This is a genomic window from Psychroserpens sp. (assembly GCF_036960315.1).
In the GTDB taxonomy this organism is placed as follows: domain Bacteria; phylum Bacteroidota; class Bacteroidia; order Flavobacteriales; family Flavobacteriaceae; genus Psychroserpens.
Genome location: NZ_JBALVR010000003.1, coordinates 173,015 through 288,357, shown reverse-complemented (window position 1 = coordinate 288,357; position 115,343 = coordinate 173,015). Strand labels below are relative to the sequence as shown.

The following is a 115,343-nucleotide window of genomic DNA, read 5'->3' as shown; positions in this document are numbered from 1 at the left end:
TGCAGAGAACTTTTGGAACAGGAGCTGCGACCAATTCAATTGATGATTTAAAAGATACTAATTGCATTATGGTGATTGGTGCAAATCCAACCGATGCACATCCTGTAACCGGAGCTAAAATGAAACAGTTTGCAATGAAATCTAACAATGTTTCTATAGTTATAGATCCACGACGTACGGAATTGGCAAGATATGCAACTCATCATTTAGCCTTAAGACCAGGTACCAATGTTGCACTTCTTAATATGATGATGTATTACATTATTACCGAAGGGTTAGTTGATGCTTCTTTTGTGGCAAGTAGAACAGAAGGTTATGATGCCTTTCAGAATGAAATTTTAAATATTGATTTGGACGCTCTCGAGGCCGTAACTGGCGTAAATAGAGAAGAGGTTAAAGCTGCAGCTGTAGCATATGCAAAAGCGCCAAATGCAATGTCTTTTCATGGTTTAGGAGTTACAGAGCATTCTCAAGGAACGTTTACAGTGATTCAAATAGCTGATTTAGCTTTATTGACAGGGAATATAGGAAGACGTGGTGTAGGTGTTAATCCGTTGCGTGGACAAAATAATGTGCAAGGTAGTGCTGATATGGGCGTTCAGCCACACCAAGGCGCAGGATATTTAGATGTCACTAATGATGAAGTAAACAAAAAGTATAATGAATTCTATGGTGTAGACGTGCCAAAAGTGATAGGATATAAAATCCCTGAAATGTTTGACGCTGCATTAGAAGGGAAATTGAAAGCACTTTGGGTCATTGGAGAAGATATCGTACAGACAGATCCAAATACTAAAAAGGTTATTAAGGCAATTGAATCTACCGACCTTGTAATTGTTCAGGAGTTATTCATGACAGAAACAGCTAAGTATGCTGACGTGATATTACCTGGAGCTTCATTCTTAGAAAAGAGTGGCACATTTACAAATGGGGAAAGACGAGTACAAGCGGTTCGTCAAGTTGTCGAGCCAGTTGTAGGATCAAAACCTGATGGTCAAATTATTGTGGACATTATGAATAAAATGGGTTATCCTCAAGCTGATTATACACCAGAAGGAATGCTAGAAGAAATATCTCAAATTGTCCCTTTCTTCGCTGGTATTACTTGGGAGAATTTAGGTAAGAACGGGTTGCAGTGGCCAGTGGCTAAAGATGGGACTGATACTCAAATTTTGCATACTGTAGATTTCAAAAGAGGAAAAGGCTATTTCGAGTTTAACGCTTGGGAAGAAACTCAAGAATTAGTATCTCATGCCAAAGACTTCCCTTATATTTTAACTACGAATCGCGAATTGGAACACTATAATTGTGGTGCAATGACACGCCGAACAGCTAATGAGGAAATTTTGAAGGATGATTATTTAATGATTAATCCAGAGGATGCTTCTGAAAATTTAATTAATGATGGCGATTATGTGTGTTTGGAATCGCCTAGAGGTAAAGTTGATGTAAAAGCTCGTATTACTGATGAAGTAAAAAAAGGAATTCTAAGTACTACATTTCATTTCCCAGAAATTATGATTAATAATCTCACTGGAGATATCCATGATTCTGAAGCAATGTGTCCGGAATACAAAGTGGTTGCTGTTAGAATTAGAAAAAGCAAAGGGAAATACAAAAAACAACTCATTTAGTATAATTATCCAGCTGTCGTAATCATACTTCGGTTATTATTATTATTATTATGCAATTTAGGTTCAATAGGTTTTCCTGAACGAAGTGTGGTTAATAAATCAGATTTTGTTGATGAAAACAAACAGTTTTTTAGTTGTTCGTTAGCTGTTAAACGCAACCTATTACACGAATCACAAAACGGATTTGTTACAGAACTATTTATAGTAAAACTACCTTTTTAACCCTTTGTTTTATAGTTTTTGGAGGTATCGTTTGGTGCATCTTCTAAGCGTTCAATTTCATCTTCGGTAAAAGCATCATCAACATGTTGCATTCACTTGTTAATACTAGTAATAATCAGCAACAAGCTGTAAAGTTTATTAAAAGGTAAAGTGGTATAAATACTTGTGTTTTAATCAAGCTTTAGTTCTACAGGAAACCCTTCAACCACAAGATCCCAAACTTCTGGAAGTAAGAAGAAAACGAATAACGTGACGACAATAATCGAGATGATATTCATAACGATACCTTTACTCACCATATCTGGAATTCTCAAATAACCAGAACCGAACACCACAGCGTTTGGAGGTGTCGCTACAGGAAGCATAAAAGCACAGGATGCAGCAACAGCAGCGCCAACCATTAATACAAATGGATGAATATCTACCGTAAGCGCCATTGGAGCCAAAACAGGCAGGAGCATCGCTGTAGTGGCTAAATTGGACGTGATTTCGGTTAAGAAATTGACTGCAGCCACCAATAATAAGATGAGGAGTATCGTAGAAATTCCTGCAAAGGCGGTCATTTGGCTTCCAATCCATTCAGCTAATCCGCTTGTTTCAAAACCTTTGGCTAATGCCATTCCGCCTCCAAAAAGTAAAATGATTCCCCAAGGTAATTTGACGGCTTCTTCCCAATTGATGATTTGCTCTTTTTTGTTTTTCGCTGGAATTAAAAATAAAATGATGGCAAAAAAGACTGCAATTATGGTATCATCAAGTGCTGGCAAAAAGCCTTTCAATAAGAACGATCTTGTAATCCAACAAAAGGCTGTTAATCCGAAAACAAATGCAACGATTTTTTCTTCATAACTTATGTTTCCGAGCGTTTTCAATAGTCGCTTGATTTCTTGTTTTCCGCCTGGGAATTCAGTTTGTTTAAACTTAAATGCAAATCGCGTGAGATATTTCCAACAGATAAAAAGCAATACTAACGAAATAGGAAAGCCAAAAATAAACCACTGAAAGAAGGTGATCTCATAACCATAAATATCTGAGACAACGCCAGCCAAAACCAAATTTGGAGGAGTCCCAATTAAAGTTCCAATACCACCAATAGATGCACTGTAAGCTATGGCTAGCATGAGTGCTTTGCCGAAGATGAGATTTTCGTTTTCAATAGTATTAGGATTGTCTTTGAGTTGTTTGATAATGGCGATGCCAATAGGTAACATCATAACAGATGTTGCTGTGTTTGAAATCCACATCGATAAAAACGCAGTAGCAACCATAAAACCTAGAATGATTTTCCGTACGTCGCTTCCAATGATATTGATGATATTGAGCGCAATACGCTTGTGAAGATTCCACTTTTCAATAGCTATCGCAATGATAAATCCACCCAAATACAGAAAGACATATTTATGTCCGAATGCACTTGTCGTCGTCGGTAAATCTAATCCGCCAGATAACGGAAACAAGATGATTGGTAATAAGGCTGTTACAGCAATTGGGATGGCTTCGGTAATCCACCAAATGGCAATCCAAAGTGTAGAGGCGAGTATTGCATTTGCTCGAGGAGATAAGCCTTCAGGATTAAAGAATAAAATGGTTAAAGTGAAAAGTATAGGTCCTAAGACCAAACCAATACGTTTGGTAAGATTCATAAATGATGTTTGTTTGCGCAACTAAGATATAAATATAAAACTTTGAGATTGTAAAACTTTTCGTAAATTTAGATTCTCCCTTATGATGCTAATTAATAGATAGTTAATCTTAAATTATTTAATTATGAAAGCAATCAATTCAATCAATGGGATACCATTACACTACGCAAGACTTACAAGTCATCCTTACGGAACTAGAGGCAAACAGCGGAATTTTTCTGTAGATTCTAATTTTTTAAATATCTTAAAAGATGCTTTTGATGAGGTCTTTGAACATTGTCCATTAGGAAAACCAGAAGTCATGACGACTGCAGGCATTTTTGTTGATAAACCTGGTCAGCATGGAAGCGGTCGTGCTTTCGATTTAGATGCGATATTTTGGTCTAATACGTCGCTGGTGACCTTAAATTTTGTGCATCAAAAGGAGTTGTATTTGGGTATTGAATCCTTTTTGAGAAAGCATTTTGGAATTGTACTTAATCATCTCTATCCTAATCATGCTGACCATTGGCATATTGATACAAGCGTCAATGTCGATTATAACGAATCTTCAAAATCGGAAACCTTGTATGTGCAAATGGTACTTAAATTTATCTACGGAAAAGAGATTATCGTGGATGGCCTCTGGGGACGACAAACGAGTAGAGTCGTAAACGAAGTTTTTGATCGCTTGAATATTGCAAGACCAATAACGACAAAAGTTAATTATTTACAGTTTTTAGACATTACGGGAAAGATTGCGTTTAAGTTAAGCGAAGCTACAGATTCACCACTTCAGTTATTTGATAATTTGACTGGTGTTGTAGAAACCTTGCCTATACAACATAAAAATGAAGTCATGCAGGCACTTAATAGTTTTTCAGATCATTCGGCAACTTCACAATGGTTAACGGCTTTTGAGGACAAGCATCATGATTTGGAATCTGTTATTACTGATGTGTTGATTGCATAATTAAATGTATTGCTGAATTTTATAGCGACATCACTTTTGTAAAGTCCTAAATTTTAAATTATATTTATAGAAAATATTCTATAAATGCTTAAAAAAGTTTATGCTAGTGCAGTCTTCGGTGTTGAAGCCTCGACCATTACTGTTGAAGTTAATGTCGATACTGGAATTGGTTATCATCTTGTCGGACTTCCAGACAACGCTATTAAAGAAAGTAATTTTAGGATTGCAGCAGCACTTCAAAATAACGGCTATAAAATTCCGGGAAAGAAAATTATTATTAATATGTCACCTGCCGACTTACGGAAAGAGGGCTCTGCTTACGACCTTACACTTGCCATTGGAATCCTCGTAGCCACCAATCAAATAAAAGCCGAAAACATTGAGGAATATCTCATTATGGGCGAATTATCTCTTGACGGAAACCTACAACCCATAAAAGGCGCTTTGCCTATTGCTGTAAAAGCTAGGGAAGAAGGCTTTAAAGGTTTTATTCTTCCGAAGCAAAATGCTAAAGAAGCAGCTATTGTTGACGGATTGAAAGTCTATGGTGTCGATAACATTGCGCAAGTCATCAATTATTTTGATAAGGACAAACCTTTAGAACAAACCATCATTAATACGCGCGAAGAATTTAATAAAAGTCTCAATTTTCCAGAATTCGATTTTAGTGATGTCAAAGGTCAGGAAAGTATCAAACGTTGTATGGAAATCGCTGCAGCAGGAGGTCATAATATTATTTTGATTGGTCCTCCAGGAGCAGGAAAAACAATGCTTGCCAAAAGACTACCTAGTATTTTGCCGCCAATGACTTTACATGAAGCCTTAGAAACGACGAAGATCCATTCAGTCGTTGGTCGCGTGAAAGCACATACCGGATTGATGGCACAACGACCGTTTCGGAGTCCGCATCATACGATCTCAAATGTTGCGCTAGTAGGAGGAGGGAGCTATCCACAACCAGGAGAAATCTCTTTGTCACACAATGGTGTGTTGTTTTTAGATGAATTACCAGAATTTAAACGCGAAGTGTTGGAAGTGATGCGTCAACCATTAGAAGATCGAGAGGTGACTATTGCAAGAGCAAAGTTTACTGTGACCTATCCGTCGTCCTTTATGTTGGTCGCGAGTATGAATCCGAGTCCAGGTGGTTATTTTAATGATCCTAATGCACCAGTTACGTCTTCTCCTGCAGAAATGCAGCGGTATTTGAGTAAAATTTCCGGACCGTTATTAGATCGTATCGATATTCATATTGAAGTGACGCCAGTGCCTTTTGAGAAATTATCAGATGAACGCAAAGGTGAATCTTCCGTTGATATTAGAAAACGGGTAACTGCAGCAAGAGAGAGGCAGACTAAACGTTTTGAGGAATCAAATAGCGTGCATTATAATGCGCAGATGAATACCAAACAAATTAGAGCGCATTGCAAGCTGGATGATGCGTCCATGCAACTTTTAAAAACGGCAATGGAACGACTAAATCTATCCGCTAGAGCTTACGACAGAATCTTAAAAGTATCAAGAACGATAGCCGATTTAGAAGCTTCAGAATCTATTAATGGCTCTCACCTTTCTGAAGCCATTCAATACCGAAGTATGGATCGTGAAGGTTGGTTGGGGTAAAAACTCTAAAGTGCTGAAATAAAGTGATTCTTTTAAGTCTAATAACATACCTTTTGAGAGTCTTTTAGATGCTTATAAGTTCTCACTTCGTGAAGCTCCAAAATGTAGTTTTGAGAAGGGGGTTTTAATAAAATGATTAACCACCAATAGTAATCATGCTTCGGTTTTTAGAATGCAATTTTGGCTCTTGAAGTTTTTCAATAGTATTCATTCCTCCACGGATTTTAAGCTTAGCTTGCACCGCTTTTTGAATAATAGGTTCAATCGATTTACCTTCACGAAGTGTCGTTAATAAATCGGATTCTGTTGCTGAAAACAAGCAGTTTTTTAATTGACCATTAGCTGTTAAGCGTAACCTATTACACGAATCGCAAAACGGATTGGTTACCGAGCTAATAATGGCGAAAGATCCTTTATAGTCTTTTATTTTATAGTTTTTAGAGGTATCGTTAGGTGCGTCTTGTAAGCGTTCAATTTGCGTTTCAGAAAAAGAAGTGTTTACGAATTGCATGACTTCAGCATACGACACCATTTTACTTATATTCCATTTATTGCCATCAAAGGGCATAAATTCTATAAACCGAACAACGATTGGTAAATCTTTTGTAAAGTGAATGAAATCAATGATTTCGTCTTCATTGAAGTCTTTCATTAAAACGACATTTACTTTTACCTTAAACCCTTCTTTAACTAATAATAAAATGTTGTTGTAAACCTTTTGAAATTCATTTCTTCTTGTTATGTGTTTAAATTTTTCTTTATCTAAAGAATCTAAACTCACATTGATTTTATTAACGCCGTTAGTCTTTAAAATATCAATAAATCTATCGATAATAACTGCGTTTGAAGTGATTGATAATTCAACAGGAAGCGTCGCTAACTTTTCTAAAATAACAGGTATGTCTTTTCTAATTAAAGGCTCGCCACCTGTTAATCTTATTTTTGTAACGCCATGGTCAACAAAGGTTTTTGCTATTTCATAAATTTCCTCATAAGTCATTAAATGACTCTTTGGTGAAAGTTTCACACCATTTTCTGGCATACAATACGTGCAACGTAAATTACAACGTTCAATTAATGAAATCCGTAAATAAGCATGGTCTCTACCATGTGAATCTTGTAATATGTTTTTATCTGTATTCATTAATCGTGTCTTAGGCCTTTTAGAATTCTGAAAATATGTAATACCGACGGAAAAATTGCATCCATGGATTCTTTGGCTCCGTTTGTAGAGCCAGGTAAAGCTAATACTAGAGTGTTATTAATAGTGCCAGCAATACTGCGTGAAAGCATAGCATAAGGCATTCTATCTTGTCCGTAATTACGAATAGCTTCTTCAATACCAGGTATTCTTCTGTCAAGTAATGGAATTAAAGCTTCTGGAGTAACATCTCTTCTTGAAAGTCCTGTGCCACCAGTATAAATAATTAAATCAATACCTTGTTCGTGATAGATTTTAGCCTTTTTTTGAATGTCATCAATTTCATCAGGAATTATAATATAATCTGCAATTTTCACGTCACATGATTCTAATTTTTCTATAATGGCTTTTCCTGCTTTGTCTTCTTTATGTCCAGCAGAAATAGTGTCACTGCAAACTATAACTGCTGCTTTTAAATCTTTTCTAAATCGGTCTCTATAATCAGATTTCCCGCCTTTTTTATTTAGTAACTTGATAGTGTGTATTTCGATACCTTTGTCAATGGGTTTAAGCATGTCGTACATGTTTAATGCCACTACACTAGCTCCATGCATGGCTTCCACTTCCACGCCAGTTTTATAAATCGTTTTTACAGTAAATAGAATTGTAATTTCTAATCCGTTTATTTCGTATTCTATACCTGTAAACTCAATAGGCAAGGGGTGACAATCGGGTAGGATGTCTGGTGTGCGTTTTACTCCTAACAAGCCCGCTGCTTTACTCATGGCAAATACGTTGCCCTTTGGAACTGTATCGTTTTGAATAGCAGTAATCGTTTCGGGTTTACTAACCTTAACAATAGCTTGTGCTAATGCGGTTCGTAAAGTTGTACTTTTATTTGTAATATCGACCATGTTGGTGTGGATTCGTTTATTTGTTTAATTGTGATTTTCTTAGAGCATTTAATTTATTAGAAATTTTTTCAATTTCTGTTCTTTATGTTTGATAATCCTTGTCCGCTATGAAATTTAATTCTTTTGCAATAATGATTTGATTTAAAACCTCCATTAAAGAACTGAACGATAAAGTTGTAAAATGAGCTTTATCCTTATTTGTGTTTCTTGATGTGCCTTCTGCTAAATTTGAAGCTACTGAAACAGATGCCCTTCTAAGCTGACTTGTTAATCCATACTTTTCATCACTTGGAAATTCTTTTGTGATGGTATAAATAAGTTTTATCAACTCTTTAGAATCAATCCAAACATTTAATTTTTCAAATGAAAACGTATATGCCATATTTTATTTTTTTACGATTGAACAAATCAACAATTAGACAAAGACACTTTAAGTGTTTGTTTTCCATTGATGTGACTCGTCTTCAAATATCTCTTTTCCAAATACAGGAACATTCGCCTTTATTTCTTCAACAATAAATTCTAGAGCTTTAAAAACAACTTTTCGTCTAGGTGATGAAACAAAAACAAATAAACATATTTCACCAGCTTTTACTATTCCTAAACTGTGATAAATGTGCATGCACGTTAATTCGTATTTCTCAAAAGCAACTTCACGAATTTCATGAAACTTGGCGTTTGCCATATCTTCGTAAGCGGTATACTCGATTGCAGAAACTGTTTTTCCATCAATATCATCAGCACGTACTTGCCCTAAAAAAATATTATGTGCTCCAATACTTGTTTTGGTTTGGTGTTTATAAATGGAATTTCCTATAAATTCTGAGGTTATTGCACCATCTTTGAATACATTTTTAGGCTTTTTATCTTTCATTGCGATGACATTTTATGTTGTTCTTGTATGTGATTAATAATTTCTGAAGCCCCTTCTTTTAAACTGAAAGTGTTCTTAATATTTAATTCTTGTAATAAGTTAACAGCCCGTTTACTTCGTACTGCAGATTGGCAAAAAAGCACTTTCTTTTTTGTTGAATCAATTTTGTCTATGTTATGCTCTAATTCACTTAAAGGAATATAAGTTACTTCTAGATTTTCTACTTTTGGATATTCGTGTAATTCTCTAACGTCAATAAATTGAATGTTTTCTTCTGAAATTATATCTTCTATTGAAACTTCTAATATTTCAATATCACAGCCAATATTGATTTGTTTTTTCTGAAATCCATCTTTTTCTTTTAAAATGGATTGAATAATAGCCTCGTTTCTATTAATTTTCAAAGCAGATGTTTGCGAAGTCAAAGCATTATAACAAAGTAATTGTCCTGAAAGCACATTGCCAATACTTAATATAATCTTTAGAACTTCATTGGCTTGCATACTGCCGATAATCCCAGGAAGCACGCCTAATACACCAATTTCAGAACAATTCGGAATAGCTCCTTTTTCTGGCGGATTAGGAAACAAGCAACGGTAACTTGGCCCATTTTTATAATTGAAAACTGATACCTGGCCTTCAAATTTATAAATAGCTCCAAAAACTAATGGTTTGTTTGAAATAATACAGGCGTCATTAACTAAATAGCGTGTTTCAAAATTATCTGTACCATCTACAATAATATCATATTGATTAAATAAATCAATAGCATTTCTATGTGTTAGTTTTTCAGGATATGCAATAATTGAAATACAATCATTTAAATCTTCCAAACGCTGTTTTGCAGCAATGGCTTTATTAATTCCTAAAGATGATGTTCCAAATAATACTTGACGCTGAAGATTTGAAATTTCAACTACGTCAAAATCCATAACTCCAATAGAGCCAATTCCGGCAGCGGTTAGGTATTGCAAAATAGGGCAACCTAAACCACCAGCACCTATTACGAGTACTTTGGCATTGGAAATTTTATCTTGGCCAATTTGTCCGATTTCCGAAAGTATGATATGTCTGTCGTATCTACTCATTATGTTGTTTAAAAGTTTATTCGTTTAGTTGTTTAACCGATTCAACGATTCAATACTTCCACTTTAATTTTTATCAACCACCAGCAAATGGTGGTAATAATGCGATTTCGTTTCCTGTGAGTTCAGTTTCAATAGAAACTAATTCTTGATTTTGGGCCACCTGAAAATCTTTGTTTTTCAATACTTTATATTTTGAATAAAGTAGGTCTAAAAGTTCAGAAATTAAAGTTCCTGAAAACTCTAAAGATTCTTCGTCTAGCTGAGTAACTTCAGCTATTTGTCCAAAGTATTTAACGGTTATATGCATCTTCTACAGCTTTTAATTCGTTTTGAGTGTTTACATTCATAGTAAACATTTCGTTTTCTTTTTCCAATACTATATTTTTTGATTTGAATGCTTTGACTGCAATTCGTAATCGTCGCTCATCGTTTTTTAAAAAATCATAAAACTTGTCTTTACATTGCTTTTTATACAAAGCAATTAACGGCATTGTTTTGCCATTACTTTCAATTTGAATGACTTCAGAAGTGTCATCAATACTTTCAATCAACTTTTTCAATAGGTCTGAAGTAATCAAAGGAATATCACAACTTAAAATTAAATTATATTCAGTTGATGTCGCTTCCAATCCAGAGCATATTCCAGCTACTGGACCTGCGTTTTTTGTTATATCATTTATGCGTTTTAATCCGAATGCATCATAATTTGGATTATCTGAAACAATTATAATTTCTGAAACTAGTTTCTTTAAAGCATCAATGCTATACTGAACAAAAGCTTTGTCGTTTAATAATAGTAAACCTTTATCTGTTCCCATACGGGAACTTTTTCCACCAGCCAAAATAATGCCTGTTATGTCTTTTTTCTCTATCATACTATGTGAAAAATAATTTACCGCAAGCAATAATTAATACAAAGGCTAAAATGTAGCGAAGCTTTTTATTGTTTATTTTTTTACTTCCGTAATATCCGCCAAAAACACCTCCAACTAGTGCTACGGCAACCAATAAAAATGATTCTTTTTCAATAGTAATACCGCTACTCAATTGACCAATTAACCCAGAAGCTGAATTTACCCAAATAAATAATGCCGAAACCGCAGCGGCTTCTTTCATTTTACCCCAATGCAAAAGTAGAATTACAGGGGTTAATATAATGCCGCCACCAATACCGATTAGTCCAGAAAAGAAGCCTATTATACCACCAATTATAAGTCCTTGCCAAAGTTTAACTTTCTTGATAGTTTCCCTTTCTTTTCCAAAAACATTAAGCATTTTTAGGATGGCGAAAATTAATAATACAGCTAATACTTTGTTATAAAGGGACGCATCAACTTCTAGCCGACCACCAATAAAGGCCAATGGAATAGAAGTTATAGCGAATATTATAAAAAGTTTTTTATTAAAAAAACCTGCTTTATAATAATAGTAAAAAGAAATTCCAGCCACGAAAATATTTAGTAATAGGGCAGTGGGTTTCATGCTTTCTGGCACAAATGAAAATAATGCCATTAAAGCCAAATAGCCACTTGCTCCACCATGACCAACGCTAGAATATAGAAACGAGACTATTGGTAGAATTAATAGAAAAAGGTATATGTTTTCGTTTTGTAACATTTATATACGTTCAATTTTTTTAAGTTGTTCATCTAAAAACACCCAACAGCTTTTGTTAATCTCATCGAAAGCAGAAATTAACGATATTCCGTATTCGGTAATTTCTGCGCCACCACCACCTTTTCCGCCAATACTATTTATGGTTACTGGTTTTTTAGCAGATTTGTTTACAGAGTCTAAAAGGTGCCATGCTTTTTTGTATGATATATTTAGGGACTTTGAAGCTTTAGACAATGAACCTGTTTCCTGTATGGCTTTTAATAAATGTACGCGACCTTCACCAAGAAAAACATTGTTCTTGGACTCAATCCATATTCTGCTTTTAATTTTATAGCTCATAATAATGGTTCAAACGGGTAATAATATAACATCAGTTATATCACCTTTATCTATTTTAAAAATATCTTCAGCTATATAAACTAGTGCATTTGAAAGTGCAAATGTTTGCAGCATTGATGAATTCTGTCCTTCTAAAATTTCAACTTCACCATTATTGTAAATGGCTTTCAAAAATTGGGGTCTATCACCTTTCTTTTTGAAGTTTGATAGCGATTTTGCTTTAATACGTGGCAATTCAAGAGCTTCTTGATTCATCATTTTCTGTAATGAGATATATACATAGGTATAAAAGCAGCTAAGTGCAGCGGCAGGATTTCCCGGTAATGCAAAAATAAGTGTGCCTTCTTTTTTTCCAAAGAATAAAGGCTTCCCTGGCTTTTGTTTCACCTTATAAAAGATTTCTTCGGTGTTTAACGCGAGAAGTGATTTTCCAACAAAATCATAATCACCGACCGAAATACCACCCGTCACAATCACTAAATCATTTTGATTTAAAACAGATTGAAGTTTAGATTTTGTTTTTTCGTAATCATCGGCAATCTTATGTAAAGTAATATCGTAAAATTTTAAATTGTATAACGCATTTTGAAGCATTATAGAATTACTCTCGTATATTTTACCATAACTCAGAGGTTGTCCCGCTTTAATCAATTCATTTCCTGTAGTTACTAATGCAATTGACGGTTTTTTATAAACGGAAACTGCTGTAATTCCCAATGATGTTAAATAGCCAATGGCAGCTGGTGTAAGTTTTGTTCCTTTTTTTAAGGCAATACCTCCTTCTTTTACTTGTTCACCAAGAGGTCGGATATTGTGTTCTTCAGATATATTATGTTCAATAACAATTTTATCCCCACTAGATTTAACTTTTTCCTGCATCATAATAGCGTTAGCTGTATCTGGAACTGGAGCGCCAGTAAAAATTCTAACAGCTTCTCCAGGTTTCAATACGGGTTGATGTGCGTCTCCTGCTTTAACTTCATCAATTAGTGTATATGATAGGTTGTCATTTAAATTTAAAGCATAACCATCCATAGCAGATTGCCTAAAAGGGGGCATATGAATTGGAGAAAACACATCTTTAGATAAATAATAACTTCCAGATTTTTCAACAGATTTAACGGTTTCTTTAAAAAGTGGTTGGGTTGTGGTTTTAACTAACTGAATAGCTTCATTTATCGAAATCATACAAATACCGTTATATCTTTACAAATATAACGAATAGGGTTTATGAAATTATAAATTTTATTAAATAATTGTGTTTTCGTAAATTAGATATACAGTTTTTATTTAAAAATTTAAAACTGAAAATTTTGAGTTTATCCGCTAGTTTTTGTGACAGAATCATAAAAGTATCTAGAACGATTGCCGATTTAGAACCATCAGGATCTATTAAAGGTACTCACATTTCCGAAGCCATACAATACCGAAGTATGGATTGTGAAGGTGGGTTGGGATAATAATCTTAATAATGTTGTCGTTTAAAACCTTAAATTTATAACATGAAAAACTATTACTTATTCTGTTTTGCGATTTTAGTAATGAGCTGCAATACTTCGGAAAAGAAAACAGCTGAAAATTCTGAAACCAAAATCGAAATTCAACAAGCTCCAATCCCAACAATCGATTTAGTTCAGGCCAATCGCTTAGCGCAACTGCCCATTCATTGTATACAAATCGAATATCCAAATAAACTCAATCAAACCATTGGTAGTGATGCAGATTTACAATCTCCTCAGGACTTACATCCAGCGTTTTATGGCTGCTTTGACTGGCATTCAGCAGTTCATGGACATTGGAGTTTAGTGAGTTTGTTGAAGCAGTTTCCGGACTTAGAAACTTCAGAAGATGCCAAAAGAATGCTTTTAGAGAATATGTCGAAAGCTAATATGGAAACAGAATTGGCATATTTCTTCGGAAAACACAATACAAGCTACGAACGCACTTACGGTTGGGCTTGGTTATTAAAACTCGCCGAAGAATTGCATACATGGGATGATCCAGTGGCTAGAGAATTAGAATCTAATCTGCAGCCTTTAACTGATTTAATCATCACCAAATATTTAGAGTTCTTGCCAAAACTGTACTATCCTATTCGTGTAGGTGAACATCCTAATACAGCTTTCGGATTGTCATTCGCATACGATTATGCAAAAACCGTTGGAAATTCACCCTTAAAAGCTTTAATTGAACTAAGAGCAAAAGATTTTTATAGTAGTGATGCTGGTTGTCCATTGAGTTGGGAGCCGAGTGGATTCGATTTTCTTTCGCCTTGTTTCGAGGAAGCTGCTTTGATGAAACGTGTATTGCCAACCGAAGATTTTAAAACTTGGCTCAATGATTTCCTTCCGCAGTTAAAAGATAAAAATTTCAATTTAGATACTGGTAAAGTAAGTGATAGAAGCGACGGGAAGCTCGTGCACCTCGATGGTGTTAACTTTTCTAGAGCCTGGAGTTTAAATGAGATTGCTCGTAATTTACCCGAATACGCACATTTGAAAAATATTGCTAATCAGCACATCAATTATTCCTTGCCTAGTATTGTCGGTGATAGTTATGAAGGTGGTCATTGGTTGGGTAGCTTTGCGATTTATGCATTAAATTCTGTGGAACGTGATTAAAAACTGGTTTAAAAATATTGGTCCCGGACCATTAGTAGCAGCAGCATTTATTGGTCCAGGAACGGTTACTGTTTGCACTCTAGCTGGTGTGAACTTTGGATTTTCATTGCTTTGGGCAATGTTGTTATCAATTCTAGCAACGGTTGTCTTGCAAGAAATGTCAGCACGTTTGGGTATTGTTTCACAAAAGGGTTTATCTGAAGTGATTCGGTCTGAAATTTCAAATCCTATATTTAGAACCTTAGCTATTATCTTAATTCTGTCGGCAATTGTTATTGGAAATGCGGCTTATGAAGCAGGGAATATTAGTGGCAGTGTATTAGGGTTAGAGGCTGTGTTTGGTGAATCTCAAGTTTCTATTTATGATTTTTCATTTGGCATTTTTCCATTAATCATAGGTGCTGTAGCCTTTGTTTTGCTATACATCGGAAATTATAAAATCTTAGAAAAAACGTTAATCTCATTGGTGATTTTAATGAGTTTGGCTTTTTTAATCACGGCAATATTAACCAAACCAGATCTGTCAGAAATATTTAAAGGACTGTTTATTCCGAAGTTTTCAGACGACAGTATTCTTACAGTCATCGCCTTAGTAGGAACAACCGTTGTGCCTTATAATTTGTTTTTACATGCCTCCTTAGTAAAAGAAAAATGGAAGAGTGAAACCGATTTAAAATATGCTCGAAAGGATACGATTATTGCTGTAGTTCTTGGTGGAATGGTATCTATGTGTATCATTATTTCGGCAGCTGCTATAAAGACGTTTGAAGTTAATAGCGCTGCGGATTTGGCCAAAGGTTTGGAGCCGCTATTCGGAAATTATGCATCCTATTTCCTGTCTTTAGGTTTATTTGCCGCAGGAATAACAAGTGCAATTACAGCACCTTTGGCAGCGGCTTATGTCGCTTCAGGGTGTTTAGGTTGGAGCTCTAATATGAAAACCAAACGATTTAGAATGGTATGGATGTTTATTCTTGGTTTAGGCGTATTGTTTTCTTCAATAGGATTTAGTTCCATTGAAATTATAAAGTTTGCTCAGGTTGCTAACGGATTGCTATTGCCTGTGATTGCTGGTTTTTTATTGTGGATAATGAACAAGGCGTCAGTCCTTGGGAAATATAAAAACTCATTAGTTCAAAATATTCTCGGATTTGTTATCTTCGGAATAGCTTTGTTTTTAGGTGTTAAGAGTATTTTGAAAGTGTTTAATTTGTTATGATTCTTGTGAATAAAATAGATATCAACTGCGACTTAGGTGAAGGTATGGGCAATGAAGCCTTACTCATGCCATTGATTTCCTCTTGTAATATCGCCTGTGGTGGTCATGCAGGAGATACCTCTACCATGGAAACCGTTGTAACATTGGCGAAAGACTATAAGGTGAAGATTGGAGCGCATCCATCGTTTCCAGATCAAGAGAATTTTGGCAGGAAAGTTTTGAAGATGACTTCAGAGTTATTACACAATAGTATTTATGAGCAAATAGATAACTTAAAAACCATTCTTGATAAGCAGAATGTACCATTACATCATATAAAACCTCATGGCGCTTTATATAATTTAGCAGCTGTAGATGAAAACACAGCATCTATAATTGTGGATGTTGTTAAGCGTTTTGGTAATGAGATCTTTTTATATGTGCCTTTTCAATCGATTATTTCTGAAACCGCAAGTAAAGAAGGTTTGCAAGTTAAGTTTGAAGCTTTTGCGGATAGAAATTACAATCAAGACCTGACTTTGGTTTCAAGAACTGAGGAGCATGCAGTAATTCATGATTCTGAAGCTATGTTTCAACATATGTATCCAATGATTATTGACGGAAAAGTAACTGCCATAAATGGAGTAGAAGTGGAGTTGAAAGCAGATACTTTTTGTGTGCACGGAGACGGAGAAGATGTCGTAAAAAATTTAAAAGATTTAATAGTAAAACTAAGGAAAAATAATATCGAAATTTCTTAATTGTATTCAATGGATTTTGAACTTACATATCGACGCTTTTCAGAACGCTCTATTTTGGTGGAATGGCCTACGGAAATTACTGAAAATATACTTGATGATGTGTTGATTTTTAAAAATCATCTTTTAAATTCAAGAGTTAAATCTATAGTTCAAGTAAACAACGCATATAGCTCGATACTAATAATTTACAAATTCACTATTGATAACGTCTATGGTGAAATTTTAATGCTTAAGACCTCATATTCTGACCGAGTGAGTAAAACTAAACGTGCCTTGAAGCACTGGAGGATTCCGGTGTGTTATGATAACGATTTTGGTTTAGATTTGGTTGAAATTTCCGAAAATAAAAAGCTGTCAAAACTTGAAATTATCAAGCTCCATTCTGAAGCGATTTACATTGTTTTTTTTGTTGGTTTTTTGCCTGGTTTTTTATACTTAGGCGGATTGGATAAACGCTTATATTTTCCACGGAAAAAGAGTCCGAGATTGCACATCGAAAAAGGAGCTGTTGCGATTGGAGGACAACAAACAGGAGTGTACCCAAATTTGAGCCCTGGAGGTTGGAATATCATTGGAAATTCACCAATACACTTTTTTGATCCCAATAAAAGGGAGCCCTGTTTTGCGAAATCAGGAGATAAAATTCAGTTTATTCCTATAGATAGAAGTCAGTATGATGAGATTCAAGATAAGATAGATAATGGATCATATCAAATAGAAAGTGAGGTGTTTTATGGTTAAGGTGATTAAAACAGGTTTATATGATACGGTTCAGGATGTTGGTCGATTAGGGTTTCAGGAGTATGGCGTTCCTATTTCGGGAGTTATGGATAGCTATTCGGCTGCTTTAGGCAATTCTATTTTAGGAAACAATGATAATGCTGCTGTTATAGAATGTGTTGTTTCTGGTCCTCAACTTCAATTTATACAAGATACTATGATTTGTATTACAGGTGCAGATATGAGTGCTACTATAAATACTTCAGTTATAAAAAATAATACTGTAGTGGCTATAAACAGTGGAGATACATTAAAATTCGGAAAGCTAAATTATGGCTGTAGAGCTTATATTTCGGTATTAGGAGGATTCCAGACAGAAGAGAAAATGAGAAGTCGAAGCATGTATGGAGGTGTTACGTCTGCTTATAAACTTGTAAAAGGTGATATTTTACCAATTTTAGATATAAAGAAACCTACAGAAAGGACGTTTTCGACGATTAAAGTAAATAATAAGCATTTTGACACCAAAGATCTAGATGCTTTTACAGGACCAGAATTTGATAAACTAGACACAAGTTTACAGAAAACTTTGTTTAACACTGACTTTACAATTTCGAAAGATAGTAACCGAATGGCTTATCAGTTTAATGAACCATTTGATAATGCGCTTGAGCCTATTATCACATCCTTAGTATTGCCTGGAACAGTACAGCTGACGCCTTCTGGTCAATTGATGGTGTTAATGAGAGACTGCCAAACTACTGGTGGATATCCAAGAATTTTACAACTTACTGAATCTTCTATAAATAGCCTTTCACAGATGTTTTTCAGTAATAAGATTCGGTTTAAACGCCTTAAATAGTAAGAAAAACCCTTGCTTTTAACATGAATAATGGGTTTGTATTAAGATTTTCAATACATTTAGAGTGCAATTAATTTATAACTAATCAAATTATGAAAAAATTAGTATTACTTATTTTCGGATTTATTCTAGGGGCTTTAGCAATGTATTTTTACTGTCAGAAAAATGATGTTGGACTTAAAGCTATGGAGCCCACAGACCCAAAAGGTTTAATTGAATCAGCAGAAATTAAAGTGTTAACCGAAGCTTACAATCCAAGGTATGATTCAATTAGCAGCATATTTTTTAAAGGGGTAAAAGGAGGAGACAACAGGTCATCTTGGTATGCCTTAGAAGACGTTCGCAACTACTTAGATATTGCAGAACAACAAGCAAAAGATTTGCAATACACTATGGATGGTGTGCGACTTTATTTAGGAGCTCATCCTGCAGTAGGTAGTATTCCAGGTTATACTACGATGTTATTCGTGCCAACAGGCTATCCTAGTAAAGCTGAAGGAAATATGTTTAACTTTGTTTTACAAGACGGAGGTGGAGATATTCCTGGAGGACTTGGCTTGGATAAAGGAGGTCAAGGAGTTCCGCCAGAAGCTAATTACCCTCAATAACATTATAAAACAATTTTTTGAAAGATTTTTTTTTAGATAATTATTCAGTAATAACAAAGTCAGTTGAGTTTATTGCTGCCATTTCGGGCACATATTATTTAAAGAAAAATAAAAACTCTGTTTTGAAAATTTTTGTATTCTATTTGTGGCTTACTTTCTTTGTTGAGCTAATTGGTGAATATTCAGGTTTAATGCGAAACAATTATGATAAAGAATGGTTTATTAAACTAAAAAACAGTGTCTTTTGTAAGAACATGTGGTTGTATAATATTTATTCATTTCTTTCTATTGGTTTATTGGGTGTTTTTTATTCAGGATTACTTAGTAACAAATCATTGAAGATACTGATAAGAGCTATTGTAATTTTTTATAGTATTTTTTCCATATTTTATTACACATTTACTGATGCTTTTTTTGTCTTAGGTTTACCTTATGATGATATTTTGGCATCTGTAATTGTATCTATTTATGTAATTAGCTATTTCATTGAATTGATGAATAGTGAGTATATTCTTCAGTATTATAAATTACCATCGTTTTACATTAGTGTAGCCTTGTTGCTATGGTATCTTTGTGTGACACCATTGTTCATTTTTAATGCTTATTTTAGAGAGGTAAATGCTGATTTTGTCATTTTTAGATATTTACTTTTATTATTTATAAATATATGTACATACTTATGCTTTGCATTCGGTTTTTGGTATTCGCTCAAGAAGAGCAAGCAATAAATGAAGAACAAATTGCTTTAATTGGCTATGTCATTTTTGCGGTATTATTGCTATCAGTGATGGTGATACTCTTTTTTGTAACCTTTCAGAAACGAAAAAATAAGCTGCTATTAGATCAAGTTAAACAACAACAAGAGTTTGATGAAGAAATCTCTAGATCACAAACTGAAATTCAAGAACAAACCCTTAAACATATAGGTTGGGAGTTGCATGACAATGTTGGTCAGCTTCTTGCTTACGCTAGTATGCAACTCAATATGTTAGGGGCCAAAGTGCCTGAAGATTTGAAAAGTAAGGTTACCGAAACAACTCAAATCGTAAAAGAGAGTTTAAAAGAAGTTCGTTCGCTATCAAAATCTTTAAATAATGATGTGATTTTAAACATTGGCTTTGAAGCATCTATTACCAATGAACTTAAGCGTCTAAAGCGAATGAAATTTGCTTCTGCCGAATTACAAATTAAAGGTGAAAAGCGCGAACTAAAAGACAAAAAACACGAAATTATTATATTTAGAATTTTGCAAGAGTTCTTTTCTAATGCTGTGAAATATTCTGAAGCTAATCATCTAAACGTAATTTTAGATTATAAACCTGAACATCTCATTATTACTGCATCTGATGATGGTGTAGGATTTGATGTTGCTTCCGCAGAGAAAGGTTCTGGACTCATCAATATGAAAAGTAGGGCAGAGCTCATTAATGCTAATTTTAATCTCAAATCGCAACCTAATGAAGGTGTAGAGCTTGTTATTAACTATCCTTTTTATCCTCACAAGCATTCCAGATAGGATCGTTTGGTAAAGGCGCTGAAACGTCTATGGTGTCTTTAGAAACGGGATGAATAAATTCTAGTCGTCTTGCGTGTAAACTAATGCTTGCATCTTTATTGCTTCGATCAAACCCATATTTTAAATCCCCTTTTATTGGTGACCCTATAGTTGATAACTGACATCTAATTTGATGATGCCTTCCTGTTTCGAGTTCAATCTCCAATAGGAAATAATTATCCAATGCTTTTAGAATTTTATAATGTAGAATAGCTTTCTTGCTATCCTTAATTTCTTTTGGATATGCAGTAGATTTATTATTCTTAGGATTCTTCTTCAACCAATTGATTAGTGTGTCTTGAGGGTTTTCTGGCGCATTCTTTATAATAGCCCAATAGGTTTTATTCGCTTTTTTTTCAGCAAATAATGCATTCAGTCGAGGTAAAGCTTTACTCGTTTTTGAAAACAATACGACACCTGTTGTTGGTCTGTCTAACCGATGAACAACCCCTAAATAGACGTTTCCAGGTTTGTTGTATTTATCCTTAATATAATCTTTTACAATTTCGCTAAGAGGCTTGTCTCCAGTTTTGTCACCTTGAACAATGTCACCAGCACGTTTATTCACAATGATAATGTGGTTGTCTTCGTATAGAACTTGAAGATTGATTTTGTTGGAAAGGATTTTTTTCATAATTATTGTTGCACAGAGTTACTCAGAATTTTTTGTGTTTGAGTATAAGCTGAAAACTGCGACTGCGAGTAAAAACTCTAATATTGCTCCTTATCACTAGGAAAATCAACAGTTTTCACATCATCAACATATTGACCAATGGCTTTGGTCATATCTTCATATAAATTCATATAGCGACGTAAAAAGCGAGGATTGAATTCATGCGTCATTCCTAACATATCATGGAGCACAAGTACCTGTCCGTCAACACCAGCACCAGCACCTATACCAATAACAGGAATAGAAACACTATCTGCCACCTCTTTCGCTAATTTTGCAGGAATTTTTTCTAATACGATTCCAAAGCATCCTGCTCTTTCTAGCATCAATGCATCTTCTTTTAATTGTTGAGCTTCTTGTTCTTCTTTTGCTCGAACGGTGTAAGTACCAAACTTATAAATAGATTGAGGGGTTAATCCTAAGTGTCCCATAACCGGAATTCCAGCATTTAGTATACGCTTTATAGATTCTTTTACTTCTCTTCCTCCTTCCATTTTTACAGCATGACCACCAGATTCTTTCATGATTCTAATCGAAGAGCGCAACGCTTCTTTTGGATCACTTTGGTAACTCCCAAAAGGTAAATCGACCACAATCAAAGCTCTCTCAATCGCTCTAACAACAGACGATGCGTGATAAATCATCTGGTCTAAAGTGATAGGTAAAGTGGTTTCATGTCCAGCCATAACATTACTTGCAGAATCGCCAACCAAAATAACATCTATACCAGCACCATCAACAATCTTTGCCATTGTATAATCGTAAGCCGTAAGCATAGATATTTTTTCTTTATTAAGTTTCATCTCAATAAGAGATTTCACGGTAATCCTTTTGTAATCTTTTTTTGCAGTAGACATATTGTAAAAATTAATTATTCGTAAAAATACAGAGATTTGTTAAACTTTATTTATTCTAAGCGCTAAAACCTATTTATTTTATAATTTAACTGAAATTTTAAAATTATGAAGCATTCTATCTTTTTTATTGCACTATTAGTTTCAACACTTTCCTTTTCTCAATCTTCGGAAAGTGATAACGTAAAAGCAACTATTGAACGTTTTTTCGAAGGCTTTCATAAACAAGACAGTACAATGATTCTCGAAACTGTTAGTAAAGATATACAGATGCAGTCCATAGGAAAGGATAAAGAAGGAAAAGCCGTTTTAAGCATTTCAGAATTTAAAAAATTCCTGAATTCTATTGTATCTATTCCGAAGGATAAAAAATTTAAAGAAGAACTTTTAGGTTTCAATATCCAAGTTGATGGCGATATGGCAAATGCTTGGACACCTTATAATTTTTGGTTTGATGGAAATTTTAGCCATTGTGGCGTCAATTCTTTTCAGTTATTTAAAGATGAAGGAAAATGGAAAATTATTTACCTTATTGATACCCGACGACGTGATTGTAAACAAGAGTAAATGTTAGATTTAACAATCTGCCATATTAACACTAACAGCTAAACCGCCTTCAGAGGTTTCTTTGTATTTGGTATTCATGTCTTTTGCGGTTTCCCACATCGTATTTACAACTGTATCTAAAGGAACTTTGACATTGTTTGGATTGGTGTCTAAAGCCAGTTCGCAAGCATTAATAGCTTTTATAGCTCCCATAGCATTACGCTCAATACAAGGAATTTGAACTAAGCCTCCAATGGGATCACAAGTTAAACCTAAATGATGCTCCATAGCAATTTCAGCAGCGACTAAAACCTGTTCTGGTGTTCCGCCAGACAATTCACATAAGGCTCCAGCTGCCATTGCTGAAGACACACCAATTTCTGCTTGACATCCACCCATAGCGGCACTTATTGTCGCTCCTTTTTTAAATATGCTTCCTATTTCTCCAGCGACGAGTAAAAAACGTTTGATGTCTTCAAAATTACCATCGTGATTTTCAATAACCAGATAATACATCAACACGGCAGGAATAACACCTGCGCTTCCATTTGTAGGTGCTGTGACTACGCGTCCAAGAGATGCATTAACTTCATTCACAGCTAAGGCATAGCAGCTTACCCATTTTAGGATTTGACGAAACTTAACTTCAGTACTTCTAATGGAATAAATCCATTCAACAGGATTTGAATAAGGAGTACTTCCCCTCAGACTTTGATGCATGTCATAAGCACGACGTCTTACGTTGAGTCCGCCCGGAAGATTACCTTCCGTATGACAACCAATATACATGCATTCTAGCATGGTATCCCAAATGCGTTTGAGTTCGTTATTTATATCATCTTCTGAACGAATTGATTTTTCATTTTCTAATACAACTTCTGAAATTGGCTTATCTAAATCTTTACAAAATTTAAGAAGCTCAGTGCCTTTTTCAATGGGATAGGGGAATGAGCATTTGATTTCAAAATTCTTCTTATGATTGGTACGTTCTTCTTTTACAACAAATCCGCCACCAATAGAGTAGAAGGTCGATTTGTTAAGTTGTCCATTTATAGTTGCTGTAAATGTCATTCCGTTGGAATGAAAAGGTAAAAATTTTCTATTGAAAATAATATCAGTTTCGGTATCAAAGCCCAAGACTTTTTCGCCATTAAAGTTTAAAGTTTTTGTAGACTTTACAGTGTTGATTTCGTCAGTAATGTTTTCGGTTGGAATGGTTTCAGGATCACTTCCTATTAAACCAAGTATAAGGGCGTAATCTGTGGCATGCCCTTTTCCTGTTAATGACAAAGAACCATAAAGGTCTACAGAGATTTTTTCAACTTTGTCGAACTTATTAGTGTCTTTAAGTTCTTTAATCCAGCGCTCTGCAGCGCGCCAAGGACCTAAGGTATGTGAGCTTGATGGGCCAACACCTATTTTAAGCATGTCAAATACAGAAATACACTCCATTTACGAAATCGTTTAAGTGCGTCAAATATAATCTGTTTTAAATTATTTAAGAGTTTTTATTTAAAAGTTTAATTAGTAGAAATGACATCATGTCATATTTTTTGTCATGGCATAATGATTGACATATAGATTACGAATAAAAATGAATATCACATTTCCGAAGAAAAGGAAATAGATAAAACTAAATATAAAATTATGAGTAAGATTATTGGAATCGATTTAGGAACTACAAACTCTTGCGTTTCTGTAATGGAGGGAAATGAGCCAGTAGTAATCCCAAACGCTGAAGGTAAAAGAACGACGCCTTCGGTTATCGCCTTTGTAGAAGGTGGAGAAATTAAGGTTGGTGATCCAGCAAAAAGACAAGCAGTAACAAACCCAACAAAAACAGTTTATTCGATTAAGCGTTTTATGGGTAACAAATATTCTGAATCTAAAAAAGAAGCAGAACGTGTACCATATAAAGTGGTGAAAGGTGACAACGATACACCAAGAGTGGATATCGATGGTCGTTTATATACACCACAAGAGTTATCGGCAATGATTCTTCAGAAAATGAAGAAAACTGCTGAAGACTATTTAGGTCAAGATGTAACGGAAGCTGTAATTACAGTGCCGGCTTACTTCAACGATTCTCAACGTCAAGCGACTAAAGAAGCAGGTGAAATTGCTGGTTTAAAAGTAAGACGTATCATTAATGAGCCTACAGCAGCAGCTTTAGCTTATGGAATGGATAAAAAGGGAATTGACCAAAAAATCGTTGTTTTCGATTTTGGTGGAGGAACACATGATGTATCTATCCTTGAATTAGGAGATGGTGTATTTGAAGTATTATCTACAGATGGTGATACACATTTAGGTGGTGATGATGTAGATCAAAAAATCATTAACTGGTTAGCAGATGAGTTTAATACTGAAGAAGGGATCGATTTACGTAAAGACCCAATGGCTTTACAACGTTTAAAAGAAGCTTCTGAAAAAGCGAAGATTGAATTATCATCTTCTACTCAAACAGAAATAAACTTACCATATGTAACTGCTACAGCATCAGGACCAAAACACTTAGTGCGCACATTAACACGTGCTAAATTTGAGCAATTAATTGACGATTTAGTAAAACGTACGATTGAGCCATGTGCATCAGCTTTAAAAGCAGCAGGTTTATCAAAGAGTGATATTGACGAAGTGATTTTAGTTGGTGGATCTACACGTATTCCAATAGTGCAAGCTGAAGTAGAGAAGTTCTTCGGAAAAGCGCCAAGTAAAGGAGTTAATCCAGATGAGGTTGTATCGTTAGGAGCAGGAATCCAAGGTGGTGTATTATCAGGAGATGTAAAAGATGTGTTGTTATTAGATGTCACACCTTTATCTCTAGGTATCGAAACTATGGGTAACGTTTTAACTAAGTTAATTGAAGCGAATACTACGATTCCTACTAAGAAATCACAAGTATTCTCAACAGCAGCAGATAATCAACCATCGGTAGAAATCCATGTATTACAGGGAGAGCGTCCAATGGCAGCAGATAACAAAACAATTGGTCGTTTTCATTTAGATGGTATTCCACCATCTCAAAGAGGAACACCTCAAATTGAAGTGACATTTGATATTGATGCCAATGGTATTATCAAAGTATCTGCAACAGATAAAGCAACAAATAAAACTCAAGATATTCGTATTGAAGCATCTTCTGGTTTAACTGAAGAAGAGATTGCTAAAATGAAGCAAGAAGCTGAAGAGAATGCAGATGCAGATGCTAAAGCAAAAGCAACAGCTGATAAATTAAATGAAGCAGATGCTATGATTTTCCAAACGGAAAGTCAGTTAAAAGAATTCGGTGAAAAATTATCAGATGATAAGAAAAAGCCAATCGAAGAAGCACTTGAAGAATTGAAGAAAGCTTATGAAACTAAAGAGATCGAAGTTATCGAGCCAGCTTTAGAGAAAATCAATGAAGCTTGGAAAGTGGCCTCAGAAGAAATGTACAAAGCTCAAGCCGATGCGCCGCAAGGTGGAGAAGCACCAGGACCAGACGCTAGCCAAAATGGTGAAGCAGAAGCAAATGATGTAGAAGATGTAGATTTCGAAGAAGTGAAATAAACATATAATTACTTAACATTTGAAAAAACGCAATCAGCAATGGTTGCGTTTTTTTATGCATAAAGCTGAAGTTCTATTTAAAACCCGTTAATTTGCAGTCATGACATTTTCCTCTTCAATAGAAAACACATATCAACCCAAACGTCTCGCCGTAAAACTCACCTCAAAAGGAGAAAACTATGTGCAACAGTCACATCCTTGGGTGTTTTCAGATAGCATTGTAAAAATTAATGCTGATGCCAAAACAGGTGATTTGGCCATTGTGTTCGGAAAGCGTAAAAACGGTATGATTGGTATCGGATTGTATGATGCTAATTCTCCTATTCGTATCAAGATGATTTATAGTGATAGTAAACCTGTTCAAATAGATGATGCGTTTTTTCTTCGGAAAATTCAGCAAGCGTATCAAATAAGACTTCCATTATTAAAAACAGAAACCACAAGCTACAGGTTAATTTTTGGAGAAACCGACGGATTTCCGTCTCTCATTGCCGATGTATATGATTCGGTCATAGTCGTCAAACTCTATTCTGAAATCTGGCTACCTTTTCTTAAAACCATTCTGGAAAGTTTAATAGCAACTTCAGGATGTGAAACGATTGTTATAAGATTAAGTCGTGGGTTACAACAATCAGATTCACATGAACTAAAAGATGGTGAAGTCGTTTACGGAACTTTAGAGAATGAAGTCATAGAATTTGTAGAGCATGGTGTTAACTTTTCTGCAAATGTGATTAAAGGTCATAAAACAGGCTACTTTTTGGATCATCGCGAAAATAGAAGACAAGTTGGTTTATTAAGCAAAAACAAAACTGTTTTGGATGTGTTTTCTTATGCTGGCGGATTTTCAGTTCATGCATTAGCTAATAAAGCAAAAGAGGTTTCAAGTTTAGATATTAGTACGCAAGCATTAGAGATTGCCGTTCAGAATGGAAAACTTAATGACTACTCAGGGAAGCATATGACACTCGCTGGAGACGCCTTCAAAATCTTAGAACAGCTCATTTCAGAAAAAAAGAAATTTGATGTGGTGGTTATTGATCCGCCAAGTTTTGCAAAGCAGCAAACTGAAATTCAACTTGCCAAAAAGAAATATGCGCAATTAGCTAGACTAGGTGAGAAGCTTACAGCAAGAGAAGGTTTATTAGTATTAGCGTCCTGTTCGTCTCGCGTGACAGCTACTGCATTTCATGATATTAATGAACAGACCTTAAAATCTACAAAACGTTCTTTTTCCGTAGTACAAAAAACGCAGCATGATATTGATCATCCAATTGGGTTTCCTGAAGGTGCTTATTTAAAATGTGGGTATTATAGATTTTTAGATTAGTCTTGTTAGTTGTGAACATAGAAAAACCCAACAATAAATTGCTGGGTTTCTTTTATTAAATGATAAGCTATTATAGAAAGTTTCCTTCTTGATCTACTTTTACCTTCATCTTTTTATCACCATTTTCAAGTCTCACTTTATATTGTTTTTTGGCGACATCCTTCTTTTTATGAAAGCTTACTAAATAAACATCGCTTGTCATTGACCATTTTGGAAAGCGCTTAGCAATAGCAGTTTGTACTTTTTTAGGCAGTTTAACATTTTTGAACTTCTCAATTGTACGTATTAATTTGCCATTTTTGTCATAAGCAGCTAATATTTTTCCGTCTGGAATATAAAACGATACCTGGTAAGTATCATATTCATCGTTATAATATTCAGAATTTTTTATATCGAACATTGCGACTTTTTCTTCTAGCATCTGAATAGTAAGTGAATTCTCTGCAGAATCTACAGCATTTAGATACTTATAGTTCACTGCGGTAATTAAAACCTCAGGGAGTTCAGTAATTTGTGCATACATCTGATTACTCAAAACGAATATCAGTGCAATTAAGATTGATTTTTTCATATTTTTATATGTTATGATTATTAACTTGAAGGTATATTTTATATGACTTTAACGCAATGATATATATCAGATTCGTGATGTTTTCTTTACTAGAATGGAGCTATAGGATATCAATATGTTATGCGTGCATAATATTTTATTATATTTGTGCTTGTCCAATAATACTTTGGCGAAGTTGGACGTTAATTCAATTTGATATTTATGAACACTAAGCTTACAGAGCAACTTAATATTACTTACCCTATCATTCAAGCACCAATGTTTTTGGTCTCTAATGTGGCTATGGTTACAGAAGCTATGAAAGCTGGAATTGCAGGTTGTATTCCTGCATTAAACTATAGGACTTTAGACGAGTTGCGTACTGCCTTAAGAGCGTTGAAAGCAAATAAAGTTGAAGGTGGTTCGTTTGGGTTTAATTTGATTGTCAACAAATCGAATATCAAATATAAAGGTCAGTTAGAAGTGATATGTGAAGAAGGCTGTGATTTTATTATTACCTCTTTAGGAAGTCCAGAAGAAACTATAAATCAGGCACATGCTGTAGGTATTAAAGTATATTGTGATGTCACCGATTTACATTTCGCCAAAAAAGTTGAAAGTTTAGGAGCAGATGCTGCTATTGCTGTCAATAATGAAGCAGGTGGTCATCGAGGAAATTTATCTCCAGAAGAATTGATAAGACTATTACATGGTAATTTATCTATACCTGTCATTTCTGCAGGAGGCGTAGGTTGTAAAGCTGATATTGAAAAGATGTTGAGTTATGGTGCTGCAGGCGTTTCGGTTGGGAGTCCGTTTATCGCTTCAGTTGAAGCAGGAGTTACCGACGACTACAAACAAGCTTGTGTAGATTTTGGAGAAGAAGATATCATTATGACAGAGCGTATTTCTGGGACACCTTGTACCGTAATTAACACGCCTTATGTTCAGAAAATTGGAACCAAAGCTACATGGATAGAAAATCTGCTTAATAAAAACAAAAAACTTAAAAAGTGGGTTAAAATGGTGCGCTTCTCCATAGGAATGAAAGCCACTGAAAAAGCGGCTAAAAAAGCAACCTATAAAACCGTTTGGGTTGCAGGACCAAGTATTGAGCATACTAAAGAAATTCTTCCTGTAAAAGCTATTGTAGCTAATTTGGTGAATTAGTGAATAATCAATTTTATATCTTAAAACTGTAAAAAATCTGTGGAATTGAATCCGGAAAATGACAATGTAAAAGGTGTATTTGAAGCGATAAATAAAGCCATGTCCCAGATCTAAAAAATTAAAAATCACATCTACATAAGTGTTTGATTCGGAGATTGTTTGTAACAAAAGAGCAAGTTTTACGACGTATAAATAAAACAAGTTTAACTAAAAGAATAAAGTAGTTATGATTTATAAAGGAGCCATAGTATTAGGTGTATTAATAGGAGCAGCTGCTGGCGTATTGTTAGCGCCAGAGAAAGGCAAGATTACAAGAGATAACCTTAAAAAAGAAGGTACGACTATAAAAGATCAGTTATCTAAGGATTTTATAGAAGTAAAAGACGATGTGTCTAAGGCGGCTAAGTCTGGTCAGGAAACACTAAAAAAAGAATTTAAAGACATTGCCTCAAAAACAAGTTATAAAACAGAGCAAGCCATTACGTTTTTAGAAAAACAATTGGCCATTTTAAAAGAAAAAAACAAAACCCTTCAGAAGACAAGTTAATAGGCACCAAAAACTGTAGCCTTAATAGTTGGCCATTCTCCTTTTAAGATGCCATAACAGCATGTACTGCGTCTAAATCCGTCGTTCATAACCGTGTCTTTTCTTAATATTCCTTCAAGCTTAGCTCCTGATTTTTCAATGGCTTTTCTAGATTTTTGATTACGCTCGTCGATTCTGAATTCTACTTTTTCAAACTCTAAAGTTTCAAAAGCATGGTGAAGCATTAAAAACTTCATATGTGTATTAAGTCCGGTACCTTGAAATTCATGACCAATCCATGTCCAACCAATATGAAGGACTTTGTTTTCCCAATTAATTAATCCAAAGCGAGTGCTTCCAGCATACTGTTGTTTGTCTTTATCAAAAATTAAAAATGGTATTGAGGTTTTATCCTCAAAACCTTTCAAAGCTACTTTGACATAAGCTCGTAATTTTTCCGAAGAAGAGATGTTGCTTGGCGAATAGTAGACGAGATCTTTTTCTTGAGCAACCTCAATTAAATGATGGTAGTTTTCAAGAGTTAAAGGAGATAAAAGGATACGCTCGTTTTCTAATATTGACATCTGATGTTTTTAGACTTAATGGTTGTCTAAAATATTCAAAATTATCTTAAGAAAAAACCGATACTTTGTGAATTATCAAATGAAGTGTTTTTTTTGTGAATACCATTCCACCATAAAACTTTGTATTTCAACGAATTAATTCCAAGAGTCAATTAGAATACTCATATATTTATATTGATTCCCTATAGCTGGTTTCTAGAGTCTTAGAAACTAGTAACTAATAATAGCATTTTTATTGAGGTTGATTAATAGCTAATATCAACCCAATCTACGTATAACATATCTATGATGTAATGGTGTAACATTTAAACCAAAACATTATGAAGGTTATTGCTATTAAATCATTTAAAAATTGTTCTAGATTTTTATTAAATTTTGAAGTCAAAAAACAAATATTGTTATTTTTGGCTTTTCTATTTATTGGGGTTTATTCTATAAACGCGCAATGTCCAATTAACTATCAATGTACTAACCATACTGATGGAAATTTAGCGTTTACATTTGAATTTGAGGCGGGTAACTCGGCTGCCGACCAAAATATAGCATGCGATTTTGTTGTTAAACAAGGAGGTGCATTAATTGGTGGCGATGAGGAAGATTGCTCTGGAGGCTTCATTGTAATTGATGGTGTAGTCTATAACTTCGTAGGAGATGATGGCGGATCTAGTCAAACTAATATTGTACTTACTTATTCTTCTGGAATACCTCATGATCCTTCAAATTGTCCTACAGATTACGAGATTGCAGAAGCCATTGGTTGTGGCCAAACTTCAGATAATAATTGTTTGACTATTATTTTTCAAGATGATGAAACTGGTCAAAATTGTACTTCAAGTAATAGCTACTTTTCAATGACCTTAAACGATATAGGTGGATGTGGCCCGTATACTTTACAACAAAGTGGGAATTCGAATTTGGTCTTTAATACAAACAATTATACAACTGGAGAATATTCGACTCAAACAATTAAGGCAGGTATTTATATATTAATATTCACGGATCTTAATGGCAATGACTCGACCTTTATTTATAATCATGTTACGGAAAATGGAACTTGTGTAACCCCTTCTAATTTGTTCATAGACAAGACAATCACTTCGGGAGACCCATATTCTGCTGTTGGAGATATGGTAAATTACCAATATGCAGTAACTTCTGATGTATCTGTTACAAATCCTTTTGTTTCAGATGATAGAATTGGTAACATCAATGCCTATACAGGAGATGATGGAGATAGTGTTCTCGAAGTTGGAGAGACTTGGGTATTTACAGGGTCTTATTCTATAACACAAGACGATATAAATGCAGGTTCTGTAACCAATTTGGCATTTGCCAGAGGAGAGATTTTAATAAGTGGCATACCAAGTGATATTTTTTCTGATGTAGATGATGCTACGGCAATATTATCGCCTTGTGATGATACGACATTTACAGCACCAGAAGACTTATGTTTAGATGCAGGTATCCTAACAAATATTGGTGGTGGAAGTCCAGCAGGCGGTGTGTATTCAGGAGCAGGTGTAACTGATGACGGCAATGGTACGACCTATAGTTTTAATCCAGTTGCAGCAACTGCGGGAACTCACACAATTACCTATAGTTATGTGGATGGTAGCTGTTCAGACTCAGCGACTGAAGACATAATAGTATTTGCCTTACCAACAGCCTTAGCAGGAGCAGATGCTATTATAGATTGTAATAACACAAGTGCATTAATAGGAACGGCATCTCTAGCAGGCTTTACTTATGCATGGACACCAATTTTAGGCTTAGACGATCCGGCAATAGCACAGCCAACAGCCACACCAGCGGTAACTACGATTTATAGTTTGATTATAACAGAAACACTAACTGGTTGTTCAAGTGTAGCGGATGAAGTAACGGTAAGTGTAGATACAGATTTACCAACAGCCTTAGCAGGAGCGGATGCTATTATAGATTGTAATAACACAAGTGCATTAATAGGAACGGCATCAGTATCAGGTTTTACTTATGCATGGACACCAATTTTAGGTTTAGACGATCCGGCAATAGCACAGCCAACAGCCACACCAGCGGTAACAACGATTTATAGTTTGATTATCACAGAAACACTAACTGGTTGTTCAAGTGTAGCAGATGAAGTAACAGTAGATTATTATTCAGTGACACCAGACGATACTGCATTAGGCGAAGTTTGTGTAGGAAATACATTTAACTATGAAGGTGTCGATTATCCAGTAGGAACGTTTGATATTCCAAAAACGGATACAAATGGTTGTCCATATACAACAGTATTAACAGTTTCAGGCGATCAGCCAGAAGAACCACTAACGAAGTGTTTTGAGATAGCAACATTTAATAGTGAAACATGTAAATGGTATATTACAGGCGACCAACCAGAAGAGCCAGTAACTGAGTGTTACGAGACAACAACCTTCAACGGTGACACATGTACTTGGGATGTTACAGGCGACAAGCCAGAAACACCACTAACGAAGTGTTTTGAGATAGCAACATTCAATAGTGAAACATGTGCTTGGGATATCATAGGAGATAAACCAGAAGCACCAGTAACAGAATGTTATGAGACAGCAACGTATAGCGATCAAACGTGTCAATGGGAAGTAACTGGAGATAAACCAGAAACACCACTAACAGAATGTTACGAGACAGCAACCTTCAGCGGTGAAACATGTACTTGGAATATCATAGGAGATAAACCATTAGAACCAGAGGTTAAATGTTTTGAAACGGCAACGTTTAATAATGAAACTTGTGCTTGGGATATTACTGAGTCAGCATTACTTTATGCAGGACAGAATAGTAATTTAACAGTTTGCGAAGGTGTTACACCATCTGAAGCAGAATTATTTAACGCATTAGGAGGTAATCCAGATGAAGGCGGTTTATGGAGTGGTCCAGTAAATGGAGATTATACTTATACAGTAGAATCCACAAACAATTGTCCTAGTGACTCAGCTATTGTAAAAGTCTATGAATATGAAAAAGTTGATGACGTTAATGATGAAGTCTCTATTTGTAAAGAGGGATCATATAACTGGTATATAAATAGTGAAACATATACTATAGAAGACTCTCCGGTTATAATTAACCTTGAAGACGAGAATGGGTGTTCATACTCAGCGACATTGATACTTTACGAAGTGGATGGAGCAAATGCAGGAGAAAATGGCACATTGACAGTTTGTCAAGGTGTTGAGCCATCTGAAGCGGAATTGTTTGACGCATTAGGAGGGAGCCCTACTGAAGGTGGTATATGGAGTGGTCCAGTTGCAGGAGATTATGCCTATACGATTACTTCAACAGAATCATGTCCAGGATCCTCTGCGATTGTTAAGTTTTATGAATATGCAGGAACAGATGATATCGAAGAAGAAGTCGCTATTTGTGAAGGCGGATCATACCTATGGCCTGTCACTGGTTATACTTATACTATTGAAGATTCACCAGTAACAATGAAAATGGCAGATGCTAATGGGTGTAAGTATAGTGCTACCTTAGTTTTAAACGTTATTTCTAGCAGTGGTTTTGACCATTCATCAATAACTTCCTGTGAAAAAGATGGAGTTATTGTCTTATCTGGTGGTACGCCAGAAGGAGGGGTTTATTATGGAGATGGAGTAATAAATAATAACGATGGGACCTACAGTTTAGATCCTTCTTTAATGTCTATTGGTATCCATGGAATATTTTATGTTTATGGGATTGGTACCGAATGTGAGTTAATAATGAAATTTAAAGTCGAAATATATAAATGTAATGTTTCTAATAGAGAGAATTCAATTAAATCTGTAGACTTTAAAGCTTATCCTATACCATATTCTAAAGAGATTAATATCGCTTATGAATTTGATTTTGAAACAGATGTAGCAATTCAGATTATGGATATAAGAGGATTGGTATTAGAAGATATAACAATTAAAGACTACGTTAAAAATTCTGAAATGATCATTCCAATAGATCTATCAGATGCCAATGATCAGATATTGTTTATCAAAGTATCAACCAATAGAGGAAGTGTTGTCAAGAAAATAATTCCTTCAAATAAAAAGAGGTAAAGGTAATTGATTGAATAGCAAACTATTACTTTTGGGAGAAGTAGTCATTTTTTATGGCTACTTCTTTTTTTAGATAAGGGTATTAATTAATTCCATATTGACTTCATGAATACCTTCAAATGAAATCACCTCCAAATCTTTTCCAAATAGGTCATTAGCTTTCTTTTGTTCTTGTATCATACGCTCATCATTGAGGTATTCGTCATTTGTTCCGTAGATGAGTTTAGTTTTACCAGAAAAGTACTCAAAATCTTTTGCCTTTAATTCATTTGGAATACCACCAGAATGTAAAACCAAATGTGAACAATGTAATTGCCGTTTTGCTATATAGCGCATCGCAACACTAACCCCTTGAGAATATCCAAATACAATCAAATTTTTGTTTACTGTTATCTGTTCGTCTTCAAAAATGGCATCAAAATAACGCATCACATTTTCAGTTTCGATTAATGTGTTTTCTCTAGTCAACCAGGTTGCTCCAACATGTTTGAAATTTGAAGAAACATAGTATTTACTTTGAGCTTGAGGTGCTATAATATAATTCTCTTCTGGGTTTAGACCTTTGAAATATTTTAAAAAGTAACGACTTAAATAGCCCATTCCGTGGCATACAAACCAGATATTTTTTGTTTGATCTGTAAGTTTATTTAACGTGGAGTAACTATTACTAATGGTATAAGAAATTTCCTTTTCTGTAGAATTCATTTCGTATTTTTGTTATCGACTTTAAAAATACAGTATTTCTATGCAATTATCTAAAGAAGCTGTTTTGGCACATGCTAATTCAGTCAGCAAAAACACCTTAATGGAAACCTTAAATATTGAGATGATAGACTATGGAGAAGATTTTTTAGTCGCTAGAATGCCAGTCAATTCCAGAGTATATCAACCCGATGGAGTATTACATGGTGGTGCAACTGCAGCTTTAGCAGAGAGTGTTGGGAGTTTTGCATCACACATTTTTATGGATATTGAAAATATGTTTGTTCGCGGACTCGAGATAACAGTCAATCACCTAAAAAGTGTATCAGAAGGTTATGTTTATGCAAAAGCTACCTTTTTGCACAAAGGGAGAACGACACAGATATTAGATATTAGAATCACTGATGATCATGACAATTTGGTATCTATTTGTAGGTTGTCAACCATATCACTTCCTAAGAAGAAATAAGCGATGCTTCAAGAGGATTTTTTTTCACATATTGAATCACATTACAAATTTAAACAACCTTTTGTTGCTTATAGAAAGCCCAATTCCTCTAGTGTAAGAGGCATGCTTCAAAATGATGATAGCATTCACACTGTAGATGATTTTACTGAAAGGGGATTTATATTTTCACCATTTAATTCTGAAGAAAACACCATAATTTTTCCTTCGGAAATTTGTCAAATCATAACCTCGGAACTATCGTTTTCTTCGGAAAAGGAACAAAACGAGACCGCTTTAACAGATTCAGAAACAGATAACAAAAATCATGTTGAATTAGTCCAAAAAGGAATTGATGCGATCAAAAACAGTCAATTAAAAAAAGTAGTATTGTCCAGAGTAGAATCGGTTTCAATTTCAGAAGATAATCCGATACATATTTTTCAGTCTCTACTAAAAAAATATACATCAGCATTTACATACATCTGGTATCATCCTAGTGTTGGTTTATGGTTAGGAGCTACTCCTGAAACATTATTGAATCTTCAAGGACAACGTTTTAAAACAATGTCTTTGGCTGGAACTCAGCCATATCTCGATACAACTGAAGTTGAGTGGGACGCTAAAAATGTAGATGAGCAACAAGTCGTTACAGACTTTATTGAAAAGGAGCTAATACCTTTCACAGAAAGACTTACAGCAACACCTGCTCAAACCATCAAAGCGGGTCAATTATTGCACTTGCAATCTCAAATTTCGGGAGTCTTAAAATCAGAAAAATTGCAAAATGTAATTTCTACATTACATCCAACACCTGCAGTTTGTGGCTTACCTAAAGCAGAAGCAAAAGCATTTATTCTGTCTAATGAAAATTACAATCGTGAATTCTACACAGGCTTTTTAGGTGAACTTAATCTCAAAACATCTACAACACGAAATAGCAATAGACGAAACGTTGAAAATAATGCCTATAAATCTATAAAAACCACAAGTGATCTATATGTGAATTTGCGCTGTATGCAAATAAAAGAGGGTAACGTACTTATTTATGTTGGAGGTGGGATTACTAATGACTCGAATCCACAATTAGAATGGGAGGAGACGGTTAATAAAACGCAGACTATGAAGTCTGTATTATATTAAATTTTTATAGCGATATATAGACCTTTACTTTCCGAATTTATCTGAGGAATTAATACGATACTATCATTTATTTTGAAAGGATTCCATGCAAAGAGATAGTCAAAATGGTAGACGAGTTTTGTGATTCCAATTCCAATTCCTGCTCCAAGAAGAATATCTGAAAGCCAATGTTCATTTTTAGCCATTCTTAAATATGCAGTAGTAGTTGCAAAAAGATATCCACTATAGGCTAGTAAGGGTTTTGTCTATTTAAATTCTTCAAATAGTACAGTTGCTGAAGTAAAGGCGTATGCTGTATGAGCTGAAGGGAAAGCATTTCTATTATAACCACTAGGTCTTGTTTTTTCTATTTCTCGTTTCAGTTTTGTAGTTATTAAATCCGTGAGGAGTAATGAAATTGCCGCATTTTTTGTCTGATCAAACCAATGGCTTCTTGATTCGACACCTGCAATATCTGCGATATACATTTGGGCAAGAGGAGCAAATCGTGTATAATCATCGATAGTCGTATAAAAATTGTTATTTATTCCTTTTCTAAAATCATTTTGAAAATTTACTTCAAAGTTACTATACATGTTTCACGAATTGTATTTTTAACATAGAGCTTTTGATGTTTTAATTTTTTATCTATAATTTTTAAATACTCATCCATATTATTTTTACTAGTATCAATGAAATCGATATTAGAATTATAAGGTTTATATTTTTCCGGCTTAGTAACAGAAAATAAACCAATTTCGCTATTGATACCAATATGACGTCAATAGACGAAATTATAGTATTAATTGATAAATTGCTAGATTCTAAATTTAGTTTAAAGATTTCAACAATTCTCTAACCGCAGCTTCAATTTGCTCATCTTTTCCATTGGTAATATTATCAAAGCCATTTTTAACTTGGATGTCAGGCATAAGTTCTTTGTTTTCTAAAACATCGCCTTCAATATCAAGCACTTGCATGTTTGGTATTCCGAAGACAATACCATTTTGAATGCGTTCCCACCACACAAAACTACAAGTTCCAGGAACTGGCATACCAACAAGTTTTCCGATTTTTAAATCTTTATATCCAACAGGAGTACAGTGTGCATCAGAGTAATTAGATTCTCCTACCAGCATTATACTTGGCTTTGTCCAACGACGCTGAGATTCCATACCAACTACTTTTCCACCATTTTGGAATTCCATATATTTTTCCCCACTTAAGAAGGTCGTGATGTCATCTACCAAATCACCACCTCCATTAAATCGAGTATCAACGACCAATGCTTTTTTATGGACTTCTTCTCCCATGACTTCTTCTAAAAACTCTCTAAAGCTACGGTCACTCATATTTCGAATATGCATATAACCAATTTGATTGTTAGATAGTTTGTGAACCATGTCTCGGTTTTTCTTAATCCAACGTTGGTATCGCAATTCATTTTCTGCTCTTAATGAAATTGGCTTCACACGTTCTTTCCATCTCGTTTTAGTTGATAGATCATAATATGAGATGGTAATGGCATCACCAGCTTTTCTATTAAGAAAGGTGTAGTAGTTACTATTTTGAGTAAGGGCTTCACCATCTATAGCTTCGATAATAACGCCTGCTTTTACTTTTTTGCCGCTATTAATTAACGGACTACCTTCTATAACTTCTGAAATTTTAAGTCCATTACCTTTATATGTTTCATCAATAAAAATTCCTAATGAAGCCGTTTGATCTCCTTTAATATTTGCCGCTCTAAAACGAGCTCCAGTGTGAGAGGCATTTAGTTCTCCTAATAACTCTCCTAGAATATCTTTAAAATCAAAATCATTATTAAGATGCGGTACAAACTTTTTGTAGTTTGCCGATAATTCATCCCAAGGAGCTCCATGTAAATTAGGATCTAAGAATTTTTTCTTGACTTGTCGAGAGACGTGATCCATTAAATACAAACGCTCTGCGGATAAATTAAATGACATTTCATCTTTAATGCCGACTGGTTTTTTCTTTCCAGAAGCTACTTCAATTTTTGAAATTTTTCCGCGACTTAAAATAAATACCTCTTTGGCATCTTTTCCAAAAACCATTCCACCTCCACGGCCAAATTTCCCAAGAGATTTGATTTCGCGTGTTCGTAAATCTAGTTTCCATAAATCGGCAAGATTGCCAGCGCGACCTAAGTATAATAAAGACTTCGAGTCTTTTGTGATTAAAGCTGTCGATAAGTTTGTAGAGAATAACGTGAGTTTTTCTTTGCGCTTTTGTAAGTTGTCAAATTCAATGGTTATAGGTTTTAATTTTGGTTTCTCATCCTTTTTCTTGTCGTCTTTCTTTTTGTCCTCGTCCTTATCCTCATCTTTTTTGCCTTCCTCTTTTTTGTCATCTGAAATGAAAGCAAATTCATCTTTATTCAGTTTGAATTTATCATGGGCTTTTTGAGTTAAAAACACACCATAAACATCCAATTGTGATGGGCCAGTTTTCGCGACACTATGCATACCGTTTCTATCAGATTCCCAATATAAAATGCTACCATCTAAAGACCATTTTGGAGCAAAATCACTAAACCCACTTTTTGAGATATTGATTAAATTCCCAGTTCCGTCGGCTTTTAAAATCCCAATTTCGCCAAACCAATATTGATCTGGATAAAAGGTAATAGCGAGCCATTTCCCGTCAGGACTAAATTCAAAATCTTGATCCCCATCGGCATAAGAGAAATGTTTTTCACCATTATGAATGGCTGTTACTTTTTTAGATTTTAGATTAATGGTTCTTAGCTTTGTACGCTCTTCCAAGTAAGCAATTTCTTCTCCTGTTGGAGAAAATTTTGGTTGGAAGGTTTCAGTAGCATTAGCTAGTAATGCGTCTTCTTTTAGCTCAATAGCATTTATAAAATACTTCTCATCTTTGTTAGTAATCGTTTGTGTGTACAAATTCCAACTGTTATTACGCTCCCCGGCATATACAATAGTTCTTCCATCAGGACTAATACCAATGCTACGTTCTTGTTCAGGTGTTTCGGTTAAGCGCCTGGTTAAACTGCCATCTACTGATGTGACAAAGACATCACCTCTATGAATAAAAATGAGTTCTTTTCCGTTAGGAGAAGGTACCATGTCTGTTACATTTCCGTTGACAAACAATAACTCATTGTCCATTATCGATTGGTCTCCGTCAATATTAATAGTTACTTTATTAGGTTGTTCTCCTGTTTTTTGTGTGTAAATGTTTCCATTGAAACTATAAGTTAACACATCATTATTTGATACTGAAAGATGTCTTACAGGATGCATTTTGAAGTCTGAAACTTGAGTGGATTGACTAGGATTAGAAAAACTAGATTGGTACACGTTAAACGTACCTGATTTTTCAGATAAATAATAAAATGAATCTCCCGAACCAAACACTGGATTACGGTTTTCGCCTTTAAAATTTGAAAGTTTTGTATACTGTCCAGATTCACTTTTTATCCAAACATCCCTCGTAACAGAGGATGTGTGATGCTTACGCCATTGATCTTCATAACCTTTTATTTCCTCAAAAATCACATCGCCTTTGCTATTGTTTCTAGCTTCATAAGCTGGGAAACTTAATAATTGCTTTGGTGTTGTTGCATTGAGATTAACGCTATATAATTCACCGAGTTGGTGGAATAGTAATGAGTTCTGATTATCTAATCGAATACTGTTAAACCAAACCGCATCATTTTTTTGTGAGAAATCGGTTGGCATGTCATTGGCAGAGTGAAACGTTAATCGTTTTACGTTTGCTCCAGTTGATGACATCACAAATACATCAAAGTTACCATGTCTACTAGAGGCAAAAGCAATTTTATTTCCATCATGAGACCAAACAGGTTTGGTGTCGTAAGCACTATTAGTGGTTAATCGTATAGCTTTTCCACCATTAATAGAAGTTACATAGATATCAGCATTGTAGGTGAATGCAATCTGATTTCCACTAGGGGAAATTGCAGTATGGCGTAACCATAGATTTTCGTTATGTTGAGCAAAACTGATGTTTAGAAATAAAAATGAACAAAGAAGACAAAAGATGGTTTTAATTTTCATGATTTTGAATGAATTAATAAAGTGAAAGTTAGTAAATTAATTGTTTCAAATCTTCCTTTTTTTTAAGATGGAATTTAGATAACTTTGTTCTTAGATGATACACCCTAAAATTCCGCTTGCACAAACTGTAATTCAGCTGTGTAAACTAAAAAACATAAAGCATATCGTCATTTCTCCAGGAAGTAGAAATGCACCATTAACCATAGGTTTTACAAATGACGCTTTTTTTAATTGCTACAGTATTGTAGACGAACGTTGTGCTGCTTTTTTTGCTTTGGGTATCGCTCAACAAACGGGCGAACCAACTGTGGTTATTTGTACGTCTGGTAGTGCATTGCTTAATTACTATCCGGCAGTAGCAGAGGCATTTTATAGTGATATTCCTTTAGTAGTGTTATCCGCAGATCGACCTAAACATTTAATAGGTATTGGTGACGGACAAACCATCAATCAAAAAGCGGTCTATGAAAATCATGTGTTGTATTCCGCAAATCTGAAATTAGATTTAAAGGATGAAAACCGATTGTCTGATAAAGAAGAACTCCCAATTTTTAAGAGTTTAGAAAATAAATTAGAACGTTTGTTGGGTTTACAGCAAGATATTCAGTCTTATAATGAAATGGAACTGAATAAAGTACTTAATCTCACACGATTTAAAAAAGGACCTGTTCACGTTAATATACCTTTTGATGAGCCACTTTATGAAACTGTTACCGAATTAAATGTTCATCCAAAAGCTAGTGATATTGATTTTACGCTTCCGAAAATTGATCAAACCGAATTAAAGGATTGTATTGACGAATGGTTTGTCGCAACAAAAAAAATGATATTAGTTGGTGTATTACCGCCAAATCAGATAGAGCAGCAGTGGTTAGAAGAATTGGCAGACGACGACAGCGTTATTGTATTTACCGAAACGACTTCCAATTTACATCACACCAATTTTTTTCCTAGTATAGATAAAATCATTGCTCCTCTTGAAGAAGAAGATTTCAAAGCTTTACAACCTGATATCTTAATTACCATTGGAGGTTTAATCGTTTCAAAAAAAATAAAATCGTTTTTACGACACTACAAACCGAAACACCATTGGCATATTGATGAGAAAAGTGCTAACGATACCTTTTTCTGTTTAAATAAGCATATTGTAGCTAAACCAAATGCGTTCTTAGCCGAGTTTCTACCAAAAATCACGCATGTTACAAAAAGTAATTACTTTGATTCCTGGACGCTCGTAAAAAAACAGCGTCGCAAGAAACATTTAGACTATGTGAAACAGATACCGTTTAGTGATTTTAAAGCGTTTAGTGTACTGCTAAAATCGATTCCTAGCAGAACCATTTTGCAATTAGGAAACAGTTCTACAGTACGATATACCCAGCTTTTTAATTTGAATTCATCTTTCGAAGTCTTTTGTAATCGGGGCACAAGTGGCATAGATGGTAGTACATCTACAGCTATTGGTTGTGCTGTAGCTAATACAAAGCAAACGACCTTTATTACTGGAGATTTAAGTTTTTTTTATGATAGTAATGCGTTGTGGAATACTTATATTCCTAAGAATTTCAGAATCATAGTCATTAACAATCAGGGTGGAGGGATTTTCCGTATTCTTCCTGGTCATAAAAATACAGAGAACTTTGATTATTTCTTTGAGACTAAACATAATTTAACTGCAAAACACTTGTGTGATATGTTTCACATAGACTATATAACAGCTCATAATGAAGAAGAGTTGGAAGACTCCTTAGAATCATTTTACAATACATCGAAACAACCAAAACTATTAGAAGTGTTTACGCCAAGAACCGAAAATGATGAGATTCTCTTAAATTATTTCAAGTTTATCAAATAGATAAATGTGACTAATGTCATTTTTACGTGTCTAATTATTGGCTATATTTATAGACCAAATAATTTATTAACCCTAAAATATAATAGAAATGAGCAAAAGAGACGATTTGATAGTAAAGTATGCTGCAGATTTAAAAGACAAATGTGGTGTAAATCCAGATATGGATTTATTAACTAAAGTAACTATTGGTTGCGGCCCATCAATTTACAATGCAGATTCGGCTACAGTATCAGGATCTGATGATTCAGAATTAAACACTGTAAAGCAAAATTTCTTAATCAAAAAGTTAGGATTAAAAGATAGTGCAGATTTAGACAAGGGTATCGATGCTGTTATGGAAACCTACGGGAAGTCTAACAGAAACAAATATAGAGCTGTTGTATATTATTTATTGACAAAACACTTCAAAAAAGAGTCAACTTATTAATCTGACATTTTTGGAAATAGTTAAAGCGTTATGATTCCATAGAATTGTAATGCTTTTTTTTATGACTAAAAATGTATTTGGGTTGTTGTATACATAACATCATAAATCTAAGATGTCTAATATCTAAAGTCTAAAAGTGAAGCGGTCTAAACATCTTTTTTACATATCTTTGGCGCATGATAAGAATTGGAGACTACAACACATTAGAAATACTTCGTGAAACAGATCAAGGTTTATACTTAGCAGATAAAGAAGGCAATGAAATTTTGCTGCCAAACCGCTATGTTCCAGAATCTTTTAAGATTTGGGAGGAGATAGAAGTTTTTGTCTACTTAGATAACGAAGAACGTCCAGTTGCTGTAACAGATGAACCGTTTATCGTTCGTGATGATTTTGCGTTATTGCGTTGTAATCAAGTGACGGATCATGGTGCCTTTTTAGATTGGGGACTCGTTAAAGAATTGTTTTGCCCTTTCAAAGAACAAGCGTTCAAAATGAAAGCTGGTGGCTGGTATTTGGTGCATTGTTATCTCGATGAAGTAACCAATAGATTGGTGGCATCAAGTAAGACTAACCGATTCTTAGACAATAAAGAGTTGACCGTTCAGCAATTTGATGAAGTGGATTTAATTGTGTCTCATCCTTCAGAATTAGGAATGAATGTGATCGTGAATTATGAACATTTAGGACTTATTTTTTCCGAAGATATTTTTAAAGATGTTAGTATTGGAGATCGATTAAAAGGTTTTGTCAAAAAAGTTCGTGACGATAATAAATTAGATATCGTTTTAGGTAAAATAGGCTATAGAAATATAGAACCTAATGCTGAGATTATTATGCAGCATCTAGAAGATACAAATGATGGCTTTTTACATTTGAATGATAAATCGAATCCTGAAGATATCAAGCGAGAGCTCCAAATGAGTAAAAAGAACTTCAAAAAAGCTATAGGGACTTTGTACAAACAAAAGTTGATAACAATAAAAGAAGATGGTATTTATTTGAATTAACCTAAAGTCGCGGTTGCTTCTAAATTTTTTTCAACCCAGTTTAAGGCTTCATCTAAATCACTAAAATTTCGTCTATTAAAATTGAAGAAATGATTTTCCATTTCAAAGATTTTACTAGCAAAAGAAGAGTACGTTATTGTAGCGTAGGCTTTTAGATTTTTGAATGCCTCGTTGAATAGCGGTGCATCCGTAATTATAATAGAGTATGAATGTATTCTGTTGGCAATAAAGCCAAAATCACTATTACCATATTGCTTTTCAATGGCGACTTTGACTTCATTGAAATTATCAAAACCAATGTTTACACCTTCATTGAATTCGGCCAATAGAAAATGTTCAAAGAAGTATAATTTTCCTAATGATATGGTTTCTTGACGGATGAGTTTGTCATAGTAGGAATAATCAACAATCGACATAGTATCTATTTTATTAAATGGGAGCGTAAAGATATTATGCTTACATAGTATATTCAAAATAAATTTTGAATTAAACGTATTATTATTCATTCTCTATTCTTCCTGTCAAAAACCTACAAACAATGTATTTTTTTAAGAAAAATGCAGAGAAGAAACGTCAGATGTCAACTTGTTTGAAAGTATTGGAATACCCGTTATCATTAATGCTTTATGGTGAAATGGTATAACGACATGCATTTAATTGAGTGATACACTCAGCTTATTTATGATAACTTTAAACGGTATCTAAAAAATTAATCGAAATTAAAGCGATGAGGAATAACCTAGTTTAAAACCAATTTTGTTTTAATAGCATTTGGAAGCGCATCTTTATGAATCATGATAGATATTGTTTTTAATCTAAAGTATGCTTCACTCATGTAGATGTAGCCATCATTTCTAAGTCCGTTTTTACCCCAAGAATTTTTTACTTTGTAGTAAGTCGTTCCCTTTTGGTCTTTAAGCATACCTGTGATATGCATTAAATGGTCGTCGGTCGTATTAAAATTTTCAAACTCTTGTTGTCTGTAGTCTGCTGTAATGTCTTTCTCAGGACTCACATTTAATAATGCATTTGCATTATCAGTAGCAGGAACTATTGCTAGCCCATGTTTAGATGAAAACGTTTTTTCACTCACATCACAATCCAATTCAATAGTATAACCACTTTTTAAAGCGTGGTTTGCAACAGTCACCATGTCATCTAAAGTCACGTTGTAAAAATCACCATTTGAAAAATTATCAGGAATATTTAAAACAAAATTCGTGTAGAAAGGCTCATGTGTAAATGACGTAATGGTGATATAATCCTTAGGATTTAGTTTCGTCATTTTTAAAAATGATTGTGGTGTATAGCGCTCGCCTTCAAACATAAAACTTTTTACATCATCCCCTAAATAGTAGTCTAGTGTTTGTTCTATATCGTTTTTCCAATCAGAAGCATAAGTTTTACTATCATCCAAATAGGCTTTAAGAATCGTCTTTAAGGAGTCGGCCATTTTAGAATGATTGTGTCTTTTTTCACCTTCTTTTAAACCAGAATACACATCATTTGGTACGACACCATATTCAGAAACACTGTTTATAACATCATGTCCTAATCCACCTTGACTAAATTGTATTTTCCCTTGACGCATGACATAATTCCATGCTTTTTTAGAATAAGTATGCCTAACAGTATACATTTCAGATAAATCGATTTGCTTACCTGTAAGTCGCATGACTTCACTTTCTAGAAAAGAAGATGCCGAAAAACTCCAACATGTTCCAGTACTACCTTGACTAATGACATCTGTAGCTTCTAAATCAATTGTGGTTTCAAACTCATATGTTTGAGAAAAACTAAAAAAACTTGTAAAAACTAAAACGAAGAGTAAACTATTATTTTTCATGGTAATTCAGTTGGTTTCTGTAAAATGATTTATTTTTGACTAAAATACTAAAAATGAATAAAGCAAATTGGGTTACTGCTAAAGAATATGAAGACATTACCTATAAAAAATGTAATGGCGTAGCGCGTATAGCGTTTAATCGTCCAAATATTAGAAACGCATTTCGCCCAAAAACCACTAAAGAACTTTACGATGCCTTTTATGATGCAGGCGAGGATGTGAACATTGGGGTCGTGTTATTAGCTGCCGAAGGTCCATCAACCAAAGATGGTATTTGGAGTTTCTGTTCAGGAGGCGATCAAAAAGCTAGAGGACATCAAGGTTATGTTGGAGAAGATGGTTATCATCGTTTAAATATTTTAGAAGTCCAGCGTCTTATACGTTTTATGCCAAAAGCTGTGATTGCTGTGGTTCCTGGTTGGGCTGTAGGAGGAGGACATAGCCTTCATGTGGTTTGCGATTTAACTTTAGCGAGTAAAGAACATGCGATTTTTAAACAAACTGATGCCGATGTGACGAGTTTTGATGGTGGATATGGTTCGGCGTATTTGGCGAAGATGGTCGGACAGAAAAAAGCGCGTGAGATATTTTTCCTCGGAAGAAATTACTCAGCACAAGAAGCTTATGACATGGGAATGGTAAATGCTGTTATTCCTCATGACGAATTAGAAGATACAGCCTACGAATGGGCTCAAGAAATATTAGCAAAATCACCAACGTCTATTAAGATGTTGAAATTCGCAATGAATCTCACCGACGATGGCATGGTTGGTCAGCAAGTATTTGCAGGTGAAGCGACGCGTTTGGCTTATATGACAGACGAAGCCAAAGAAGGTCGTGATGCGTTTTTAGAAAAGCGCAAGCCTAACTTCGATAAAAAGTGGATTCCTTAAAATCTAAAGTACATTTATGTTTAAAAAAATAAAGCCTTGGGTATCAGCTTTTAGATTGCGTACGTTACCACTTTCGGTATCAGGTATCATCATTGGGTCCTGTTTTGCACATTACAACGGCAAATTTGATGGCATAATTATGACCTTTGCAATTCTATTAACTATCGCTTTACAAGTTCTCTCTAACCTTGCAAATGATTATGGCGATGGTATTCGAGGAACTGATAATGACGATAGAATAGGGCCTGAGCGTGCTATTCAAAGTGGGGCGATTACACCTGAGGAAATGTTTGAAGGAATTAAAATGAATATCCTAGTCGTTATCATTTTAACAGTAGGTCTGGTTTTTGTGTCCTTCGGAAGTAAATATTTTCTCTATGCCATGATATTCTTTCTGTTGTCTGGACTTTCAGTTTATGCAGCGATCAACTATACTATTGGAAGTTCGCCTTATGGATACAAAGGTTTAGGTGATGTGTTTGTTTTTATTTTCTTCGGATTAATAAGTGTGGTGGGAAGTTATTTTTTATACACAAAACAAGTAGATCATCATGTGTGGTTACCAGCAATTTCTCTAGGTTTTTTGAGTATGGGTGTATTAAACCTCAATAATATGCGAGATATTGATTCGGATAAAGCTGCAAGAAAATATACACTGGCTGTTAAATTAGGGAAAGACAAATCAAAAGCTTATCATATCATATTGATAGTTTTGGCTATTGCAATATCTTGTATATTCTCCATATTATACTACTCAAATCCCTGGAATTTCCTGTTTTACATTGCTTATATTCCTTTGATAATGCATATCAATGCCGTGAGAAAAGCAAAGTACTCTAAAGACTTCGACCCGCAACTAAAAGTGTTAGCATTGACGGCATTTCTGTTTTCTGTCCTGTTAGGTGTAGGATATATTTTATAATAATTTTAACATAAAAGTTTGGAAACCAAATAATTAATACGTATATTAGGTATTGAAATTTTGTAGGTCGGCATTTATTTGCTAATATGTTGGCAATAAAATTTGGGGCTTTAAAACTCAGACAATTTCTTGAAATCTGTCTGAGTTTTTTTGTACTTTGGGTTCTGTATTAATTTTCACCAAACAATCCACCAATGCAAATCACATTTTACGGTCATGCGAGCTTAGAAATTAAAATCTCAGACATTACTATTCTAGTAGATCCTTTCATCTCAGGAAACCCCAAAGCCTCACATATTGACATTAACACATTAGAGGCAGATTATATTTTAATTACACATGCGCATCAAGATCATATTCTTGATGTTGAGGCTATTGCTAAGCGTACAGGAGCAGTCATTGTATCCAACTTTGAAATTGCCACGCATTTCGATAAACTAGGCTTAGAAAACCACCCAATGAATCATGGTGGTCAATGGGATTTTGAATTTGGAAGCGTAAAATATGTGAATGCGATACATACCTCGTCGTTTCCAGATGGAAGTTATGGTGGACAACCAGGAGGTTTTGTAATAGAAGGTGAACATAAAAACATCTACATCGCTGGTGATACCGCTTTGACTATGGATATGAAATTGATTCCACTATTCACAAAATTGGATTTAGCCATTTTACCAATAGGCGATAATTTCACCATGGGAATTGATGAAGCGATACATGCAAGCGATTTTGTGGAATGCGATAAAGTTCTCGGTTACCACTTTGATACCTTTGGATATATCGAAATCGACCATGAAGCCGCCAAACGAAAATTCTTTGATAAGAATAAGGATTTGATGTTACTAGAGATTGGTGAGAGTATTGAGTTGTAATATCTACCGCACCTTACTTCGCATCACCAACTTATGGATTAATCGAGATGATAAACGGTTGACATACATGCCAAATTTTTCAAACTTGCCAATGTAAGCTTCGTGTTTTTATTTACGAATGGCTTTAATCATTTTGAGTATGTTTATTTAACCATTCTTGTCTTAAGTCATCTGATATTTGTCCGCTGCCATCATGCTTCCAGCCAGGTGGTTTGATAAGATAGAGGAATCTGTTTTTTAACGATTTCCGTCCAGAAAATGCATCTTTAAATAGATGTAACCATTCAATGAACGCAATTTTTATAGGGTTATAAGTATGAATGTTTTTGACCAAGCCATAGATTACTTTTTCATCTTTAAGCTCAGGTTGAAAGGTACCAAACAGTTTGTCCCAAATAATTAGAATTCCCGCATGATTTCTATCTAAATACAAAGGATTTCGACCATGATGTACACGATGATGTGATGGCGTATTAAAAACAGCTTCTATCCATTTTGGGAGTTTGTCTATAGTTTCGGTATGAATCCAAAATTGATACAACAAGCTAATCGACATCTGTAGCATAATCATGCCTGGATGAAAACCTAAAAGTGGCAACCACAACCAAAACACGAAGGAATAAAAGCCACCAGACCAGGTTTGACGCAAAGCTGTACTTAAGTTATATTGTTGGGATGAATGGTGAACTACGTGTGATGCCCAAAACAAGCGACATTCGTGTGAAATGCGATGAAACCAATAATAGGCAAAATCATCAGCAAAGAAAATCAATATAAAACTCCACCATACAATTGGAATTGTAAACAGTCTGAAATTTTCATAAATGTAGAAGAAAGCCAATAACACCAATGCTTTACTGAAAAAACCTAAAAACACATTACCCAATCCCATAGCAATGGAAGAGAAAGCGTCTTTGGATTCGTAGGTTTTTATGCCTTGTTTTATGGTCACATATAATTCCAAAAGCATCGCTATGATAAAAAAGGGAATAGCAATTAGAATGATATTTGGGAAATCTGGGTCTTGCATTAGGACAACTTTATACCTGACAAATTACGAAAAATAATACCTATTTTTGCGATTGCATGAAAGCAACTTATAAACACTACACACTCAATTTCAAAACACCAAGTGGTACCTCTCGAGGTATCTTAAAAACCAAAGACACTTGGTTTGTCATTCTTACTGAAAAAGGCAAAACCGGTATTGGCGAATGTGGTATGTTTAGAGGTTTGAGTGTCGATGATAGACCGGATTTTGAAACGAAACTGAAATGGGCTTGTGACAATATTCATTTTGGCGCAGATAAGTTGATTAGTGAGCTTATCGAATTTCCGAGTATACAATTCGGATTAGAAATGGCATTCAAATCTTTGGCTAGTGAAGATGGTTTCAAATTATTCCCTTCAGGTTTCACACAGAATGAATCTCCAATTCATATCAACGGACTCATTTGGATGGGAAGTGAAGATTTCATAAAGCAGCAAATCAAAGACAAGTTAAATGCAGGTTTTAGTTGTATTAAAATGAAAATTGGAGCTATCGATTTTGAAACTGAATTAAATGTACTGAAAACGATTCGACAAGAATTTTCAGCAAAAGATATCGAACTTCGAGTTGATGCTAATGGTGCTTTTCTGCCTTCCGAAGCATTAGAAAAGTTAAAACGACTATCAGATTTTGATCTGCATTCCATAGAACAACCTATCAAACAAGGTCAGTGGAATGACATGGCAAGATTATGTGAAAGTACGCCTTTACCAATTGCATTAGATGAAGAATTGATTGGCATCTTTTCCGAAGAAAAAAAGAAAGAACTTCTGAAAATTATTAATCCGCAGTACATCATTTTAAAACCAACACTAGTTGGCGGTTTTCAAGGTAGCGAGCAATGGATTAACCTTGCAAAAGCGCAGCAAATAGGTTGGTGGATTACCAGTGCACTGGAAAGCAATATTGGTCTCAATGCCATAGCACAGTGGACATATACGCTTCACAGTAATTTGCTACAAGGTTTAGGTACAGGAAGCTTATTTACTGATAATTTTGATTCGCCTTTAGTTGTAAAAAATGGTACATTGCGATATGAAACTAATCGTGAATGGGAACTCTCTAATCTCGATTTAAATTTTTAAAATTTGACTATGTTTATAGCACAAGCCTTTAAAGTACAACATGATTTTTGGAGATATCTCGTTGGATCTCTCATTATTTTCGCAGCATCATTTATTGGTCAGATTCCTCTTATGGGAGCAATATTTGGTAAAACATTAGGAAATGGAGATAGCCTAGATAGTATTAACGAAAAGTCAATGTATACCATATTAGATTCTAATTTGTTTTTACTATTGGCCTTGTTGTCATTTGCATTTGCATTTGTTGGATTATGGATTGCCGCAAAAGTGCTCCACAAACAAAAAATGGTATCTATTGCCACGTCTAGACCAAAATTGGACTGGAAACGTATTTGGTTTGCCTTTATTTTTTGGGGAGTTATTTCTTCTGGATTAGTATTAATTGACTATTTTTATTTAGCACCAGAAAACTATGTGTTCAATTTTGAGCCACAACGTTTTATTATTTTAGTCATTATTGCTGTGGCATTAATTCCTATACAAACGAGCTTAGAAGAATATATATTTAGGGGCTATTTAATGCAAGGTTTTGGTGCTTTAGCAAAGAATAGATGGTTTCCGTTGATAATGACGTCGTTAATCTTTGGATTGCTTCATATTGCCAACCCTGAAATTGGTAAACTAGGATATTCATTATTAATTTATTACATAGGAACAGGATTGTTTTTAGGGATTATAACTTTAATGGATGAAGGTATAGAACTCGCATTGGGTTATCATGCTGCAAATAATTTGTTTACAGCCTTATTAGTCACTACAGATTGGACAGTGTTTCAAACGCACTCGATATTAAAGGATGTCTCTGAGCCTAAGCTTGAGTTTGTTGATATGATATTGCCTATATTTATTATTTTCCCGATTATACTTTTTGTTTTTTCTAGAGTTTACAAATGGAAAAACTGGAAAGAAAAACTTATTGGAGAAATCCACGAACCTATAACTGAAGACTACAAAATTATTGGCGAATAGTTCATCTGAAAAACCTTAAATATGACTCCTACATTTGACAAAATACACTTACGGTTTAAACTCAACGGAACCAATTTTAATCATGACGAACTTAAGGAAGTTGCTTATAGCTTAGTTAAAGAAGGCGAGCCTTATGAGCAAGTTATTGGTAACTTTTTACTAGATTGGTTAGATGAGAATGATTATGTATTAACCAAAACATCTGGTTCTACAGGACTCCCAAAAAGCATTAAGATAAAAAAACAACAGATGGTGAATTCTTCGGTAATGACTGGAGATTTCTTTGGTTTGGAGCTAGGAGACAAAGCATTACATTGCTTACCTAGTCAATATATAGCTGGAAAAATGATGTTGGTTAGAGCCATGATTTTAGGTTTAGAGTTAGATATGGCACCACCTACTGCAATACCTTCATATGATCATCATAAATCCTATGATTTTTGTGCAATGATTCCTTTGCAATTGCAAAATTCTTTAGATCGTTTGGAGCACATTAATACTATTATTGTAGGAGGAGCTAGAGTGTCAAATTCGTTAAATTTGTCAATACAAGCTATCAGCACAACTGTTTTTGAAACCTACGGAATGACAGAAACCGTTAGTCATATAGCTGTAAGGAAACTTAATAAAACTTCGGAGGCAGAGGCGCATTTTAAAATACTTCGTGATATTTCCATATCAAAAGATGATAGAGATTGCCTAGTGATTAATGCTTCAGAACTTTCCGAAGATACCATCATTACAAACGATGTGGTTGATATGAAATCTGATACAGAATTTGATATCATTGGTCGATTTGATAATATGATTAATTCTGGTGGTGTAAAACTGTTTCCAGAACTCATTGAGGCAAAACTTCAGGACAAGATAGTATCGCGATTTTTTATTACTTCGGAAACGGATAAAGATTTAGGGCAAAAAGTCATTCTAGTTTTAGAAAGCGACACTAAAGATATAGATACAGTACTGTTTAATAGTTTAGAAAAATTTGAAATCCCGAAAGCGATTTACAATATGACAAAATTTATTGAAACACCTAACGGGAAAATCCAAAGACATAAATGTTTAGAAACTATTTTAGGATAGTTTACTCATTCTTTATTTTATAGTTTGGTTATAGTGGGGAATTTATGACTTGATTACTCTTATCAAAATTTGTAAAACATTTAAATTGAGAAGCAATTAGTTTGAATACAGCATATTTATTTTTGCATCTTTAAATAATAATCAACGGAATGTTTTCCAGACCCAAAAAACAAGAAAAATATAGTGAGTAGTAAAGTAACAGACGCTAATATTAAGTTTGAAGTTACCATTTCACCAGTAATATTAATTAAAACAGCTCCAATTAATAATGGTATTTGGACGATAACTGCCCAACGTGTTAACAAGCCAAATACAAGTAACAATCCACCAATTAAATGTGCCGGAATTACGAGATGTATGAGTAGCATTCCTCCAAATATTTTTTCTAATGGGGTAAATAATTCACTCAACAGATTAAAATCATTTATGAATTGCACACCTTTAATAAATAAGACCACACCAAGAGCAATACGTATGATATCTATAATATAATAGCTGCGTGCGTTTGCCCATTTATTTAGGCTTTTTATTGTGGCCATGGATTAAAATGTTGATTATCAATAATTAATATACAAAAAAATATTGAGATTGACTAAGTTCAGACGGTTCAAGCCTTAAAAGGTTTTTCAATTAGAGCGTGATTTATAGCTTTAATTCTCACAGAAATCCAAGTTTTGGTTTTAGAAAAAACAAGAATGAATTAGATAGTTCTGTTTTTAATAGTTTAGAGAAATTTGAAGTCATTAAAAATGAATTATAACATGTCTAAATTTATGGATCACCTAATAGAAAACTCCAAAGACAAAACCTTAGAAGCTGTTTTTGTTAAGTTCGCTCATTGAAAAGTATAGTTAACTCAATGTGTATTTTTTTGATAAGATATTGGTTGTAAGTTTATTATGAACTAAAATCCAAACAAATGAAAAATCTAATCACACTAGTCATCATGTTGCTAATGAATTATTTAGCAATTGCTCAGGAAATGAATGTTGAAACAAAATCGGTATCGATTGATAATCTAATCACATTTATCGTAGATGCTATTGAAAATAAGGACGAGGAATCAGACGATGCTCCGGAACATTATATCTTTTTAATTCAAACACCTGTGAGTGATTTAATTGCAGAAGATAAAGTCATTCTAAAGCAGGCCTTTAAGTTAATATCTAAACGTTTAGCATTAACAGACCATATCTCTATTGTTACGTATTCTGGTTTTAGCGGAATTGCATTAAAGAAAACCTCCGCGAAAGATTTGAAGGAGATTATGTATGCCTTAGAACATTTAAAATCTAATGTCAAAGAATTGCATAAAGACGGAATAGAATTGGCTTACACTTATGCCAATGAACAAGCAGACGAAGATACATTGAGTACTGTTGTCATGATTAGGAATCCTAAAACAATGCTCACCAGGTCGACTGCTACTTTGGCAGCACAAACGGTTGTGCCTGTGGAAGTTTCTAAAAATAATAATGCAGTCTTACTCACTGCTATAACCTTATTGCCTCAAATAATTTCGGTTATTAAGGATTAGATGGTTTTTGAATGTTATGAGAATTTGAAATCTTGAAGAACCTATAGGAAGCATATAAACCTACAAAACTAAATACTGCTAAAACTAAGAATGCATTTTGAAGTCCGGCAATTTTATCGGGATTGTCAACTAAAACCCCAAACATAGGTCCAGAAAAGATATCTGGTGTATAACCTATTATAGAGACCAATCCAACAGCCGATCCAGTGAGTGCAATTGGTATTTTAGCTTCTTCAAGTGTTGCAAAATATAGTACTCGACATGAATATACACCAATAGCCATAAGTAATATGTTTATTACAAATAGCAAAGTAGTACTATCATCAATAGCTCCTAATGCAAAGATAATACTGGATAATGTTGTGAGAAGGAATCCAATAACAAGCCATAATGATGGGCGAGTTCTATCTGCCATAAACCCAATAATGACACCTATTATTGGTCTAATGTATAATAAAGATGTACCAACTCCAGCAGATTTAATAGCATCATATTTCATAACATCAGTTGCGTATAATGTAAATAGATCACTTGCTTTATAACCTGTATAGGCACATAATATAATAAGCATAAGTAATCGAATCATTGGGATTTTCCATAGAATCTTAAAATTCGTAAAGTCAAAAACACCTTGACTTTCTTCATCAGTATTATTGACATCAAGTGGTTTTAAGAATAAGAATACTAGTAACCCTATTGCCGCTACTATTATAGAACAAGCAATGATAACCTGCTTGAATGCATATCTTCTATCTGTTAAATTTGTTTCAGAGATATCTACATCAATAAAAAACGAAAATATTAATACACCAACCGAACCAAAAGCCGCAGCAACTAATCCTCGTCCACCATCTAAAAAACCAAAAGCAATCCCTTGTTTATTGATTCCTCCCCAAATCCTGGTCGCTTTTATCATCGCAGCCCAAAAAAGAAAAATAGTAGTAAAACCCCAATAACCATATAGTATTCGTAAGTTTTCTAAAGTTGGATAAGTGGCTAAATATAGTCCTCCAATAGCAGTTAATAACAAGGCTGCTGCCATTAAGTTCTTAGGATGAAATTTATCCGCTAGTGGTCCACCAAACAAATATGAAAACAATGCTACAATTCCATATACAGAAAAGCAATACCCAATTTCTTCATTATTAATCGCAAACGCTTCTAAAAATGTAGGTCTAAATATACGTTGTAATACAAAGGGTAAAATAAAAACAGCTTCAGCTGCTAATATTAAGAGTATGATAACGTAACTCGGTTGTTTATGTGTTTTAATCTCTAGCATCTATACCTGTAAAACTCCCATATTAAATGGTTTTTCGATAGGAGCGTGGTTTGCCGCTTCAATACCCATACTAATCCATGTTCTGGTATCTAATGGGTCGATTATAGCATCTGTCCATATGCGAGCGGCTGCATAATATGGTGATACTTGATCGTCGTATCGGTTCTTGATGTTATCAAATAACTCTTTTTCTTTTTCTTCAGTGATTTTCTCCCCTTTTTTTAGAAGTGAAGCTTTTTCAATCTGAAGCAACACTTTGGCTGCCGAGTTTCCACTCATTACTGCCAATTCAGCACTTGGCCATGCCACAATCAATCTTGGGTCATAAGCTTTTCCGCACATCGCATAGTTTCCTGCACCATAACTATTTCCGATGATAATCGTAAACTTAGGAACTACAGAATTACTCACCGCATTTACCATTTTTGCACCATCTTTAATAATGCCACCATGTTCAGATTTACTGCCAACCATAAACCCAGTCACATCTTGTAAAAAGACTAACGGAATTTTTTTCTGGTTACAATTCGCAATAAAACGCGTTGCTTTATCGGCACTATCATTATAAATCACACCACCAAACTGCATTTCACCTTTTTGGGTTTTTACCAGTTTACGTTGATTGGCAACAATTCCAACTGCCCAGCCATCTATTCTTGCATAAGCAGTGATTATGGTTTTACCATAACCTTCTTTATATTCATCAAATTCACTATGATCAACTAAGCGCTTGATAATCTCTTTCATGTCATATTGGTCAGCTCTCGACTTAGGAAGAATGCCAAACATATCGTCAGGATTCTCATTAGGTTTTTTTGCTGCGACACGATTAAAACCAGCTTTATCATAATCGCCAATTTTATCTATTAAACGTTGAATTGTTTCTAATGCATCTTTATCATCCTTAGCTTTATAATCGGTCACGCCCGAAATCTCACAATGTGTTGTTGCGCCTCCAAGCGTTTCATTATCTATAGTTTCACCAATGGCAGCTTTTACTAAGTAGCTTCCGGCAAGAAAAATACTTCCGGTTTTATCAACAATCAATGCTTCATCACTCATGATAGGTAAGTAAGCTCCACCTGCTACACAACTCCCCATAACAGCTGCAATTTGTGTAATTCCCATACTACTCATCACTGCATTATTTCTAAATATGCGTCCGAAATGTTCCTTATCCGGAAATATTTCATCTTGCAAAGGCAAATAGACGCCCGCAGAATCTACTAAATAGATGATTGGTAATCGATTTTCAATAGCAATTTCTTGAGCGCGTAAGTTCTTTTTTCCTGTGATTGGAAACCATGCTCCAGCCTTTACTGTAGCATCGTTGGCAACAACGATACATTGTTTCCCTTTTACGTAACCTATTTTAACAATAACACCACCAGACGGACAACCGCCATGCTCCTCGTACATGCCTTCACCAGCAAAAGCACCGATCTCAATCGATGGCTTTTTAGAATCTAACAGATAATTAACACGCTCTCTAGCAGTCATTTTACCTTTAGCATGATGTTTTTCGGTACGTTTTTGACCACCTCCAAGTTTTACTTTGGCTAAACGTTTTTTTAAATCGGAAAGGAGTAATTTATTATGATCTTCGTTTTTATTGAAGTTTAAATCCATAGTGTATTTATTTCCCACGAAATTACGAAACCCATGACGGATTAAAAAGTGAATAATTTGTTAAAAAATATTACATGGTAATATTTTCCTTGGAAACTAAAATTATTTAGTCTATATTTGTACTATAAAATAAAATAAATAAAAAATGAAAAACATTATCACATTTGCAGGTAGTAATAGTAAAAGTTCAATAAATAAGCAATTAGCAGTTTATGCTTCATCTTTAGTTAAAGACACAGAAGTTACTGTTTTGGATTTGAATGATTTTGAGTTGCCTATCTACGGAATGGATTATGAGATTGAGCATGGGATTCCAGATAATGCACATAAATTTTTAGAGCTTATTAAAACTTCAGACGGAATTGTATTAGCATTAGCCGAACATAATGGAGCCTATGCGGCAGTTTTTAAAAATATTTTTGATTGGATGTCTCGTATTGAAGGAAAGTTATGGAGTGATAAACCAATGCTATTAATGGCAACATCTCCAGGAGGTAGAGGAGGAGCTACAGTTTTAGAAATTGCTAAAGGAAGTTTTCCTCATATGGGAGGAAATATTGCTGCAGATTTTTCATTACCTTCATTTAGTCAGAATTTTTCTGATGGAAAAATTATGAATGAAGAACTAAAAGAACAACTTAATCAGAAAGTTGCCATTTTTCAAAACAACTTATAGAAGCCATGTCTTACCTGAAAACCAAAGAAAATGATGCTGATGTTATCGCTTTTATTAATGCTATAGAGGATCCAGTAAAAAAAGAAGATTGTTTGACTCTAATAGAAATGCTTGAACGAATATCTGGATTTAAAGCTAAAATGTGGGGATCGAAAATGGTCGGTTTTGGTAGTTATGTTTATAAAACTAAAGCAGGTAAAGAGGGCGAATGGTTTTTAATTGGGTTTTCACCAGCAAAAGCAAATATTTCTTTGCATCTTATGTTTGGATTAGAGGATGAAAGAGATTTACTGTCTAAATTGGGAAAACATAAAGTAGGAAAAGGCTGCTTGTATATTAAGAAACTTGAAGATATTGACAAGAATTATTTAGATCAACTCATGCAGAATACATTTATTCATATGAAAAAAACAACTCTATAATGGGAGATCTTTCTAAAGATATAAACTCGAAGTTTCGAAATAATAAGATAAAAGCATTGCTAAATATTATTTACACATCAAACAGGATAAGTAGCCATCAGAATGCTTTTTTTAAGCCCTTTGGAATTTCACCACAGCAGTTTAATATTTTAAGAATTCTTCGAGGAGCAGGTGAAGCTATAAAAGTACAAACCATAAAAGAGCGTATGCTTGAACGTGCTCCCAATGCTACACGATTAATGGACAAGTTATGTGATAAACAGTTAATTGAACGTTTGGCCTGTCCAGAGGACAGGAGAGTCGTACATATTCAGATAACTAATAAAGGTCTTGATTTAATAGATGAAATATCTAAAGAGTTTAAAGAAGATTTATTAGAAAATTTGACAGAAAAAGAAGCAGGACAATTGAGTGATCTGCTGGATAAAATACGGTAACGTGTTTTTTTAACCTAATAGTTTCCATGGAAACTATTACAATGAAAGAATTTTAAAATGAAACTAAATACAATACAAAACGTAGAACGAAGTGATTTCGTCAATATGGGGCCAATTAGATTGCGTCAACCATTACCAACACAACAAATAGATATGGTCGATCCATTTATACTATTACATCACTATGGACCTTATGAGATTAATGCTGATAGTAATCCGTTCGATTTAGGTCCGCATCCTCACAGAGGATTTGAACCGATTACATTTTTGGTTCAAGGCGAGCAATTACATCGAGACTCCTTAGGTCATGAGAGTGTTGTTAAAGCGGGTGATGTACAATGGACAACCGCTGGACGAGGTATTATTCATGCTGAAGGTCCGACGAAAGATTTTATACAGAAAGGTGGAACCATTGAAGGGATTCAATTATGGTTGAATCTTCCAGCTGATAAAAAGATGATTCAAGCCAATTATCAGCATGCAAAACATGAGGAGTTTAATGTGATTATTTCCGAAGACAAAAAAGTTGAAACCAGAATTATTGCTGGAGAGTTTCAAAATACCTTCGGAAAAATTGGAACGCAAACACCTGTCAATGCTTTTATGATTGAAGCTAAAGCAGGAGGAAATCAAAGTTTCAATTTTGATACCTCACATCAAGGCATGCTTTATCTATTAAAAGGAAAAGTGAGTGTGAATGATTCTGAAGTTTTAGAATTAAATGAGAATCAACTCATTCAGTTTAATCAAGATGGAGAAGGATTCACTTTAGAAACCGAATCAGATAGTCTATTACTATTTTTATCAGGGGAGCCTTTTAATGAAAATGTAGCGACCTATGGTCCTTACGTAATGAATACACAATCAGAATTGATGGAAGCGATGCGAGATTACCAAAATGGTAAAATGGGATTTCTTCCAGCAAATTAAATAAAAAAAGAAAAGATTATGAAAACAATAGTTGATAAATCAGATACAAGAGGAGTCGCAAATCATGGGTGGCTAAAATCATATCATACGTTTAGCTTTGCAAGTTATCAAAATGCAGAACGCATGAATTTTGGAGCACTTCGTGTTTTAAATGACGATTTGGTAAAACCTAAAATGGGATTTGGAACACATCCACATCAAAATATGGAAATCATTTCTATACCATTAAAAGGAGCATTATCTCACAAAGATAATATGGGAAACAAACGTGCTATCGAAGTTGGAGAAGTGCAAGTGATGAGCGCAGGAACAGGTTTAACACATTCTGAATTTAATGATAGTAAAACCGATGCCGTGAACTTTCTTCAGCTTTGGATTACCCCAGAAGAAATGAGCGTTGAACCAAATTATGAGCAACGTGTATTTTCTTCCGAAGGCAAAAAGAACCAGCTGCAAACCGTGGTTGCGCCTAAAGATAAAATAGAAGGTGATGCTTTGCCAATTAGTCAGCAAGCCTATATCTATAGAACACATTTAGATGCAGATATGGCTATTGATATAAATATGAAATCTGAGGACAACGGATTATACATTTTTGTAGTTGATGGCGAAGTTGAAGTTGCTAACAATACTTTGGGAAAAAGAGATGCTATAGGAGTTTCTGAAACTGAACATATTGAGATTAAATCAAATAGTAATTCAGAATTGGTTATTGTTGAGGTTCCTATGAACTAACACTAAAATTGATCAATAGCAAAAAAAAGCATTCTGTAATGGAGTGCTTTTTGTAGTTTTAAAATGCGATATTTGTCATTCCCTTAATAAAAATTGAATTATGGCAATGAATAAAAATACTGTGTTAGCTTGGGCTACCACAATAATGATAGTAGTAGGATTAGGTTTAATAGCGCTAGGCGCATTTCGATATGATGATATAGCGGGTTGGGGTTTTGCCTCAGTTGGTATTGGCTTTTTTGCTATTGCTTGGGTGTTTAATGCTTTAAAAGGAAGAGTATAATGAGTGACGATAAAAAAGTAATCTTCTCTATGTCTGGTGTTACCAAGACATTTCAGTCGGCAAATACACCAGTTCTAAAAAATATTTATCTCAGCTTCTTTTACGGAGCTAAAATTGGAATTTTAGGTCTTAACGGTTCTGGAAAATCTACTTTACTAAAAATTATAGCTGGCTTAGATAAAAATTATCAAGGTGATGTTACATTTTTGCAAGACTACTCAGTTGGGTTTTTAGAGCAAGAACCAAAATTAGATGATGACAAAACGGTTATGGAAATCGTTCGTGAAGGTGCAGCAGAAACCGTTGCCATTCTTGATGAATACAATAATATAAACGATCAGTTTGGTTTAGAGGAGGTCTATAGCGATCCAGACAAAATGGAAAAGCTAATGAATCGCCAGGCAGAACTTCAAGATCAAATTGACGCTTCTAATGCTTGGGAACTAGATACGAAGTTAGAAATTGCAATGGATGCTTTACGTACTCCAGATGGTGATAAGAAAATTGGTGTTCTTTCAGGAGGAGAACGCCGTAGAGTGGCTTTATGTCGTTTGTTATTACAAGAACCTGATGTATTACTATTAGATGAGCCTACCAACCATTTGGATGCAGAATCTGTGCATTGGTTAGAGCATCATTTGGCACAATACAAAGGAACTGTTATCGCTGTAACACACGATAGATACTTTTTGGATAATGTTGCTGGTTGGATTTTAGAGCTTGATAGAGGAGAAGGTATACCATGGAAAGGTAACTATTCGTCATGGTTAGATCAAAAGTCTAAGCGAATGGCCAAAGAAAGCAAAACAGCGTCTAAGCGTCAAAAATCTTTAGAACGCGAGTTAGAATGGGTTCGTCAAGGTGCTAAAGGTCGTCAAACTAAACAAAAAGCACGTTTGAAGAACTATGATAAATTGATGAGTCAAGATCAGAAGCAGCTAGATGAAAAATTGGAGATTTACATCCCTAATGGTCCACGTTTAGGTACAAATGTGATTGAGGCTAAAGGCGTAAGTAAAGGTTACGAGGATAAGTTGCTGTATGAAGATTTAAACTTCAATTTACCACAAGCAGGAATCGTTGGTGTTATTGGTCCAAATGGAGCAGGTAAGACGACTATTTTCCGAATGATTATGGGAGAAGAAATGTCCGATAAAGGAGAGTTTGTTGTTGGTGAAACAGCGCAAATCGCTTACGTAGATCAAAAGCATTCCAATATAGACCCAGAAAAATCAATTTGGCAAAACTTTAGTGATGAACAAGAATTGGTCATGATGGGAGGAAAGCAAGTGAACTCAAGAGCCTACTTAAGCCGTTTTAATTTCTCTGGAAGTGAACAAAATAAAGCTGTAAAATTACTCTCTGGAGGTGAGCGAAACCGTTTACACTTGGCAATGACGCTTAAAGAAGAAGGTAATGTTTTGCTTTTAGATGAGCCTACTAATGATCTTGATGTTAATACATTAAGGGCTTTAGAAGAAGGACTTGAGAATTTCGCAGGATGTGCTGTGGTGATTTCTCACGACAGATGGTTCTTAGATCGTATATGTACACATATCTTAGCTTTTGAAGGTGATAGTCAAGTCTATTTCTTTGAAGGTAGTTTTTCTGATTATGAAGAAAACAAAAAGAAACGTTTAGGTGGAGATTTAATGCCTAAGCGAATTAAGTATAAAAAGTTAGTGAGATAATTCTAACAATCCATTATAAAATAAGAAAAGCCAGCAATTTGCTGGCTTTTCTTATTTATTTAATAGCTTTTTGAGCTTTTAGTTTTCTCTTTTTAGTGACTAAACTTTTACCAAGTTTAGTACTAACAAACCTAACATTGTAACTATTACAATAGAAAGTATTGTTGTCATTTTTGCAAGAATAGCTTCCGTAACTTTGAAATATTAATTATTGTTATCGTAAAGGTGACCATCAGTAAAATCTTGATAGCTCTTGTCAATTTCAGATTTATAGAAACTGCTATCTGTTAGTCGTTTGTTTTCCGCTTTCAACTTATACATTTTAATAATCGCAATGGCGATAAATACTAAAAATATAGAAGCAGTGATAATAAGCACTATGGTTAATTGCATGGTGCTTGCTAAGGGAATGTTTGGTGTATAAGTAGTTAGCATTATACTTTTGTTTATTTAGATTTGGTTTTCAAATATACAACATTATTTAAAAAACAAACCATTAATCTATAAAAAGTTACACTTTATCGATAAAATTGATATATGTTAATTATACCAATCGAGCTGAATCACTTCTATAGCCTCATCTCCTTGATTTATTAGTGTCTTAAAATTTTTCACATCACTCATACCATCTTTTCCTCTATAATGATATGGATACACCGTTTTAGGTTTAAACTCTAATACAGCTTCAGCAGCTTTATCAACTGTCATTGTATAGGGTAAATTCATACAAACAAAAGCCTTGTCTATAGCGTTAAGATTTCTCATTTCAGGGATATCTTCAGTATCACCAGAAATGTAGATACGCTCATCATTAATAGTAATCACATATCCATTTCCTCGACCTTTAGTGTGGAACTTCAAAGCTCCTTTACGCAGGTTGTACATCGGGATAGCCTTAAATGTATGTCCGTTTAAGGTTATTGAGTCTCCATTGTTTAGTCTAACACTCTTTCCTATTTTTAAATCTGACGGAAATTTATCTATCACAGCTTTTGGAGCAATTACGGTTGCAGAAGATAAATCCAATGCTTTTAAAGTTTCAAAATCCATATGATCCCCGTGAATATCTGTAATTAGTACAAATTCAGGAGTAGAAAACCCTTTATAAGCTTCAGTACCACCAGTTGGGTCGATATAAATATCATCGCTTCCATAGGATAAAACCAAAGTTGCATGCGAAATGGGATGAATACTTAATGTTTCTTCTTTGGAAGGACTTTCATCAACCAAATCTTTAGAGTTCGTCTCAATAGTATCTTTAGTTTGCTTTTTTTGGTCTGTTTTGCACGAGAAGGCCAGTAAACAGACTAAAATCAATGATAAATAAGAATATTTCATAATACATAAGTTTTGAGAACCTAAAGATAATTACAAAAGATTTCCAAATAAAGTTTGTAACAAAACATTATAATTTGATACCTATATTTTAGGTAGATTAAGTTTTTAAAATCATATTTTTTAACGAAATTGCTTATCCGAAAGATTGTTCAACTTTAATACACTAGATATATGTCTGATGATTTTGATTTATTAGAAACGAATTCCAACGAAAAAACAGAGAAAGTAGATGTTAATTGGGGGAAAGCCATAGACCAAATGAAATCTAAATTGGCACAAGAGGATGATCCCGAAAGTCGTCAGAAAATCTTAAATGCCACTTTAGATAATGTTGTCGATATGGCCGAAAAGGACAGGTCTACTCTTCTAGATGCGATTAAAGATTTAACCGACTATCAAGATGAGGTTGGTATCATGTTCGAAGGATTTTCAGCATTAAACCCAGCAGAGCAAAAAATTATTGATGATGCTATTAAACGTTTAGAGCGTGCAAAAGTTGAACTTGAAGATGCAAACGCAAAACCAGATACTTTTTGGAATAACCTTTTTGGAAGAAAAGGAAAAATCAAAAACGCTGAAGATGAATTAAAAGATGCGCAAAAAGTACGTGATGCAGCAGATAATAAAGCTAAAGCTATGTTTCAGCAACGTATTGAAACTGCAGATGTGCAAACACTCTTAAATGAATTATCATTTAAAAGTCAAGCGGCAATTAAACGTTTAAAAGATAGAGAACTCGAAATTAAAGAAGTAGAGGAAAGCTTGAAGATTGCAATCGTTGAAGCTAGTAATAACCACACGAAAGCCCTTCAAAAGAAAAAAGAAGTAGAAGATAAACTCGAAGAGCAATATGCTTTATTGAAGCAAGCACGTCAAGCTCTAGAAGAAGTTTCAGATAAACAATCAACACAATATTCTGAAGCTTTAGGAAAAGTAACAACACTTGAACAAAAAGTTGAAGAGCTTGAAGGACTTAAAAACGCGTATACCACCTTAGCAGCTTCTAAAGATAGTTTTGTACACAAGCATAATTTGACAATCAAGGTATTAACCTCTTTACGTAGTAACTTACAAACACATCGCGCAAAATTGAAGAGTGATACTGATGAGCGTTTAAAATATTATGATGGTTATGTTGTGGCTTTAAAAGCAAGAACAGATCAAGAGTTTGCTGCCATTTTAGAGCATTTGGGTGTTAAAACCGATGAGCATATTGGTGAAACGCTTGCAGCAATGCATACGGCTAGTGCTAAAGCACGTCAAGAAATGATGGATAATATTCCAGTACACGAAAAAGTTATGCAAGGTGTTTATGGGAGTTATGCTGAGGCATTAAAAGAGATTAGAACTAAGGATGCTGCAATCCAGAAAAACTTTGCAGAACGCTATGGTATTGATATGAAAGAAATTTTCGATGAATATTATGAAGCAGATGCAAATGCACCAGCCGATGGAGGAGAACCAGAAGGTGCTCCAAAACCAGAAGCTAACGACGACGATTTGTTGTCTTAAAATAATTAAGGCGTGTCCAACGAAGCATTTGGCACAGTTGGACGTTCCCTGACATGCTTAAAAAAAAGCATTGTCAGGGCAGGCTTTCACTACTCGCTCTCTTCGAGTAGCTCAAACAGACCGTTCAATCCTTAACGCAAAAATTTAGTTATGAAAAAAGCCATTTTAGCTTCAATAGCAGTATTTGTAATAAGTATTGGTGTCGTTATTTTAATCTATGTGTCTAATGACCATTCAGAATGTGAAACATCAACTGTAATTACTTATGGAGACAATGGAGAAAAGATAACAACAGAAACTCACATTTGTAAAGAAAAATTTAATATATAAATCATAGTATTTATATCACTATAAAATGATTGTAACACCACTAGATTCAGCAGTATTAGATTCTAAAGAGCAGTATGTGTTCTATCACAAGATGGTAGACTTTACACTCAAAGAACTTATTGTCTCTGTGCAACAAAACCAATTATTAAACGAGATGGAAGTCCTATTGTTTAAACAATATTGTGATTTGTTATTGTATTCTATCGAAGCCATGCGTGTCAAATATATGTATGATGATGAGGAAAACATGAAAGTGGATTTAACCGATTCTGGTTTTCCTAACTATTTGGAGTTTCGTTATTTGTTTAATGATTTGGGGTTACGTGAAAATTATTTGGGTAAACTCACGGATGTAGAACTTTTAAAAGAGGAGTTTTTAGATACGCTATTGAGAAAGAAAGAGCCTATTGCTAAACGCAAATTGTTTCAAGCGTCTTCTATAGTCTATTATACTTCGGCAAAAAAAGAATATATTTTTAACCGGTTTGTACAAGGAAAAATTATCGAAGCACCAGAAGGCTCTCCAGGAAATTACTTAGTGAGTTGGAGTTTTTATGAAGTATCGCATAACAGACCTTTTATTTGCTACATGTATTTCGATTATGATGGTAGCGATCCGTTAAAGGAAAGAGATGAGATATATTATGCGCTTAAAACGGTTGCAGATCGAGAAATGAAGCTAGATATTATGGCTTATGGTATAGATAAACGATTGCCAAATCTATTTCCAAAGCTTATAAAACGTGTTGATTTAGGACCAATACACAACGTTTTTGCTAAAGATGAAAATAAAGTCACACATACCGTATTAGAAGGTATTTCTAAAAAAACGATTCCTTTAGAATCCTATGCCGTTTCATTTAAAATTGATGAAGTGAGCTCAAAAAGTGAGTTTAAAGAAGGGAGTTTCTTTAGTAAACAAACCTTTCAGAGGTGGGACGATATATTCAGACAACGCTATATTTTCGCGCCACATAGAATCATACAATTATTGTATAACAAAACCCCTGAAATCATGAATAAGCTCGCAAAAGCACCTATTCAGATGGCAGAATTAAAAATAGATAAATAGTATTGAGTCATAGTCACAGTATTCAGTACTGTAAACTGAGAATCATAACTGAAGATATAAAACATGGAACACAACTCAACATTTCCTATAAAACAAAATGAACTTGACATGCTTCGTGATGAAGCAACTTCCTATATCAAAAGTATTCAATGGGAGCAAGGGCAACGTGCAAAAAATAAAGATAAAGACGCTAAAGATGAGTCGATTCTATTGTACTTATCTCGTGCCAAAGGAAATGGAGGCACCGAAATCACTTCAGTATCTAAAACGATTCTCGAACTAAAGAAGCGATTATTACCAGAGTCAATTGCCATCCCTTTAAACTTAAATCACACACTTTTTGCAGTTCAGGAAGGTATTACTTTAGGTATATGGATCAAGGACAGCTTTTATGATGCTTCTGGTTTATCGAGTTTATCTGAAAATAAATCGGCTCTAGATAACGATGGAAGACGTGAATATGAAAGTAAAATGCAAACAGCAACAGCCTTTATGTTGTTTGCAACAGCTTATAAAATATTACACGATTTAAAGACCGTTGCTTCAGATGATTTAAGCGTCATGAAAAATAAATTTGCTGGAATTCCAGAAGTGTCACTTATGTCACCTCTTAAAGGGATTTCATGTGCAATGTTCTATTATGACAAATATTTAGGTCATCCAGAAATTATTAAGTCAGATAAAGATGTCATTGATTTCACTGTAGTTTATTTTGAAGCCTTGATTGCCGAAATCCAAATGCGTAAGAGTAGTTTGGAGTATACCGAAACCATAGTCGATAGAACCTACAAGTTAGAAAACTCTGAATTTGCTGTTTCTGGTTGGGATAATGTGTTTCAAGGTGCAGCAAAAAGCGTTGAGTTTAATAAAATTCAGTTTGAACAAATTGTAGGTAACAGAGACGCAAAGCATTTTGCTCGTCGTTTAACCGAACGTATGCTGAGCTATGACATTGAGGCTAAAAAGAACCCGTTTCAAGAACTTGGTGGTTTTATGCCTGTATTTATGGGTTACGGAATTCCAGGAACAGGAAAAAGCATGCTGATTGCAGCCATTGCTACACGTTTAAAAGAGCATTGTGATAATCTCGATATTCCGTTTTTATTCCATCCAATGCCAGATACGTTGATTTCAACGTTTCAAGGTGGTTCTGCAGAAAAAATGGTAGAATGGATGAAGCCTTTACAAGATCCTTCAAAATTGATATTTGCACCAATTGATGATGCCGAAAATAATTTGCAAGAACGTACAGCTCAAGGGGTTTCCGCAGGTGTAAAAGAAGTGATCGGTGTATTTTTAAGATATACTGAAGGTGCTTATGCTGTAAATTATGGAAATAGTTCGATTGGGTTATTTACGAACCTTCCCGAAATGCTAGACAAAGCGGTAATTTCTCGTGTACAAGGTCGTTTTAAAATTGATGGTGCACGAACTGAACATGACTTTTTAGATCAGGATCATTTGTGGTGGAGAAAACTGGATACAACTATGCCAGATTTTGTAAACATGCAAGGTCCAGAAAATTATAGCTACTTGCAAGATCAAGGTTTAGCAAAGAACATGGGTGAAATCTTCAATGTTTCGGATAAGCCAACGGAAGAACGTGTTTTGGACGCTTATGATAAAACCGAAAAGCATTTTAAAACCAATCATCATTTGTTTTATGCGAACCTGTATACAGAAATTCAGAAGATATTTCCGTTTTTCTCATCTCGTGATGTACGTAACATTCAGAGTGCGGTATCGTTACGTTTAACCGATTTCGATTTAGAGGAAGATTGGTTTGATAAACCAGATATCTATTTCAAGAAAGACTATGATACTAAGTTCAACATGCTACAAGAATTGATGAGAGGGAATATGAAAGGCTTAGACTTTTCTGAAATCCGCCGTCAAGAAGTGGTGAGATATTTAGATAATGTAGCAACTATTGCAGATACCGACTTTAAACGAAAAGTCGATGCTAGAGTAAATCAACTGAATATCGATACGGAGGCGAGAGAGCAGTTTGGAAACAAAAGTTAAAAAGCACGAAGTTGTAAATAAATGAATTTGCTATCATTCTGAAAGCATGAGGAAGGTATGAACAAAAAGAATCTAAAGAACATAACATATACAATACTCTCAAGTGCTTGGGCAACGCTCAATAGAATAGACTATGACTATAAATTTAAAAATGGTGAATGGAAGCGTTTATCTCGCGAAACCTACAACAGAGGAAATGGTACAGCTATTTTGTTATACAATTCTGAAAAAAGAACTGTGATTTTAACCAAACAATTTAGAATGCCAGCTTACGAGAATGATAAAAATGAAGGCATGTCAATTGAAGCATGTGCAGGAGCTATTGATAAAAATGATAGCCCTTTAGAAACGATTATTAGGGAAACGGAAGAGGAAGTCGGTTATAAAATTGACAATGCAAAACAGGTACTCACAGCTTATATGTCACCAGGCGCATTAACAGAAAAAATGTATCTGTTTATATCTGAGTATGATGGCACAATGAAGATTAATGATGGTGGTGGATTAGATGCTGAAGATGAAGATATAGAAGTTCTAGAGCTTTCTTTTGGTAGCGCAATTGAGATGATAAAAAATGGAGACATAATTGACGCAAAAACAATTATGCTATTGCAATATTTACAAATTCATAAGTTGTTAGAGTAAAAATGAACAAACTAAAAGCAGCAAATTTATATAGAAGTGAATTGATTCCGGTTTCTGGAAAGCTAGTGGAACGTTACAATAAATGCTTAAAAAAATTAGGTTTTTCTGAAACGAAATTAACCCGTTTTTCTATTGATGGCATTGGTTGGAGTCCGGAGATTGCTGAAGAAAAGAAGGATGAAAACTATTTGTGTAACGGAGAATCTAATCCACACGGAATTATCATTTCGCCTTTGCAAAATAAAAAGCCTGTGTATTTACCTTATCATACCTTTGATAGAGAGATGATGCAATTGGTATTTAAAACACATGGTAAGAAGATTAACGATATTACAAGAGATTCTGCCATTTGTATTGATTTCGATCAGAGTATAGATACGTTTTATGAACCTTTAGATGTTCTCAGGTATCAGGTAATTTCAATAAATTTTCACCTTATTGATAATCTGGATAATGTTAGAGATGAGCAATTGCAGCTTGTTGAAAAGTTTAAATACGGTAATAATTTTATAGATGAAGATATTCACAATGAATTGTTAGAATCGGCTACAAAATATGGCGATTTAAGAGAACGTGATTTAGATCTTAGATCTGTAAGTTTTGTCACAGATTCGTTTTACACTAAATCTTTTGGAGGTGTTTATGTGCTTCGAGATTTTATAACGCCAATCATCGTGTTTGAAGATATGAAATGGTATAAAGAAGCCATTAAGGATACGATTCAGGATGTTATTATTTTTCATATTTCCCAACCAGAACTTATGGAAAAACTCAGAGATCATATCATTATCGCTTATGATTTAGAGGAAATCGTCAAGACCAAGCGCTACGATCGTATTAAAAAGTTTGAGTTTGCACAGTATTTAAAAGACACCCAGCATCCCATTAGTGAGATCTTAAATAATCCACTACTATTCAAAAGCTATTTAAATAAAGTTGATATTGATATACGCAAAAAGGTAATGAGTGTTGAGCGCTACCTAGAAAAAATGGAAACTAGCAATCAATATAAGATTTCAGATATCGTAGATAATGGTTTATTTGAAGCGATGCACGAACCACATTCGAGTTTACACCCGAAACATCAGGACCTCATTTGGAAGCTATTAGTCAATATTGCACCAAAGGATGTGTTGTTTTTGTATTGGTATGATAAACAGGAGTTTTATAAGCAATATGACACTTGGGACGACTCATTAAAGGATTGGGTGATTGAGACGATTCGTAACAATATTTAAGAAATTTAGACTAACTTTATAAGGCATCAACTAAATACACAACTATGGGACTAGAACTAATTATATTTATTGTAGCAATACTATTCGGAATATTTCTATACTGGAGAGAATCTAATGGTAATGAAGCCTATCGTTTAGTCAATAAAATTGTCAATAGTAAAAAACTTCAAATGACGGCAGACAATCCGAAAGGATTTGTTTATAAACAAGCGTTATTGCCTCGTTTAATCTTTGTGGTGACTTTGGTTTTAATTGCAGCGCTAATCGTTGAATTTCTAACACCAATTGATGTATTTGGTAGTTTTAATGGTATTTCTATGTTTTCATCATTTGCAGCAGGAGCATTGTTGGGAACATACCTAGCAAACATTGTATTAAAATCAAGTAAGGTCATCGAAAAGCAAAGTGAATCTCTTGAAGATAAGTTTGAAAATGTGGTTGAAAAAGGAAAAGAATTTATAGAAGACTTAAAAACTAAAGATGCTAAGGTTGTAGAAGAAGTTAAAGAAGAAATCAAAACTGAACCTAAACCCAAAACTGATGAAAAATCAGCACGTGACCGATTAAAAGATAAGGGTCTAATGTAATACCTGACTGTCATTCCGCACTTGATGCGGAATCCAAAGAAATTTAAATAGATTCTGTGTTACCCAATCAAGTTGAGTACAGGTTGCGCAGAATGACAAAACTTAACGAATGATTAAATCATACTGGAACAAAGGAAAAAAGCAAAAGTTTATAACCATTTTTGTGAGCCTCATTTTACTCATTGCATTATTTGCATTTCGTGATGATTACCAACCTGCATTATTATTTCTTCGGAAATATATCTTCATTATTCTACTAAGTTTGGTGGTGTTGTATTTCGGACTTAAAAAATTCAGAAGTTCTGAAAGTACACGGAAACGGTTAGGAATACTTGGATTACTCTTAGTTTTCTTTAGTTTAATTTATGTGGTTGGATGGAATTTGAAGTTATACGATTATATGAAAACCTATAATGTGTTTAACGATTTAAATAAAGTTGAAATTAATGATTTGCCATTAACACAAAACGAACGTATTCAACCCTTGCAAAACATTTTTACTATGGCAAATGAGAGTGTTGGGGAAACCAAAGATGTGTCTTTACCGCATTTAGTGCGTGTAGATGATGAGAACAAATGGACGATGGCCATTCAACCTTCGGAAAATTATACATTTCAGCAAATTAGTGATAACACCGAAGAAGTATTCTCCGTATCCAGTACAACACCTTTTCCGCGTTTTTCTGCAGAAAATCGTATTGGAGTTACCTTTTCTATAGGAGAATCTTTAAAGTTTAGTCGTAATACCTACAATGCAGTTGTGCAGCGTTTTAATCCTTGGATGTTAATTAATTACGAACCAAGTGATACATTCTATATGAAAAACGATTCTGGTGAATGGGTTCAAGTCGTAAGTTTAATTAAATGGAAAGGTTTTTTCTTTCCTTATCCGAGTTTTGGAGGTGTGATGGTAATTGAAAATGGCGAACACGATTTTAATGATTATTTAGAGCGTATTGCAATTGGTAAAGGAACATACATTGCTCCAGATGAGATGAAAAATTATCCATACCTCACCAAGCAAAATACATTAGCCGAAAAAGTATCGCGATTACAAGCCGAGTCTTTAAAATTCTTAGGTGGATTTAGTGATCCGTTACCTTGGAATATGTTGACAGCAGTTAAAATTCCAGACATGCCGAAAGATCAAAACCAACAGCCTTATGTTACTGATTTTGATTTTGCAGGTTCAGAAAGTGATGCTTACAGTGGATTATATCATTGGTTCGGACTAGAACCAATTGGTGATGAGCGTACAAGTCTAAGTTATAGTGTATTTATACCTGCTGATGGAACAGATAAATTGTTTTACTACGATCATGCAGGTAAAAAACAAGGGTATGCAGGTGTGTCTGCAATGCCTCAAAAAGTCAAGGAGTCTAAAAAAGAAATAGACTGGACAGCAAACACGCCAGTTGAGTTTAGACCTTACATTAAGGACATAGCAGGAAGAAAGCGTATGTTTTTTCTTGGAACAATCTCAGCAATTAGTGATACAAGTGCGCAACAATTTGATGGCGCTGCTACTCCAGATTTGGTATTAATCGATAGTGAATATCGTGACGTGATTTGGATAGATGTAAAACATCCAAGCACTTGGGATAAAGAAGTCTATGATCAATTAGGAGAAGCTTGGAGAACTAGTGAAGGTATTGGGTATTATTATCAAAAGGAAATTACTGATGACGATTTACAAAAAATGGTTGATTCTCTAACCGTTATTCCTAAAGCAAATAATACTGAAGAAATAGAAGCTTTAAAACGTCGATTGGATTCTTTACAGGCTTTGGATGAAAATAACTAGTACGCCATGAATAAAGAATCTTTTTGGGATACAATTACTAATTATGTGAGGTACAAAATTGTAATTATTGGAATTATCTTTATTATTCTTATGATTTCTATGATAGTCAAAGCTTTATTAAATTAACGGCTGTCATTTCGACCAAAATAGAAATCTCATATGTAATAGCAGTAACGGATTCTGCGTAGTTCAGAATGACATTCAAACTACAATTTCAACTCCATCTTAATATCACCGCGTTTATAAGGACCATCTACTTCTAATGGCAATTCTACAAATCCGTATTTTTTATAGATATAAATGGCATTTTCTAATTTTCTAGCGGAATAGAGCATAAGGGCTTCAAATTTATTTTCCTTAGCAAAATCAATACAATATTGTAATAATTGCTGACCAATTTTTTGTCCGCGTTGATTTGGTAAAACTGCCATTTTAGTCAATTCGAAAACCAACGGATCGTCTGTTGGCATTAAAGCAACAGTACCAAGAATAGCGTTATTACCTTTAACAAAGAAAATATGACCTCCTTTGTTAATGATATAAGTTTCTGGTTTGCTTAAAACTTCTTCATCATAAGGTTCGACATAGAAATAGGTTTTTAGCCACTCTATGTTTAAGGCATAGAAGTCCTTAGCATATCTACTGTCAAATAAAATAATCTCAAATGCTTTCATGTGCTCGAATAAAATCGGTTATAAGGTACGATATCAGTTTTCCTACCTGAGTTTCAGTTTCTGGTGTAGGCGCAGCTTCACATATATGAAGATACGATACGTTATATTGCTTTCCAAAGTGATTTACAAACGCTCTAGCTTTATTTACTGAAAAACCACTAGGTGTCATGGCACTACTTGGTATATCTTGAATGGCATCACAATCGATTTCCAATCCGAAGTTTTTATCTCCTACATGAGCTAAGGCAGTTTCCATTTCGGTATTGAAACTGGTGTCTTGCCTTACCATCATACTTTCAAATGTATTGTATTGTATGGTCTTTAGTTTTTTTAAAGTCTTGAAAATTGTATCAGAAGTATAATTTTCATGAAGCCCAAAAATAAAGTAATTCTTTAAAAATCCCTCAGCGAACGCATAACTAAACCCATTTCCACTATGGCGACCTTCTTCGGCTCTAAAATCATGATGTGCATCAAAGTTGACTGCATTTATAGACTTTTTGAGCGCTAATGCTGTGCCTTTAATATTTCCGTAGGCATTGTTATGACCACCTCCAATAATAATAGGAATTTTACCTGCTCTTACAATTTGTGACACTAAATACGATACAGATTCGTCGATCTGTGTGACTTTTTTTCTGGCTTTTAGGATATCTTTTTTCTTGTTTTGATCTAATTTTTTTAGCTTCTCTTGGAAGTCATCAAACTCTAAATGCCCTAATATCAAAACCTTTTTTGGATGTGTATGGGCATTACTTTGCGTGTTTAATAAAATTTTAATAGTAGCATCCCAGGCGCTGTAAGCTCCTGTTTTTCCGTTGTTTGCAAACACGCCAATGTCTTCCTTTATGCCAAAAATAACATAAGTAACGTCTATTTTTAACAATTGCTCGTATATATCGTTGGAGTTAGGAAGTAACAAGATATGTTCTCCGAATTTGGTCTCCTTAGGACGTTTTTTCAGAATCGATTTTAATTCTGAAGAAGTAAAAGGTTTTAAGTGTTCCATTAACAAAATTGATTAATTTTGGCGAATTAAAAATACAGTTTTTTATTTTCAACATCAGCTAACAACAATTAAAATTGAAAGATTAACGTTTTTATAATAATTAAAAAACAAAAAGTAAATTTATGGAAAATTCAAACAGTAAGAGTACAGGATTAAAAATTGCATTAGGAATACTTCTGGCTCTATTTTTAGGTACAGGATTTTACACATCTAAACTTTACAATGAGAAAAAAGAGAATGAAGCTTCTTTAACTAGAGAGAAGGAGCAAGTCATGGCAGATTTAAGTACTATGGCCAAGCAATATGATATTGCTATTGGTGAAAATGAAGTTACTAACGAAAGTTTGTTTGAAGCTAGAGGACGTATCCAAGGACTTATGGATTCATTAAAAATCTCTCAAAACAGTGTAAGCAGTTTATGGAGATACAAAAAGAAATTCATGGCTTTACAAAAAGAAATGGATGTATTGTTAGTTGAAAACGACCAACTTAAAGTTGAGAACAATTTGTTGGCTACTAGTTTAGATAGTACAACGGTTCAATTAGCAGAACGTACAGTGTTTACAGATTCTCTATTAGTACAAAATACACAATTAGCTGAAGTTGTTGAAAATGCAGCTGTATTACAAACTGTAAACCTCAAGGGGTTTGGTGTGATCGAGAGAAGTTCAGGTAAATTAATACCAACAGAACGTGCAGGTCGTAGTGACAAAATTAGAGTGTGTTATACAGTCGCTAAAAATGCTTTAGTTGGTGCTGGAGATGTGGAGTTGTATGTTCAGGTTTTAGATCCTAAAAACAATGTATTAGGAGCCAATGAGCAAATTCAATTTGACGAAGAAACAGTATTAAACTACAGTTTAATAAGCAAGTTTAACTACGAAAACAGAAACTTAGATATTTGTGAGTTTGTTGCTCCAAATGATGATTTTGAAAAAGGACGTTATATCGTAAACGTTTTTAATAATAAAGAAATAATCTCATCTTCAGAATTTACACTGAGGTAAGAAATTCAATAAATGATATAAAAATCCGGAAGTTCACTGAGCTTTCGGATTTTTTATTTTTATTTTGAAATAGCTAAGATACAAGACTCTCTTATCTTCCAAAGTTCATCGAAGCTGAACTCTAAATTTTCGTTTGCAATCCATGATTTTAGAAAAGATTGATGTAGCTCGACTTTATAATCGCCAATGTGTTCGGGAATTATGAATTCTTCATGCATTAAAGTATCTACAAATGCTGGATCACCATCATTTCCGAAGGTAATGTCCATAATAGTTTCATTATGCTTTAAATAACAATGTGCTTCTGGGATATAATCTAAGTCATGTTGCTCTAAAACCAATTTAAGTTTGGGTGTGTTTTTAGCATTCATCTTAAAAACACCTAAACATAATTTTAAATCTTCAATACCATTTTCAATAGCTATAGCTTTTAAAAACGCATGTTTTGTAGAGCAAGTGCCTTTGTTTTCTCGTAGAATTAAGGTGTAATCACTTCGGTTAGCAAGTCGCCCGTAAGGTAATTGTTTGATGTAATTAAAAACCGAATAAAAATCGGTTAGTCCTTTTATAATGCACTGTTTGGAAAGCGACTGACTTTTAGATAAATTAAAATTTTTGACCATTGATAATCACAGTGTCAATAAAGTTGTCTCCAAAAGCATAGGGTAAGTGGTAGTAACTTGGGATGGCTTTAGTAATAATCAAATTTGCTTTTTTTCCTCTGCAAATACTACCGTAGAGTTTGGAAATTCCCATGGCATAAGCGCCATTAATTGTTGCTGCATTAATAGCTTCTTCAGGCGTTAATTTCATTTTAATGCAAGCTGTAGATACCACGAAGTTCATATTTCCGCTAGGTGTAGAACCTGGATTGTAATCGGTAGCAAGCGCCAAAGGCAAACCTGCATCTATAATTTCTCGACCTGGTGTATACGGAATACTCAAAAAGTAGGAGCAAGAGGGAAGCGCAACTGGCATGGTTTCCGACTTTTGCAATGCTAAAATATCCTCTGGATTGAGTTCTTCCAAATGATCAACAGAAAGCGCATTATAATCAACACCAAGGGCGACACCACCAAAGGCATTAAACTGGTTGACATGTATTTTAGGTATGAGTCGATGTGCTTTTCCTGCTTCTAAAACTCGAGCTGTATCTTCTAAATCGAAATAACCTTTCTCACAAAACACGTCTATGTATTCAGCTAAATGTTCTTTGGCAACCGCCGGAATCATCTCATTTACGACAAGATCTATAAACCCTTTCTTATTGTCTTTAAATTCCTTCGGAATCGCATGTGCCGCTAATAAGGTTGATTTTACTATAATAGGGAATTCGTGTTTTAATTGTTTGACAACACGAAGCATTTTGAGTTCGGCTTCAACAGTTAAGCCATAACCCGATTTGATTTCAATTGCTCCTGTACCTAGCTTGATAACTTCGGTAAGACGCTTAGAGGCTTGCTTATAGAGTTCATCTTCTGAAGTGTTTTGCAATTGTTCAGCAGAATTTAAAATGCCACCACCACGATTGGCAATGTCTTCATAGGATAATCCGTTTATACGATCAACAAACTCTTGTGTTCGGTCTCCAGCATAAACAAGATGTGTATGAGAATCACACCAAGCCGGTAAAACGATTTTACCAGTAGCATCAATAACTTCGTTTGCTTCAATATCTTTACAATTATCCATGTGACCAAATTCTACAATGGTATCATGTTCAATCAGCAGATAAGCATTTTTGAGTATAGGCAAGACTTTCATATCATCACCTTTTACAATGGTAATATGGTGATCTCTGACTTGAAGTAATTCTTTGATGTTAGTTATGAGTAAAGTCATATTGATGATTATATGAGTATAAATTTACAAATTAACCAAAAACAATAGAAGCATATGCATTTCTATTTTTTGATAAACTTGAAATTACTGCCTGTATCGTAAAATTTTATAATATAAGTACCATTTTCCAGATCAGAAATATCGAGCGATTCATTTAAATTGATATGCTGTGTCTTTATTGTTTTGCCAAGGATATCAATGATTGATATTTCAACAGGTGCTGTAATTCCTTTAAAGTATAGTTGACCATCTGTAGGGTTTGGGAAAATAGTGATATTTGATGTTTCTATTTCAGGAACCGAAAGCACAATTTTTTGATTTTCAAACATATTAACGCTATCATCATTATAGGCGATTGTTGAAATATCTAAATCGCCATCATTTTCAAAATCTGCAAATGTAATTGTGTATGCTTGACTTTGCGTTGCATCGATAATATTTTCTGGACCAAAACCTCCAACACCATCACTTTTAAACCAAACAATGTCATTTCCACTGCCAGAAGTCGCACTTGTAAGAACAAAATCTTTTAAGTTATCATTATCTAAATCCCGTAAATCTAAACATGCTGGATTAGCAATACTTGTGTTAATTATGGTTTCAGTATATGTCGCTGTTCCAGGAGCAGTTTGTGTTCTTTTAAACCAAGAGGCATTTCCTGTTAAATCTGTGACTAGGATATCTAAGCTAGAATCGTTGTCTACATCTTCGGCCATGACACTAAAAATATAATCTTTAGTATTTAGGGACACGATATTGGTATCGGCTGTAAAGTTTCCATCACCATCATTATAAAAGACTTCAACTCTGCAATCGTTTGGTGTTCCATAACCAATAGCATTGGCAATAACACTATCAATATCACCATCAAAATCAATATCTTTCATCGCAAAAGCTCCAGGATTCACAATGGTATTATCAATAATATTTTTAGCACCAAAAGTTCCTGAGCCATTATTTGCAAACCAAATCACCTCATTTCCATTATATGCAGCAACTGCTACATCTAAGGTTGTATTATTATCTATTGTCCTAATATATACTTGACCTGGACCATCAATGGTAGATGAAATAATTTGTTCTGTTCCAAAATTCCCAAGTCCATCATTTGCATACCAAACTAATGTTCCATCATTTGCTGATGTCGACACAACGTCATTAAAACCGTCATTATTAATGTCGGCAATAGCAACGCCTCCAGCACTATTTAATATGCCAATTGGTGTTGTTTGTAGCGTGAAATTTCCTGTACCATCATTTTTTAACCAATACACTGTATTTCCAATAGTTGTACTCACGACGATATCTTGGAAGGCGTCATTATCAATTAAACCTGAAGCTATATTGTATGGAGCGTTGCCACCAGGCAGAGGCAGTGCAATAGATTGGGTTTTATTAAATGTAGTTTGAGCAAACAAATTTGCACTTGTGAAGAGTAAAAAAATACAACAATATAAAAACTTATGCATGGTCATAGGAAAAGGTATAAAACAAAACAAGCAAGTAAATAAAATTCACTTGCTTGTTTTGAGATTATAAAGAATTTATTGTTTAACAAATTTCTTAGTCATATCTGAATTATTATCTTTTATGATATAGATGCCATCACTTAATTGAGACACATTTAAACTTTCGTTAGCTGCAATTTTATTAGATAAAACAACATGTCCAAGAGCATCATAAACTGAAATATCTAATGCTTCGTTAAAGTTTCCAGAGAAGGTTAGCTTTTCTGTTGTTGGATTTGGATGAATGATTAATGCTTCAGAATCAAATTCTGAAACACTAAGTGTAATCAATTCATTTTCAAACCAAAATACGGTATCATTGAAATTACCAATAGATGCAATATCTTTATCTCCATCTGCATCAAAATCAGCTATAGTAATATCCCACATTTGGAAGTTGTTATCTGCTATAAGTGTTGGTGTAGCACTTGGGCTAGCATTATTTGCACCTTCGAAGAATATAATAGCATCGTCATTTGAACCACCATCGGTTAGGATAACATCATTGAAACCATCATTAGTAATATCTGAAACACGAGCAAAAGCTGGTCTATCTATTATAGTTTCATCAGAAATAGCATTAGCCGTAGACGCTCCATTTTTTACTTTATTATACCATGTTACTTCTCCCGAAGAATTATCTACAGCTACAATATTGATGCTGCCATCATTATTGACATCTCCAGTAGTCACATTGAATAAAAAATTTGTTGCTGTTGATCCACTGTCTACGGTAACGGTGTCTTTAACCCACGTTACTGCAGTAGAACCACTTTCAATATATTGATTGTAATATATTTCTATAGACTGATTGCCATAATATGTGACAACAGCATCTAAATCTGTATCACCATCTAAATCAGCTAAACTCACATAAAGTGTAAAATTCCCTGTTCCGTTTTCAATATCTGCTTCTGCTGTAAAATTTCCAGAGCCATCACCTGAATACCAAAGTGTTTTACCATCATTAAATGAAATTACAGCGATATCCATATTACCATCCATGTTGATGTCTCCAGCGACAACTTCGCCAGGACCAACAATAGTACCATCTACAATTACTTCAGCATCAAAACCAGTACCATTGCTTAGGAAATATGATACGCCACTAGTAGAAGACGTCACGATGATATCCAATCCAAATTGACCATCAATATCAGCAACTGTGAGTCCGTCAATCCATACATTTGTTGAAGACACATTAGTTTCTACTGTAAAGTTTCCCATACCATCATTCTTGTACCATTTGATATAATCTGTTGCAGGAACTCCGCCATTATAATCATAAGTTGCCATGACAATATCAATGTCTCCGTCACCATCAAGATCACCAGATGCTATTTCATAAGCTTCGTTTCCAGTACTTGGATCAATGATTTGCTCAGTAGCAAAAGGTTGAGCAAATATAAAGTTGCTAAATAATGTTAAGCAAATAAGAGTGAGTAGTGTTTTCTTCATAATTTTTTTTATTTATAAGTGCTAATATAATTAATTTATCGATAAAATATGCGTTTAATCGATGGTTTGTAGCTTTTTAGCTTATTTTAATTCGCCCACCATATTTTCTGGTTTCACCCAAGCGTCATAGTCTTCAGCAGTCACATAACCCAAGTTAATAGCTTCCTCTTTTAAAGTAGTTCCATTTTTATGAGCTGTGTTAGCAATTTCAGCAGCTTTATAATACCCGATTTTGGTGTTTAAGGCCGTTACTAGCATTAATGAATTATTCAGTAATTGTTTAATTACCTCATGGTTAGGTTCGATTCCAGACGCGCAATGTGCTTCAAAACTCATACAAGCATCACCAATAAGTTGAGCAGACTGTAATACATTTGCAGCCATCATAGGTTTAAATACGTTGAGTTCGTAATGTCCTTGTGTACCACCAACAGTCACTGCAACATCGTTTCCCATTACCTGAGCACAAACCATGGTTAAAGCCTCACATTGTGTAGGATTTACTTTTCCCGGCATGATAGAACTACCAGGTTCGTTTGCCGGAATAATAATTTCGCCGATACCACTTCTCGGTCCGGAAGCCATCATACGGATATCGTTGGCAATTTTATTTAAGGACACTGCGAGTTGTTTTAAAGCGCCATGTGTTTCTACAAGTGCATCGTGAGCAGCAAGTGCTTCAAATTTATTATCTGCAGTAATAAAAGGTAATCCAGAGAATTTAGCGATATACTCTGCTACTAATTCGCTATAGCCTTTTGGTGTATTGAGTCCTGTGCCAACTGCTGTGCCTCCAAGTGCTAATTCTGATAAATGCGGAAGTGTATTTTCTAATGCTTTTAAGCCGTGATCTAATTGGGATACGTATCCTGAGAATTCTTGTCCGAGTGTTAATGGTGTTGCATCCATTAAATGCGTACGACCAATTTTTACCACATCTCTAAAAGTTACCGATTTCTCATGTAATGTATTTCTTAATTGTATCACTCCGGACATGGTAGTTTCTACTACCTTTTTGTAAATCGCGATATGCATTCCTGTAGGGAAGGTATCGTTAGACGACTGTGATTTATTGACATCATCATTTGGCTGAATCGTTTTCTCACCTTCACCAATTACATTACCAGCAATTTGATGTGCTCTATTCGCAACAACTTCATTAACGTTCATATTACTTTGTGTACCAGAACCCGTTTGCCAAATCACTAATGGAAATTGGTCATCATGTTTACCCTCTAAAATCTCCTCACAGACTTGAGCAATTAAATCACGCTTATCATTATCTAAAACACCTAATTCGGCATTGGTAAAAGCAGCGGCTTTTTTAAGGTATGCAAAACCGTAAACAATTTCTAAAGGCATAGATGCGGGTGCACCAATTTTAAAGTTATTACGAGAGCGTTCGGTTTGCGCTCCCCAAAGTTTATCGGCAGGCACATTGACGTTGCCCATGGTGTCTTTTTCTATTCTAAATTCCATAATAGGATGTGTTTTTATCGTGCTACAAAGTTAGGGGTTTTGATTGTTTTTTGAATAAAAAACCTAGGCTTAGTTTTATAAATAAGGTATAAATAATCTTACCATATCAGATTCTGTTTTGATTAAAAAAAATATAATCGTTTTGGAATGTATCAATAATAAAAGCATGCATTGATGCAGAACTTAAAAAGCTTTAATAGTATATGAGAATCGTTTTTACAATCATTACTATATTTTCTTTTTTACTCATGAGCCGGTCAAGATTTTCAAAAAGGTAGGATTTGTTTTATGGATAGTGCCTCAAAGAGAGGTTATGTCAAGATTAAAAAATCAGAAAATGTAAAATTCAAAAGAAATGAAGTTAAACAAATTGATTCTATTTAGAATAAAAGTTGTGATTGATTAATTCTTCACAACCTGTTAATAAATCTCAAGTTTCCTATTGCAAAACAAATCCCTTTATTATATCTTTGCAGTAACAAAAATAAACCACATGTTTGAATTTGACCAATATTTAGGATTTTTAGCATTTTTAACCATTTTAACGATTGGGTTCTGGTTAATGATTTTTTTAATCACATTTGTAGTCCCTTATTGGATTGGTGGTTCGCTTATTGAGCGTTTTAATGAAATCAAAGCAGAAAAGAAAGCAAAGCGTGACGCTTCTACTCACTAAACGGAGTATATATTATATAAATGAAAAGGAAACCAATTTGGTTTCCTTTTTTTATGCTTAATTTTTTTCTGATCATTGAGCACTAGTGAGAAGCAAAGTATATTCTGTTTCGAAGCAACTAATTGTTTATCCTTCAAGGTCAAAATCACCACCACCAGAGTTGCCAAGTTCACGTTGCTGCTGATTAAAACGATAGGTAAACGTCACATTAAAACTATGTTGTCTTCGTTGAAATTCATTTTCATTTACAAATGTTGATGTTGTTGATGTGGTTTGTTTCTTTGCAGAATTGAATACATCATTAATATTGAACGCTAGCGAAGCTTTATCTTTAAATAGGTCTTTACTAAAGGCTAAACTGGAAGAAAATAACCCTTTCGTTTTATTTTGTGCATCTTCTCGTGGACCACAATAAAAGATTCGTGTTTGTCAATCGACATTTCCTGGTAAGGTATGCTTGTTATTTATTCTGGCAAACCAACTAAAGTTTTCGGCACCAAAATCAGTACCTGCAAAAAAGCCTTTAGTAACCGATTTAAATAAATTGAGGTTTCCATTGATGTTCCATTGTTTTGACGGTCTATAGGTTAGGGTGAATTCAAATCCGTAACGATCATTCGTCGCTAAGTTGATTGGTGAACGTTCTATGATTGGCATTTCAGTTCCTCCAACAATTGTTGTCTCTCATTTATCTAAAGAAACAAAAGTAAAAAAATCAGTAGCACGTTGATAGTAGATAGACGAATTAAGTGTCATTTTTCCGAAGCGATTTAAATACCCCAAATTAAAAATGTTTGAGTAACTCGGATCGATATCTGGATTTCCTTGAAATAGGTTAGTATCACTACTTCTAGAAGGAAACGGGTTGATAAAACGAGAACGCGGACGTCTAATTCGTCGGTTATATCCTAAAGTAAGACTTTGTTTCTCGGTAATTTCATATCCTAAATTAACCGTTGGGAAGAGGCCAGTATAATTTTTACGTTCGAAATCGTTACTCGTAATTTGAATAATCTTATGTTAAACAAAAAATGGCTTAGATTCTATTGATAAGAATTTAAGCCATGTATTTAGATGCTTTAGTTTTTGTCTTTATTTTTCTTCTTTTTCTTCTTTTTCTTCTTCTCTTCGTTTCTATCCCATTTACCTTTAATGGCGTCCATGATTTTGTTCATTACATCTTCAGAAACGATTTCTTTTACGTCTTTAAAATGCTTTTTATCAAATAGTTCGATATAATCTTTACGATCAAAAGAATTTAGACCTAGCCTGTTGATCCCTCTGAGTTCAGTAAAGTAAGAATCCATGGTTTGCATGATGATTTCCTTCTGAAAATCATCAACTTCAAGAGTGGCTACAAATTCTGAAATGTACTTCGTCTTCTCTTTTTCTGCCTTTTCCTCGTATTTAGCTCTGTCCTTTTCTGGATCTATATTTTGAGGTATTTGACGTCTTTGATTTCTATTTTGCCCATAAGACAGACTTGTGAAAATGATCAAAATAAAAATGCTTAGGAATTTTTTTTTCATTTTAAATAATTTCTAATATGTTAGTTGGCGGTCTGCCAATTACTGCTTGTTTACCATTAATTACAATAGGCCGTTCAATCAATTTTGGGTGTTTGACCATTGCTTTAATAAGTTGACTATCTGTTAAGGTTTTGCCCTTGTAATCCGATTTCCAAATTGCTTCCCCTTTACGTACCAAATCTATCGGATTTACACCTAATAAAGATAGGATATTTTTTAGTTTTTCTTCGGAAATAAGTTCATCCATATACTTTATCACTTCAAAATCTTTGCCAGAGTTTTCTAATAGTGAAAATCCCTCTCTTGATTTACTGCATCTTGGGTTGTGGTATATCGTTATCATTAGTTTTTATAATTCGTTAGGATTTTCCTCTTTTTGACCCATCATCATCAAATATGATTTTAAGAACGGCTCAATATCGCCATCCATTACAGCATCAACATTTCCTGTCTCGTGTGCGGAACGTACATCTTTGACTAATTTATAAGGATGCATCACATAATTACGTATCTGGCTTCCCCATTCAATCTTCATCTTTCCAGCTTCTATATCATCGCGTTGAGACAGTTGCTTTTGTAATTCAATTTCGTAGAGTTGAGATTTCAGCATTTGCATCGCTCGAGATCTATTATCATGTTGCGAACGTGTTTCAGAACATGAAATTTGAATTCCTGATGGTTTATGTGTTAATTGCACTTTGGTCTCTACTTTGTTGACGTTTTGTCCACCAGCACCACTTGATCGCGCTGTAGTAATGTCAATATCTGCAGGGTTAATATCAATTTCAATCGTGTCATCAACTAGAGGATATACATACACCGAAGCAAAACTGGTATGACGTTTGGCATTACTATCAAAAGGAGAAATTCGCACCAATCGATGTACACCATTTTCGCCTTTCAGCCAACCAAAAGCATAGTCGCCTTCTATTTCTAAAGTTACGGTTTTGATACCAGCAACATCGCCTTCTTGGAAGTTGAGCTCTTTGACTTTAAATCCGCTTTTTTCAGCATACATCAAGTACATACGCATGAGCATACTTGCCCAATCACAAGACTCTGTTCCGCCAGCTCCAGCTGTAATTTGTAAAACAGCGCTAAGCGAGTCCCCTTCTTCAGATAACATATTCTTGAATTCTAATTTTTCAATGAGGAGTAAGGCTTTACTATATCTGTTTTCTACATCTTCAGCAGAGGCTTCATCTTCTTTGAAAAACTCATAAATTACTTCAAGGTCTTCTATTAAAGTGTTTGAGGTGTCGTAATCTTGAACCCAACTTTTCTTCTCACGAAGCGACTTCATAATGATTTCGGCTTCTTTGGAGTTATTCCAGAAATTTGGGTCAAAGGTTTGCTCTTCTTCGTTAGAAATTTCGATTAGTTTGGCATCTATGTCAAAGATAGTGCCTTAGTTTATCAAGGCGTGTATTGAGATCTTTAATTTGATCTGATGTAATCATTGCAAATAATTTTCAGCGAAAGTAACATATAATTTCGTTAGGCAAAACTAAAATGAGATTATGTTTTATTCAGAATAACTAGAGCTAAATTGATGTAGCTTTTCTGTCCTTCAGAAGTTATAGAGCCAAAAGATACTTTTCGTTTAAAGAATAGCCATCGTTCTTGTCTCACCATATAAGGTTTAAAACCAATTCGATTAAAGCCTTTTAGGCTTGCTCTATTGTTCTCTTCTACAAATGCAATAACTCTTGTAAGGTGCTTGTAATGTTTTTGAGTTAATATCTCATAAACGGCATTTGGCATTATGCGCAAACCTCTATAATCAGGATGAGTAAATACGCCTTCAATGAGTGCTTCATCCTTTTTTAACTTCGGAAAAATTGATCCAAAATAATCTGCTATACGTTCATTTTGAGTATGCATAAATAACCATTGTCTGTATACAGTGTCATTATTTTTTGTTGTAGCAACATAACAATTTGGAATTTTTTCGCTAACTAACCGTCGATGCCTTAATTCTTCTTTAAGAGCATTGATGTCTGAGTTCTCATAGAGACGAATGATAATATCTAATTTTGAGTCGATGTTTTTAAGTTCTGCCGGTGTGACCTCTAAACCAATGAAGTTGATGTTAGAGTATAGACGTGTAGATATACCTTCAAAAATGGGTTTGAGATTTCCATTTCTAATGAGGGAGAATACTAATTTCAATCTGTCATATAGAGCTTTCAGTATAATATACTATTAATACAGAAACAAACTCACATCTGCAACTATAAGTTTCTGAATAATAAGACACACTTAATTTCCATGTGTCACAATTACCAATTGAACGAAATTATGTAGATTTATGCAATAATCAGCCATTATGAGAAGCTCTATATTTCTAATCCTTACAGTTTTTAGCGTAACGATATCATTTTCACAGGTTTTAAGTAAAAAAGAATTAAAAAAACATGATGGTTATTTTAACTTTCATTATGAAGAATCTACTGATAAAATATATTTAGAGGTCAAAGATTTAGATAAAGAATTTCTTTATGTTAATTCTTTGGCCACTGGAATTGGGTCTAATGACATCGGTTTGGATAGAGGACAATTAGGTCAAGAACGACTAGTGAAATTTGAAAAAGCCGGAAACAAACTCTTATTGATTCAGCCTAACTTAAATTACAGAGCGATAACAGATAATGAGCTTGAGAAAAAAAGTATTGAACAGGCTTTTGCTAAATCTGTGCTTTACGGATTTAAAATTATAGAAAACACCAATGGTGTCTATGTTATTGATTTAACACCTTTTTTAATGCTGGATGCTCACGGTGTTGCTAATCGATTGAAATCTGAAGGCACTTATAAAATTGATGCAAGTAAAAGCGCTTTGTCTTTAGAAAGAACTAAAGCATTCCCGAAAAACGTGGAGTTTGAGGCATTGCTAACTTTTAAGGGGCAGTCTAAAGGCCAAAATATTAGAAGTGTGACACCTACATCATCTTTGGTAAGTGTGATTCAGCATCACAGTTTTATAGAGCTACCTGATAATGGTTATCAAAAGCGAGAATTCGATGTGCGTAGTGGTGCATTATCTATGACTTATTTGGATTATGCGACACCAATTCAAGAACCTATTAGAAAACGTTATATCACTCGGCATCGCTTAGAAAAGAAAAACCCTAATGCAGCAATAAGCGAAGCAAAAGAACCTATTATATACTATCTCGATCCCGGAACACCAGAGCCAGTTCGCTCTGCGCTTTTAGAAGGTGCACGTTGGTGGAATCAAGCTTATGAAACGATTGGATTTAAAGATGCGTTTCAAGTTGAAATGTTACCAGACGATGCAGATCCTATGGATTGCAGATACAATGTGATTCAATGGGTACATCGTTCAACTAGAGGATGGAGTTATGGAGGAAGTGTCATAGACCCGAGAACAGGTGAAATTATTAAAGGACATGTGAGCTTAGGAAGTTTGCGTATACGTCAGGATTTTCTGATTGCACAGGCTTTAATGGATAAGCCTTTTGCAGAGCGTGATGATAATTACCAACCTATGTTAGATATGGCTTTAGCTAGAATACGCCAGCTGAGTGCCCACGAAGTAGGTCATACCATCGGTTTTGCACATAATTTTGCAGCAAGTACAAATGGTAGAGCATCGGTTATGGATTATCCGCATCCATCGATAAAACTTACCAATGGAAAAATTGATTTTAGTGATGCTTATGCTGTTGGAATAGGAGATTGGGATAAAGTGACTGTGGCTTATAGTTATTCTGAATTTAATGATAATACAAATGAAAAAGACGCTTTAAATAAAATTTTAAAAGTTTCTCAGTTTATGGTATTAAGTTTTATTACAGATTCTGACGCCAGAGCACAAGGCGGTGCACACGCACTTGCTCATCTTTGGGACAATGGTAAAAGCGCATCGGAAGAGTTAGAAAGCGTATTGAAGGTTAGAGCGCAAGCCATTTCAAATTTCTCTAAGGATAATATTCGTCAAGGTGAACCGTATTCTGTTTTAGAAGATGTATTTGTGCCCTTGTACTTTTTCCATCGTTTTCAAACAGAAGCTGCAACTAAGGTTGTTGGCGGATTAGATTATAATTATGCTGTAAAAGGTGGTGGTCAAGATATTGTAAAATCTATTGATGCTGGGACTCAAAAAGAAGCCCTAAATCAAATTTTAAACACAATTTCTGCGGAAGTACTAGCTATTCCGAGGGATAAGTTAGCACTCTTTCCACCAAGAGCTACAGGGTATAGGAGAAGTCGTGAATCATTTTCAAGTAAAACTGGCGTTGCTTTTGACCCAATGAGTGCAGCATCAACGGCTAGTGATATGACATTAGGATTATTATTACATCCGCAACGTGCTAATCGCATGATTCAGCAAAAAAGTTTGGATGATAAGCAACTTGGATTTGATGATATGTTAAAAGAGATTTTGAATGCTTCCTTCGGAAAACGATATAATGATGTTTATAAGGACGAAACTCAGCAGTTAATAAACGAACGTGTATTAATACATTTGATGAATCTAGCTGTAAATGATCAATCTTTTTTTCAAGTTAAAGCTATAGCAAATGAGGCTATCAGTTCTTTAATTAGAGACTATCTTTCAGATAAAAAGAAACCTTCAGCTTATACATCACAATATCAAATGATGATAAAAGAATTTAGAGAACACCCAGAAAAATTTAAAATAGAAAACGCTCCAAAAATACCAGATGGTTCGCCAATTGGTAGTGGTTTCTGTAATTATACTCAACAATAAAATGATAATAGATTTAAGAAGTGATACGGTTACCAAGCCAACAAAAGGGATGCTAGAGGCAATGATGACTGCCGAAGTTGGTGACGATGTTTACAAAGAAGACCCAACGGTTAATGCCTTAGAGCAACGATTAGCCAAAATGTTTGGTAAAGACCAAGCTTTATTTTTTCCAACAGGAAGTATGGCAAACCAAACAGCTTTAAAGTTACATACCAATCCTGGGGAGCAAGTGATATGTGATAAATATGCACACATTTATAACTATGAAGGTGGAGGCGCATCATTTAATAGCGGAATCTCTTGTAAACTCATTGATGGGGATAGAGGCATGTTTACGGCAGCTCAAGTTGCCGAATCTATAAATCCGCCAGACTTTTACCATAGTCCGTTAACAACGCTTGTTGAAGTCGAGAACACCACAAACAAAGGTGGAGGTGCTTGTTGGGATTTTGCAGAACTCCAACGTATAAAAGAGGTTTGTGATGCCCATAATTTAGGATATCATTTGGATGGTGCACGACTTTGGAATGCTTTAGCAAACACCAATGAAACAGCAAAAGATTACGGACAATTATTCGATACTATATCTGTATGTTTAAGTAAAGGTCTAGGTTGTCCAATGGGTTCTGTACTCATTGGAAATAATGACGTGATGAAAGGTGCCCTTAGAGTGCGTAAGATTTTAGGAGGTGGCATGCGACAAGTCGGTTATGTGGCTGCAGCTGGAGTATATGCTTTAGATCATCACATGGACAGATTAGCAGAAGATCACAAAAAAGCAAATGAAATAGGAGCTGTTTTAGAAGAGATGTCTATTATAAAAAAGGTAGAACCTATAGATACTAACATTGTTATTTTTGAATTGGAACCTCACGTAGATGAAAGTGAATTTCTTAAACAATTGTCAGATAGCGACATCCACATTATTGGTATGGGAAGCAATAAACTGCGTATGGTCACACATTTGGATTATACGGATGAGATGCATGACCGACTATTGCAGATATTAAATGACTTTTAGTCTAAAAGGGAAGCATTCTAGTATCGAACACTACTTAAATAAATCCATCCCCGGAATGTTAGGCATGCCTTGCTTTGCTACTGCGGAAACTTCAGTTTCGTGAACGGTTGTAGCGCGTTCAATGGCTTTATTGATGGTTAGAATTAAATAATCTTCGAGGATGTCTTTATCTTGAAGTAATTCATCATCAATAGCAATTGATTTTAGAGTTCTGTTAGCAGTGATTGTTACTTTAAGTTTGTCATCAGTACTATTTTCATCAATTAAAACGCTATGTAAACGTTCTTTTGTTTCTTCAACTTTTTTCTGGGTTTCTTTAAGTTTACCCATCATATCTCCAAACATATTGTTAAGTATTAAATTATAAGTTGCAAAATTACTAAATTGCCAGACTTTTAAAAAGAAAAATGAATACGATCATGAAAGCTCCAGTCGCAAGAAAAATTCCGAAGGAATTAGAAATCCATACTGATGTACGAATTGATAATTATTTTTGGTTAAATCAAAGAGAGGATCAAAATGTATTGGATTATCTCAGTGCCGAAAACGAGTTCTACGAACAGGAAACAGCACACACCAAAGATTTTGAAAAAACGCTTTTCGAGGAAATGAAAGCGAGAATCAAAGAAGATGATTCGTCTGTGCCCTACAAATACAATGGGTATTGGTATATTGTACGTTATGAAAAAGGAAAAGATTACCCAATCTATACACGTAAAAAAGAATCTCTAGAAGCCAAAGAAGAATTAGTCTTCGATTGTAACAAAATGGCAGAAGGTCAAGGTTATTTTAGATTAGTTGGATTGAGTGTAAGTCCCGATAATACGATGATTGCTTTTGGTATAGATACGGTTGGTAGACGACAGTATAGACTTCAAATTAAAAGCTTAATTACTGGAGAAGTATTCTCTGATGCTATTGAAAATACTACAGGATCATCAACTTGGGCTAATGATAATTGCACACTTTTTTATACTAAAAAGGATAAGCAAACCTTGCGTTCTAATGAGATTTACAAGCATAAAATAGGAGATTCTGAAGACAAGGATATTCTGATTTTTACTGAAGATGATGATACGTTTGGAGTGGCGGTTTATAAATCAAAGTCTCGAAAATATATTGTGATAGCCTGTTATAGTACATTGACGAATGAATTTCATGTTCTGAATGCAGATACTCCAAATGATAATTTTAAAATTTTTCAGAAGCGAATTCGCGGATTAGAATACACTATTTCTCACTTTGAAGATCAATTTTATATTTTGAGTAATAATGATAAGGCTTACAATTTCAAATTGATGAAAACTTCTGAAAATCAAACAGAAATTAAAAATTGGGTTGAGGTTATTGCACATAGAGATGATGTTTTACTTGAAGATATTGATATTTTCAAAGATTTTCTAGTTGTCAGTGAACGTTCAAATGGCTTAAATCAAATCAGAATTAAACGCTGGGATAATCAAGAGGATTATTATTTACCATTTGATAACGAAACCTACACAGCGAATACAGGGACTAACGTAGATTTTGATACTGAGACCTTACGTTATAGTTATAATTCGCTCACCAATCCGTCTTCTGTGATTGATTTCAATATGAGAACTAAGGCAAGGCAGATAAAAAAAGAGCAAGAAGTTCTCGATTCTAATTTTGATAAAACTAATTATACCTCAGAACGTATTTGGGCAACAGCTCAAGATGGTACAAAAATACCAATGTCATTGGTAAGACGTAAAGACACTAAGCTTGACGGAAGTGCACCATTGTTGCAATATGCCTACGGAAGTTATGGATCTACTATGGACCCTTATTTTTCAACCATTAGATTAAGCTTACTGGATCGTGGTTTTATTTATGTGATTTCACATGTTAGAGGAAGCGAATATTTAGGTCGTCATTGGTATGAAAACGGAAAACTCCTCAGAAAGAAAAATTCGTTTACCGATTTTATAGATTGCTCAAAACATTTGATTAAGCAAAACTACACCTCTCCTGAGCATTTATACGCTATGGGAGGTAGTGCCGGAGGTTTATTAGTAGGCGTTATTGTTAATGAAGCCCCACAGCTATATAATGGTGTCATTGCTGCAGTTCCTTTTGTGGATGTTGTGACGACCATGTTGGATGATTCGATTCCTTTAACCACGGGAGAATATGATGAATGGGGAAACCCTAATGATAAGGATTACTATGACTATATCAAGAGTTATTCTCCTTACGATAACATTAAAGCAAAGTCTTACCCAAACCTTTTGGTAACTGCAGGTTTACATGATTCTCAGGTTCAGTATTGGGAGCCTGCAAAATGGGTCGCTAAGCTTAGAACTTATAAACAAGATACCAACAAACTATACTTGCTGACCAATACGGAGGCTGGTCATGGTGGAGCTTCTGGACGATTTGAAGCACTAAAAGAAGACGCTCAGGAATTTGCGTTTTTGTTAGACTTAGAGGGAATTATTAGCTAATTAAAAAAAAAATCTTAATTTTGCGAGGTTTTATGTTTCATTTTGAATAGATATGAAACTGATAAATAGCATTTATGAAAAAAGACATACAAGTATTTGATAATGTTTTACAGCTAATAGGTAAAACTCCTCTTATCAGATTAAACAAAATGGCTCAAGGTTTTGATGGCGATTTTTTTGCTAAAGTAGAAGCTTTTAATCCAGGTCATTCGTCAAAAGATAGAATTGCTCTTCATATTATAGAAGAAGCCGAAAGACAAGGCATCTTAACTCCAGGAGATACTATTATTGAAACAACATCCGGTAATACAGGATTTAGTATTGCTATGGTGAGTATCATTAAAGGTTATGAATGTATTTTGGCTGTAAGTTCTAAATCATCTGCTGACAAGATTGATATGCTTAAATCTATGGGAGCACAAGTTTATGTGTGTCCAGCAAATGTAAGCGCAGATGATCCACGTTCATACTACCAAGTTGCAAAACGCATGCACGATGAAATCAAGGGGTCTATTTATATCAATCAGTATTTTAATGAGCTCAATATAGAAGCCCATTATCACAGTACTGGTCCAGAAATCTGGGAACAAACAGAAGGACAAATTACACACTTAGTAGCTTGTAGTGGAACAGGAGGAACGATTTCAGGTATTTCTAAATACTTAAAAGAACAAAATCCTAATGTTAAAGTCATTGGTGTAGATGCTTTTGGTTCAGTATTAAAAAAATATCACGAAACTCGTGAATTTGATGATAAAGAGATTTACCCTTACCGAATTGAAGGTTTAGGTAAAAACTTGATTCCATCAGCTACAGATTTCGATTTAATAGACAGATTTATAAAAGTTACCGATGAGGAAAGTGCGCATACTGCACGTGAAATTTCAAAATCCGAAGGTTTATTTGTAGGTTACACAAGTGGAGCAGCTATGCAAGCCTTAAAGCAACTTAATGAAGAAGGCGAATTTAAAGTAGGAGATAAGGTAGTTGTAATTTTTCCTGACCATGGTTCACGTTACATGAGTAAAGTGTATAGTGATAAATGGATGGAAGATCAAGGATTCTTTGATAGCAAAACAGAAATTGCTGAGAAAATTCAGTATATAAAATAAATCAACAACACTAAGTTTATAAAATTCCTATCGCGCCTTTTCGTGATAGGTTTTTTATGTTTAATACGGATATAAACATTGGTTCATAAAAATATTATGCAATCATAATAATATTAACTAATTTTGTCCCGATTATGTCTTGATTTTTACCTAACAAAAAATGAAGATGTATTTACCTAACTAATAAGACTAAAAACTCGCTTTAATGAAAGATTTATTTGAGAAGATCTATAAAGATAAGGGACCATTGTTAAAATGGGCTTCTCAAGCTGAAGGATATTTTGTATTTCCGAAGCTGGAAGGAGAGATTTCTAATAGAATGAAGTTTCAAGGAAAAGAAGTGATTACCTGGAGTATTAATGATTATCTTGGATTAGCTAATCATCCAGAAGTGCGTAAAGTAGATGCTGAAGCAGCTGCTCAATACGGTTCTGCATACCCAATGGGAGCACGAATGATGTCTGGTCACACAGAACTTCATGAACAATTACAAAACGAACTTGCCGAATTTGTAAGCAAAGAAGCTGCTTACTTATTAAACTTTGGTTACCAAGGAATGGTGTCTACTGTAGATGCTTTGGTGTCTAAAGATGATATTATTGTATATGATGTAGATGCTCACGCTTGTATTATTGATGGTGTTCGCCTTCATATGGGGAAACGCTTTACTTACAAGCATAATGACGTTGAAAGTTTAGAGAAAAATTTAGAACGTGCGACCAAAATGGCCGAACAAACTGGTGGTGGAATACTAGTGATTTCTGAAGGTGTCTTCGGAATGCGAGGTGAACAAGGACGTTTAAAAGAAATAGTTGCACTTAAAAAGAAGTTTAATTTCAGATTATTTGTTGATGATGCTCATGGTTTCGGAACCTTAGGGAAAACTGGAGCTGGTGCTGGAGAAGAACAAGGTGTTCAAGATGATATCGATGTGTATTTTGCCACATTTGCTAAATCTTTGGCTAGTACAGGAGCTTTTATCGCTGCCGATCAAGAGATTGTTGATTACTTAAAATATAATTTACGTTCTCAAATGTTTGCTAAATCGTTACAAATGCAACTTGTTGTAGGTGCATTAAAACGTTTGGATATGTTGAGAACAATGCCAGAACTAAAACAAAACCTTTGGACCATTGTTAATGCCTTACAATCTGGATTAAAAGAACGTGGTTTTGATATAGGAACAACAAAAAGTTGTGTTACTCCGGTATATTTAAAAGGAAGTATTCCAGAAGCTATGGCTTTAGTGCGTGATTTACGTGAAAACTATGGCATTTTCTGTTCTATTGTTGTGTATCCAGTAATTCCGAAGGGATTAATTCTATTGAGAATGATACCAACAGCAACACATACATTAAAAGATGTTGAAGAAACGCTCGATGCATTTGATGCGATTAGAGATCGTTTGAATAACGGAACATACAAACGCTTATCTGCTGCAGTTATGGCTGCCATGGGTGAGTAGTGAGCTATGTATAATCAATAAAAAAATCCGATTCGTAATTGAATCGGATTTTTTTTTATATAATGCTTTTCTTGAATGTGCAACGTCGTTTGTTAGTAACGGGTTTAAAATTCTTCCACAATTTATGTATGGCTTCATTGTCATCTAACTCTGGACCTCTAATGCATAGTTCTATGCCTTTTTCAGTGAATGTCTTGTGAAATTCATGAAATATAATTGCGGTAACGCCTTTATTTTGATATTCTGGTAATACACCTATTAGATAGAATGTCACTGTTTTTGCATGCTTCTTGGCTTGTAATAAATGGCGAACTCCGAAAGGAAATAACTTACCTTTCATTTTTTGTAGTGCTTTTGCATACGAAGGTGTAACGATTCCGAAGCCAACAAGTTTATCATCTTTATCTACTACAAATTTCACATATTCAGGATTAAGAAAACCAATAAATTTTTTCTTAAAATATTCGCGTTGTTCATCATTAATTTCAACAAACGATGATAATACAGAATGCGATTTTGTAAATACCTCAAACATTTCATCTGTATAAAGCATAATATCTTTATTGTTTGAAAAATTTAAAGCACGAAGCTCATAGCGTTTCTTTATAAGTGTTTGTACTCTAGAGAAAAATTCAGGTAGAATGTTTTTGAATTCCATCACATTTTCTGAATAACGCTTGCCAACATCATAACCTAGTTGCTCAAAGTGTGAAGCATAGTATGGTAAGTTATGCCAAGTAATCATGCTGCCAATTTGATCAAAACCCTCAGTAAGGATTCCAACTTTATCTAAATTTGAAAACCCTACAGGGCCTTCAATATATTCTAGCTGATGTTCTTTGCCTATGTCATTAACCTTCTCTAATAGAGCTTTGGTGACGTTGATATCATCAATAACATCAAACCAGCCAAAACGCATCTTTTTTTCATTCTGCCCTTTGACTTCTAACCAATTGATAATGGCTGCAACACGACCAACAATTTTATTGTCTTTATAAGCTAAGAAAAAGCGAGCTTCGGCATCTTCAAAAACAGGGTTGACCGTTTTGTCAAACGTTTTTAATTCTTCACCTATAATAGGTGGCACCCAAGATTTCGAGTCTTTATTAAGTTTAAAAGGGAATTTTACAAATTGCTTTAATTCCTTTTTAGAATAAATTTCTTTAACATCAATCATATATAATAAGGCTTAAAGACTTCCGTCATCATCAAAATCATCTGTTCTTTTTTTTTTTGTCTTTTTTCTTTTTTGGTTTCCTCTTATCGGAATCTTCACGAGAATTACCGTTGTCTGTTTCTTTGTCAACATGAAAATCGAAGCGGTAAGACATTCCGAAGTTAACACCAAAAACTGAAGGTGTATCCTTAGTGTTAAACGTTACTGCGGTATCCAATTGAAAGTCCTTGCTCCATAAATATCCGCCACCAAATCTAAGGAGGTTATCTGCATAGAAATCACTTTGTATGCCTTGAGTTTCTCCAAAAACAACCCATTGCGGACTAAAACTATGTGTCAATGTGATGACGTACTGGAAATCGGAAAAGTCGGTGCCAATTCGGTCTTTAATTAAATTGACAACCAGAACCCAGCCACCAGAAAAATTATTTTGGGTAGCGACCATAATTTTCGGACTAAACCCTTCAACACCTGGAGCTGTAAAAGGATTATTTTTTGAATCAAAATTTGCTCCTGCATATACTGCAATAGCAGGAATTAAAGATTTCCATTTAAATGTACGATTGGCATGATAACTATATAAATTGGGTTTGTCTTCTTCTTCAGAATTTTTATAAGGATCATATACTAAATATTTTGCTCCGAGTGTGAAATTTTTAAAGTTAGAGCGTTTGTCTTCAGAAGGAATAGTTGAACGATTATCAGTAAACGTATCATTTTGGTATGCCCCTTCCAAGTTAATTTCTAGTTGCTCAAATAACAATCCGTAACGTACAGTAAAATCTGCACCAAAACCGGAAACTTCATACATGAGCGGTGTATGTTCTTCTTTTATAATATAAGGTCCAACTTCTATTTGTGCAACATTTGTTCCTACAGAAAACGCACTTTTAGAGACACCAGGTCTATTGGAGTTTATCACTTCGGTGTATTGAGCGAAAGTGATTTGGGAGATTAAAAATATCGTAAAAAACAACACTTTTTTGATTGAAGCCATAGGTTAATGATTTAAGCCAAATATAGATATTTTATACCATTTATTTAATGGGATAATAGTATTAAGATATTTTTAAGTAACGAAACCAGTTTTTTAAATACATATAGTTGTATTTTTGAATAAATTTAATGTAATGTTACAAGAAGCATCCGTATATGGTTTGTTTAGAACCATTCTTATAATTCTTTTGGTGTACTACGGAATAAAAATTCTGGCACGTTTGTTCGCACCACACCTTGTGAGATATATGTCTAAAAAGGTGCAACAGAAGTTTGAAGGACAATTTCAGCAGCACCAAAACCAAAGTCAGCAACAAAAAGAAGGCGAAACCGTCATCGATAAGGCTCCTATAAATGATTCGGCTTCAAATAAAAAAGTTGGAGAGTACATAGATTACGAAGAAATTGACTAATTTTCGAGTCTATTGAAAGTCTTACTATCTATGCAATTTTCATTTAAAAAAATCTTACCTCACCTTTTAGTTTTAATAGGTTTTGTGGTTATTTCATTAGCTTATTTTAGTCCTGTTTTACAAGGCAAACAAATCTTTCAAAGTGATATCATGCACTATATTGGCATGTCTAAACAGCAGAAAGATTTTAAAGCTGCCACAGGAGAAGAAACCTATTGGACCAACAGTGCGTTTGGTGGTATGCCTACCTATCAATTGGGAGCGCGTTATCCGCACAATTACGTTAAGAAATTGGATTCTGCTCTACGCTTTTTACCACGTCCAGCCGATTACCTATTTATCTATTTTTTAGGATTTTACATCTTGTTATTAGTACTAAAGGTTGACTTTAAACTCGCTGCTTTAGGTGCATTAGCTTTTGGCTTCTCCACCTATCTTATTATTATTCTGGGTGTTGGCCATAATAGTAAAGCGCACGCTATAGCATATATGCCTTTGGTTTTAAGCGGTATTGTGCTCACGTTTAGGCAAAAATATATTGTTGGCTTTTTACTCACTGCGATTGCTCTGGCTTTAGAAATTGGAGCCAACCATTTTCAAATGACGTATTATTTAATGTTGTTAGTTATTGTTTTAGGAATTGCTTATTTGGTTGATGCCTACAATAAGAAAATGTTAACGCACTTTTTTAAGTCGGTAGGAATTATGGTCGTTGCCCTTATTTTGGCTATTGGTCTCAATGCTACAAATATTTTGGCAACGCAAGAGTATGTCAAGGAAAGTACACGTGGAAAAAGCGAATTAACTATAAATCCTGATGGTACGCCAAAAGAAGTTACTTCTGGATTAAGTAAAGCGTATATTACAGAATACAGTTACGGGATAACCGAAACTTTCAATTTATTCATCCCTAGATTTATGGGAGGAGGAAGTGGAGAAGATGTAGGTAAAGATTCTGAAATCTATCAGTTTTTTAGACAAATAGGAGCAACGCCTACACAAGCTTTACAAGAAGCTCAAAATTCACCAACATATTGGGGAGAACAGACCATAGTTGAAGCACCAGCATATATTGGAGCAGTAGTGCTTTTCTTATTTATATTCGCATTGTTTTTAGTGAGAGGTCGCCTAAAATGGTGGCTAGTTGGAGGAACAATTCTGTCATTACTTTTATCTTATGGAAAACATCTAGGGTTTTTAACCGACTTCTTTATCGACTATGTGCCTTTATACAATAAGTTTAGAGCGGTAAGCTCTATCCAAGTTATATTAGAATTATGTATTCCTGTGCTGGCTATTTTTGGTCTTGTGAAACTCTTTAACGATTTTGAAAAGGATGATAAAAAAATATTAGCTCTTAAGATTTCAGCATTAATCGCAGGAGGATTGGCCTTAATTTTCTTGCTATTTGGATCGTCGATATTTGAATTTGTAGGCGCTAATGATGGTTATTACAGACAAGCCTATGGCGAATATGGTCAAGGCTATATTGATGCTTTAAGAGACGATAGGCAAGCCTTCTTTACTCAGGATACTTTACGTACACTTATTTTAGTAGTGCTATCTGCAGGAACGATTTTCTTGTTCTTGAAAAAGAAGCTCTCGGAAACTTTAGTGGTTGGGGTTTTCGCCATCTTAATCCTATTTGATTTGGTAGGTGTGGATCGTCGTTATGTGAACACAGATAATTTTGTGTCTGCAATTAAAGTAAATAAGCCCTATCAAGAGAGTCCAGTAGATACCGAAATCATGCAAGATGACGGGCATTTTAGAGTGCTTGATATTTCTACTGAAGGCAGTAGAGCTCCAGCAAGAGCAGCTTATTTTCATAATTCTTTAGGAGGTTATCACGCCGCAAAATTGAAACGTTTTGACGAGTTGTACGATTTTCATATTGCTGGAAATAATATGAATGTCCTTAATATGCTGAATACGAAATATATTATTGCTGAAGAGCAAGGTCAAGTATTCCCATATGTGAATGAAGATGCCAATGGTAATGCGTGGTTTGTCAGTGAACTTGAGAAAATGGAATCGGCAAATGCCGAAATTAAAGCATTAGATAGTTTGCAAACTGCGGCTAAAGCAGTGACTACAGTTTCTGAATTATCATCTCAACGTTTTGCCGTGGATTCTACAGCCAGAATCACGTTAACAGAACATAAACCAAATCAATTAAAATACACGTCTACGAACTTAAGCGATGGTTTTGCAGTCTTTTCTGAAATGTACTATGCAAATGGTTGGATAGCGACTATTGATGGACAGGAAGTGCCAATTCAACGTGTTAATTATGCTTTACGCGGATTAGATATTTCTGCAGGTGAACACGACATCGAATTTAAGTTTGAACCACAAGTTGTACAAACCGGAAGTATGATTTCTCTTGGAAGTTCTATTCTATTTGGATTGTTATTGTTTGGTGGATTGTGGTTTGGGTATAGGAAAGAAAAAGATTAATTTTTTATAAAACTTAATCAAATGAAACAAATCCTCATCATCACATACTATTGGCCACCTGCTGGAGGCCCTGGTGTTCAGCGATGGTTGAAGTTTGTCAAGTATTTACCCGAGTGTGGTATTGAACCTATTGTCTATTGTCCTGAAAATCCAAGTTACCCAATTGTAGATGAGAGTTTGCTAAGCGATCTTTCAGGTGATGTAAAAATCATCAAGCAACCCATAAGCGAGCCCTATCGTTTTGCGAATCTATTGTCTAAAAAAAGCTCAAAGCAGATTAGCTCGGGCGTAATTCCGAAGCAAAAGAAACAGTCATTCATACAAAAATTAATGTTATATGTGCGTGGAAATTTCTTTATTCCAGATGCACGAAAAAACTGGATAAAACCTTCTGTAGCATACCTTTCAGATTATATACAACAAAATAGAATTGATACAATAATTACCACTGGTCCACCACATAGTTTGCATTTAATTGGTTTACAATTAAAAGAACAACTAGGTGTGAAGTGGTTGGCCGATTTTAGAGATCCCTGGACAACCATTGGTTATCATAAGGCATTAAAACTAACGACTTCTTCAGCAGCGAAACACAAAGCGTTAGAAGCAAAAGTTCTAGGAATGGCAGATGAGATTATCGTCACTAGTAAAAATACCAAACAAGAGTTTACATCAAAAACTAACCAGCCAATTTCGGTGATTACTAATGGTTACGATTCCCATCACATACAACGACCACAAAAAGACGAAAAGTTTACGCTAGCACATATTGGATCCTTATTATCAGAGCGGAACCCGAAGCAGTTATGGGAAGCCTTGCAGGAACTTATTAACGAGAACGACGATTTCCTAAGTGCATTTCAGCTAAAACTGATAGGTGTTGTAAGTGAAGATGTTTTGCAAACCATACAATCTTATGGTTTAGAGGCTTATGTCGATAATTTGGGTTATTTATCGCACGAAGAGGCCATAAAAGAGCAAATGGCGTCGCGTGTATTGTTAATGATTGAAATCGATTCTGAAGACGCTAAAGTTATTATTCCTGGAAAATTGTTTGAGTATATGGCTTCTGGAACACCAATTATTGCTGTTGGTCCAAAAGCATCTGATGTTGAGGCTATTTTAAAGACCACAAATACAGGATGTTATTTTCACTACAATAACAAGGAACGTATCAAGTCTCAAATTTTATCGTATTTTGAAGCATATAAATCCGATACCTTGGCAGTTAACGCCATTGGATTGGAACAATATAGTAGAAAGTCACTAACCAAATGTTTGTCTGAAATCATCTAATGGGAATTGTCATTCATCAATCCTTACGAAACACTATTACAACCTATTTAGGTTTCGGTATAGGCGCCATAAATGCACTCTTTTTATACACCAATTTTATCTCAAATGAGTATTACGGACTTGTGGCTTACATTCTTTCTGCAGCCAATATTATGATGCCATTGATGGCTTTTGGCGCACATAATACCATCGTTAAATTTTACTCAACATTTAAAACCAAAAATTCACTCAATAGCTTTTTGACCTTAATGCTCATTTTGCCTTTAGTATTATCGATTCCGGTGGCTATTGTAGGCGATCTGGCTTATGATACCATAGCAAATATTTTATCACAAAAGAATGACATTGTAAGCGGGTATCTTTGGTACATTTTTATCACAGCAGTTTCCATGGCTTATTTTGAAGTCTTTTATGCTTGGGTAAAAGTGCAAATGCGGACGGTTTTTGGTAATTTCATGAAAGAGGTATTTCATCGTGTGGGAGCTATGATGCTTTTGTTTTCGGTGTTTTTTAATTACATCACTGTCGATCAATTTCTGATGGGAATTGTTGGCGTATATGTGGCAAGAGCTTTTATAATGATGTTGTATGCATTTGGAAAACGATTACCCGTATTTAGATTCAATAAAATTGACAAACTGAGCTCAATTTTGAAATACTCTTCATTGATTATTATTGCAGGATCTATTGCAACTATTATTTTGGACTTAGATAAATTTATGCTTAACAACTATCTGGACATTGAGATGGTAGCTTATTACAGTGTAGCTGTATTTATAGCAACTGTAATTGCCGTTCCGCAACGAGCGATGCATCAAATATTACTACCACTAACGGCTAAATTTTTAAATGAAAATAATAAAGCAGAACTCAAAGATTTATATCAACGCAGTTCGTTGACACTCTATGTCATTAGCGGATTTATTTTTCTGTTAATTATTGTAAATATCAATGAGTTGTATGAGGTCATTCCATCAGAATTTAGTGGCGGACTAATCGTTGTGTTTTTAATTAGTATTGCAAAACTCTATGATAATCTTTTAGGCAATAACAATGCTATTTTGTTTAATAGTGACTATTACAGGATGGTACTAGTGTTTGGTGTTGTTTTGGCTGTTTTGGCAATTATTCTCAATATGATTTTAATTCCGAAATATGGAATTAATGGCTCGGCAATGGCAACTTTTATTGCTATTTTGGTGTATAATACAATTAAGGTTTATTTTGTAAAACTGAAATTTAACATGCTGCCATTTACTTCGGAAACTTTAAAAATTTCAATCTTGCTTATAGCTATTGTATTTGGGTTTTACTTTTGGGAATTTCCTTTTAATCCTTATGTGAACATTCTTCTGAAATCGTTAGCTATTGGAATAGTTTATGGCATCATGATTTATAAGTTGAATATTTCCGAAGATATATCTGAAGTGATACGGAAATATTTGAAATTGAAGTAGAGTAATTCTATTCTTGAAATTTCAGTTAATAAAATGAGAAAGTCCCATAAGGTGCTTTGAGGCATACTGCTTACGGGACATTCTACTAACCAACCAAAATTGTTATATTATTAAGATCGTGATCTTGTGCTTTTTGTTCTCGAACTACTGTTTTTAGAAGATCTTGAACTTGATTTTTTAACCTGTGATTGCTTTTTACTTCTAGATTGTGTCGCGTTTCTAGAAGACCTATCACTTTGTTTGTTACTAGATATACGAGTATTTGATGACTTTGGTTTTCTAGTACTCGTGTTTTTTCTAACCGTTCTAGTTGTGGTTTTATTGTTAGACACAGTTCTAGGTGACTTGGTCACATTTCTAGTATTATTTGTGTTTGTTCTCGTATCTCTAGGTCTAACTTTTACATTTGTAGATCTAGTTGTTGTCGCTTTAGAGTCTCTTGTACTTCTTATAGTAGACGTATTAGATCTGTTATCGCTAATGATTCTATCACTTGATGCATTATCTCTAGTTCTTGTACCTCTATTGGTATTACTTAAACTTCTGTTATCTGAACGAGAAGGTGTAGCGTCTTGTCTGTAACGTTCATTGGTAGAACTTCCTCTACGACCTGTTGTAGCAACTGTTCCACGTCTACTATTAATTCTAACTACTTGTCTCGCATTATCTCTATATGGTCTGTAATAGGTATGTCTAACAGGTGTATAAAATTGTCTGTAAGGTCTAGTGTTTACAATACAGTAGTTTACTTGAGGTGCCACATAATAGGTATGCCAAGGTCTGTAAACATAAGCTCTGTTATATATATTGATAAATCCTGTATAGTGTGAGAATGCTTTATATCTGTTATAATGTACATATAATCCACCTAATCTAACAATGCGACCAAAACTATTGTAGTGGATATTTATATTTCCTACTTGTGTTACACGACCATAATAGTCGTAAAAAATGGATGTGTTTTCAATCTGAATAATTGCACCAAAATCGTCGTATTGTACATAAGGATTATAGTTATATCCAGAGTTGAAGCTTATAGATACACCAGGTGTATTGATAGCCACATTTACATCTGGACCATAATTTTGCATAAAGAAATCAAATTGACCATCAGGAAAAACCGAAAACTCGATTCCCCCTTCCGCAAAAATGAAAGAATTACCATAACCTCTAACATAGTTGTTTGATGCATTTGACTCTACTGTGTTGGTGGTTGTTGCGTTTACTGTTGTTCCTACTAGGAGCAATACAGTAAAAAATGATATTAATCGTTTCATGATTTTAAGGGTTTTTGATTACAATCTTTATAAAACAATTAGCGTGCCAAAAAATATAAAAAGATTTAAGTGTTTGGTTTTTAGTACATAAAGAAAATAGGTAAATCTACCTATATACCAATGGAGAGATATAATTAATTTGCTACTATATAAAATTTAGTATTTCATACATATGAAAACATTGCAAGAGAAAGACGTAAAGAATGATCGCGTTAAATTGCCTTTTAATTTTGATGCAGATTTAATGTATAAGGAATATACTGCGTTACAGCCTAAAGAGTTTGAATACTAAAATGTTATACAATTAAGAGCTCCTGCACATTTGGTCGATACATCTTTACCTTTTCCTCCATCTGCTAAGGATTTTGCAGATGGTTCTTGGACAGATTGGTTACATTCGGAAGAGCTAAATACATCTCCTTATTTAAAAAGCGTCATTGATTCTTTTAGAGAAATCACAACTGTGACCTTGGTGCGATTACTTCGTTTAGCTCCCCATTCTGAAGTTAAAGAACACAATGACCCAACACTAGGTTTAGAAGTGGAGAAGTCTGTGATACGACTAACCATACCAATTGCGAAAAATAATGATACGACGTTTTATTTGAATTCTATTCATGTCGATATGCAACCCGGTGAATGTTGGTATTTGAAACTAACTGATAAGCATCGTGTATTAAATGCAGGAAATACAGAGCGCGTCAATCTTACAATTGATATGATACCAAATGAGAATATCAGAGCGCTTATACAAGATAGTAATTTGGGCTAATTATTAAAAGAAAAATCCTAAAGGCTTGGGGAAGCGCTTCAGGATTTTTTATACGTTCACATTTATGTGAACAACCAACCAAGAAAATCAAAAATTTAATTTCTTTTATTTCTCTTCTGTTTTTTATGCTTTTTTACCCTACCATCTTTTCGGTAGTAGAAAAAGTCATCATCTAAGTCTCCATCATAATCATCATATTGGTTTCCAACAACTCCAGAGCCAACACCACAGTTTAATTCTGCATTGTTTTGATTTACGACACCACTAATGTGTACGATTTCTCCCCAACGATTGTAGTTAACTCTCAATCCGCCAATCTGACGTACTAATCCATTACCTCTTTGATAACTCATATAAACTGAACCCGCTCGTTTGATACGGCCTTGTCTGTCATAATTGATAAAGACGTTTCCAATTCGGCGAACTTTACCATTACTATCATGAGTAATAATGACGCTTCTTGTTCTAGGTTTGGAGTAGTGAACTCTATTCACTGTTCCTGGAGCTCCATGTGCTGTGTTTATAGAGCTTCTTCGTCTGTAATAAGTTTCTGAGACATTATTTCCGAATTCTGTATTGAAATCGAAGCTTCCATCAGGAAAAATCAAAAATTCTACACCACGCTCAATGAATACTATTGGTTCTGCAAAACGATAGCGTGTATTGTTAAAATCTTCCCCATTTGAAACAGCATCTCCTGCTGTTGTCGCTGTAGCTGATGCTAATCCTATCAACATCGTCGCTATAAAAAGTAATTGCTTTTTCATGATTTATAGGTTTTTAGATTGGCCTTAGTCTCTAACTCGTTTAGGGACTTTTCGGCTTACGCTATTTACTTTTAATTAACCAAGATGCGTGCCAAAAACCATAAATATTTGTTAGTCAATTATTTAGATAAAACCTTATTGTTCTTGATAGTCGTAGTATTGAGATAAAAAATATGTAAATCCATTTTTTTTATTACTTTTATAAGACTAACCAATCCCATAATATGGAAGATCAATCTTTACAGACAACTGAGCAATGTCAACAATGTCAAAATTGTGAAACTGAATTAAAAGAAGGGTTTGAGTTTTGTCCGAATTGTGGTCAAAAAACCAATGAAGAGCTTACCATTAGTGTATTGTTTTATAATACAATTAGCAACTATTTTTCGTTTGATGCTAGATTCCTAAAAAGCTTTATCCCATTAATGATTAGGCCAGGTTATTTGGCTAAAAAATTTCTAGAAGGTAAACGCTTACTCTATTTGCATCCAGCCCAGATGTATTTGTTTATATCTGTAGTTTTCTTTTTTATTATTTCCTTTAGTACAAGAGAATTAGTGCAAGAAGCGAATAAAATAAATGAACAGGTTGCGAAAGGAAGCCCTTTAGAATTAGTTAATGCGGATAGTTTAGGTATAGAAGAGGAAAATATAAAAGCTTTAGATTCTGCTCAGATTGAGAAATTCATGAAACCTTTAAAAGATAATCAGCAGTTCATCGGACTAAAAGATGAAGATTTAAAGCTTGCAGATTCTATTATTAAAGCTCAAAGTGCAAACCCAAGAAACCTAAGCAAATCTTGGGATTTTAATAAAGAGAAAGTCGATTCTCTTGTTGCGATGGGAGCCGATAAAGAAGTTATCTACAAAGAAATGGGGATGTCTGAGGAGCCTAGTTTTTTAGAACGGCGTTTTTTCTCCAGAATGTTAAAATTAGTTGAAGGTAATGGTGCAGGTACGATTATTCAAGCTTTTTTTGATAGTATTCCCATATCAATGTTTTTCTTGTTGCCATTTTTTGCTCTAATTCTAAAAGTGTTTTATTACAAAAAAGGGAAGTATGCGCATCATTTGGTGTTTAGCTTTTATTACTTTTCTTTTCTCTTTACGGCGTTTAGTATCTTATTTGCGGTCAATAGATTTGTATATGACATGCCAGATTGGATAGATTGGCTTATAGCTTTGTCCACCTATGTTTATTTCTTAATAGCTTTAATACGTTTTTATGGTCAGCACTGGTTTTTAACTTGGTTTAAAAGCGCTATTATCACCTTCGTTTTTTTAATGGTAGTTATTCCTTTTGCAGCAGGTGCTGTACTCGCGTTTTCGTTTTTAACTTCTTAAAAACCATTATGTTATGAGTATTTCTTAATTTATATTTGAGGCAGCATGCCCTATAGGAATATTTAAAAACAGGTTCAATATTTCGGCATCAGCAATGATCCAGTGTAAGTTGTTATGATTAGTTATATTAATTCGATTGGCATTATTTAAAACAATATTTAGCTCAAAACTATTGAATTTAAAATCTGTATCGTCTATAATTTCTCCAATGATTTGAACTGCTATAATTTGGGATAAAAGATCATTAGTTTCACATGATCTTGCTTTATCTGTATGGAATCCTATATAAAATCTATTTATGGATTTATCAAATTCGATTGGAGTAAAAAAACAATATAAATTTTAATAGTTCCAGTAGAAAACAATATAACCCATATAATAGCAAACCAATACTTCGAAAGAAGATCTGAGCTTCCATATTCGTTATACTAATAAACTCCAACAGCTATAAGTATGGTTTATTAAAACAAAAACAATAGTGAAAAGCGACTAACCTAATGTAGGTTTAATTTCAAATCTTGAATTGGGTTTTTGATAAAGCACATGGAGTTCAATGTTAGAACCGCCTTTTGCTAAGGGGCTTACAGAAGTTGTTTTCTTGTTATGTTCTAAATCAACATCACTCAAAAAGCTTATAATTTATCTTTCAAAAACTTTCCAGTAATAGACGCTTTGTTTTCAACTAATTCCTCAGGAGTTCCTTGAGCCATTAATTGTCCGCCACGAATACCTCCTTCAGGACCTAAGTCGATGATGTAATCGGCACATTTAATTAAATCAAGATTGTGTTCGATGACAATAATCGAATGCCCTTTTCCAATTAATGCTTGAAACGATTTGAGTAATTTCTTAATATCGTGAAAGTGAAGTCCGGTTGTTGGCTCATCAAAAATAAATAGTGCATTATCGCTTTTAGAACCTTTTCCGAGGAAAGAGGCTAACTTAATACGTTGTGCTTCACCACCAGAAAGGGTAGAAGAACTCTGTCCTAAAGCCACATAACCTAAACCTACATCTTGAAGCGGTTGCAATTTATTCTTGATTTTAGTGACGTTATGTTTATCGAAAAATGCAATCGCATCATCAATGGTCATTGTTAAAATATTATCAATGTTTTTCCCTTCAAAAGTAACTTCTAAGACATCTTTTTTGAAACGCTTACCATTACAGGTTTCACACGTTAAGTGCACATCTGCCATGAATTGCATTTCGATGGTAACTTCACCATCACCTTTACAGGTTTCACAACGTCCGCCATCGACATTAAAGCTGAAATGCTTAGCTTGATAATTTCGAATCTTACTCAATTTCTGATTAGAAAACAAAGCTCTAATATCGTCATAGGCCTTGATATACGTCACAGGATTAGAACGTGATGAGCGACCAATTGGGTTTTGGTCAACAAACTCAATATGTTTGATATTCTTAAAATTCCCTTTAAGTTCGGTAAACTGACCTGGTTTGTCACCAAATCCTGTCAGTTGCTTTTGTATGGCAGGGAATAGTATCTCTTTTACTAATGTACTTTTTCCACTACCAGAAACACCAGTGATAACGGTTAGCATTTCTAAAGGAAACGTGACATCAATGTTTTGAAGGTTATGCTCTCGAGCTCCAATAACATCTATTTGATATTTTGAAGTTCTTCGACTCTTTGGAAGCTCAATTTTTAATGTTTCGTTTAAATATTGAGCTGTTAAAGAATTAGATTTCAGAATATCCTTGAAAGTTCCAGTTGCCACAACTTCTCCACCAAGAGTTCCTGCTTCTGGACCAATATCGATGATTTCATCAGCAGCTTTCATGATATCTTCATCGTGCTCAACAACAATCACAGTATTTCCTAAATCACGAAGAGCTTGTAAGACTTTGATGAGTTTTTCGGTGTCTTTTGGATGCAAACCAATACTGGGTTCGTCAAGGATATACATTGAACCAACCAAGCTGCTTCCTAGGGATGTTGCTAGATTAATTCGCTGACTTTCTCCGCCAGACAATGTATTTGATTTTCGGTTTAATGTCAGGTAATCTAAGCCTACATTACTTAAAAATGATAATCGGTTATTGATTTCTTTAAGTAGACGTTTGGCAATTGTTGTATCGTAATCGTCGAGTTCTAATTGCTCGAAAAAACCAGCTAATTCATCCAGAGGCATCTCTACCAAATCGGTAATCGTAACATCAGAAATCTTTACATAATTGGCTTCTTCACGAAGTCGTTTCCCTTTGCAAATGTGACATTTTGTTTTTCCGCGATAGCGAGACAACATCACACGGTTCTGAATTTTATAGGCTTTCGATTCTAATTCGGAAAAGAATGAATTCAAACCTTCAAAATACCCGTTACCCTCCCAAACCAATTGTTTTTGGGCTTTGCTTAATTCGAAATAAGGTTTGTGTATTGGGAATTCAAATTTATGAGAGTTGTTTACTAATTGGTCTCGATACCAGCTCATACTTTCTCCTCTCCAAGGAAAAACCGCATTTTCAAAAACTGATAATCCTGTATTTGGAATCACTAAATCTTCATCTATGCCAATCACATCCCCATAACCTTCACATTTTGGGCAAGCTCCATACGGATTATTAAAGCTGAACAGGTGAGGGTTGGGTTCTAAGAACGTCATTCCGTCTAATTCAAAACGATTATTGAATTCTGTACGCTTTTTATCAGAAAGTGATTCTATGATACAGGTCCCTTTTCCTTCAAAAAAAGCAGTTTCTATGGCATCTGCCAATCGGTTATAAAAATCATCTTCGTGCTTGACGACAATTCGATCAACAACTAAAAATATATCTTTTTTTATGTTTTTCTCAACAGCTTCATCAATTCTGAATACGTCTTCTTTGTACTGAACTCTAGCATAACCCTGTTGTTTTAATACATTTAGTTTGTCATCCATAGTTCTCCCTTCTTCTAAAATGATAGGAGAGAGGAGTAAGAGTTTTTCGCGATCATCAAACGATTTTACCAAATTTAAAACATCTTTAGTACGATGTTTTCTAACCAAATCACCAGAGACAGGTGAGTAAGTTTTTCCGATTCTAGCAAATAATAATTTTAGATAATCATAAATTTCGGTGGAGGTTCCAACTGTAGATCTTGGATTAGTACTATTCACTTTTTGTTCTATAGCTATTGCTGGAGCTATACCTTTTATCACATCTACCTTAGGTTTATTAAGTCTGCCCAAAAACTGACGCGCATAACTGGATAAGCTTTCTACATAACGACGTTGACCTTCAGCGTATAAGGTGTCAAAGGCCAAGCTAGACTTCCCTGAACCCGATAAACCAGTGATTACCACCAATTTATTTCTAGGGATTACAACATCAATATTTTTTAGGTTGTGCAATTTCGCACCCTTTATGATGATATTTTCTTTTGGATTTAGGTCTAGAATGTTACTACTCATGGGTGTTTTAGCGAATAAGGAAGTGCAAAGATAGGCCTTTTCTTGAAGCTTAAAAAATGGATGATTATTGATTAAAATGTTAAAGTTTGGTGTTTTTTTTTGGAATTTCGGAATGATTGTTGTTATATTTGAGAACATAAACAGTTAAAACATAGTTGCCTATATTATAAGATTACTTTAAAATTTAACCCCAAGCATAAGATTAATTTCTTTGCCCTTAAAGTAATTATTATGAGACACGAGCTTATCACAGACGCTGTTTTAGTTAAGAACTACATGAATGGAGACGAAAACGCTCTATCTATACTTATCCACAGACACAAACAAAAAATTTACAGTTTTATTTATTCTAAAGTCTTTGACAGAGACATCACTGAAGATGTATTTCAGGATGCTTTTATTAAGGTTATTAAGAATTTGAAACTTGGTAAATATAATGAAGAAGGCAAATTCTTGCCTTGGGTGATGCGTATTTCTCATAATTTGGTAATTGATCATTTCAGAAAAAATAATAGAATGCCAAAATTTGATAATTCTGGGGAGTTTAGTATTTTTTCTGTATTAGGAGACAGCTCTTTAAATGCCGAAAAGCGATTAATCAAGGATCAAGTAGAATGTGACTTAAGACGTCTTATCGAAGAATTGCCAGAAGACCAAAAAGAAGTTCTAATTATGCGCATGTATAAGGATATGAGTTTTAAAGAAATATCTGAACGTACCGATGTAAGTATTAATACGGCTTTAGGAAGAATGCGTTATGCACTCATTAATTTGAGAAAGGTAATTGACAAGAATAATATTATTTTAACAAATTGATACAATAAGTTAAGTTTTGTTACGTTTATAGGAATATAACAAACTAAAAACCATAAAATGGCAAAACTTTACTCTGAATGCCCTCAAAAACAAAACGACCTAAACCCAAAAGAAGAGACAGTGGATTTTCTTTTGAGTTACAGCAAAGCTTTAAGTGTTATACATTGCAATAATTTGAAGTTTGAAGCACTTCAAAACTAAATTTGAAAAAACCCTGAATCGTTAGTCTTCAGGGTTTTTTTTACTTTTTATTCTTAGCAAAATATTCCTTCAATACCGAAGTTCTACCAATCGTTTTGGTAATCACATCTTTGTCCAAATCCCAGCCTCTAGCAGGAGAATATTCTCGCCCATACCAAATAACCTGAAGATGTAAATCGTTCCATAAATCCTTCGGAAATAGACGCTTTGCATCCTTTTCGGTCTGTACGACGTTTTTTCCATTAGTTAAATTCCATCGATACATCAAACGATGAATATGCGTATCCACAGGAAATGCAGGTATTCCAAATGCTTGTGACAAAACAACTGCAGCAGTTTTATGACCAACAGCAGGCAATTCTTCTAGTGCTTCATAGGTTTTTGGGACTTTCCCGTTATGCTTATCAATTAAAATATGTGATAATCCGTGAATACCTTTACTTTTCATTGGCGATAAACCTACTGGCTTTATAATTTCACGAATCTCTTCCACAGAAAGCTTAATCATATCATATGGGTTATCGGCTTTTTCAAACAATAACGGTGTGATTTTATTCACACGAACATCTGTACTCTGTGCAGACATTAATACAGCAATTAGCAAAGTATAGGGGTCTTTGTGCTCTAAAGGAATTGGTATAGTTGGATACAACTCTTTTAACGTATTAATAACAAAACCCACCTTTTCTTGCTTAGTCATAAGTCGTATTTTTATAAAAAATTAATTAACCATCAAAGTTAGCAATTATGACACAATTAAAAGCAGGAGATCAGGCTCCAAATTTTTCGGCAAAAGATGAGCAAGGTAATACGATTTCTTTAGCAGATTATAAAGGAAAAAAGTTAGTGGTTTTCTTTTATCCTAAAGCGAGTACACCAGGTTGTACAGTAGAAGCTTGTAATTTAAATGATAATTACGAACGTTTTCAGGCTCTAGGTTATGAGATTTTAGGTGTTAGTGCTGATAACGCAAAACGCCAATCTAATTTTAAGAATAAATATGGATTTAAATACCCTTTATTAGCAGATGAAGATAAGACTGTCATAGAAGCCTTTGGAGTTTGGGGTCCTAAAAAATTTATGGGAAAGGAGTACGATGGTATTCACAGAACTACCTTTGTAATTGATGAAAATGGTATTATTGAGGACATTATTACTAAAGTGAAGACTAAAGAACATACAGCTCAGATTTTATCCGAATAAAGTTTTACGTCATGCTGAATTTATTTCAGCATCTCATTATTATAAGTGTGTGAGATTCTGAAATCGAAGATTCATGAATACTTAAACAAAAAAAACCGCATGAATTACATGCGGTTTTTTAATATATCATTTTAAATGATTTACTCTCCTAAATGGATTTGTTCAGTCTCACATCCAAAGAGGCTTTTCTCTTTAATTAGATTTGAAACACCTTCAGGAAGCATGCCTTCCCAGCCATCTTCACCATTTGCGATCATCTTTAATACCGTTCTTGAGAATACTGATAATGTCGATTCGTCATAATCAGTAATATCTACAACTTTGCCATTATACTTAAAGAATTTGTACAATTCTTTCATTCTTGGGTGTACTTTTAGGTTTTCACTATCTGTTAATGTACCATCATCATTTTGTATTGGATATAGGTAAACACGTAAATCTTTGAAAAATAATTTGCCAAAGGCTTCCAGAATTCCACCACTTAAATGTCGGTAATATTTTTCATCAAAAATGTCAATCAAGTTATTAACTCCCATTGCTAATCCCATACGAGCTTTAGTATATTGAGAGAAGTATTCAACCAGTTTGTAATACTCTTGAAAGTTTGAAATCAGTACAGTTTGCCCTAAAGAGCATAGTAATCTTGCACGATCCATAAAATCTTGCTCATCGATTTCCCCCTCAGCACGAAGGTTAGAAAGTGTAATTTCAAAAATCACTTGAGTTTTCTCAGTATCGACTTTATTTTCTTTAATGAACATTTCATAAGACTTCTTATACATGTCCATATTAACTTTAGTTACTGGTCTAAAGCTACCACGCAATGTTAAAATATTCTTCTTGTAGAGTACTCTTGCTGGAAGAACATTGTTTCCGTCTGGCGCAAACATAACGGCATCTGTCATTCCGTTTTTAACCAATTGTAAACTCATTAAGCGATTATCAATATCTTTAAATACTGGTCCAGCAAAATTAATAGTATCAATTTCTATTTGATCTTTATCTATATGATCATATAGGTAACGTAAGAGTTTTTTGGGTTCGTTGTATTTGTAAAATGCACCATAGATCAAATTAGTTCCTAAAATACCCAGAGTTTCTTGTTGTAATCGAGCGTCAGTTTCTTTAAATCTAAAATGTAGTACAATTTCATTATAGCCTTGGTCGGAATCGACTTGGTATTTAATACCAATCCAGCCGTGGCCCTTATATTTTTTAGCAAAATCAATAGTTGCTACTGTATTTGCATAAGTAAAGAACATTTTATGAGGATGATCTTCTCTAGTAAGGCGTTTTTCTACCAAACCAATTTCATGGTCCAGCATTTTTCTTAAACGCGCTTCAGTCACATACCGCTTGTCATCTTCAATACCATAAATCGCATCACTAAAGGCTTTATCATAGGCGGACATGGCTTTTGCGATAGTTCCAGAAGCCCCTCCAGCTCTAAAGAACTGACGTACAGTTTCTTGCCCAGCTCCAATTTCAGCGAAGGTACCATAGATATTTTCATTTAAGTTGATGCGCAAACATTTCGTTTTTAACGAAGGAATCTCATCAAACTCTTTATCTCCTTTTAAGGTTATTTCCATCTTATGTTTTGGGTTTGTCAACTTTACAAAGGTATTAAAATAGCAGGTCAAACTAAAAAAATTAGTTTTATTTTTGTTCCAAACAAATTATATTTTGAAAGTTACTTTTTTAGGTACAGGAACATCTCAAGGCATTCCAGTTATAGGAAGTGATCATCCTGTGTGTTTAAGTGTGAATCCTAAAGACAAACGGTTACGGGTATCGGTCCTAATAGAATGGGATGATTTTACTTATGTGATCGATTGTGGACCAGATTTCAGGCAACAAATGTTACACGCTAATTGTAGCAAGATTGATGGTGTTGTTTTTACTCATGAGCATGCCGATCATACTGCTGGATTGGATGATATTCGTCCGTTTTATTTCCGTCAAGGTGATATTCCTTTTTATGCACACAAACGCGTATTAGGCGAGCTGGCAAAGCGGTTCAATTACATTTTCACTTCGGAAGATAAATATCCTGGTGTACCTAGTGTGATTAAAAATGAAATAAAAAACGAACCTTTTTTTCTTGGCAATTTGCAAGTCATGCCTATTAATGGTTATCATCATAAATTACAGGTTTTCGGTTTTCGATTTGGCGATTTTGCATATCTCACAGATATGAAAACCGTCGCTGACGAAGAGGTGGAGAAATTGATAGGAGTTAAGGTTTTGGTTGTGAATGCGTTAAGAGAAAAAGAACATATGTCACATTTCAATCTTCAGGAAGCGCTTGCGTTTATTGACAAGGTCCAGCCAGAAACAGCATATTTAACGCATATTAGTCATTATTTAGGTTTCCATGATGATGTACAACAAAGCTTACCAGAAAACGTTTATTTAGCTTACGATAACTTACAAATAGAATTATAGAACTATTATTATGAAGCAAAGAATTTTTATGTACTTGTTTATTTTCACCTTGTTATTGGTGATTTTTCAATTTGTGAATTCAAAAAACATTATTGAAGACTACGACAAGAAGCTCACAAGTTACATGGAGAATAATACACAGCTTAAGGATTCTATTCGTATGATAGAAGATGATATAGCTTCAGATTTGTATACGTTTCGATTTGATACTAATGATGATGCTATGACCTACTGGGAAAAGAGAGGTTTCAGAATATCAGAGTTTGTGCCACTTATTAAAGACGGATTAATTAGTCTAAATGAATACGACACAGAAGATCATCCATTAGTGCCTTTTGCCTCAATGTCTGGCAAGAAAATGCGCATTGACCAGATTAGAATGTTAAACCATAAATGGATAATCATCAGTTTTACAGATGGAACATATTGGGGTGAAATGCTTTTAGGGTATGATATGGATGATAAGGGAAACCTAACGTTTAAGGATATAGGTAATTTATTATATCAACCTAGATAATAGCGGTACTTCCGCTTTCTTTTTTTATAATGAATGAAATTAAATACGGTTTATTCAT

At 34.4% G+C, this 115,343-nt stretch carries 110 protein-coding genes and 4 pseudogenes (2 of these 114 running past the window's edge); 63 read left to right on the top strand and 51 right to left on the bottom strand.

From position 1 onward, the window contains the following. A protein-coding gene (gene fdhF / locus V7719_RS07180) for a formate dehydrogenase subunit alpha (protein ID WP_335729202.1) crosses the window boundary here: on the top strand, positions 1–1,634 show its 3' portion. The gene continues 1,093 nt to the left of window position 1, outside the view; 1,634 of the gene's 2,727 nt are visible here — the last part of the coding sequence; its start codon lies beyond the left edge, outside the window; its stop codon occupies positions 1,632–1,634. A gap of 5 nt (positions 1,635–1,639) precedes the next feature. Here the strand turns inward: fdhF and V7719_RS07175 are convergent, their stop codons facing one another. Both V7719_RS07175 and V7719_RS07170 read right to left on the bottom strand, forming a co-directional pair. Further along, a complete protein-coding gene (locus V7719_RS07175; RefSeq protein ID WP_335729357.1) occupies positions 1,640–1,837 on the bottom strand; it encodes a hypothetical protein in 198 nt (65 codons plus the stop codon). 189 nt (positions 1,838–2,026) lie between these two features. Continuing rightward, positions 2,027–3,499, bottom strand: a complete 1,473-nt coding sequence (locus tag V7719_RS07170; protein WP_335729201.1) for an SLC13 family permease — start codon at positions 3,497–3,499, stop codon at positions 2,027–2,029. A gap of 124 nt (positions 3,500–3,623) precedes the next feature. On the opposite strand from V7719_RS07170, the gene V7719_RS07165 reads away from it, so the two are divergent. After that, positions 3,624–4,451 carry a hypothetical protein gene (locus V7719_RS07165; RefSeq protein WP_335729200.1) on the top strand — a complete coding sequence of 276 codons (828 nt, stop codon included), beginning with the start codon at positions 3,624–3,626 and terminating at the stop codon, positions 4,449–4,451. Positions 4,452–4,535: 84 nt separating this feature from the next. Further along, positions 4,536–6,074 (top strand): YifB family Mg chelatase-like AAA ATPase, encoded by a 1,539-nt coding sequence (locus tag V7719_RS07160; RefSeq protein WP_335729199.1) that lies wholly within the window; start codon positions 4,536–4,538, stop codon positions 6,072–6,074. A 136-nt stretch (positions 6,075–6,210) separates the two neighbouring features. Here the strand turns inward: V7719_RS07160 and moaA are convergent, their stop codons facing one another. The 11 genes and pseudogenes from moaA to V7719_RS07105 form a co-directional block, all read right to left on the bottom strand. Beyond that, entirely contained in the window at positions 6,211–7,218 is a 1,008-nt protein-coding gene (gene moaA, locus V7719_RS07155) for a GTP 3',8-cyclase MoaA (RefSeq protein WP_335729198.1), read from the bottom strand. Then, positions 7,218–8,141, bottom strand: coding sequence for a bifunctional molybdenum cofactor biosynthesis protein MoaC/MoaB (gene moaCB / locus V7719_RS07150; protein ID WP_335729356.1), 924 nt, complete (start codon positions 8,139–8,141; stop codon positions 7,218–7,220). The genes moaA and moaCB overlap by 1 nt, the downstream gene beginning before the upstream one ends. A 70-nt stretch (positions 8,142–8,211) precedes the next feature. Then, positions 8,212–8,511 (bottom strand): four helix bundle protein, encoded by a 300-nt coding sequence (locus V7719_RS07145; protein ID WP_335729197.1) that lies wholly within the window; start codon positions 8,509–8,511, stop codon positions 8,212–8,214. A gap of 48 nt (positions 8,512–8,559) precedes the next feature. Then, complete coding sequence (locus tag V7719_RS07140) at positions 8,560–9,003, bottom strand: molybdenum cofactor biosynthesis protein MoaE (RefSeq protein WP_335729196.1); 444 nt, start codon at positions 9,001–9,003, stop codon at positions 8,560–8,562. Next, complete coding sequence (locus V7719_RS07135) at positions 9,000–9,407, bottom strand: rhodanese-like domain-containing protein (RefSeq protein WP_335729355.1); 408 nt, start codon at positions 9,405–9,407, stop codon at positions 9,000–9,002. Before V7719_RS07135 ends, V7719_RS07140 begins: the two co-directional genes overlap by 4 nt. Further along, positions 9,396–10,097, bottom strand: a pseudogene (locus V7719_RS07130) (HesA/MoeB/ThiF family protein); the annotation flags it as partial. The pseudogene V7719_RS07130 and the gene V7719_RS07135, both read right to left, overlap by 12 nt. Before the next feature lie 67 nt (positions 10,098–10,164). Continuing rightward, positions 10,165–10,398: a MoaD/ThiS family protein gene (locus V7719_RS07125; RefSeq protein WP_335729195.1), complete on the bottom strand. Its 234-nt coding sequence runs from the start codon at positions 10,396–10,398 to the stop codon at positions 10,165–10,167. Continuing rightward, on the bottom strand, positions 10,382–10,966 hold the full coding sequence (mobA, locus tag V7719_RS07120; RefSeq protein ID WP_335729194.1) for a molybdenum cofactor guanylyltransferase: 585 nt from the start codon (positions 10,964–10,966) through the stop codon (positions 10,382–10,384). Before mobA ends, V7719_RS07125 begins: the two co-directional genes overlap by 17 nt. A 1-nt stretch (position 10,967) precedes the next feature. Then, positions 10,968–11,708, bottom strand: coding sequence for a sulfite exporter TauE/SafE family protein (locus tag V7719_RS07115; RefSeq protein WP_335729193.1), 741 nt, complete (start codon positions 11,706–11,708; stop codon positions 10,968–10,970). After that, complete coding sequence (locus V7719_RS07110; protein WP_335729192.1) at positions 11,709–12,047, bottom strand: winged helix-turn-helix domain-containing protein; 339 nt, start codon at positions 12,045–12,047, stop codon at positions 11,709–11,711. A 9-nt stretch (positions 12,048–12,056) separates the two neighbouring features. Next, complete coding sequence (locus V7719_RS07105; RefSeq protein WP_335729191.1) at positions 12,057–13,235, bottom strand: molybdopterin molybdotransferase MoeA; 1,179 nt, start codon at positions 13,233–13,235, stop codon at positions 12,057–12,059. Between the two features lie 125 nt (positions 13,236–13,360). Between V7719_RS07105 and V7719_RS07100 the strand changes: the two are divergent. The 9 genes and pseudogenes from V7719_RS07100 to V7719_RS07060 all read left to right on the top strand — a co-directional run. Then, positions 13,361–13,507, top strand: a pseudogene (locus V7719_RS07100) (ATP-binding protein); the annotation flags it as partial. Positions 13,508–13,549: 42 nt separating this feature from the next. Next, positions 13,550–14,668 carry a DUF2891 domain-containing protein gene (locus V7719_RS07095; protein WP_335729189.1) on the top strand — a complete coding sequence of 373 codons (1,119 nt, stop codon included), beginning with the start codon at positions 13,550–13,552 and terminating at the stop codon, positions 14,666–14,668. Further along, positions 14,661–15,887 carry an Nramp family divalent metal transporter gene (locus V7719_RS07090; RefSeq protein ID WP_335729188.1) on the top strand — a complete coding sequence of 409 codons (1,227 nt, stop codon included), beginning with the start codon at positions 14,661–14,663 and terminating at the stop codon, positions 15,885–15,887. The genes V7719_RS07095 and V7719_RS07090 overlap by 8 nt, the downstream gene beginning before the upstream one ends. Next, positions 15,884–16,627, top strand: a complete 744-nt coding sequence (gene pxpA / locus V7719_RS07085) for a 5-oxoprolinase subunit PxpA (RefSeq protein ID WP_335729187.1) — start codon at positions 15,884–15,886, stop codon at positions 16,625–16,627. Before V7719_RS07090 ends, pxpA begins: the two co-directional genes overlap by 4 nt. A gap of 9 nt (positions 16,628–16,636) precedes the next feature. After that, positions 16,637–17,368, top strand: a complete 732-nt coding sequence (gene pxpB, locus V7719_RS07080) for a 5-oxoprolinase subunit PxpB (protein ID WP_335729186.1) — start codon at positions 16,637–16,639, stop codon at positions 17,366–17,368. Then, positions 17,361–18,209, top strand: a complete 849-nt coding sequence (locus tag V7719_RS07075; RefSeq protein ID WP_335729185.1) for a biotin-dependent carboxyltransferase family protein — start codon at positions 17,361–17,363, stop codon at positions 18,207–18,209. The genes pxpB and V7719_RS07075 overlap by 8 nt, the downstream gene beginning before the upstream one ends. Before the next feature lie 92 nt (positions 18,210–18,301). After that, a complete protein-coding gene (locus V7719_RS07070) occupies positions 18,302–18,817 on the top strand; it encodes a hypothetical protein (RefSeq protein WP_335729184.1) in 516 nt (171 codons plus the stop codon). 17 nt (positions 18,818–18,834) lie between these two features. After that, on the top strand, positions 18,835–19,545 hold the full coding sequence (locus V7719_RS07065) for a hypothetical protein (RefSeq protein WP_335729183.1): 711 nt from the start codon (positions 18,835–18,837) through the stop codon (positions 19,543–19,545). After that, the gene (locus tag V7719_RS07060) at positions 19,497–20,333 is read left to right on the top strand and encodes a sensor histidine kinase (RefSeq protein WP_335729182.1); all 837 of its coding nucleotides are present in this window, start codon (positions 19,497–19,499) and stop codon (positions 20,331–20,333) included. The genes V7719_RS07065 and V7719_RS07060 overlap by 49 nt, the downstream gene beginning before the upstream one ends. Here the strand turns inward: V7719_RS07060 and V7719_RS07055 are convergent. Together V7719_RS07055 and panB are read right to left on the bottom strand one after the other, a co-directional pair. Continuing rightward, positions 20,296–21,006, bottom strand: coding sequence for an RluA family pseudouridine synthase (locus V7719_RS07055; RefSeq protein ID WP_335729181.1), 711 nt, complete (start codon positions 21,004–21,006; stop codon positions 20,296–20,298). The genes V7719_RS07060 and V7719_RS07055 overlap by 38 nt on opposite strands. 77 nt (positions 21,007–21,083) lie before the next feature. After that, entirely contained in the window at positions 21,084–21,902 is an 819-nt protein-coding gene (gene panB / locus V7719_RS07050) for a 3-methyl-2-oxobutanoate hydroxymethyltransferase (RefSeq protein WP_335729180.1), read from the bottom strand. A gap of 105 nt (positions 21,903–22,007) precedes the next feature. On the opposite strand from panB, the gene V7719_RS07045 reads away from it, so the two are divergent. After that, positions 22,008–22,466, top strand: coding sequence for a nuclear transport factor 2 family protein (locus V7719_RS07045; RefSeq protein ID WP_335729179.1), 459 nt, complete (start codon positions 22,008–22,010; stop codon positions 22,464–22,466). Between the two features lie 9 nt (positions 22,467–22,475). Here the strand turns inward: V7719_RS07045 and V7719_RS07040 are convergent, their stop codons facing one another. Next, on the bottom strand, positions 22,476–23,897 hold the full coding sequence (locus V7719_RS07040) for an L-serine ammonia-lyase (protein ID WP_335729178.1): 1,422 nt from the start codon (positions 23,895–23,897) through the stop codon (positions 22,476–22,478). A gap of 195 nt (positions 23,898–24,092) precedes the next feature. Here V7719_RS07040 and dnaK point away from each other — a divergent pair, with 195 nt between their 5' ends. Together dnaK and V7719_RS07030 are read left to right on the top strand one after the other, a co-directional pair. Further along, entirely contained in the window at positions 24,093–25,997 is a 1,905-nt protein-coding gene (dnaK, locus tag V7719_RS07035) for a molecular chaperone DnaK (RefSeq protein WP_335729177.1), read from the top strand. Positions 25,998–26,097: 100 nt separating this feature from the next. Then, positions 26,098–27,327, top strand: coding sequence for a class I SAM-dependent rRNA methyltransferase (locus V7719_RS07030; protein ID WP_335729176.1), 1,230 nt, complete (start codon positions 26,098–26,100; stop codon positions 27,325–27,327). 70 nt (positions 27,328–27,397) lie between these two features. Here V7719_RS07030 and V7719_RS07025 read toward each other — a convergent pair whose 3' ends face one another. Beyond that, positions 27,398–27,898, bottom strand: coding sequence for a nicotinate-nucleotide adenylyltransferase (locus tag V7719_RS07025; protein ID WP_335729175.1), 501 nt, complete (start codon positions 27,896–27,898; stop codon positions 27,398–27,400). 201 nt (positions 27,899–28,099) lie between these two features. Between V7719_RS07025 and V7719_RS07020 the strand changes: the two genes are divergently transcribed. Next, positions 28,100–29,047: an NAD(P)H-dependent flavin oxidoreductase gene (locus V7719_RS07020; protein ID WP_335729174.1), complete on the top strand. Its 948-nt coding sequence runs from the start codon at positions 28,100–28,102 to the stop codon at positions 29,045–29,047. A 226-nt stretch (positions 29,048–29,273) separates the two neighbouring features. Then, positions 29,274–29,594, top strand: a complete 321-nt coding sequence (locus tag V7719_RS07015) for a YtxH domain-containing protein (RefSeq protein ID WP_335729173.1) — start codon at positions 29,274–29,276, stop codon at positions 29,592–29,594. Here the strand turns inward: V7719_RS07015 and V7719_RS07010 are convergent. Continuing rightward, entirely contained in the window at positions 29,591–30,157 is a 567-nt protein-coding gene (locus V7719_RS07010; protein WP_335729172.1) for a GNAT family N-acetyltransferase, read from the bottom strand. The genes V7719_RS07015 and V7719_RS07010 overlap by 4 nt on opposite strands. 320 nt (positions 30,158–30,477) lie before the next feature. On the opposite strand from V7719_RS07010, the gene V7719_RS07005 reads away from it, so the two are divergent. Continuing rightward, positions 30,478–34,218 (top strand): DUF7507 domain-containing protein, encoded by a 3,741-nt coding sequence (locus tag V7719_RS07005; RefSeq protein WP_335729171.1) that lies wholly within the window; start codon positions 30,478–30,480, stop codon positions 34,216–34,218. A 69-nt stretch (positions 34,219–34,287) separates the two neighbouring features. On the opposite strand, the gene V7719_RS07000 is transcribed toward V7719_RS07005, so the two are convergent. Further along, complete coding sequence (locus tag V7719_RS07000) at positions 34,288–34,923, bottom strand: alpha/beta hydrolase (protein ID WP_335729170.1); 636 nt, start codon at positions 34,921–34,923, stop codon at positions 34,288–34,290. 40 nt (positions 34,924–34,963) lie between these two features. Between V7719_RS07000 and V7719_RS06995 the strand changes: the two genes are divergently transcribed. Next, the gene (locus V7719_RS06995; RefSeq protein ID WP_335729169.1) at positions 34,964–35,389 is read left to right on the top strand and encodes a PaaI family thioesterase; all 426 of its coding nucleotides are present in this window, start codon (positions 34,964–34,966) and stop codon (positions 35,387–35,389) included. 3 nt (positions 35,390–35,392) lie between these two features. After that, entirely contained in the window at positions 35,393–36,508 is a 1,116-nt protein-coding gene (locus tag V7719_RS06990; RefSeq protein ID WP_335729168.1) for a chorismate-binding protein, read from the top strand. On the opposite strand, the pseudogene V7719_RS06985 reads toward V7719_RS06990, so the two are convergent. From V7719_RS06985 to V7719_RS06975, 3 genes and pseudogenes are all read right to left on the bottom strand, one after another. Beyond that, positions 36,505–36,732: pseudogene (locus V7719_RS06985) on the bottom strand (phosphatase PAP2 family protein); the annotation flags it as partial. The gene V7719_RS06990 and the pseudogene V7719_RS06985 overlap by 4 nt on opposite strands. Positions 36,733–36,753: 21 nt before the next feature. Continuing rightward, on the bottom strand, positions 36,754–37,083 hold the full coding sequence (locus tag V7719_RS06980) for a hypothetical protein (protein ID WP_335729167.1): 330 nt from the start codon (positions 37,081–37,083) through the stop codon (positions 36,754–36,756). Positions 37,084–37,317: 234 nt separating this feature from the next. Next, the gene (locus V7719_RS06975) at positions 37,318–40,551 is read right to left on the bottom strand and encodes a S41 family peptidase (RefSeq protein ID WP_335729166.1); all 3,234 of its coding nucleotides are present in this window, start codon (positions 40,549–40,551) and stop codon (positions 37,318–37,320) included. Positions 40,552–40,645: 94 nt separating this feature from the next. On the opposite strand from V7719_RS06975, the gene menD reads away from it, so the two are divergent. From menD to V7719_RS06960, 3 genes are all read left to right on the top strand, one after another. Beyond that, positions 40,646–42,406, top strand: a complete 1,761-nt coding sequence (menD, locus tag V7719_RS06970; RefSeq protein ID WP_335729165.1) for a 2-succinyl-5-enolpyruvyl-6-hydroxy-3-cyclohexene-1-carboxylic-acid synthase — start codon at positions 40,646–40,648, stop codon at positions 42,404–42,406. Positions 42,407–42,494: 88 nt separating this feature from the next. Continuing rightward, on the top strand, positions 42,495–42,833 hold the full coding sequence (locus tag V7719_RS06965; protein WP_335729164.1) for a DUF2853 family protein: 339 nt from the start codon (positions 42,495–42,497) through the stop codon (positions 42,831–42,833). A gap of 176 nt (positions 42,834–43,009) precedes the next feature. Next, positions 43,010–43,843, top strand: a complete 834-nt coding sequence (locus V7719_RS06960) for a CvfB family protein (protein WP_335729163.1) — start codon at positions 43,010–43,012, stop codon at positions 43,841–43,843. Here V7719_RS06960 and V7719_RS06955 read toward each other — a convergent pair. Both V7719_RS06955 and V7719_RS06950 read right to left on the bottom strand, forming a co-directional pair. After that, entirely contained in the window at positions 43,840–44,259 is a 420-nt protein-coding gene (locus tag V7719_RS06955) for a hypothetical protein (protein WP_335729162.1), read from the bottom strand. The two genes, V7719_RS06960 and V7719_RS06955, sit on opposite strands and share 4 nt — an antisense overlap. A gap of 323 nt (positions 44,260–44,582) precedes the next feature. Next, on the bottom strand, positions 44,583–45,689 hold the full coding sequence (locus V7719_RS06950) for a C1 family peptidase (RefSeq protein ID WP_335729161.1): 1,107 nt from the start codon (positions 45,687–45,689) through the stop codon (positions 44,583–44,585). Positions 45,690–45,742: 53 nt separating this feature from the next. Here V7719_RS06950 and V7719_RS06945 point away from each other — a divergent pair, with 53 nt between their 5' ends. The 3 genes from V7719_RS06945 (at position 45,743) to V7719_RS06935 (ending at position 48,376) form a co-directional block, all read left to right on the top strand. Next, a complete protein-coding gene (locus V7719_RS06945) occupies positions 45,743–46,582 on the top strand; it encodes a 1,4-dihydroxy-2-naphthoyl-CoA synthase (protein WP_335729160.1) in 840 nt (279 codons plus the stop codon). Between the two features lie 16 nt (positions 46,583–46,598). Further along, positions 46,599–47,504 carry a 1,4-dihydroxy-2-naphthoate octaprenyltransferase gene (gene menA, locus V7719_RS06940; RefSeq protein WP_335729159.1) on the top strand — a complete coding sequence of 302 codons (906 nt, stop codon included), beginning with the start codon at positions 46,599–46,601 and terminating at the stop codon, positions 47,502–47,504. 194 nt (positions 47,505–47,698) lie between these two features. Further along, the gene (locus tag V7719_RS06935) at positions 47,699–48,376 is read left to right on the top strand and encodes a metal-dependent hydrolase (protein WP_335729158.1); all 678 of its coding nucleotides are present in this window, start codon (positions 47,699–47,701) and stop codon (positions 48,374–48,376) included. Between the two features lie 124 nt (positions 48,377–48,500). Here V7719_RS06935 and V7719_RS06930 read toward each other — a convergent pair whose 3' ends face one another. Further along, entirely contained in the window at positions 48,501–49,406 is a 906-nt protein-coding gene (locus V7719_RS06930) for a sterol desaturase family protein (RefSeq protein ID WP_335729157.1), read from the bottom strand. Positions 49,407–49,462: 56 nt separating this feature from the next. Between V7719_RS06930 and V7719_RS06925 the strand changes: the two genes are divergently transcribed. From V7719_RS06925 to V7719_RS06915, 3 genes are read left to right on the top strand one after another with little or no spacing between them, the layout of a single operon-like run. Then, complete coding sequence (locus tag V7719_RS06925) at positions 49,463–50,512, top strand: o-succinylbenzoate synthase (RefSeq protein WP_335729156.1); 1,050 nt, start codon at positions 49,463–49,465, stop codon at positions 50,510–50,512. A 9-nt stretch (positions 50,513–50,521) separates the two neighbouring features. Next, on the top strand, positions 50,522–51,481 hold the full coding sequence (locus V7719_RS06920; protein WP_335729155.1) for a CPBP family intramembrane glutamic endopeptidase: 960 nt from the start codon (positions 50,522–50,524) through the stop codon (positions 51,479–51,481). 21 nt (positions 51,482–51,502) lie between these two features. Beyond that, a complete protein-coding gene (locus V7719_RS06915; protein ID WP_335729154.1) occupies positions 51,503–52,567 on the top strand; it encodes an AMP-binding protein in 1,065 nt (354 codons plus the stop codon). Positions 52,568–52,683: 116 nt separating this feature from the next. Here the strand turns inward: V7719_RS06915 and V7719_RS06910 are convergent, their stop codons facing one another. After that, entirely contained in the window at positions 52,684–53,106 is a 423-nt protein-coding gene (locus tag V7719_RS06910) for a DoxX family membrane protein (RefSeq protein WP_335729153.1), read from the bottom strand. A gap of 380 nt (positions 53,107–53,486) precedes the next feature. On the opposite strand from V7719_RS06910, the gene V7719_RS06905 reads away from it, so the two are divergent. Then, positions 53,487–54,104 (top strand): hypothetical protein, encoded by a 618-nt coding sequence (locus V7719_RS06905; protein ID WP_335729152.1) that lies wholly within the window; start codon positions 53,487–53,489, stop codon positions 54,102–54,104. On the opposite strand, the gene V7719_RS06900 is transcribed toward V7719_RS06905, so the two are convergent. Further along, positions 54,094–55,386 (bottom strand): MFS transporter, encoded by a 1,293-nt coding sequence (locus tag V7719_RS06900; protein WP_335729151.1) that lies wholly within the window; start codon positions 55,384–55,386, stop codon positions 54,094–54,096. The two genes, V7719_RS06905 and V7719_RS06900, sit on opposite strands and share 11 nt — an antisense overlap. Beyond that, entirely contained in the window at positions 55,387–57,015 is a 1,629-nt protein-coding gene (locus V7719_RS06895) for an acyl-CoA carboxylase subunit beta (RefSeq protein ID WP_335729150.1), read from the bottom strand. A gap of 145 nt (positions 57,016–57,160) precedes the next feature. Here V7719_RS06895 and V7719_RS06890 point away from each other — a divergent pair, with 145 nt between their 5' ends. The 7 genes from V7719_RS06890 (at position 57,161) to ettA (ending at position 62,189) form a co-directional block, all read left to right on the top strand. Continuing rightward, positions 57,161–57,691 (top strand): NADPH-dependent FMN reductase, encoded by a 531-nt coding sequence (locus V7719_RS06890; protein WP_335729149.1) that lies wholly within the window; start codon positions 57,161–57,163, stop codon positions 57,689–57,691. 5 nt (positions 57,692–57,696) lie between these two features. Continuing rightward, the gene (locus V7719_RS06885) at positions 57,697–58,113 is read left to right on the top strand and encodes a DUF1801 domain-containing protein (protein ID WP_335729148.1); all 417 of its coding nucleotides are present in this window, start codon (positions 57,697–57,699) and stop codon (positions 58,111–58,113) included. After that, the gene (locus V7719_RS06880; protein WP_335729147.1) at positions 58,113–58,550 is read left to right on the top strand and encodes a MarR family winged helix-turn-helix transcriptional regulator; all 438 of its coding nucleotides are present in this window, start codon (positions 58,113–58,115) and stop codon (positions 58,548–58,550) included. Before V7719_RS06885 ends, V7719_RS06880 begins: the two co-directional genes overlap by 1 nt. Positions 58,551–58,607: 57 nt before the next feature. Then, positions 58,608–59,480 (top strand): pirin family protein, encoded by an 873-nt coding sequence (locus tag V7719_RS06875; RefSeq protein WP_335729146.1) that lies wholly within the window; start codon positions 58,608–58,610, stop codon positions 59,478–59,480. Positions 59,481–59,498: 18 nt separating this feature from the next. Beyond that, the gene (locus V7719_RS06870) at positions 59,499–60,215 is read left to right on the top strand and encodes a pirin family protein (RefSeq protein WP_335729145.1); all 717 of its coding nucleotides are present in this window, start codon (positions 59,499–59,501) and stop codon (positions 60,213–60,215) included. Between the two features lie 100 nt (positions 60,216–60,315). Beyond that, positions 60,316–60,498 (top strand): CAL67264 family membrane protein, encoded by a 183-nt coding sequence (locus V7719_RS06865; RefSeq protein ID WP_335729144.1) that lies wholly within the window; start codon positions 60,316–60,318, stop codon positions 60,496–60,498. After that, positions 60,498–62,189 (top strand): energy-dependent translational throttle protein EttA, encoded by a 1,692-nt coding sequence (gene ettA / locus V7719_RS06860; RefSeq protein WP_335729143.1) that lies wholly within the window; start codon positions 60,498–60,500, stop codon positions 62,187–62,189. Before V7719_RS06865 ends, ettA begins: the two co-directional genes overlap by 1 nt. Positions 62,190–62,393: 204 nt before the next feature. Here ettA and V7719_RS06855 read toward each other — a convergent pair whose 3' ends face one another. Next, the gene (locus tag V7719_RS06855) at positions 62,394–62,624 is read right to left on the bottom strand and encodes a hypothetical protein (protein WP_335729142.1); all 231 of its coding nucleotides are present in this window, start codon (positions 62,622–62,624) and stop codon (positions 62,394–62,396) included. A gap of 105 nt (positions 62,625–62,729) precedes the next feature. Then, positions 62,730–63,527: an MBL fold metallo-hydrolase gene (locus V7719_RS06850; protein WP_335729141.1), complete on the bottom strand. Its 798-nt coding sequence runs from the start codon at positions 63,525–63,527 to the stop codon at positions 62,730–62,732. Positions 63,528–63,698: 171 nt separating this feature from the next. On the opposite strand from V7719_RS06850, the gene V7719_RS06845 reads away from it, so the two are divergent. The 8 genes from V7719_RS06845 to V7719_RS06810 all read left to right on the top strand — a co-directional run bounded on the left by V7719_RS06845 (position 63,699) and on the right by V7719_RS06810 (position 72,740). After that, positions 63,699–65,039 (top strand): microtubule-binding protein, encoded by a 1,341-nt coding sequence (locus tag V7719_RS06845; RefSeq protein WP_335729140.1) that lies wholly within the window; start codon positions 63,699–63,701, stop codon positions 65,037–65,039. A 150-nt stretch (positions 65,040–65,189) separates the two neighbouring features. Then, positions 65,190–65,369, top strand: a complete 180-nt coding sequence (locus V7719_RS06840) for a hypothetical protein (protein WP_335729139.1) — start codon at positions 65,190–65,192, stop codon at positions 65,367–65,369. A gap of 25 nt (positions 65,370–65,394) precedes the next feature. Further along, positions 65,395–66,441, top strand: a complete 1,047-nt coding sequence (locus V7719_RS06835; RefSeq protein WP_335729138.1) for a hypothetical protein — start codon at positions 65,395–65,397, stop codon at positions 66,439–66,441. Positions 66,442–66,504: 63 nt separating this feature from the next. Beyond that, on the top strand, positions 66,505–68,466 hold the full coding sequence (locus tag V7719_RS06830; RefSeq protein ID WP_335729137.1) for an AAA family ATPase: 1,962 nt from the start codon (positions 66,505–66,507) through the stop codon (positions 68,464–68,466). Between the two features lie 57 nt (positions 68,467–68,523). After that, positions 68,524–69,111, top strand: coding sequence for an NUDIX domain-containing protein (locus V7719_RS06825; protein WP_335729136.1), 588 nt, complete (start codon positions 68,524–68,526; stop codon positions 69,109–69,111). 2 nt (positions 69,112–69,113) lie between these two features. Next, positions 69,114–70,349, top strand: coding sequence for a DUF6638 family protein (locus tag V7719_RS06820; protein ID WP_335729135.1), 1,236 nt, complete (start codon positions 69,114–69,116; stop codon positions 70,347–70,349). 44 nt (positions 70,350–70,393) lie between these two features. After that, positions 70,394–70,936 carry a hypothetical protein gene (locus tag V7719_RS06815; RefSeq protein ID WP_335729134.1) on the top strand — a complete coding sequence of 181 codons (543 nt, stop codon included), beginning with the start codon at positions 70,394–70,396 and terminating at the stop codon, positions 70,934–70,936. A 109-nt stretch (positions 70,937–71,045) separates the two neighbouring features. Next, positions 71,046–72,740: a hypothetical protein gene (locus tag V7719_RS06810; RefSeq protein WP_335729133.1), complete on the top strand. Its 1,695-nt coding sequence runs from the start codon at positions 71,046–71,048 to the stop codon at positions 72,738–72,740. A gap of 206 nt (positions 72,741–72,946) precedes the next feature. Here V7719_RS06810 and V7719_RS06805 read toward each other — a convergent pair whose 3' ends face one another. Both V7719_RS06805 and V7719_RS06800 read right to left on the bottom strand, forming a co-directional pair. Further along, the gene (locus V7719_RS06805; protein ID WP_335729132.1) at positions 72,947–73,414 is read right to left on the bottom strand and encodes a GNAT family N-acetyltransferase; all 468 of its coding nucleotides are present in this window, start codon (positions 73,412–73,414) and stop codon (positions 72,947–72,949) included. Then, positions 73,401–74,423, bottom strand: a complete 1,023-nt coding sequence (locus tag V7719_RS06800) for a formimidoylglutamase (RefSeq protein WP_335729131.1) — start codon at positions 74,421–74,423, stop codon at positions 73,401–73,403. Before V7719_RS06800 ends, V7719_RS06805 begins: the two co-directional genes overlap by 14 nt. 122 nt (positions 74,424–74,545) lie before the next feature. On the opposite strand from V7719_RS06800, the gene V7719_RS06795 reads away from it, so the two are divergent. Continuing rightward, positions 74,546–75,430 (top strand): chromosome partitioning protein ParA, encoded by an 885-nt coding sequence (locus V7719_RS06795; RefSeq protein WP_335729130.1) that lies wholly within the window; start codon positions 74,546–74,548, stop codon positions 75,428–75,430. A 59-nt stretch (positions 75,431–75,489) separates the two neighbouring features. On the opposite strand, the gene V7719_RS06790 is transcribed toward V7719_RS06795, so the two are convergent. The 5 genes from V7719_RS06790 to fumC all read right to left on the bottom strand — a co-directional run bounded on the left by V7719_RS06790 (position 75,490) and on the right by fumC (position 81,717). Next, positions 75,490–76,053, bottom strand: coding sequence for a hypothetical protein (locus V7719_RS06790; RefSeq protein ID WP_335729129.1), 564 nt, complete (start codon positions 76,051–76,053; stop codon positions 75,490–75,492). Further along, complete coding sequence (gene hutI / locus V7719_RS06785; RefSeq protein ID WP_335729128.1) at positions 76,037–77,272, bottom strand: imidazolonepropionase; 1,236 nt, start codon at positions 77,270–77,272, stop codon at positions 76,037–76,039. Before hutI ends, V7719_RS06790 begins: the two co-directional genes overlap by 17 nt. 62 nt (positions 77,273–77,334) lie before the next feature. After that, positions 77,335–78,741: a T9SS type A sorting domain-containing protein gene (locus V7719_RS06780; protein ID WP_335729127.1), complete on the bottom strand. Its 1,407-nt coding sequence runs from the start codon at positions 78,739–78,741 to the stop codon at positions 77,335–77,337. A gap of 75 nt (positions 78,742–78,816) precedes the next feature. Further along, positions 78,817–80,238: a T9SS type A sorting domain-containing protein gene (locus V7719_RS06775; protein WP_335729126.1), complete on the bottom strand. Its 1,422-nt coding sequence runs from the start codon at positions 80,236–80,238 to the stop codon at positions 78,817–78,819. A gap of 81 nt (positions 80,239–80,319) precedes the next feature. After that, a complete protein-coding gene (fumC, locus tag V7719_RS06770) occupies positions 80,320–81,717 on the bottom strand; it encodes a class II fumarate hydratase (RefSeq protein WP_335729125.1) in 1,398 nt (465 codons plus the stop codon). A 493-nt stretch (positions 81,718–82,210) separates the two neighbouring features. Here fumC and V7719_RS06765 point away from each other — a divergent pair, with 493 nt between their 5' ends. Further along, positions 82,211–82,393: a hypothetical protein gene (locus V7719_RS06765; protein ID WP_335729124.1), complete on the top strand. Its 183-nt coding sequence runs from the start codon at positions 82,211–82,213 to the stop codon at positions 82,391–82,393. Between the two features lie 126 nt (positions 82,394–82,519). On the opposite strand, the pseudogene V7719_RS06760 reads toward V7719_RS06765, so the two are convergent. The 5 genes and pseudogenes from V7719_RS06760 to V7719_RS06740 form a co-directional block, all read right to left on the bottom strand. Then, a pseudogene (locus V7719_RS06760) lies at positions 82,520–83,398 on the bottom strand (outer membrane beta-barrel family protein). A gap of 74 nt (positions 83,399–83,472) precedes the next feature. Then, entirely contained in the window at positions 83,473–83,922 is a 450-nt protein-coding gene (locus tag V7719_RS06755) for a hypothetical protein (protein WP_335729123.1), read from the bottom strand. Between the two features lies 1 nt (position 83,923). Then, positions 83,924–84,265 (bottom strand): arsenate reductase (glutaredoxin), encoded by a 342-nt coding sequence (gene arsC / locus V7719_RS06750; protein WP_335729122.1) that lies wholly within the window; start codon positions 84,263–84,265, stop codon positions 83,924–83,926. 6 nt (positions 84,266–84,271) lie between these two features. Next, positions 84,272–85,382, bottom strand: a protein-coding gene (gene prfB, locus V7719_RS06745; RefSeq protein ID WP_335729121.1) for a peptide chain release factor 2 whose coding sequence is annotated in 2 segments (ribosomal slippage) — positions 84,272–85,318 and positions 85,320–85,382 — 1,110 coding nt in all. Because the reading frame shifts where the segments join, the coding sequence is not laid out codon by codon here. A gap of 58 nt (positions 85,383–85,440) precedes the next feature. Next, complete coding sequence (locus V7719_RS06740) at positions 85,441–86,094, bottom strand: GNAT family protein (protein WP_335729120.1); 654 nt, start codon at positions 86,092–86,094, stop codon at positions 85,441–85,443. Between the two features lie 157 nt (positions 86,095–86,251). On the opposite strand from V7719_RS06740, the gene V7719_RS06735 reads away from it, so the two are divergent. Together V7719_RS06735 and V7719_RS06730 are read left to right on the top strand one after the other, a co-directional pair. Further along, positions 86,252–88,660 carry a zinc-dependent metalloprotease gene (locus V7719_RS06735; RefSeq protein WP_335729119.1) on the top strand — a complete coding sequence of 803 codons (2,409 nt, stop codon included), beginning with the start codon at positions 86,252–86,254 and terminating at the stop codon, positions 88,658–88,660. Between the two features lies 1 nt (position 88,661). Then, positions 88,662–89,681 carry a threonine aldolase family protein gene (locus V7719_RS06730; RefSeq protein ID WP_335729118.1) on the top strand — a complete coding sequence of 340 codons (1,020 nt, stop codon included), beginning with the start codon at positions 88,662–88,664 and terminating at the stop codon, positions 89,679–89,681. 30 nt (positions 89,682–89,711) lie between these two features. Here V7719_RS06730 and V7719_RS06725 read toward each other — a convergent pair whose 3' ends face one another. Further along, complete coding sequence (locus tag V7719_RS06725) at positions 89,712–90,026, bottom strand: YbaB/EbfC family nucleoid-associated protein (protein ID WP_335729117.1); 315 nt, start codon at positions 90,024–90,026, stop codon at positions 89,712–89,714. A gap of 74 nt (positions 90,027–90,100) precedes the next feature. Here V7719_RS06725 and V7719_RS06720 point away from each other — a divergent pair, with 74 nt between their 5' ends. The 3 genes from V7719_RS06720 (at position 90,101) to V7719_RS06710 (ending at position 94,726) form a co-directional block, all read left to right on the top strand. Then, a complete protein-coding gene (locus V7719_RS06720; protein ID WP_335729116.1) occupies positions 90,101–92,149 on the top strand; it encodes a S9 family peptidase in 2,049 nt (682 codons plus the stop codon). Between the two features lie 74 nt (positions 92,150–92,223). Then, the gene (locus V7719_RS06715) at positions 92,224–93,261 is read left to right on the top strand and encodes a PLP-dependent cysteine synthase family protein (RefSeq protein ID WP_335729115.1); all 1,038 of its coding nucleotides are present in this window, start codon (positions 92,224–92,226) and stop codon (positions 93,259–93,261) included. Between the two features lie 205 nt (positions 93,262–93,466). Next, entirely contained in the window at positions 93,467–94,726 is a 1,260-nt protein-coding gene (locus V7719_RS06710) for an aminotransferase class I/II-fold pyridoxal phosphate-dependent enzyme (protein WP_335729114.1), read from the top strand. Between the two features lie 55 nt (positions 94,727–94,781). Here V7719_RS06710 and V7719_RS06705 read toward each other — a convergent pair whose 3' ends face one another. Together V7719_RS06705 and V7719_RS06700 are read right to left on the bottom strand one after the other, a co-directional pair. Beyond that, positions 94,782–95,903 carry a GTP cyclohydrolase gene (locus V7719_RS06705; RefSeq protein ID WP_335729113.1) on the bottom strand — a complete coding sequence of 374 codons (1,122 nt, stop codon included), beginning with the start codon at positions 95,901–95,903 and terminating at the stop codon, positions 94,782–94,784. A 37-nt stretch (positions 95,904–95,940) separates the two neighbouring features. After that, positions 95,941–96,900, bottom strand: a complete 960-nt coding sequence (locus V7719_RS06700; protein WP_335729112.1) for a transporter — start codon at positions 96,898–96,900, stop codon at positions 95,941–95,943. 133 nt (positions 96,901–97,033) lie between these two features. Between V7719_RS06700 and V7719_RS06695 the strand changes: the two genes are divergently transcribed. Genes V7719_RS06695 through V7719_RS06680 form a run of 4 tightly spaced genes read left to right on the top strand, consistent with a single transcriptional unit; the run spans position 97,034 to position 102,525 of the window. Continuing rightward, on the top strand, positions 97,034–97,312 hold the full coding sequence (locus V7719_RS06695; protein ID WP_335729111.1) for a DUF4834 family protein: 279 nt from the start codon (positions 97,034–97,036) through the stop codon (positions 97,310–97,312). 30 nt (positions 97,313–97,342) lie between these two features. Next, positions 97,343–99,772, top strand: a complete 2,430-nt coding sequence (locus tag V7719_RS06690) for a YfhO family protein (RefSeq protein WP_335729354.1) — start codon at positions 97,343–97,345, stop codon at positions 99,770–99,772. Positions 99,773–99,793: 21 nt separating this feature from the next. Continuing rightward, complete coding sequence (locus tag V7719_RS06685; protein ID WP_335729110.1) at positions 99,794–101,068, top strand: glycosyltransferase family 4 protein; 1,275 nt, start codon at positions 99,794–99,796, stop codon at positions 101,066–101,068. Then, on the top strand, positions 101,068–102,525 hold the full coding sequence (locus V7719_RS06680; RefSeq protein ID WP_335729109.1) for a polysaccharide biosynthesis C-terminal domain-containing protein: 1,458 nt from the start codon (positions 101,068–101,070) through the stop codon (positions 102,523–102,525). Before V7719_RS06685 ends, V7719_RS06680 begins: the two co-directional genes overlap by 1 nt. A gap of 110 nt (positions 102,526–102,635) precedes the next feature. Here V7719_RS06680 and V7719_RS06675 read toward each other — a convergent pair whose 3' ends face one another. After that, positions 102,636–103,802, bottom strand: coding sequence for a hypothetical protein (locus V7719_RS06675; RefSeq protein ID WP_335729108.1), 1,167 nt, complete (start codon positions 103,800–103,802; stop codon positions 102,636–102,638). A 322-nt stretch (positions 103,803–104,124) separates the two neighbouring features. Here V7719_RS06675 and V7719_RS06670 point away from each other — a divergent pair, with 322 nt between their 5' ends. Beyond that, positions 104,125–104,574 (top strand): aspartyl/asparaginyl beta-hydroxylase domain-containing protein, encoded by a 450-nt coding sequence (locus V7719_RS06670; protein WP_335729107.1) that lies wholly within the window; start codon positions 104,125–104,127, stop codon positions 104,572–104,574. Positions 104,575–104,669: 95 nt separating this feature from the next. On the opposite strand, the gene V7719_RS06665 is transcribed toward V7719_RS06670, so the two are convergent. Further along, complete coding sequence (locus V7719_RS06665) at positions 104,670–105,341, bottom strand: hypothetical protein (protein ID WP_335729106.1); 672 nt, start codon at positions 105,339–105,341, stop codon at positions 104,670–104,672. A 224-nt stretch (positions 105,342–105,565) separates the two neighbouring features. Between V7719_RS06665 and V7719_RS06660 the strand changes: the two genes are divergently transcribed. After that, on the top strand, positions 105,566–106,684 hold the full coding sequence (locus tag V7719_RS06660) for a DUF3667 domain-containing protein (RefSeq protein ID WP_335729105.1): 1,119 nt from the start codon (positions 105,566–105,568) through the stop codon (positions 106,682–106,684). 632 nt (positions 106,685–107,316) lie between these two features. Here the strand turns inward: V7719_RS06660 and uvrA are convergent. Continuing rightward, positions 107,317–110,100, bottom strand: a complete 2,784-nt coding sequence (gene uvrA / locus V7719_RS06655; RefSeq protein ID WP_335729104.1) for an excinuclease ABC subunit UvrA — start codon at positions 110,098–110,100, stop codon at positions 107,317–107,319. A gap of 231 nt (positions 110,101–110,331) precedes the next feature. Between uvrA and V7719_RS06650 the strand changes: the two genes are divergently transcribed. Both V7719_RS06650 and V7719_RS06645 read left to right on the top strand, forming a co-directional pair. Continuing rightward, positions 110,332–110,916, top strand: a complete 585-nt coding sequence (locus V7719_RS06650; RefSeq protein ID WP_335729103.1) for an RNA polymerase sigma factor — start codon at positions 110,332–110,334, stop codon at positions 110,914–110,916. A gap of 57 nt (positions 110,917–110,973) precedes the next feature. Beyond that, positions 110,974–111,117, top strand: a complete 144-nt coding sequence (locus V7719_RS06645) for a hypothetical protein (protein WP_335729102.1) — start codon at positions 110,974–110,976, stop codon at positions 111,115–111,117. Positions 111,118–111,157: 40 nt separating this feature from the next. Here the strand turns inward: V7719_RS06645 and V7719_RS06640 are convergent, their stop codons facing one another. Then, complete coding sequence (locus V7719_RS06640) at positions 111,158–111,817, bottom strand: endonuclease III domain-containing protein (RefSeq protein WP_335729101.1); 660 nt, start codon at positions 111,815–111,817, stop codon at positions 111,158–111,160. A 47-nt stretch (positions 111,818–111,864) separates the two neighbouring features. On the opposite strand from V7719_RS06640, the gene bcp reads away from it, so the two are divergent. After that, complete coding sequence (bcp, locus tag V7719_RS06635; RefSeq protein WP_335729100.1) at positions 111,865–112,320, top strand: thioredoxin-dependent thiol peroxidase; 456 nt, start codon at positions 111,865–111,867, stop codon at positions 112,318–112,320. Positions 112,321–112,460: 140 nt separating this feature from the next. Here the strand turns inward: bcp and V7719_RS06630 are convergent, their stop codons facing one another. After that, on the bottom strand, positions 112,461–113,912 hold the full coding sequence (locus V7719_RS06630; protein WP_335729099.1) for a TonB-dependent receptor: 1,452 nt from the start codon (positions 113,910–113,912) through the stop codon (positions 112,461–112,463). Between the two features lie 94 nt (positions 113,913–114,006). On the opposite strand from V7719_RS06630, the gene V7719_RS06625 reads away from it, so the two are divergent. Next, entirely contained in the window at positions 114,007–114,768 is a 762-nt protein-coding gene (locus tag V7719_RS06625; protein WP_335729098.1) for an MBL fold metallo-hydrolase, read from the top strand. A gap of 10 nt (positions 114,769–114,778) precedes the next feature. After that, positions 114,779–115,285, top strand: a complete 507-nt coding sequence (locus V7719_RS06620; RefSeq protein WP_335729097.1) for a hydrolase — start codon at positions 114,779–114,781, stop codon at positions 115,283–115,285. Between the two features lie 50 nt (positions 115,286–115,335). Here the strand turns inward: V7719_RS06620 and V7719_RS06615 are convergent, their stop codons facing one another. After that, positions 115,336–115,343, bottom strand: the final stretch of a protein-coding gene (locus V7719_RS06615; RefSeq protein WP_335729096.1) for a GNAT family N-acetyltransferase. Its footprint extends 535 nt past the window's final position; 8 of the gene's 543 nt are visible here — the last part of the coding sequence; its start codon lies off the right edge, out of view; it ends in the stop codon at positions 115,336–115,338.

Excerpts from the sequence above, each read along its gene's own strand:
- V7719_RS07170 (WP_335729201.1), bottom strand. The coding sequence starts at position 3,499 with ATGAATCTTACCAAACGTATTGGTTTGGTCTTAGGACCTATACTTTTC.
- V7719_RS07165 (WP_335729200.1), top strand. The coding sequence starts at position 3,624 with ATGAAAGCAATCAATTCAATCAATGGGATACCATTACACTACGCAAGA.
- V7719_RS07160 (WP_335729199.1), top strand. The coding sequence starts at position 4,536 with ATGCTTAAAAAAGTTTATGCTAGTGCAGTCTTCGGTGTTGAAGCCTCG.
- moaA (WP_335729198.1), bottom strand. The coding sequence starts at position 7,218 with ATGAATACAGATAAAAACATATTACAAGATTCACATGGTAGAGACCAT.
- V7719_RS07145 (WP_335729197.1), bottom strand. The coding sequence starts at position 8,511 with ATGGCATATACGTTTTCATTTGAAAAATTAAATGTTTGGATTGATTCT.
- V7719_RS07140 (WP_335729196.1), bottom strand. The coding sequence starts at position 9,003 with ATGAAAGATAAAAAGCCTAAAAATGTATTCAAAGATGGTGCAATAACC.
- V7719_RS07125 (WP_335729195.1), bottom strand. The coding sequence starts at position 10,398 with ATGCATATAACCGTTAAATACTTTGGACAAATAGCTGAAGTTACTCAG.
- mobA (WP_335729194.1), bottom strand. The coding sequence starts at position 10,966 with ATGATAGAGAAAAAAGACATAACAGGCATTATTTTGGCTGGTGGAAAA.
- V7719_RS07115 (WP_335729193.1), bottom strand. The coding sequence starts at position 11,708 with ATGTTACAAAACGAAAACATATACCTTTTTCTATTAATTCTACCAATA.
- V7719_RS07110 (WP_335729192.1), bottom strand. The coding sequence starts at position 12,047 with ATGAGCTATAAAATTAAAAGCAGAATATGGATTGAGTCCAAGAACAAT.
- V7719_RS07105 (WP_335729191.1), bottom strand. The coding sequence starts at position 13,235 with ATGATTTCGATAAATGAAGCTATTCAGTTAGTTAAAACCACAACCCAA.
- V7719_RS07095 (WP_335729189.1), top strand. The coding sequence starts at position 13,550 with ATGAAAAACTATTACTTATTCTGTTTTGCGATTTTAGTAATGAGCTGC.
- pxpA (WP_335729187.1), top strand. The coding sequence starts at position 15,884 with ATGATTCTTGTGAATAAAATAGATATCAACTGCGACTTAGGTGAAGGT.
- pxpB (WP_335729186.1), top strand. The coding sequence starts at position 16,637 with ATGGATTTTGAACTTACATATCGACGCTTTTCAGAACGCTCTATTTTG.
- V7719_RS07075 (WP_335729185.1), top strand. The coding sequence starts at position 17,361 with ATGGTTAAGGTGATTAAAACAGGTTTATATGATACGGTTCAGGATGTT.
- V7719_RS07070 (WP_335729184.1), top strand. The coding sequence starts at position 18,302 with ATGAAAAAATTAGTATTACTTATTTTCGGATTTATTCTAGGGGCTTTA.
- V7719_RS07060 (WP_335729182.1), top strand. The coding sequence starts at position 19,497 with ATGCTTTGCATTCGGTTTTTGGTATTCGCTCAAGAAGAGCAAGCAATA.
- V7719_RS07055 (WP_335729181.1), bottom strand. The coding sequence starts at position 21,006 with ATGAAAAAAATCCTTTCCAACAAAATCAATCTTCAAGTTCTATACGAA.
- panB (WP_335729180.1), bottom strand. The coding sequence starts at position 21,902 with ATGTCTACTGCAAAAAAAGATTACAAAAGGATTACCGTGAAATCTCTT.
- V7719_RS07045 (WP_335729179.1), top strand. The coding sequence starts at position 22,008 with ATGAAGCATTCTATCTTTTTTATTGCACTATTAGTTTCAACACTTTCC.
- V7719_RS07040 (WP_335729178.1), bottom strand. The coding sequence starts at position 23,897 with ATGGAGTGTATTTCTGTATTTGACATGCTTAAAATAGGTGTTGGCCCA.
- dnaK (WP_335729177.1), top strand. The coding sequence starts at position 24,093 with ATGAGTAAGATTATTGGAATCGATTTAGGAACTACAAACTCTTGCGTT.
- V7719_RS07030 (WP_335729176.1), top strand. The coding sequence starts at position 26,098 with ATGACATTTTCCTCTTCAATAGAAAACACATATCAACCCAAACGTCTC.
- V7719_RS07025 (WP_335729175.1), bottom strand. The coding sequence starts at position 27,898 with ATGAAAAAATCAATCTTAATTGCACTGATATTCGTTTTGAGTAATCAG.
- V7719_RS07020 (WP_335729174.1), top strand. The coding sequence starts at position 28,100 with ATGAACACTAAGCTTACAGAGCAACTTAATATTACTTACCCTATCATT.
- V7719_RS07015 (WP_335729173.1), top strand. The coding sequence starts at position 29,274 with ATGATTTATAAAGGAGCCATAGTATTAGGTGTATTAATAGGAGCAGCT.
- V7719_RS07010 (WP_335729172.1), bottom strand. The coding sequence starts at position 30,157 with ATGTCAATATTAGAAAACGAGCGTATCCTTTTATCTCCTTTAACTCTT.
- V7719_RS07005 (WP_335729171.1), top strand. The coding sequence starts at position 30,478 with ATGAAGGTTATTGCTATTAAATCATTTAAAAATTGTTCTAGATTTTTA.
- V7719_RS07000 (WP_335729170.1), bottom strand. The coding sequence starts at position 34,923 with ATGAATTCTACAGAAAAGGAAATTTCTTATACCATTAGTAATAGTTAC.
- V7719_RS06995 (WP_335729169.1), top strand. The coding sequence starts at position 34,964 with ATGCAATTATCTAAAGAAGCTGTTTTGGCACATGCTAATTCAGTCAGC.
- V7719_RS06990 (WP_335729168.1), top strand. The coding sequence starts at position 35,393 with ATGCTTCAAGAGGATTTTTTTTCACATATTGAATCACATTACAAATTT.
- V7719_RS06980 (WP_335729167.1), bottom strand. The coding sequence starts at position 37,083 with ATGTATAGTAACTTTGAAGTAAATTTTCAAAATGATTTTAGAAAAGGA.
- V7719_RS06975 (WP_335729166.1), bottom strand. The coding sequence starts at position 40,551 with ATGAAAATTAAAACCATCTTTTGTCTTCTTTGTTCATTTTTATTTCTA.
- menD (WP_335729165.1), top strand. The coding sequence starts at position 40,646 with ATGATACACCCTAAAATTCCGCTTGCACAAACTGTAATTCAGCTGTGT.
- V7719_RS06965 (WP_335729164.1), top strand. The coding sequence starts at position 42,495 with ATGAGCAAAAGAGACGATTTGATAGTAAAGTATGCTGCAGATTTAAAA.
- V7719_RS06960 (WP_335729163.1), top strand. The coding sequence starts at position 43,010 with ATGATAAGAATTGGAGACTACAACACATTAGAAATACTTCGTGAAACA.
- V7719_RS06955 (WP_335729162.1), bottom strand. The coding sequence starts at position 44,259 with ATGTCGATTGTTGATTATTCCTACTATGACAAACTCATCCGTCAAGAA.
- V7719_RS06950 (WP_335729161.1), bottom strand. The coding sequence starts at position 45,689 with ATGAAAAATAATAGTTTACTCTTCGTTTTAGTTTTTACAAGTTTTTTT.
- V7719_RS06945 (WP_335729160.1), top strand. The coding sequence starts at position 45,743 with ATGAATAAAGCAAATTGGGTTACTGCTAAAGAATATGAAGACATTACC.
- menA (WP_335729159.1), top strand. The coding sequence starts at position 46,599 with ATGTTTAAAAAAATAAAGCCTTGGGTATCAGCTTTTAGATTGCGTACG.
- V7719_RS06935 (WP_335729158.1), top strand. The coding sequence starts at position 47,699 with ATGCAAATCACATTTTACGGTCATGCGAGCTTAGAAATTAAAATCTCA.
- V7719_RS06930 (WP_335729157.1), bottom strand. The coding sequence starts at position 49,406 with ATGCAAGACCCAGATTTCCCAAATATCATTCTAATTGCTATTCCCTTT.
- V7719_RS06925 (WP_335729156.1), top strand. The coding sequence starts at position 49,463 with ATGAAAGCAACTTATAAACACTACACACTCAATTTCAAAACACCAAGT.
- V7719_RS06920 (WP_335729155.1), top strand. The coding sequence starts at position 50,522 with ATGTTTATAGCACAAGCCTTTAAAGTACAACATGATTTTTGGAGATAT.
- V7719_RS06915 (WP_335729154.1), top strand. The coding sequence starts at position 51,503 with ATGACTCCTACATTTGACAAAATACACTTACGGTTTAAACTCAACGGA.
- V7719_RS06910 (WP_335729153.1), bottom strand. The coding sequence starts at position 53,106 with ATGGCCACAATAAAAAGCCTAAATAAATGGGCAAACGCACGCAGCTAT.
- V7719_RS06905 (WP_335729152.1), top strand. The coding sequence starts at position 53,487 with ATGAAAAATCTAATCACACTAGTCATCATGTTGCTAATGAATTATTTA.
- V7719_RS06900 (WP_335729151.1), bottom strand. The coding sequence starts at position 55,386 with ATGCTAGAGATTAAAACACATAAACAACCGAGTTACGTTATCATACTC.
- V7719_RS06895 (WP_335729150.1), bottom strand. The coding sequence starts at position 57,015 with ATGGATTTAAACTTCAATAAAAACGAAGATCATAATAAATTACTCCTT.
- V7719_RS06890 (WP_335729149.1), top strand. The coding sequence starts at position 57,161 with ATGAAAAACATTATCACATTTGCAGGTAGTAATAGTAAAAGTTCAATA.
- V7719_RS06885 (WP_335729148.1), top strand. The coding sequence starts at position 57,697 with ATGTCTTACCTGAAAACCAAAGAAAATGATGCTGATGTTATCGCTTTT.
- V7719_RS06880 (WP_335729147.1), top strand. The coding sequence starts at position 58,113 with ATGGGAGATCTTTCTAAAGATATAAACTCGAAGTTTCGAAATAATAAG.
- V7719_RS06875 (WP_335729146.1), top strand. The coding sequence starts at position 58,608 with ATGAAACTAAATACAATACAAAACGTAGAACGAAGTGATTTCGTCAAT.
- V7719_RS06870 (WP_335729145.1), top strand. The coding sequence starts at position 59,499 with ATGAAAACAATAGTTGATAAATCAGATACAAGAGGAGTCGCAAATCAT.
- V7719_RS06865 (WP_335729144.1), top strand. The coding sequence starts at position 60,316 with ATGGCAATGAATAAAAATACTGTGTTAGCTTGGGCTACCACAATAATG.
- ettA (WP_335729143.1), top strand. The coding sequence starts at position 60,498 with ATGAGTGACGATAAAAAAGTAATCTTCTCTATGTCTGGTGTTACCAAG.
- V7719_RS06855 (WP_335729142.1), bottom strand. The coding sequence starts at position 62,624 with ATGCTAACTACTTATACACCAAACATTCCCTTAGCAAGCACCATGCAA.
- V7719_RS06850 (WP_335729141.1), bottom strand. The coding sequence starts at position 63,527 with ATGAAATATTCTTATTTATCATTGATTTTAGTCTGTTTACTGGCCTTC.
- V7719_RS06845 (WP_335729140.1), top strand. The coding sequence starts at position 63,699 with ATGTCTGATGATTTTGATTTATTAGAAACGAATTCCAACGAAAAAACA.
- V7719_RS06840 (WP_335729139.1), top strand. The coding sequence starts at position 65,190 with ATGAAAAAAGCCATTTTAGCTTCAATAGCAGTATTTGTAATAAGTATT.
- V7719_RS06835 (WP_335729138.1), top strand. The coding sequence starts at position 65,395 with ATGATTGTAACACCACTAGATTCAGCAGTATTAGATTCTAAAGAGCAG.
- V7719_RS06830 (WP_335729137.1), top strand. The coding sequence starts at position 66,505 with ATGGAACACAACTCAACATTTCCTATAAAACAAAATGAACTTGACATG.
- V7719_RS06825 (WP_335729136.1), top strand. The coding sequence starts at position 68,524 with ATGAACAAAAAGAATCTAAAGAACATAACATATACAATACTCTCAAGT.
- V7719_RS06820 (WP_335729135.1), top strand. The coding sequence starts at position 69,114 with ATGAACAAACTAAAAGCAGCAAATTTATATAGAAGTGAATTGATTCCG.
- V7719_RS06815 (WP_335729134.1), top strand. The coding sequence starts at position 70,394 with ATGGGACTAGAACTAATTATATTTATTGTAGCAATACTATTCGGAATA.
- V7719_RS06810 (WP_335729133.1), top strand. The coding sequence starts at position 71,046 with ATGATTAAATCATACTGGAACAAAGGAAAAAAGCAAAAGTTTATAACC.
- V7719_RS06805 (WP_335729132.1), bottom strand. The coding sequence starts at position 73,414 with ATGAAAGCATTTGAGATTATTTTATTTGACAGTAGATATGCTAAGGAC.
- V7719_RS06800 (WP_335729131.1), bottom strand. The coding sequence starts at position 74,423 with ATGGAACACTTAAAACCTTTTACTTCTTCAGAATTAAAATCGATTCTG.
- V7719_RS06795 (WP_335729130.1), top strand. The coding sequence starts at position 74,546 with ATGGAAAATTCAAACAGTAAGAGTACAGGATTAAAAATTGCATTAGGA.
- V7719_RS06790 (WP_335729129.1), bottom strand. The coding sequence starts at position 76,053 with ATGGTCAAAAATTTTAATTTATCTAAAAGTCAGTCGCTTTCCAAACAG.
- hutI (WP_335729128.1), bottom strand. The coding sequence starts at position 77,272 with ATGACTTTACTCATAACTAACATCAAAGAATTACTTCAAGTCAGAGAT.
- V7719_RS06780 (WP_335729127.1), bottom strand. The coding sequence starts at position 78,741 with ATGCATAAGTTTTTATATTGTTGTATTTTTTTACTCTTCACAAGTGCA.
- V7719_RS06775 (WP_335729126.1), bottom strand. The coding sequence starts at position 80,238 with ATGAAGAAAACACTACTCACTCTTATTTGCTTAACATTATTTAGCAAC.
- fumC (WP_335729125.1), bottom strand. The coding sequence starts at position 81,717 with ATGGAATTTAGAATAGAAAAAGACACCATGGGCAACGTCAATGTGCCT.
- V7719_RS06765 (WP_335729124.1), top strand. The coding sequence starts at position 82,211 with ATGTTTGAATTTGACCAATATTTAGGATTTTTAGCATTTTTAACCATT.
- V7719_RS06755 (WP_335729123.1), bottom strand. The coding sequence starts at position 83,922 with ATGAAAAAAAAATTCCTAAGCATTTTTATTTTGATCATTTTCACAAGT.
- arsC (WP_335729122.1), bottom strand. The coding sequence starts at position 84,265 with ATGATAACGATATACCACAACCCAAGATGCAGTAAATCAAGAGAGGGA.
- V7719_RS06735 (WP_335729119.1), top strand. The coding sequence starts at position 86,252 with ATGAGAAGCTCTATATTTCTAATCCTTACAGTTTTTAGCGTAACGATA.
- V7719_RS06730 (WP_335729118.1), top strand. The coding sequence starts at position 88,662 with ATGATAATAGATTTAAGAAGTGATACGGTTACCAAGCCAACAAAAGGG.
- V7719_RS06725 (WP_335729117.1), bottom strand. The coding sequence starts at position 90,026 with ATGTTTGGAGATATGATGGGTAAACTTAAAGAAACCCAGAAAAAAGTT.
- V7719_RS06720 (WP_335729116.1), top strand. The coding sequence starts at position 90,101 with ATGAAAGCTCCAGTCGCAAGAAAAATTCCGAAGGAATTAGAAATCCAT.
- V7719_RS06715 (WP_335729115.1), top strand. The coding sequence starts at position 92,224 with ATGAAAAAAGACATACAAGTATTTGATAATGTTTTACAGCTAATAGGT.
- V7719_RS06710 (WP_335729114.1), top strand. The coding sequence starts at position 93,467 with ATGAAAGATTTATTTGAGAAGATCTATAAAGATAAGGGACCATTGTTA.
- V7719_RS06705 (WP_335729113.1), bottom strand. The coding sequence starts at position 95,903 with ATGATTGATGTTAAAGAAATTTATTCTAAAAAGGAATTAAAGCAATTT.
- V7719_RS06700 (WP_335729112.1), bottom strand. The coding sequence starts at position 96,900 with ATGGCTTCAATCAAAAAAGTGTTGTTTTTTACGATATTTTTAATCTCC.
- V7719_RS06695 (WP_335729111.1), top strand. The coding sequence starts at position 97,034 with ATGTTACAAGAAGCATCCGTATATGGTTTGTTTAGAACCATTCTTATA.
- V7719_RS06690 (WP_335729354.1), top strand. The coding sequence starts at position 97,343 with ATGCAATTTTCATTTAAAAAAATCTTACCTCACCTTTTAGTTTTAATA.
- V7719_RS06685 (WP_335729110.1), top strand. The coding sequence starts at position 99,794 with ATGAAACAAATCCTCATCATCACATACTATTGGCCACCTGCTGGAGGC.
- V7719_RS06680 (WP_335729109.1), top strand. The coding sequence starts at position 101,068 with ATGGGAATTGTCATTCATCAATCCTTACGAAACACTATTACAACCTAT.
- V7719_RS06675 (WP_335729108.1), bottom strand. The coding sequence starts at position 103,802 with ATGAAACGATTAATATCATTTTTTACTGTATTGCTCCTAGTAGGAACA.
- V7719_RS06665 (WP_335729106.1), bottom strand. The coding sequence starts at position 105,341 with ATGAAAAAGCAATTACTTTTTATAGCGACGATGTTGATAGGATTAGCA.
- V7719_RS06660 (WP_335729105.1), top strand. The coding sequence starts at position 105,566 with ATGGAAGATCAATCTTTACAGACAACTGAGCAATGTCAACAATGTCAA.
- uvrA (WP_335729104.1), bottom strand. The coding sequence starts at position 110,100 with ATGAGTAGTAACATTCTAGACCTAAATCCAAAAGAAAATATCATCATA.
- V7719_RS06650 (WP_335729103.1), top strand. The coding sequence starts at position 110,332 with ATGAGACACGAGCTTATCACAGACGCTGTTTTAGTTAAGAACTACATG.
- V7719_RS06645 (WP_335729102.1), top strand. The coding sequence starts at position 110,974 with ATGGCAAAACTTTACTCTGAATGCCCTCAAAAACAAAACGACCTAAAC.
- V7719_RS06640 (WP_335729101.1), bottom strand. The coding sequence starts at position 111,817 with ATGACTAAGCAAGAAAAGGTGGGTTTTGTTATTAATACGTTAAAAGAG.
- bcp (WP_335729100.1), top strand. The coding sequence starts at position 111,865 with ATGACACAATTAAAAGCAGGAGATCAGGCTCCAAATTTTTCGGCAAAA.
- V7719_RS06630 (WP_335729099.1), bottom strand. The coding sequence starts at position 113,912 with ATGGAAATAACCTTAAAAGGAGATAAAGAGTTTGATGAGATTCCTTCG.
- V7719_RS06620 (WP_335729097.1), top strand. The coding sequence starts at position 114,779 with ATGAAGCAAAGAATTTTTATGTACTTGTTTATTTTCACCTTGTTATTG.